The following is a 110,817-nucleotide window of genomic DNA, read 5'->3' on the forward strand; positions in this document are numbered from 1 at the left end:
GGCTGATCGGGCACCCCGGCGAGATGAACTACGGCATGGCGCTGGCCGCGTCCGTCGTCCTCGCCGCGGCCACCGCCGCGGTCATGCTGGCCGTCGAGCGGCTGCGCGTGCCGGGTGTGGGAGCGTTCTGACGATGCTCGAGATCGAGGACGCCTCCGTCCGCTACGGCGACATCGTCGCCGTCGACCACGTGTCGCTCGACCTGGCGGCCGGTCAGGTGCTCGCCGTGCTCGGGCCGTCGGGCTGCGGCAAGTCCACCCTGCTGCGGGCCGTCGCGGGCCTCGAGCCGCTCGCCTCCGGGTCGATCTCGTGGGACGGCGCCGACCTCTCCGGCGTGCCCACGCACAAGCGCGGCTTCGCGCTGATGTTCCAGGACGGCCAGCTCTTCGCCCACCTCACGGTGGCCCGCAACGTGGCCTACGCGCTCCGCCTGCGGCGCACGCCGTCGGCCCGGGTGGCGGCGCGCGTGCGCGAGCTGCTCGACCTCGTGGGCCTCACCGGCTACGACGACCGGCTGCCCGCCACGCTGTCCGGGGGCGAGCGCCAGCGGGTCGCGCTCGCCCGGGCGCTGGCGGTCGAGCCACGGCTGATCCTGCTCGACGAGCCGCTGTCGGCGCTCGACACCACGCTCCGGGAGCGGCTGGCCGGCGACCTGCGCGAGATCCTCGGCGCCGCGGGCACCACCGCCCTGCTGGTCACCCACGACCACGACGAGGCGTTCGCGCTGGCCGACCGGCTCGCGGTGATGCGCGAGGGGAGAGTCGTCCAGCAGGGCGCGATCGACGAGGTCTGGCGCGAGCCCGTCGACGAGGAGACCGCGCTCTTCCTCGGCTACGCGCGCGTGCTGCGCGACGAGCCCGCCGGCCGGGCCCTGCGCGCCGCCGGCCTCCCCGGGGCCGCCGCCGTCGCGTTGCGCCGATCGGCCCTCGTCGTCGATCCGGCCGGCTCGCTGCCCGCCGTGGTCGAGTCGGCCCGGGTGACCCCCGAGCTGGTCCGCCTCGTCGTGGCCGTCGACGGCATCGGCACGACCGACGCGGTGGCGCCCCTCGGCAGTCGGGTGGCGCCCGGCGACGCGGTGTCGCTGCGCGTCGACCCGACGCGTCTCGCTGTGCTGCCGGTCACACCCGCCCCCTGACCCGTCCCTACACTGACGGACGTGTACCGACCGGCCTATGCCCTCCTCGTGGGAGTCGCCGCCACGATGGGCGTCCTGGCCGTCACCGCCGCGCTCGTGCTCGACCGACCACTGGTCGACCCCGAGGGCTTCCTGGGCCCGTCGTGGCTCCGGCTGCCGCTGCTGATCCTCGGCGCGTTCCTGCTCGACCTGCTTCCCCGCACGCTGTGGCAGTCGCGGATGAAGCCCACCCTGATGCCCGACATCGTCCGCGAGCGGATCCGCACCCACTGGGACCGCGAGCGGATCACCCTCGTGGTGCTCGGGCTCGTGTCGTTCTACATCACCTACGTCTGCTACCGGAACCTCAAGTCGTTCCTGCCCTTCATCATGGGCGAGGACAAGTACGACCGCGAGCTGCACCTCGTCGACCGGGCGCTGATGTTCGGCCACGAGCCGGCGACGATCCTGCACACCGTGCTCGGCACCGGCTTCTCCGCGCACATCCTGTCCACGATCTACCTCTGGTTCCTGCCGCTCGTGCCGCTGGCGCTGGCGGCCTGGCTGGTGTGGTCGCGCAACATCACCTTCGGCTACTGGTTCGCCACCTCGCAGTGCCTGGCCTGGTCGCTCGGCACGGCGTCCTACTTCGCGCTGCCCACCCTCGGTCCCGGCTTCCAGTACAGCTACCTCTACGCCGACCTGCCCGAGACCGGCTCGAGCGCGTTGATGGAGGCGCTGTTCTACGGGCGCAAGGGCGTCATCCGCGACGGCGCGGACACCGCCGTGCAGTCGGTCGCCGGCTTCGCCTCGCTCCACGTCGCGATCACCCTGCTCGTGGCGCTGATGGTGCAGTACACGCTGCGCAACAAGGTCCTCCACGTCGTCTTCTGGGCCAACTTCGCGATCACCGTCGTCGCGACGCTCTACTTCGGCTGGCACTACATCGCCGACGACCTCGCCGGCGTCGTGATCGCGCTCTTCTCCTTCTGGCTCGGCGGGCTCGCGAGCGGGCAGAGGTTCGACCGGCACCGGTTGACGAGCCACCCCACCTCCACGACCAGCCAGGTGCCGGTCGACGCAGAGTGATCGCTCTTAGAACTACAGCGGTGTAGTTTGCAAGTCGACACGCCGGGCGTTCCTGAGAAAGTTGGGGAAAGTGTTCCCAGTGTGACGAAAGTTCTCTAACGTGGCACGAGTTGCCCGTGCGAAGGGGAAGTCGCACGGGCCCCGCGACCACGAGGGAGCCCCGTGCCCGACACCGCACCGCAGCACCACGAGCCCACGCGTCGTACGGCCGCGCGCTGGGCCGGTGCCGTCGTGCTGGTCGCCGGCCTCGCCGTCGGCGGCGGGCACGCGGCCCACGCGGACGGCGACCCGGTGCCGAGCGAGGCCGACGTCGCCGCCGCCCAGGACCGGGCGAGTGCCAAGGAGCGCGACGTCGCGGCCGTCCAGGCCGACCTGATCCGCGCCAACCTCACGCTCGACGGGGCGGCCGAGCAGGCCGCGCGCGCCGCCGAGGCGTGGAACGGCGCCCGCTGGCGCGCCGAGCAGGCCCGCGCCGACGCGGAGGAGGCGAAGGCCGCCGCCGAGGACGCGCGCGCGGACGTCGAGGCGCAGCGCGACCTCTACGCCGACACCGTCGTGCAGTCCTACGAGGACGGCACCCAGGTGCAGGGCCTCTCGGCGATCGTCGAGGCCGACGGCGTCGAGTCGCTGCTCGCCCGCACGGTGACCATGGGCACCACCTCGGACGCGCTCGACCACCAGTACGACGCCTTCGTCGCGTCGTCGGCCGTCGCGGACGTGACGGCGTCCACCGCCGCCGCGGCCGCCGAGCGGGCCGACACCGCGGAGGCGGAGGCCGAGCAAGCGCGCGACGCAGCGGCCGCCGCGGAGGCGGAGGCCACCGCCCAGGCGCAGTCCGTCGCGGACACGAAGGCCGGCCTGATCGCCGAGCTCGCCGAGCTCCAGGGGATCAGCGTCGGTCTCGCCGAGAGGCGCCAGTCCGCGCTCGAGAAGGCCGCCGCCGAGGCGGCGGCGGCCGCGGCCCAGGCGGAAGCGGAGGCCCAGGCCGAGCAGGAGCAGTCGACCCCGACGCCCACGCCGACGCCGACCCCGACCCCGACCCCGACCGAGACGCCGACCGAGACGCCGACCGAGACCCCGACCCCGACGCCGACGCCGACCGAGACCCCGACCCCGACCCCGACCCCGACCCCGACCGAGACCCCGACCGAGACGCCGACCCCGACGCCGACCGAGACGCCCACCACCACGCCCACCACCCCGCCCCCGCCGCCGGCAGCGACGGGCGCCGCCGCGGCGATCGCGTTCGCGACCGCTCAGCTCGGCGAGCCCTACCGGTGGGGCGCCGCCGGTCCGGACGCGTGGGACTGCTCGGGCCTGACGCAGGGGGCGTGGGCCGCAGGCGGCACGTCGTTGCCGCACTACTCGGTCGCGCAGTACGCCGAGTCGACGACGATCGCCGCCAGCCAGGTCGCTCCCGGTGACCTCGTGTTCTGGGGGTCCTCGAGCAACCCGAGCTCGATCTACCACGTCGCGATCTACGTCGGTGACGGGCAGATCATCCATGCGCCGCGCACCGGCCGCCCGGTGACCCTGGAGTCGATGTACTCCTGGCGGGCGCCCAACTTCTTCGCCCGCCCCTGACCGGTCGGGGGACCGGGCGGGGGACCAGGTGGAGCCTCAGCGCACCTTGCGGGCGAACCGCGCGGCCAGCTCGCCGGGATCGAGCCGGCCGTCCAGGACGAGCCGGGTCGGCCAGGCCGAGGTGTCGATGTCGGAGAGCTCCTCGAACAGCGCGAGGTCCTTGGCGTAGACCTCCGCCACCCGCGCCAGGTCGTCGGCGGTCGGGGCGGTGCCCGGCACCTGCTCGGCGCCGGCGTGCCAGTTCTGCAGGGGCGGCACGCGCTCGAAGCGGGGGAGGTCGAGGAAGTCGGTGGTGCGGTGGACCGTGGCCTCGAAGTCGCCGAGCATGGAGCGCAGCTCCAGCAGCAGCCACTGCCGCCGGTCGAAGAGCTCGAAGCCGCGCTGCAGCTGCTCGCCGTAGAACCCCCGCGCCAGGCCGGTCATGTGCCGCCACCGCATCGTGCGCACGTCGTCGGGCACGGAGTCGGGCAGCGACGTGTGCGGCCACTCGGTGAGGAAGTCCGGCCAGTCGGGCCACGCGAGGTTGCGCGAGCGCAGCATCACCCAGTGGGAGAACAGCCGCTCGAGCGGGTCGCGGAACACCGCGATCAGCGGCATGTCGGGCTTGTAGGCGCGCATCCGCTCGAGGGCGTGCGGCCAGTAGAGGTAGGTGGGGGAGGCGTCGCCGAGCAGCCGGTGCACCCGGGCGCGACGGGGCGCGGTGTAGTCGCGCTCGTAGTCGGGCGCCGACCAGTCGACGGTCTCGTCGTCGAAGTAGTGGCGCTCCTTCTCGGGCGGCTGGCACACCATGCGGTGCTGGTTGAGGGTCACCGCGAGCGTCGACGTCCCACCCTTCTGCACGCCCACGACGGCGAAGTTGTAGGCCATCGACCCGAGCGGCTCGCCCGGTGGGGTGGCATCCGACACGTTCATCGCGGTGAACCTACCTGCATGGCTAGGTTTGGTGAATGGCCACCGACCAGGTCCCGCCCATCGCCGACGAGCTGCCGACCGTGGAGCCTGGGGCCCCGCCCCCCCACATCGAGGACGACGCGGTCCACGCCGACGACGCGGGCTACCGCCAGCCCCAGGTCGAGGCCGAGGCCCTCCGCAGGCTCCTCGACGGCCCGCACCGCGAGGCCCGCGACCTGGTGCGCGCCAACCTGGTCGAGCACGCACAGATCCTGCTCGACCAGGAGCAGCTGACCACGGCCGAGTTCCGCGAGCGGGTCAAGGACGTCGTGCTGACGATGGCCCGCACCGGCCAGACCGGCATGGGCTTCCCCGAGGAGTACGGCGGCGGCGGCGACATCGGCGCCTCCGTGGCGGCCTTCGAGACCCTCGCCCTCGGCGACCTGTCGGTCCTGGTGAAGGTCGGCGTGCAGTTCGGCCTGTTCGGCGGCGCGATCCTCCAGCTCGGCACCAGGCACCACCACGACGCCCACCTCGCCGACATCGTCAGCGGCCGCACCCTGGGCTGCTTCGCGATGACCGAGACCGGGCACGGCTCCAACGTCCAGGCGCTCGGCACCCTCGCGACGTACGACGTCGAGGCGCAGGAGTTCGTGATCACCACGCCCGACGACGCGAGCCGCAAGGACTACATCGGCAACGCCGCCGCGCACGCCCGGCTCGCCGTCGTGTTCGCCCAGCTCGAGGTCGCCGGTGAGCGCCACGGCGTCCACGCCCTCGTCGTCCCGCTCCGCGACGAGGACGGCCGGGTGCTCGACGGCGTCCGCATCGAGGACTGCGGTCCCAAGATGGGCCTGGGCGGCGTGGACAACGGCCGCATCTGGTTCGACGGCGTCCGGGTGCCCCGCACGGCGCTGCTCAACCAGTTCGCCGAGGTCACCCCCGAGGGCCGCTACCTCTCGCCCATCGACAACCCCAACAAGCGCTTCTTCACGATGCTCGGCACCCTGGTGCAGGGTCGCGTGTGCGTCGGCGGCGCCGCGATCAACGCCGCCAAGGTGGCCCTCGCCATCGCCGTGCGCTACGGCGCCCGGCGCCGCCAGTTCGAGGCCACCTCGCCCGGCGAGGAGCAGGTGCTCCTCGACTACGGCATGCACCAGCGGCGCCTGCTGCCGCTGCTCGCGCGCACCTACGCGCTGCACTTCGCCCAGGAGGTCGTCGCCGAGCAGCTGCACGACGTGTTCTCGGGCGCGGGCGGCGACGAGCACGCCCGCCGCGTGCTCGAGTCGCGCGCGGCGGGCACCAAGGCGCTCGGCACCTGGCACGCCACCCGCACCATCCAGGAGTGCCGCGAGGCGTGCGGCGGGGCGGGCTACCTCAGCGAGAACCGGTTCGCCGCCCTCAAGGCCGACACCGACGTCTTCACCACCTTCGAGGGCGACAACCACGTGCTGCTCCAGCTCGTCGCCAAGGGTCTGCTCACCGACTACTCCGGCGAGTTCGAGGACATGGACCAGCTCGGCATGGCGCGCTTCGTCGCCGGCCTCGCGGTCGAGACCGTGGTCGAGCGCACCGCCGTGCACAAGCTGGTGCAGTCGGTGCGCGACCTCCTGCCCGGCGGCGACACGTGGGACCAGGAGGCCGGGCTGCTGGACCCCAACTACCAGCTCGCCATGCTCCGCTTCCGCGAGGAGCACATGATCGCCGGCGTCGCGCGGCGCCTCAAGCGCGGGATCGACCGGGGCATGGACCCCGGCGCCGTCTTCTCCCGCGTCCAGGACCACGTCATGGCCGCCGCCCGCGCCCACACCGAGCGACTGGTGCTCGAGGCGTTCGTGCAGAAGACCGCCGACCTGCCCGACGGCGACCTCAAGGTCGCGCTCAACCTGCTGTGCGACCTGCACGCGCTCAGCGTCATCGAGGCCGACCGGGCCTGGTTCATGGAGCACGGACGGCTCTCCAGCGCCCGCTCCAAGGCGATCACCCGCGAGGTCGGCGCGCTCTGCCGCAAGGTGCGCCCGCTGGCCGTCGACCTCGTCGACGCCTTCGGGGTGCCGCCCGAGGTGCTGCGCAGCCCCGACCTGCTCGGCGGTCCCACCGGCTCGGGCGACAGGGCGGGCGGCTGACGTGCGGCTCCCCGGGCTCGGCGGCTGGAGCGACGACCCGCTGTGGTCCTACGTCTACCCCTGGCTCGTGGAGCACGACCGCGTCGGCCGGGTGGCCTGGCGCGCCGCCACCGGCAGCGACCTGTCCCTGCTCCACGCCGCCGCCGCCGAGATCGGCACCCTGCCGCGCGGCGCGCGGGTGCTGGACGTGCCGGCCGGGTCCGGCGTCGCGCTGCGCGGCCTGCGCCCGGGGCAGGGCCTCGACTACGTCGCCGCCGACATCTCCCCGACCATGCTCGCCCGCACCCGGGCCACCGCGGCCCGCCTCGGGGTGGCCGACCAGGTCACCACGACGTGCGCCGACGTCGGCGCCCTGCCGTTCGCCGACGCCTCCTTCGACCTCGTCGTCACCCTGACGGGGCTGCACTGCTTCCCCGACCCGGGGCGCGCGCTCGCGGAGATGGCGCGGGTGCTCGCCCCCGGGGCCGTGCTCACCGGCAGCTCGCTGTTCACCGACACCGGGCCGCGGTACGCACCACTGCGCCGCGTCGGCACCCGCGCGGGCGTCCTCGGCCCGATGTGCACCTCGGCCGAGGCGGTCGCCTGGCTGCGCCGCTCCGGCTGCCGCGACGTCGACCTCACGATCCACGGCGGGGCCGGCTACTTCCGCGCCCGGAAGGACGACGCTCGATGACGTTCGGCGGACTGCCCACGCGCTTCGAGCCCGCCGGCGCGAGCCGCGGCCTCGCCGTCGTCGCTCCCGGCCGGGCCTATCCGCCCAGCGCGCCCCTGCTCGCCTTCACCACCCGCGCGCTGCTCCAGCACGACCTGACCGTGCGCGAGCTCTGGTGGGACTCGACCACCCGCGGGGACGAGGACGCCGAGGCGTGGGTGCGCCGGCACGTGGCCGCCGCGCTCGCCGAGGAGGACGCCGACCGCGTGCTGGTGGTCGGCAAGTCGCTCGGCACCCGCGCGGCGCCGTACGCCGCCGAGCGCGGCCTCGACAGCATCTGGCTCACCCCGCTGCTCGTCGACCCGGTCGTCGCCGAGGGCATCGCGGCCAACCCGGGGCGCCAGCTGCTCGTCGGCGGGCTCGAGGACGAGCTCTGGGACGCCTCTGTGGCCCGCGAGCTCGCCGACGCGGGGTGCGAGGTGCTCGAGGTGCCCGACGCCGACCACGCCATGGCCACCCCCGACGCGGTGCGCACCGCCGAGATCCATCTCGAGGTGGCGAGGGCGGTCGACGCGTTCTTGTCCCGGGACCTGTCACAGACCTGAGGCGGGCGGTGTCTCCATGTCATCGACATGCCATCGACAGGTCGTCGATGACCGAGCAGAGGAGATGACCATGCCCAGCCAGTTCCGGATCCCGAGGGCCACGCTCGACGGTGCCTACGGCGCACTCCTGACCCGCGTCGCGCGGCGGATGTGGGGCCAGGTCCCCGACAACGCCTACGTCCTGTGGCACGACAAGCCGGTCGCCAAGGCGGTCTTCGGGTTCGAGCGCAAGGTCGCGACGTGGAAGGCGCTCGACCCGCACCTCAAGACCTACGCCGAGATGGCGAGCGCCGGTGCGATCGGCTGCTCGTGGTGCCTCGACTTCGGCTACTTCCTGGCGCACACCAACGGGCTCGACGAGGCGAAGGTGCGCGAGGTGCCGCGCTGGCGGGAGTCGGAGGTCTTCACCGACCTCGAGCGCGACGTGATGGCGTACGCCGAGGCGATGACCGCGTCGCCGCCGGAGGTCACCGACGAGATGGTGGCGAGCCTGGACGAGCGCCTCGGCCACGCCGCCGTCGTCGAGCTCACGATGGTGGTCGCGGTGGAGAACCAGCGCTCGCGCTTCAACGCCGCCATGGGGCTCGCCTCCCAGGGCTACAGCGACGTCTGCGAGCTGCCGCTCGCCGTGCCCTCCGGGACGGCCGGGACGACTGGGACGGCCGTCGGGTGAGCGTCGACCCCTACGTCACCCACCGCAGCCTGCTCTTCACCGTCGCCTACGAGATGCTCGGCTCGGCCGCCGACGCCGAGGACGTGGTGCAGGAGGCCTGGCTGCGGTGGTCCGGCGTGCCCGCCGACGAGGTGCGCGACCCGCGGGCCTACCTCGTGCGGATGACCACCCGGCTCGCGCTCAACCGGCTGCGCACCCTGGCCCGGCGCCGCGAGGACTACGTCGGCCCGTGGCTCCCCGAGCCGGTGCTGACCGCGCCCGACGTGGCCCAGGACGTCGAGCTCGCCGACAGCGTGTCGACCGCGATGCTGCTCGTCCTGGAGACCCTCCCGCCCACGGAGCGGGCCGTCTTCGTGCTGCGCGAGGTCTTCGCGGTGCCCTACGCCGAGATCGCCGAGGCCGTCGAGAAGTCGGAGCCGGCCGTGCGCCAGATCGCGGCCCGGGCCCGCGCCCACGTCGCCGAGCGGCGGCCGCGGGCCTCGGTCAGCGCCGCCGAGCGCGACGCGGTGATCGAGCGGTTCCGCGCCGCCACCGAGACCGGCGACCTGCAGGGCCTGATGGACGTCCTGGCCCCCGACGTGGTGCTGATGACCGACGGCGGCGGCCGGGTGCAGGCCGCGCTCAAGCCGATCCACGGGCGCGACAAGGTCTTCCGCTTCCTGACCGCCGTCGCCCCCGAGGCGCTCGAGCTCGAGCCGGTGTGGCTCAACGGCTCGCCGGCGATCCAGTTCGTGGTGGCGGGCCACCGCGACGGCGTCGGCACGATGCTGGTGGAGGACGGCGTGGTGACGCAGCTGTTCCTCGTCCGCAACCCCGACAAGCTCGGTCGGGTCGTCGAGGAGGTGCCGCTGCGACGGTGAGCCGCGTTCGCGGTGGGCGAAACCCCACCGGGTATCGAGGAGGTCGAGGCGCGCGTTGGACCGGACATGACCCAGAAGCTCTCGCTCCCCGCCGCCCTCCCGGTGGTGTTCCTCCGCGACACGGTCGTGCTTCCCGGCATGGTCGTGCCCATCGAGCTCGACGACCAGGCCAGCGCGGCGATCGACGCCGCCCGCCTCGCCCACGACTCCGACCCCGACAGCGAGCCGACCCGGGTGCTCGTCGCCCCGCGGCTCGAGGACCGCTACGCCACCCACGGCGTCGTCGCCGTGGTCGACCGGGTCGGCCGGTTCGCCGGTGGCCGGCCCGCCGCGGTGCTCCGCGCCGAGGACCGCGTCGCCATCGGGGCCGGGGTCACCGGACCCGGCGCCGCGCTGTGGGTGGAGGCCGAAGAGGTCCCCGCCAGCACTGTCACCGACGACGTCCTCGCGCTCGCCGAGGACTACCGCGCGCTCGTCGTCTCGATCCTGGAGCGCCGCGAGGCGTGGCAGGTGATCGAGACCGTGCGCCGCCTCGCCGACCCCGATGCGCTCGCCGACACCTCCGGCTACGCGCCCTACCTCTCCGAGGACCAGAAGCGCCAGGTGCTGGAGACGCCCGACGTGGGCGAGCGGCTGCGCCTGCTCGTCGAGTGGACCCGGGCCTACGACACCGAGGACGAGGTCAACGACAAGATCAGCCAGGACGTCCGCGAGGGCCTGGAGAGGAACCAGCGCGAGTTCCTGCTGCGCCAGCAGCTCGCCGCGATCCGCAAGGAGCTCGGCGAGGGCGAGCCCGACGGCTCGGACGACTACCGCGCCCGGGTCGAGGCAGCCCAGCTGCCCGAGGCGGTCCGCGAGGCCGCGCTGCGCGAGGTCGACAAGCTGGAGCGCTCGAGCGAGCAGGCCCCCGAGGCCGGCTGGATCCGCACCTGGCTCGACACGGTGCTGGAGCTGCCGTGGAACGTGCGCACCGAGGACTCCCACGACGTCGCCGCCGCCCGCGCGGTGCTCGACGCCGACCACCACGGACTCGACGAGGTCAAGGACCGCATCACCGAGTACCTCGCGGTGCGCGCGCGTCGGGCCGAGCGCGGCCTGCAGGTCGTGGGTGGCCGCGGCTCCGGCGCCGTCGTGCTGCTCGCCGGTCCGCCCGGGGTCGGCAAGACCTCCCTCGGCGAGTCGGTCGCGCATGCCCTGGGCCGGCGCTTCGTGCGCGTCGCCCTCGGCGGCGTGCGCGACGAGGCCGAGATCCGCGGCCACCGCCGCACCTACGTCGGCGCCCTGCCCGGCCGGATCGTCCGGGCGGTCAAGGAGGCCGGGTCGATGAACCCGGTCGTGCTGCTCGACGAGGTCGACAAGGTCGGTGCCGACTACCGCGGCGACCCGGCCGCGGCGCTGCTCGAGGTGCTCGACCCGGCGCAGAACCACACGTTCCGCGACCACTACCTCGACCTCGACCTCGACCTGTCCGACGTGCTCTTCATCGCCACCGCCAACGTGGTGGAGCAGATCCCCTCGGCCCTGCTCGACCGGATGGAGCTGGTCACCATCGACGGCTACACCGAGGACGACAAGGTCGCGATCGCGCGCGACTTCCTGGTGCCGCGCCAGCTCGAGCGGGCCGCGCTGCGCCCCGACGAGGTCACCGTCTCCGAGGGCGCGCTCGGCGAGCTCGCCGCCAACTACACCCGTGAGGCCGGCGTACGCCAGCTCGAGCGGCTGCTGGCCAAGGCGTTCCGCAAGGTCGCCACCCGGCTCGCCACCGGTGAGGTCGAGCGGATCGACGTCGACGAGGCGGCCCTGAAGGACCTCGTCGGGCGCCCGCGCTTCACGCCCGACAGCCACGAGCGCACCGACGTGCCCGGCGTCGCCACCGGCCTCGCGGTCACCGGCCTGGGCGGCGACGTGCTCTACGTCGAGACGTCCGTGGCCGAGGGGCAGGCGGGGCTCACGGTCACCGGCCAGCTGGGCGACGTGATGAAGGAGTCGGCGTCCATCGCGCTGTCGTGGGTACGCGCCCACGCGGGGGAGCTGGGCATCGACCCGGCCGCGCTGGAGCGCTCGATCCACGTCCACTTCCCGGCAGGCGCGATCCCCAAGGACGGGCCGTCGGCCGGCGTGACGATGGTGACCGCCCTCGTCTCCCTGCTCACCGGCCGGCCGGTCCGCTCGGACGTCGGCATGACCGGCGAGGTGACGCTCTCGGGGCGGGTGCTGCCGATCGGCGGCGTCAAGCAGAAGCTGCTCGCCGCCCAGCGCGCCGGGCTGGCGACGGTGTTCGTCCCCGAGCGCAACCGCCCGGACCTCGACGACGTGCCGGCCGAGCTGCTCGCCGAGCTCGACGTGCGCCCCGTCGGCCGGGTCACCGACATCCTGGCCGAGGCCCTCGAGCCGAGGGAGGCGGTCAGCGGGGCGAGCGCTGCCTGAGGCTCAGGCGTTCTCGCCCAGGCTGTCGTCGGCCAGGTTGTCGAGGTCGTTGCCGTGGCCCTCGGTCTTGAAGCGCTCGAACGACGCGTGGACCTCGGCCTCGGCCTCGGTGCGGCCGACCCAGTCGGCCCCCTCGACGGACTTGCCGGGCTCGAGGTCCTTGTAGACCTCGAAGAAGTGCTGGATCTCGAGACGGTCGTACTTGGAGACGTGGTTGATGTCGCGGAGGTGCTCCAGGCGCGGGTCGTGGCTCGGCACGCACAGGACCTTGTCGTCGCCGCCGGCCTCGTCGGTCATCCGGAACATGCCGATCGCGCGGCACTCGATGACGCAGCCCGGGAACGTCGGCTGCTGCAGGATCACGAGCGCGTCGAGGGGGTCGCCGTCCTGGCCGAGGGTGTGCTCGATGAAGCCGTAGTCGGCCGGGTAGGCCGTCGAGGTGAAGAGCATGCGGTCGAGGCGGATGCGCCCCGTCTCGTGGTCGACCTCGTACTTGTTGCGCTCACCCTTGGGGATCTCCACCACCACGTCGAACGTCAGCACGTCTTCCTCCACACTCCTCGGCACGTCATCTGGCCCGCGCGTGACTCGGGCCCGGCCCGACGCATGGGTTCTGGGGCAGTGTCGCGCACAATGGGGCCGATGCGCGAAGCGAGAGGGGCCGAAAAGAGTGCGACGTGACCTACGCCACTCGGCCGGCCCGTCCCGCCGCCGCCCGTCCGTCCGGCACTGGCTCCCGACCCTGCTGGTCCTCGCCCTGCTCGCGGCCGGCCTGGGCGCCTACCGGTTCGAGTGGGGCCAGCGCTACCTGCCCTGGCTCGCCGCCGACCCGCTGACCGAGCCCGAGCAGGTGCTGCCGCCCGCCGGGCTCGACCTGCCCGACTGGGCGCCGCCGGGCGTCGGCGCGGTCGCCCTCGACCCGGGGGGTGCGATCCTCCCCGGGAAGGTCGCCGCCGCCGTGGCCGACGAGCTCGCCGACCCCGACCTGGGCCGCCACGTCGTCGGCGCGGTCGCGCCCCTCGCTCCCGGCTCCCCCGAGTGGACCACCGGTGACGGGCGCTACCTGCCCGCCTCGACCACCAAGCTCCTCACCCTGGGGGCCGCCCTCGAGGCGCTCGGCCCCGACCACACCTTCACCACCCGCGTCGTGCGCGGCGCCGGCCCGCGCGACGTCGTCCTGGTCGGCGGGGGAGACCCGCTGCTGGCCAGCACGTCGCTCACGCTGGCCGAGGCCGAGTCGACCTATCCCACGCGGGCGGACGTCACGACGCTCGCCCTGCAGGTCGCCGACGCGCTCGGCGGTCGCGGACGGGTGCGGGTGCGCTTCGACGACAGCCTGTTCACCGGGCCGACGGACAACCCCGCCTGGCGCCGCGACTACGTCCCCGACGACATCGTCAGCCCGATCACCGCGCTCATGGTCGACAGCGGCCGCGAGACCGACGGCGGCGGCCGTCACGACGACCCCTCGCTGGCCGCGGCCAGGGCGTTCGCCGACGGGCTGCGCGCCGCCGGTCTCCGGGTGGGCGGCGAGCCGCGGCGCGTCGTCGCGCCGCCCGGCGCCGAGGAGCTGGCCGCCGTCGAGAGCGCCCCCCTGTCGCAGGTCGCCGAGCGGATCCTCGACGTCAGCGACAACGAGGGGTCCGAGGTCGTGGCCCACCACGTCGGACTCGCCACCACGGGGGTCGGGTCGTTCGAGGCGGGCGCGGCCGGGGTCGTGGAGACCCTCCGCGGTGTCGGGGTCGACGTCACCGGGGCGCAGGTGCACGACGGCTCCGGCCTCTCGCGCCGCAACCGGGTCTCGACCGCCACGTTGATCGACCTCATCCAGCACGCCGCCGGCCCCGGCGGCGAGGCGATGCGCAGCCTGGTCACCGGCATGCCGGTCGCGGGCTTCACCGGCTCGCTCACCTACCGCTTCGCCGAGGGCCCCGAGGCGGGCCTCGGCGTGGTGCGCGCCAAGACCGGGACCCTCACCGGCGTGCACGCCCTGGCCGGCATCGCCGTGGACCGCGACGGGCAGCCGCTGGCGTTCGTCTTCGGGGCCGACAGGTCCCCGCCCGAGGAGCGCTACGACGCCCAGGAGGCCCTCGACCGGGCCGCCGCCGCCCTGGCCGCCTGCCGCTGCTCCACCCCCGCCGGCTGAGGTCGTCCGCCTGTCGTCGCCCCGGCTCGGACGGCAGGCCGGATACCGGGGCCCGGCTAGGGTCGCGGTATGAACCTCGTCGACTGGGACTTCGCCGTCACCGTGGGATCCCGGGTCGCCGGGCCCGGACCGGACGTGTCGCCCGACGAGGCCGCCGCGGCCGTCGTCGAGCTGCGCGAGGGCGCGACCCGCTCCACCCCGCTCGTGCGCGACTTCACCGGGCTGCACACCACGTCCGGCACCGCCCCGGTCCTCGTCGTGGACCGCACGGGCTGGCTGCGCGCCAACGCCGACGGCTTCGCCAAGCTGCTCAGCCCGGTCGTCGACAAGCTGGTCGAGAAGAAGGGGCCGCCGTCGGCGTTCACCGCCTCGGTCGGCACCCGGGTGACCGGCGCCGAGGTGGGGCTGATGCTCGGCTTCCTGAGCAGCAAGGTGCTGGGCCAGTTCGACCCGTTCCACGACCCCCACGGCCGGCTGCTGCTGGTGGCACCCAACATCGTCCACGTCGAGCGCGAGCTCGGCGCCGACCCGACCGACTTCCGGCTCTGGGTGTGCCTGCACGAGGAGACCCACCGCGTCCAGTTCACCGCCAACCCGTGGCTCGGCGAGCACCTGATGACCCAGATGCACGCCGTCGCCGACACCATCGAGCCGAGCGCGCTGCTCGACGGGCTGCGCCGCGGCGCCGAGGCGATCCGCAGCGGCGACGGCAGCGTCCTCGACCTCGTCTCCTCGCCCCAGCAGAAGGAGATCCTCGACCGGGTCACCGGCGTCATGTCGCTGCTCGAGGGCCACGCCGACGTGGTCATGGACGGCGTCGGTCCCACCGTGATCCCGTCGGTCGCCGAGATCCGCCGCAAGTTCAACCAGCGCCGCAAGGGCGCCGGCTCGATGGACAGGCTGCTGCGCCGGCTGCTCGGCCTCGACGCCAAGATGGCCCAGTACCGCGACGGCGCGGTCTTCGTGCGCCACGTCGTCGACAAGGTCGGCATGGACGACTTCAACGCCGTGTGGAGCGGCCCCGAGACCCTGCCGTCCAAGGCCGAGATCACCGACCCGGACGCCTGGATCGCCCGCGTGCTGTGACGCTGCACCCCTCGGTCGCCGCGGTCCGGCTGCCGGTCCGCGCCACCCTCGCCCGCCTCGGGCCTCTCGGTGCCCCGGCGACCGTGGCGGTCGCGTGCAGCGGGGGAGCCGACTCGCTCGCGCTCGCCTCGGCCACGGTGTTCGAGGCCCGCCGCTCGGGCGCGCGCGTCGTCGGGGTGACCGTCGACCACGGTCTGCAGCCGGGCTCGGCGGCCCAGGCCGACCGGGTCGTCGCGCAGCTCGCCGCGATGGGGGTCGACGAGACCCTCACCGCCCGGGTCACCGTCGACACCGCGTCCGGGCTCGGGCCGGAGGCCGCCGCCCGCGAGGCGAGGTACGCCGTGCTGGAGCAGGTCGCCGAGCACCTCGGCGCCAGCCTGGTGCTGCTCGGCCACACCCTCGACGACCAGGCCGAGACGGTGCTGCTCGGCCTGGCCCGCGGCTCCGGCGGGCGCTCGCTGCAGGGGATGCGGCCCGCCTTCGGGGTGTTCGCGCGCCCGCTGCTCGGCGTACGCCGGGCCGACACCGTCACCGCCTGCCAGGTCGAGGGGATCGAGGTGTGGGACGACCCCCACAACGACGACCCCGGCTACACCCGGGTCCGGGTGCGCCGGCGGGTGCTGCCGGTGCTCGAGGACGAGCTCGGGCCGGGCATCGCCGAGACGCTCGCCCGCACCGCCGACCAGCTCCGCGAGGACACCGCTCTCCTCGACCGCCTCGCCGAGGAGTCCCTGGCCCGTGCGCGCCGCGACGGCGGCCTCGACGTCGCGGCCCTGGGCGCCGAGCCGCCCGCGCTCCGCCACCGCGTCGTCCACCGCGCCGCCCTCGACGCCGGCTGCCCGCCCTCGGAGCTCGCCCGCGAGCACGTCCTCGCCGTCGACCGGCTGCTCGTGGACTGGCGCGGGCAGAAGTGGATCGACCTGCCGGGCCACGTCCGTGCGCTGCGGCGCGACGGGCTGCTGGTCCTCGAGGCCGTGGCCCTAGGCTGACGCCATGGACTCGTCCCACGTGGAGCACGACCTGGTCAACATCCTCTTCACCGAGGAGCAGATCCAGCAGCGGCTGGCCGAGATGGCCGTCCAGATCACCGAGGACTACGAGGGGCGCGAGCTGCTGATGGTGGGCGTCCTGCGGGGCGCGGTGATGGTGATGGCCGACCTGTCCCGGGCGATGCCGCGGCACCTGGAGATGGACTGGATGGCGGTGAGCTCCTACGGCTCGGGCACCAAGTCGAGCGGCGTGGTGCGGATCCTCAAGGACCTCGACACCGACATCAGCGGACGCGACGTGCTGATCGTCGACGAGATCATCGACACCGGGCTGACGCTGAGCTGGCTGGTCAACAACCTCTCGAGCCGCAACCCCGCGAGCGTGGAGATCGCCACGCTGCTGCGCAAGCCCGAGGCGCTCTCGATGCCCGTGGAGCCCAAGTACGTCGGCTGGGACATCCCCAACGAGTTCGTCGTCGGCTACGGCCTCGACTACCGCGAGCGCTACCGCAACCTCCGCGACATCGGCACCCTCGCACCCCACGTCTACTCCTGAACGGGCCGAACTCCTCGCCCCGCTTCACCTCGCCTGAGACACTGGGGTCCCGGGCGGCGTGTAGCGTCCCGCCTCCACCTCCGAACAGCTGAAAGTTGCCTGTGAAGCGCATATTCAAGGGTCCCTGGGTGTGGATCGTCCTGTCCGCCTTCGCGGTGCTCCTGGCCATCCAGTTCCTCGCCCCCAGCGACGGCTACGACGAGGTCGACACCTCGACCCTCGCCTCCTACATCGACGACGGCAAGGTCGAGGAGATCGAGTTCAACGGCGCCGACTTCGAGATCCAGGCCACCCTCGACAAGGGCACCCGCGAGGACGGCGACAAGGTCGTCGCGCAGTACATCGACGGCCAGCAGGAGGAGCTCCTCTCGGCCGTCCAGGAGCAGAAGGCCGCCGGCACGATCGAGAAGTACAACTCGACCGTCCCCCAGCCGAGCTTCCTCGGCTCGCTGCTGGCCACCCTCCTGCCGTTCGCGCTGATCATCTTGCTGTTCATCTTCTTGATGAACCAGGCCCAGGGCGGCGGCGGCCGCGGCGTCATGCAGTTCGCCAAGTCCAAGGCCAAGCTCATCACCAAGGACATGCCCAAGACGACCTTCGGCGACGTCGCCGGCTGCGAGGAGGCGATCGAGGAGCTCGGCGAGATCAAGGAGTTCCTCACCGACCCGGCCAAGTTCCAGGCCGTCGGCGCCAAGATCCCCAAGGGCGTGCTGCTCTACGGCCCGCCCGGCACCGGCAAGACCCTGCTCGCCCGTGCCGTCGCGGGCGAGGCGGGCGTCCCGTTCTACTCGATCTCGGGCTCCGACTTCGTCGAGATGTTCGTCGGCGTCGGCGCGAGCCGGGTGCGCGACCTGTTCGAGCAGGCCAAGGAGAACCCGCCCGCCATCGTCTTCATCGACGAGATCGACGCCGTCGGCCGCCACCGCGGTGCCGGCATGGGCGGCGGCCACGACGAGCGGGAGCAGACCCTCAACCAGCTGCTGGTCGAGATGGACGGCTTCGACGTGCGCGGCGGGGTCATCCTCATCGCGGCGACCAACCGTCCCGACGTGCTCGACCCCGCGCTGCTGCGCCCGGGCCGCTTCGACCGGCAGATCCAGGTCGACGCCCCCGACCTCAACGGCCGTCACCAGATCCTCAAGGTCCACTCGCGCGGCAAGCCGATCGCGCAGGACATCGACCTGCTGAGCGTCGCGCGCCGCACGCCCGGCTTCACCGGTGCCGACCTGGCCAACGTGCTCAACGAGGCCGCGCTGCTCACCGCGCGCAGCAACGCCAAGATGATCACCGACGAGGCGCTCGACGAGGCGATCGATCGCGTGATCGCCGGGCCGCAGCGCCGTACGCGCCTGATGAGCGAGCGCGAGAAGCTCATCACCGCCTACCACGAGGGCGGCCACGCGCTCGTCGCCGCCGCGCTCCCCGGCACCGACCCGGTGCACAAGGTGACGATCCTGCCGCGCGGTCGCGCGCTGGGCTACACGATGGTGCTGCCCGACCGCGACAAGTACTCCCAGACGCGCAGCGAGATGCTCGACTCGCTGGCCTACATGCTCGGCGGCATGGCCGCGGAGGCGCTGATCTTCCACGACGTGACCTCCGGTGCCGGCAACGACATCGAGAAGGCCACCAACCTGGCGCGCGCGATGGTGACCCAGTACGGCATGACCGAGCGCCTCGGCGCGGTCAAGCTGGGCGACAACAACTCCGAGCCGTTCCTGGGCCGCGACATGGGCCACACGCGCAACTACTCCGAGGAGACGGCCGCCGCGGTCGACGAGGAGGTCAAGACCCTGCTCAACCACGCCCACCAGGAGGCGTTCGAGATCCTCGAGACCAACCGCGACGTGCTCGACTCCCTGGTGCTCGCGCTGCTCGACAAGGAGACGCTCGACAAGGCCGAGATCGCCGAGATCTTCGAGGCGCTCACCAAGCGGCCCAACCGGCCCGCCTGGACCGGGTCGCCCGAGCGGGTGCCGTCGTCGATCCCTCCGGTCGACATCCCGCAGGCGATCCGCGACCGCGTCCACGCCGACACGGCCGCCCCCGAGGACGACGGCGGCGCGATCCTCACGCCTCCCGGCGCCGGCGGTGACGTCCACGGCATCCCCGAGATCCACCCCGACACCCCCACGCCGCCGCGCCCGGACGCGCCGTGACCGACCCGATCTCCGTGCCGGAGCGCGCGCCGGGGGAGGTCCCCGAGTTCGACCACGCGCGCGCCGAGGCGGCCGTGCGCGAGCTGCTGCACGCCATCGGCGAGGACCCCGGGCGCGAGGGGCTGCGCGAGACCCCCGCGCGGGTGGCGCGTGCCTACGCCGAACTGACGCAGGGCCTGCGGCAGACCGCCGGCGACGTGCTGACCACCACCTTCGACCTCGGCCACGAGGAGATGGTGCTGGTCCGCGACATCGAGCTGTGGTCGATGTGCGAGCACCACCTCGTGCCGTTCACCGGGGTCGCCCACGTCGGCTACATCCCGGCCGAGACGGGCAAGATCACCGGCCTGTCCAAGCTCGCCCGGCTCGTCGACGTCTACGCCAAGCGCCCGCAGGTGCAGGAGCGGTTGACCACCCAGATCGCCGACTCGCTGATGCAGATCCTCGAGGCCCGCGGCGTGATCGTGGTGATCGAGGCCGAGCACCTGTGCATGACGATGCGCGGGGTCAAGAAGGCCGGCGCACGCACCATCACCTCCGCGGTCCGGGGCGCGTTCCTCACCCACCAGGCCACCCGCGCCGAGGCGATGGCGCTCATCCACTCCGGGGCCAGGTGAGCCAGGGCGCACCGCCCACGGCCCGGGTCCCCCGGGTGATGGGGATCGTCAACGTCACGCCCGACTCGTTCTCCGACGGCGGCCGGTGGGCGACCACCGAGGCCGCGGTCGACCACGGCCGGCTCCTGCTCGCGCAGGGGGCCGACCTGCTCGACATCGGCGGGGAGTCGACCCGCCCCGGCGCCACCCGGCCGCTGGTCGCCGAGGAGCTCGACCGCGTCGTGCCCGTGATCCGCGAGCTCGCGGACGCCGGTGCCCTGCTCTCGGTCGACACGATGCGCGCCGAGGTGGCCCAGGCCGCCCTCGACGCCGGCGCGCGGATCGTCAACGACGTGTCCGGCGGCCTGGCCGACCCGCGGATCCTCGACGTCGTCGCCGCGAGCGACGCCTCCTACGTCGCGATGCACTGGCGCGCCCACTCCGACCGGATGCGCGACTTCACCGACTACGCGCCCGACGGGGTGGTGGCGTCGGTGCGCCGCGAGCTCGCCGAGAGGCTCGAGGCCGTCGAGGCCGCCGGCATCCCCCGCTCGCGCGTGCTGCTCGACCCCGGCCTCGGCTTCGCCAAGGAGCCGCACCACAACTGGGAGCTGCTGGCCGCGCTCGAGCGCCTGCACGAGCTCGGCTGCCCGCTGCTGGTCGGCGCCAGCCGCAAGTCGTTCCTCGGCTCGCTGCTGGCCCAGGACGGCCGACCGCGGCCGGTCGACGAGCGCGAGCACGCCCACGCCGCGCTGGTGGCCCTGCTGGCCGTGCGCGGGGTCGAGTGCCTGCGCGTGCACGACGTACGAGCCACCCGCGACGCGCTCGCGGTGGTCGAGGCGATGAGGTCGCACGATGAGGTCGCACGATGAGGTCGCACGGAGATCGCACACGGAGGTCGCACATGACGGATGAGCTGTCGGTCCGGGGCATCGAGTGCTTCGCCCACCACGGCGTCTTCGACTTCGAGAGGCGCGAGGGCCAGGTCTTCGTCGTCGACCTCGTGCTGGGCATCGACACCCGCCCGGCGGCGGCCTCCGACGACCTCGCCGACACCGTGGACTACGGGTCGCTGACCGCCGACGTCAAGGCTGCCGTCGAGCGCGACCCGGTCGACCTGATAGAAACCGTCGGCCAACGCATCGCCGATGTGTGCCTGACGGACTCTCGTGTTGAATGGGCGCGAGTCACGCTGCACAAACCTGATGCCCCCATCGACGCGACGTACTCGGACGTCGCGCTGACGATCACCAGAACGCGAGGCAACGCTCATGACTGAGACCCCCAACCCCCACATCGTGGACACCGACGCCCTCACCGGCGAGATGCACCCGATCCGTCGCGTGGTGGTTGCGCTGGGCTCCAACCTCGGAGAGCGCCTGGCCTCCCTCCAGGGGGCGGTCAACGCCCTCGCCGACACCCCCGACTTCTTCGTCACGGGCGTCTCGCCGGTCTACGAGACCGAGCCGGTCGACGCCCCCGAGGGGTCGCGTCCGTTCCTCAACGCCGTCCTGCTCGCCGACACGACGCTCCCGGCCGCGCGGCTGATGGAGCGGGCGCTGGCGATCGAGGACGCGTTCGGCCGCGAGCGCGGCGACGTCCCCAACGCTGCGCGCACCCTCGACGTCGACCTCATCGTGGTCGGCGACCGCCGCTCCAACGAGGACTTCCTCCGGCTGCCGCACCCGCGTGCCCACGAGCGGGCGTTCGTGCTGCAGCCGTGGTACGACCTCGAGCCCGACGCGGTCTTCCCCGGCCGGGGCCCGATCGCCGACCTGCTCGACGCCTCCGACTCCTCGGGCGTGAAGAGGCGCGAGGACCTCACGCTCGAGGTCGAGTGATCACCCCACGGCGTCCTGCTCCTCCGCTGCGCTCCCCCGCACGACGCCGCAGGGGCCACGAGTGATCACCCCACGGCGTCCTGCTCCTCCGCTGCGCTCCCCCGCACGACGCCGCAGGGGCCACGGGTGACCGGCCCCGAGGGTCCCGACGGTCCCGACGGCCCCGACGGGGATCCGCCGGAGCCGCGCGGGACGCTGCGCCCCACCTCCGCGGGCGCCCTGACGGTGTGCGCCGTCGTGGGCCTGGCGCTCGGGTGGGGCATGCACCCGCTGGTCGAGGCGCTGACCGGGCGGCCGCCGCTGGTGTCGTGGGCGCAGGCCCTGGTGCTCGTCATGGTCGCCGCGATCATGGCGTTCCTGGCCTGGCACACGTGGCAGACGGTGCACGTGCGCGGTGAGCGGCTCGAGGCGCAGCAGGCCGTCAACCGGCTCGTGCTGGCCCGGGCGTGCGCGCTCGCCGGCACGCTCGTCGCCGCCGGCTACGTCGGCTACACGGTCGGCTGGCTGGGCGACGAGTCGCAGTACGCCCAAGGCTGGATGCTGCGCGCACTGGTCGCTGCGGCCGGGGCGGCCGGCGTGAGTGTGGCCTCGCTCGCCCTCGAGCGTGCGTGTCGCGCAGACGGCGGCCGGTCACAGCCCTAGGGTGGCGCCATGCCTTCCCAGCAGCCCCAGCAGTCCCAGGTGTCGCGGACGCCTGCTCGCCGTCGTCAGCGCAGCACCCGCCTGGTCGTGGCCGTCGCCCTCCTCGTCGTCGGCGCGGTCCTCGTGGTCGGCGCGCTCGCGTCCTCCTCGGCGACCCTGACCGCTGTGGCTGCCGTCGTGGCCGTGCTCGCCGGCGCGGCCGCCACCCGGATCACCCACACCGAACTGATGCAGGCCCGCCGCGACGCCGCCCGCGACAGCGCCGTGCAGGCCCAGCAGTACCGCGAGCTCACCGAGCGGCGCACAGCGGAGTCCGTCGCCTTCGCCGCCGACATGCGGCGCAAGATCGACGAGCGCGAGGAGGCGATCGACGTCCTCGAGCGCGCCCTGTCGAGCGCGCAGAAGAACGCCGCCGAGCAGACGCTCAAGCGCGGCCAGGAGGCCCGTCGCGCCGACGCCGCCGAGCGTGGCCGCGACGACGCCGAGCGCGGTCGCGACGACGCCGAGGGCCGGGCTGCCGAGGCGATCGTGCTCGTGGCCGAGCTCGAGGCCGAGATCGACGTGCTCCGCGCCGAGCTCGACGTGCTCCGCGCGGCCGCGGCGCGCCGCGACCACCGCAGCGCCTGAGGCAGCCGACGCCGCCGCAGCGGCGTACGGAAGAATGGGTCCTCGTGATCCCCGAGGACAACCGGTTCGAGAGCGACCCCGCCGACGCGCTGCCCGACGACCCCGGGCTCGCGGCGGGCTGGCAGGCCGAGACTCCCGACGGCGACGACCCGGCCACGATCGAGCGGCTCGTCGAGCTGCTGCGTGAGCACGAGCGCGCCGGCCGCGGGTGGGCGAGCTCCGGCGAGGACGCCGTGCGGGTCGAGGTCTCCGACCGCGGCCTGGCGATGCGCGAGAACGTCGTGCTGCGCGACCCCGACGGCCGGATCCAGGCCTGGGGGAGCGTCCACGACCGCGCGTCGGGGCGGATGCTCTTCGTGCACATCGTCGCCCGCGACCTCGACGAGCGCGTCGCCGCGCGCTGCAGCGACGTGCTGTTCGCGTGGGCGCAGACCCAGGCGGAGGCGGTCGGGGCGGCCCGCGGCGTGCCGGAGCAGCAGATCGACACGGGCGCCTTCGCCGACGACGAGCGCCAGCACGCCTGGCTCGCCGCGGCCGGGTTCGAGCGCGTCCGCACCTGGTGGCAGATGAGCCGCCCGGTGGAGCCGGCCGAGGCCGAGCTGGTGCCCGACCCGGCACGCTGGGAGCGCAAGGGCGTGGTCTTCCGCCTGGTCGAGCGCCAGGGCGGCCCGGACTCCGGCGGCATGCCCGACGAGGCCGACCTGCGCGCGGTGCACGACGTGCTGGAAGGGGCCTTCACCGACCACTTCAACTCGACGGAGGAGACCTTCGACGAGTTCATCCACCGCCTCCGCGAGGACCCCGGCCACCGCTGGGACCACTGGTGGCTGGCCGAGATCACCGACGAGGCGGGCGGCACCGAGGCCGCCGGCGCCCTGGTGGGCTCGGTGAGCGAGTCCGACACCGGACCCGACGGGTCCTACGTCGCCTACCTCGGCGTGCTCGAGTCGGCGCGCGGGCGTGGCGTGGCCACGGGCCTGCTCCGCACGATCATCGCCGACGCCGCCTCACGCGGCCGCGACCGCGTCGGCCTGGAGGTCGACGCCGACTCGCCCACCGGCGCCGACGGCCTCTACACGTCGATGGGCTGGGCCACGTCCTACGTCACGGAGTCGTGGCACCGGAGCGTGACGACCTCGACGACCGGCTGAGCGCCGGTCAGCTCGACGGCCGGCGCAGCGACTGGCGCAGCGCCCGGTGCACCCCGGCCGGGGTGAGCACGCCGACGAACGTCGCGCCGCGCCGCACGCCGATCATCGGCTTGTCGTCGCGCAGCATCGCGGCGAGCGCCTCCTCGAGCGAGGAGTCGAGGTCGATGGCCGAGCCGAGGTCGCCGGTCGCGACCCCGTGGATCGGCTCGAGGTGCTCGACGGTCAGCCGGGTCACGGTGAGGGTGCGGATGCCGCCGGCGCCCACGAAGTCGGCCACCTGCTCGTCGGCCGGGTGGGCGAGCAGCTCGCCGGGGGTGGCGTACTGGGCGAGCCGGCCGCCCGCGGCGAAGACGGCCACCCGGTCGCCCATCCGGATCGCCTCGTCGATGTCGTGGGTCACCAGCACGACCGTCTTGCCCAGCTCGGCCTGGAGCCGCCGGAACTCGTCCTGCAGGCGGCCGCGCACCACGGGGTCGACGGCGCCGAACGGCTCGTCCATCAGCAGCACGGGCGGGTCGGCGGCGAGCGCGCGGGCGACGCCGACGCGCTGGCGCTGGCCGCCGGACAGCTCGTGGGGGTAGCGGCGGGCGTACTGCTCGGGGTCGAGGCCGACGGTGGCGAGGAGCTCGTGGGCGCGCTCGCGGGCGGTCGCCCTGGACTCGCCGTAGAGCAGCGGCACCGTCATCACGTTCTGCTCGATGCGCTGGTGGGGGAACAGGCCGATCTGCTGGATGACGTAGCCGATGCCGCGGCGCAGCTGGACGGGGTCGGCGTCGGTGACGTCGCGGCCGTCGAGCCAGATGCGGCCGGTGGTGGGCTCGATCAGCCGGTTGATCATCTTGAGCGTCGTGGACTTGCCGCAGCCCGACGGCCCGACCAGGCAGACCATCTCGCCGCGGGCCACGTCGAGGTCGAGCTCGTGGACGGCCACGGTGCCGTCGGGGTAGGTCTTGCCCACGCCTTCGAGCCGGATCATCGACTCGCCGCCCCGTGTAGCGTCCATGCGGTGACCATACTGGCCGCGGCCGACTCGGGGCCGAGCTGTTACAGCCGCTTCGTCAACGAGTGGTTCTGCTGGCAGTACGTCGAGGACCGTCACGCCCAGATCACCGACGCGCTGGTCGAGCACGTCGCCATCACCCTCGCCGCGCTCGCCCTCGGCATCGCCATCGCCGTGCCGCTGGCGCTGCTCGCCCGGCGGCTGCCCCGCCTGGAGTCGCTGGTGCTGGGCGTCAGCACCGGCGTCTACACCGTGCCCTCGCTCGCGCTGCTGCCGCTGCTGGTGCCGTTCACCGGGCTCTCGGCGGCCACGGTCGTGATCGGGCTCGGGCTCTACGCGCTCACGATCTTGGTCCGGGCCCTCCTGGACGGGCTGCGCTCGGTGCCCGACGACGTGCGGGAGGCGGCCACGGGACTGGGCTACGGGCGGGCGCGGATGCTCACCCGCATCGAGATGTCCCTCGCCCTGCCGGTGGTGATGGCCGGCCTGCGGGTGGCGGCCGTGTCGACGGTCGCGCTCACCACGGTCGGCACGCTGGTGTCCTACGGCGGGCTCGGCGACCTGATCTCCCACGGCGTGCAGCGCGACTTCCGCGCCGAGCTGTTGACCGCCGCGGTGCTGTGCGTCGTGCTGGCCGTCGTGCTCGACGCGGTGCTCGTCGTGGTGCAGCGCGTGCTGACGCCGTGGACGGCGGGGGCCCGCTGATGGAGCTCTTCGCCGACACCTGGCACTACCTCCTCGACCCCGCGAGCTGGACCGGCTCGGGCGGCCTCGTCGCCCGCCTGCTCGAGCAGCTGCTGCTCACCGCCACGGCCCTCGTCGCCGCCATGCTGCTCGGCCTGCCCCTCGCCCTGTGGCTCGGCCACCTCGGCAAGGGCGGCTTCCTCGCCGTCAACATCTCCAACGTGGGGCGCGCCGTGCCGACGTTCGCGCTCCTCGCCCTCCTGGTCGCCGCCGACTGGCCCGGCTCCGCCGACTTCGGCCCCTACGGCCGGGCCGGGCTCGCCACCCTCATCGCGCTCGTGCTCTTCGCCCTCCCGCCCCTCATCACCAACGGCTACGTCGGGATGCGCGAGGTGCCCTCCGACGTGCAGGAGGCGGCCGACGGCATGGGCATGTCGCGCCTGCAGCGCTTCTGGCGCGTCGAGCTGCCGCTGGCGCTGCCGGTGGTGGCCTCCGGCGTGCGGCTCGCACTCGTCCAGGTGTGGGCCACGGCCACGATCGCGGCGCTGGTCGCCGGCCCCGGGCTGGGACGCATCATCACCGAGGGGTTCGCGCGCAACGACTACGCCCAGGGCATGGCGGGCGCGGTGGTGGTCGCGCTCGTCGCCCTCCTGCTCGAGCTCGCCGCGGCCGGCGTCCAGCGTGCCGCCGACCCGATGTCGCGCGCCTCGTCACCCAATCGTGATGACGCCCCGTCGGTGGCCTCGACTACGGTGACAGAGGCTCCCACCGGGAGCTGAGCCGACCCGCTCGCACGACCGGACACGCGTGGCTCTCGGCCACGGGACACAGAAGGTAGAACGACATGCACGCACGACGTCCGCTGCTGGCGGTGACCGCTCTTGCCCTGACCGCTCTCCTCGTCGGGTGCGCCGGCGACGACCTCGCCGCGGAGGACGACGCGCCGACCTCGGGCTCCGGCGGGGGCGAGGGCACGTCCGTCGTGATCGGCAGCCAGAGCTTCGACGAGGCCGCGCTCGTGACCGCGATGTACCAGCAGGTCCTGGAGTCGCAGGGCTACGACGTCGAGACCCGTCTGGTCGACACCCGCCCGGTCTACCTCAACGAGATGCCCGACTCGGTCCAGATCGCCCCGGAGTACGTCGCCGGCATCGTCGACCAGCTCAACACCGACGCCAACGGCCCCGACGCCAAGCCGCTGTCGACGAGCGACGCGCAGGAGACGATCGACGCGGGTGCCACGCTGCTCGAGGACAAGGGCATCACGCTGCTCGAGCCGTCCGAGGCGTTCTCGGCCAACGGCTACTTCGCCAGCCAGGAGTTCTCCGACGACCAGGGCGTCACCAAGCTCTCCGACCTCGAGGGCGAGGCCGTGACCCTGGCCGCCGCCCCCGACTGCAAGGGCCGCACCGACTGCGAGAAGGGCCTCGTCGACACCTACGGCATCGACATCACCCTCGAGCCCCTGGGCTACGCCTCCACCGAGACCTTCCAGGCGGTGCTCGACGGGGAGGCGCAGCTCGGCCAGACCAGCACCCTCGACGGCACCTTGGAGGAGCAGGGCCTGCTGCTGCTCGAGGACGACTTGGGCATCCAGCCCGCGCAGAACCTCGTCCCGGCGGTGTCGACGGAGTTCCTGGCCGACAACCCCGACGTCGAGGGCGCGCTCGACGACCTGATGGCCGCGCTCGACAACGACACCCTCGGCGAGCTGCTGGTCAGCGTCCAGGTCGACCGCGAGCAGCCGGACGACGTGGCCAAGGAGTTCCTGGAGTCCGAGGGCCTGATCTGACCCTCCTGCGGGTTGCAGGACTGGCTACAGGGTGCTCAACCACGGATGGCCGGGGTGCGCGATCGCCAGAGCGCTCCTCAGCCATGCGCGGCGCTCCGGCTCCAGCAGGTCTCGGCAGGCATCGAAGTCGGCCTGGTCCTTGGCGCGCAGGCCCGGAGCCTTGTGCAGCAGCTGGATCTCGGGCCTCAGGTACGAGATGCCGTCACGCACCCACAGGATGTCGTCGAACGGGAGAGTGATGCGGGCGTCGCGCTTGTAGGTCCACGTCGTCGAGCTCGCGTCCATGAGGATGACGTCGTACTCCCACGGCGACGCGCCGTCGGGGCGCAGCCACAGGTTCCCGCAGGACTCCATCAACGGATCGGTCGGGGTCAGCATGGGTCGCAACGCGCCCTTCGCCGCCTGCCAGACGTCCAGTCGCCCCGTCAGGTGCCGCTTCAGCGCAGCGACGTCGGCGCGCGGGATGCTGGGGTCCAGATCGCCGTGGGGGCGCGGGACGCCCGTGAACACCTCGATGGCCCACCCGCCCGCGATCCACCAGCGGCCGGTGTACCCCTCCAACAGCTCGGCTGCGTCCTGAGGGGACCGGGCTCGCCAGGGGCCGTAGAGGCGGACCGCCTCGTCATGGTCGAGCATCCGGTGCAGGCTAGTCGCCGGGCGCGGTGGCCGTGCGGCGCACGGATCTGCTGTGCGACTGCCTGGGCCCGCGCCGATGTGCAGGTGAGCGTCCCGGTCGAACGCGTGGACCGACGCCCCGGTGCTCAGACCTCGTGCGGTCGCAGCGCGAGCGCCTCGGGCGGCACGGTCGTCTCGTCGAGCACCGAGTGCGGCACCGACAGCCGCCACGCGCCCGTCGCGACGTCCTGCACGCGCGGGGCCGGGCCGTCGAGCCGCGCGACCCACTCCATGAGGGCCGTGACGTCGGCGCGGCGGTCCTGCTCGACGAGCCAGCCGGCCAGCCGGTGCACGGGCGGCAGGCCGCTGTGCACCAGCGACCGGCGCCCCCACAGCTCCAGCACGCCGGAGCGCAGCAGCCGCCACCACTCCGGGGTGCACCCGGGCACGAGCAGGAAGTAGCGCCACAGGTCGCCGGCCAGCACCCGGTCGACGAAGACCGCCTCGACCTCCGGCGAGCCGTGGGCGCGCACCGAGGCCAGCGACATCCGCTTGGTCTCCCACCGGTCGGCGAGGTCCTGCAGCGACGCCGCCCGCGTCTGGGTGATCGACCCCTCGCGGATCCGCCAGCGGTAGACCACCTCGTCCAGCACGTCGAAGCTGCCGTCGAGGAACGAGCGGGTGGTGGTCGGCTGGTCCTCGTAGCGCGTGCCCTCGGGCCACGACAGGCCGGCTGCGTCCCAGAAGGAGCGGCGCCAGACCTTGTTCCAGGCGAAGACGTCGCCGAGGATCTCGGGCCGCCCCTCGATCCGGGCGCCGCGCAGCGGCCGGTGCAGCCGGCGCATCCACGGCGGCTCGACCAGGGCGTCGTCCTCCCAGCGCACGATCGAGCCGGTCGCGAAGTCCGAGCCCGACCCGGCGAGCGCGCCGAGCAGGTCGGCGTACGCCGTGGGCGGCAGCACGTCGTCGGAGTCGAGGAAGGCGAGGAAGTCGCCGCGGACGTGCTGCACGCCGAGGTTGCGGGCGGCGCCCAGGCCGCCGTTGGCCGAGTGCACGACGGTGATGCGCCGGTCGCGGCGGGCCCACTCGTCGGCGATCTCGCCCGTGCGGTCGGTCGCGCCGTCGTCGACGACCACCGCCTCCCAGCGCGTGTGCGTCTGGGCGAGCAGGGAGCGGACGCAGTCGTCGAGGTAGTCCTCCACGCCCCACGCCGGGACCACCACGCCGAGCAGGGGAGCGCGGGAGAAGAGCCTCATACGGCCGGACCCTAGGACATCGCCCCTCGCCGGTAGGCTGCCCGCCGTGACCGAGCAGCCCAGAGCGATCGACGAGATGAACCCCGACGGTGTGCCGCGCAAGGTCCTCTTCGTCGCGGGCGCCGGCCGCAGCGGCACCAGCACGCTGGCCGGCATCGTGTCCCGGCTGGGCATGCACGTGCCGCTGCCCGAGGTGCCGCCCGACGACTCCAACCCGCGCGGCTTCAGCGAGCCGCAGTGGGTCGTCGACGTGCACGACGAGTGGCTGCGCGAGTCGCTGGTGCAGGTCAGCGACAGCCGGCCCGAGGCGTGGTTCGACACCGGGCGCATCTGCAGCCGCGAGCCCGCGCGGATCCGGGTCACCGAGTGGCTCGAGCCGCACTTCGAGCACCACCCCGAGCTGGTCGTCAAGGACCCGCGGCTGAGCTGGTTCCTCGGCCTGTGGCGCGTCGCCGCGATCCGCACCGGAGCCACGCCGGTCTTCGCCACCATGCTGCGCCCGCCCGCCGAGGTGGTCGGCTCCAAGCAGAAGTACTACGCCAACAAGCTCGGCTCGGCGCACCTGGCCGCCAGCTGGGTCAACATGCTGCTGCACACCGAGCGCGCCACCCGTCCGGCCGAGGGCGACGGCGGCCGCGTGTTCGTGCGCTACGAGGACCTGCTCAGCGACTGGGTGCGCACCACGACGGCGCTCGGCCACGCCCTCGACCTGCAGACGATCATCCACACCCGCAGCGACCAGATCCGCGAGGTGCACCGCTTCATCGACCCCACCCTGCGCCGGGTCACCGCCACGCTCGACGACCTCGCGCTGCCCCGGCGCCTGCACGAGCTGACCGGGCAGACGTGGGAGGAGCTCAACAAGCTGGCCGACGAGGGCGGCGACACCGCCGACGCGCACGCCACCTTCGACCAGCTGCGCGCCGCCTACGTCGACCTCTACGAGGAGTCCGCGGCCATCAGCCGCTCCACCGCCGAGCACGCCCGCATCCAGGCCCGCCGCCGGGCGCTGCACGAGGCCGCCGAGGCGGGCGGGTCGCGCTCGCTCGCCGACCGCGTGCCGCACGACGTACGCGCCGCGATCCCGCCGTCGGTGCGTCGCGGGGTGCGCCGGGCGCTCGGGCGCACCCGGGACGAGCAGTGACCGTCCCGATCGGCTCCGGGCACGGCCTGACCAACCTCGAGGGCCACACCGACTTCGACCTCGTCTGGCCGTGGAACCGGCCGGGCGGGCTGCGGCCCGGCGCGACCGCGGTGCTGCGCGTCAAGAACGAGGCGCCCGGCCTCCGCTTCGTGCTGCCGCCGCTGCTGCGGGCCTGCGACCACGTGCTGCTGGTGGACAACGGGTCCGACGACGGCACCGGCGAGGAGGCGCTGCGCGTCGCGGCCGAGCACGGGCTCGCCGACCGCTTCACCCTGGAGCACTACCCCTTCCAGGTCGCGCGGGCCGGAGCCGAGCACCTCTCCGTCAACGAGCGCTCGGTGCACTCGCTGGCCTACTTCTACAACTGGTGCTTCTCCCACGTGCGCACCCGCTACTCGTGGAAGTGGGACGGCGACATGGTGCTCACCACCGAGGGCGAGGTCTCGATGGCCGACCTGTCGTGGCAGGTGGGCACGGCCGAGGCGGTCATCCGCGTGCCGCGGCACGGGCTCTACATCGAGTCCGACCAGGTGGCCTACCTCGACCTCGGCCTGCGCAACATCGAGGAGTGGGGCTTCCCGATGAGCCCCGACTACGTCTACACCAAGGCCCCGGAGTGGGAGATCCGCACGACGCCCGACCGCATCGAGTCGTTCGCGCTGCCGCAGGGGCTGTGCGTCGAGCTCAAGTGGCTCGACGGCGACGAGTTCGCCCACTGGACCGACCCCGAGTCGTTCGCCACCTCCATCCGCAATCGCCGCAAGCGCCGTGAGTGGCTGGTCTGGAACGCCCTGCACGGGGGCCGCGTGCCCGAGGGCGTCGTGCGGATCGAGGCGCCGGCGGGGGTCCACGTGGTCGACCACGTCACCCACGAGTGGCTCCCGCGCGCGCCGCGCCCGTTCGTCGTCGACGACCCCGACCACGCCAAGCTGCACCTGCGCGCCTGAGACCTACTCACGGGTAGCCATTTCCGTGGCACTCGTCACGCGTGCTGGCCGTTCCGCCGCTGGATCCACGGGCGTACGCTCGCCGTGATCGCAGTAGATCGGTACCCCTCACGGGACTGAAACGAAGAGGTCGCCCCATGACGCACGACCCTGTCCTCCGCCCGGTGCCCCGGGTCGGGGTGATCGGCGCGGGACGCGTCGGCGCCGTCCTGGCCGCCGCCCTCCGCTCCGCCGGCCACGAGGTCGTCGCCGCCGCGGGCGAGTCCGACGCCTCCCGCCGTCGCATCCACGACCTGCTGCCGGGGGTCGCCGTCGCCAAGCCGACCGACGTCGCCCGAGCCAGCGACCTGCTGCTGCTCACCGTGCCCGACGACATGCTGTCCAACGTGGTGACCATGCTCGTGGCGAGCGGCGCCGTCCGCGAGGGACAGGTCGTGGCGCACACCAGCGGCCGCCACGGCCTCGCCGTGCTCGAGCCCGCCAGGCTGGTCGGTGCCCGCACCATCGCCCTCCACCCCGCCATGACCTTCACCGGCACCGAGGTCGACCTGCCCCGGCTGGCGGGCTGCGTCTTCGGCGTCACCGCCGGCGCGGACGACCGCGCCCTCACCGAGTCGCTCGTCGCCGACCTCGGCGGACGCGCGATGTGGGTGCCCGAGGAGCGCCGCACGCTCTACCACGCGGGCCTCGCGCACGGCGCCAACCACCTCGTCACGCTGGTGGCGGAGGCGATGGAGATCCTCTCCGCCGCCGGGGCCGACGACCCGGCCGCGACCCTGCGGCCGCTGCTCACCGCCGCGCTCGACAACGCCCTCGAGGACGGCGACGCCGCCCTGACCGGGCCGATCGTGCGCGGCGACGTGGAGACCGTCCGCGCGCACCTCGCCGACCTCCGCGCCACCGCCCCTCAGACGCTCACGTCCTACCTCGCCATGGCCCACGCCACCCTCGACCGTGCCGTCACCGACGGCCGGCTGCTGCCCATCCGTGCGGCAAAGATGCTGGGCGTCCTCGACGACGCAGCCGCCCCGGGCGCCGAAGCCCCCCGCCACCAGCCTCGATGACCACGATCCCCTCACTCGCGTCGACGCGCGAGGAGCTGGCCGGCCTGCTCGCGCGTGCCCGTCGAGAAGGCCGACGGGTGGCCTTCGTCCCCACCATGGGCGCCCTGCACGACGGCCACGCCAGCCTGATGCGTACGGCGCGGGCCGCCACGGACGGTCCCGTCGTGGTCAGCATCTTCGTCAACCCGATGCAGTTCTCCCCGACCGAGGACCTCGACCGCTACCCCCGCACGCTCGATGCCGACCTCGAGGTCTGCGCCGCGGAGGGCGTCGACGTCGTCTTCGCGCCCGGCGTGGAGGAGATGTACCCGGGCGGCTTCAGCCACGACTCGGTCCACGACGGCGTCACCGTCGCGCCCGGGACGCTCGCCACGATCCTCGACGGCGCCTCCCGCCCCGGCCACTTCGACGGCGTGCTGACGGTCGTGGCCAAGCTCTTCGGCCTGGTCCGCCCCGACGTCGCGGTGTTCGGCCAGAAGGACTACCAGCAGCTCGTGCTCGTGCGCCGGATGGTGCGCGACCTGGCGATGGGCATCGACGTGGTCGGGGCCGAGACGGTGCGCGAGCCCGACGGCCTGGCCCTCTCCAGCCGCAACCGCTACCTCGACGCCCGCGAGCGGCAGGCCGCCACCGCCCTCAGCCGGGCGCTCCTCGCCGCCCGGGCCCGCGCGCCGTACGGCGTGCCTGCCGCGCGCTGGGCCGCGATGTCGGTCCTGAAGGCCGAGCCCGGCCTCGAGCTCGACTACCTCGCCCTGACCTCGCCCGACCTCGGTGAGCCGCCGGAGACGGGCGAGGGCCGGATCCTGGTCGCCGCCCGCATCGGCACCACCCGGCTGATCGACAACATGGCCATCACGTTCGACCGGGTCGCCGACGGCGGCCCTGCGGCGGGGACCGCGTCCGCGACCTCGACCACCACCTGAAGGAGCGCCACGTGCTGCGCACGATGATGAAGTCCAAGATCCACCGCGCCACGGTCACCCAGGCCGACCTCCACTACGTCGGCTCGGTGACCGTCGACGAGGACCTGCTCGACGCCGCCGACCTGCTGCCGGGCGAGCTCGTCCACATCGTCGACGTCACCAACGGCGCCCGCCTGGAGACCTACACGATCGCCGGCGAGCGCGGCTCGGGAGTCGTCGGCATCAACGGGGCCGCGGCCCGGCTGGTGCACCCCGGCGACACCGTGATCCTCATCGGCTACGGGCAGATGGACACGGCCGAGGCGAAGGGGCTCGTGCCCCATGTGGTCTTCGTCGACGCCGACAACGCGATCGTGGCCACCGGCCACGACCCGGCCGAGACGTTCGGCGACCCGTCGCTGGGCCGCGGCGACACGATCGTCGCCTGACCAGCCGATAGCCTGCGCCGATGACCTCCCGCCGGCCGGTCCCGGGCCGCCTCCGCGCCCCGGCGCCGGGCTGGACGACCCGCGCCGACGTCGTCGTGGTCGGCTCCGGCATCGCGGGGCTCACCGCCGCTCTCCGCATCCACGCCGCCGACCCGGCGCTGCGCCTGCTCGTGGTGACCAAGGACGTCCTCGCGGCCGGGTCGACCCAGTGGGCCCAGGGCGGGATCGCCGCCGCGCTCGGCCCGGGGGACTCCCCCGACCAGCACGAGCGCGACACCCTCGTCGCCGGGGCCGGCGCGTGCGACGCCGACGCCGTGCGCGTCCTGGTCACCGAGGGCCCCGCGGCCGTCCACGAGCTGATCGCGCTCGGCACCCGCTTCGACCACCATCCCGGCGGCGAGCTCTCGCTGACCCGCGAGGGCGGCCACCACCGCGACCGGATCGCCCACGCCGGCGGCGACGCCACGGGCGCGGAGATCCAGCGCGCCCTGATCGCCGCCGTCGAGCGCGCCCCGGCGATCGAGGTCGTCCCGCACGCGCTCGCGGTCGACCTGCTGCGCGCCGCCGACGGCGGCGTCGCCGGCCTGACCCTGCACGTCCTCGGCGAGGGCCAGCACGACGGCGTGGGGGCCGTCCTCTGCCGTGCCGTCGTGCTCGCCTCCGGCGGCCTGGGCCAGGTCTTCAGCCAGTCCACCAACCCCAGCGTGGCCACCGGCGACGGGATCGCGCTCGCGATGCGCGCGGGTGCCCGGCTGCGCGACCTGGAGTTCGTCCAGTTCCACCCCACCGTCATGTGGCTCGGCCCCGACTCCCAGGGCCAGCAGCCGCTGGTCTCCGAGGCGGTGCGCGGCGAGGGGGCGTTCCTGGTCGACGTCGACGGCGTGCGCTTCATGGCGGGCCAGCACGAGCTGGCCGACCTCGCGCCCCGCGACGTGGTCGCCAAGGCGATCACCCGCCGGATGATCGAGACCGGCCGCCCGCACGTGTGGCTCGACGCCCGCCACCTCGGCGCCGCGTTCTGGCAGAGCCGCTTCCCGACCATCCTCGGTGTGTGCCGCGACCACGGGGTCGACCCGGTCACCGAGCTGATCCCCGTGGCGCCCGCCCAGCACTACGCCTCCGGCGGCGTCGCGACCGACCTGTGGGGGCGTACGTCCGTCCCCGGGCTCTACGCCACCGGCGAGGTCGCCTGCTCCGGCGTGCACGGCGCCAACCGGCTGGCGTCCAACTCCCTGCTCGAGGGCCTGGTGTTCTCCCGCCGCATCGCCGACGTGCTGCCCGGCGAGCTGCGCCAGGGGGCCGATCCGGCGCCCGACGAGCGGCCGGCCGGCCTGGTCCCGGGCGAGCGCCGCCGAGCCCTGCAGGAGACGATGACGAGCCGCGTCGGGGTGCTGCGCCACGCCGCCGGCCTGGCCGAGGCGCTGACCCTGCTCGGCTCGCTGGACGACGGCGAGGCCGAGGTCGGCCCGCCCGCCTGGGAGACCACCAACCTGCTCACCGTCAGCACCGCGCTCGCCGAGGCCGCCGCGGTGCGCGCCGAGACCCGCGGCTCGCACTGGCGCGAGGACCACCCCGACCGCGACGACACCCGCGCCGGCCACGTCGACGCGTGGCTCGACCCCGACGGTCGCGTCGCGGTCGAGTGGACGGCGGCACCCTCCACCGATCCCTCCACCGTCCCCCCGACCGTTCCCCACCCCGCGGAGGTGCCGGCATGACCCGCCTCGACGACGTGCCCGCCGAGGTGCTCGACGACCTGCGCGCCGCCGGGCTCGACCCGAAGCACGTCTGGGACGTCGTGGCCCGGGCTCTCGCCGAGGACCTGCCCGACCCGCGGGCCGACGACCCGACCAGCTCCTCGACGATCCCGCTCGACGCGCGTGGCGAGGCGGTGTTCGCGGCGCGTGAGCCGGGGGTCGTCGCCGGGCTCGGCGTCGCCGCCGTCGCGTTCGCCGCCGTGGGCGCCGACGCCACGATCACCGGGCGGCTCCCCGACGGCGCGCGGGTGGCGAAGGGCGACGTCGTGATGCGCGTCCAGGGCCTGACGCAGCGGATGCTCGTCGCCGAGCGCACGGCGCTCAACCTCGCCTGCCACCTCTCGGGCATCGCCACGGCGACGGCCCGCTGGGTCGACGCGCTCGAGGGGTCCCCGACCCGGGTGCTCGACACCCGCAAGACGCTGCCCGGCCTGCGCACGCTGCAGAAGTACGCCGTGCGCTGCGGCGGCGGGGTCAACCACCGCTCGAGCCTGCAGGACATGGCGATGGTCAAGGACAACCACGTCGTCGCGGCCGGGGGCGTGCTGTCCGCGCTCGAGGCCATCCGCGGCCGCCACCCCGGCCTGCCCGTGGAGGTCGAGGTCACCACGCTCGACCAGCTCGAGGAGCTGCTCGCGCTGCCCGAGCCGCCCGAGCGGGTCCTGCTCGACAACATGAGCGACGACCTGATGGCCGAGGCCGTGCGCCGCACGGCGGGGCGGGTGCCGCTGGAGGCGAGCGGCGGCATCACGCTCGAGCGGGCCGCCCGCATCGGCGCGACCGGCGTCGACTTCGTCTCGGTGGGGGCGCTCACCCACTCGGTCGTCGTCCTCGACATCGGCATGGACCTCCTGCCGGCCCCGACTCCCGCGGAGGTGCTGCCATGACGCTGCTCGCCGTCGACATCGGCAACAGCCACACGTGCGTCGGCCTCCTCGACGGCGAGGAGGTCACCGCGCACTGGCGGGTCAACACCGACGAGCGCCGCACCGCCGACGAGTGGTCGGTGCTGCTGCGCGGGCTGGTCGCCGAGCGGATCCACGACGTCGACGGCGTGGCCGTGTGCGCCACCGTGCCCGCCGTGCTGCACGAGTGGCGCGAGATGCTCGAGCGCCACTTCGGCGACGTCCGTGCCATCGTCGTCGAGCCCGGCGTGCGCACCGGCATCCCGGTCCTGATGGACAACCCCCGCGAGGTCGGCACCGACCGCATCGTCAACTCGCTGGCCGCCGCGACGCTCTACGGCGGCCCGGCGATCGTGGTCGACTTCGGCACCGCGACGACGTTCGACGTGGTCAACGCCAAGGGCCAGTACGTCGGCGGCGCGATCTCGCCGGGCATCGAGATCTCGCTCGAGGCGCTGGGCCGCCGCGGCGCGCAGCTGCGCAAGGTCGAGCTCGCCAGGCCGCGGTCGGTCATCGCCAAGAACACCGTCGAGGCGCTGCAGAGCGGGATGGTCTTCGGGGTCGCGGCGCAGGTGGAGGGCCTGGTGGCGCGGATGATCGCCGAGCTCGGGGTCGCATCCGAGGACGTCACCGTGATCTCCACCGGGCACCTGGCCGCGCTGCTCGTCGAGGACTGCGGCTGTTTCACCGTGCATTCCCCGTGGCTCACCCTCCAGGGATTGCGATTGGTGTTCGAACGAAATTCCTGAATTGCGACGTCAGGAATTGCCTGACTCCTTTTGCGCCCGCTCGCGTTGTGCTGCCAGACTGTTCTTTGTCCGTAATTCAGGTAAAGGAAAAGGAATCGGCCATGGCGCAAAAGGTAAACATCGTGCTCGTCGACGACCTCGACGGCACCGAGGCCACCGAGACCGTCTCCTTCGGCCTCGACGGCACCACCTACGAGATCGACCTCAACGACGCCAACGCCGCCGCGCTCCGTGAGGCCCTGAGCGGCTACGTGGGCCACGCCCGCAAGGTGGCCGGCGGCGGCCGACGCACCCGCCGCTCGTCGGGCGGGTCCGCCTCGTCGTCGTTCTCGAACACCAAGGACGTGCGCGAGTGGGCCAAGGCGCAGGGCATGGAGGTCTCCGAGCGCGGCCGGATCTCCGCCGACGTGCAGCAGGCCTACGACGCCGCCCACTGAGGCGGACCACCCCGCGCGGCGCGCGGCGACGCTCGCGGCCCGTTCGCTGTGAGCGGACGGGCTCGTCGCTGGGGTGGGAACACGTAGGCTGATGTCGGGCGTTGAGCCCAGTGTCCGCACCCCGGCCCCGTGCCGGACCCGCGGACCCGCAGACGTAGAGGAGCGCACATGTTCGAGCGGTTCACCGACCGAGCCCGGCGAGTTGTCGTGCTGGCCCAGGAAGAGGCCCGCATGCTCTCCCACAACTACATCGGGACCGAGCACATCCTGCTCGGCCTCATCCACGAGGGCGAGGGTGTCGCTGCCAAGGCGCTCGAGTCCCTCGACATCTCCCTGGAGGCCGTGCGCGCCCAGGTCGAGGAGATCATCGGCCAGGGCCAGCAGGCCCCGTCCGGCCACATCCCGTTCACCCCGCGCGCCAAGAAGGTGCTCGAGCTCTCGCTGCGCGAGGCGCTCCAGCTCGGCCACTCCTACATCGGCACCGAGCACATCCTGCTCGGCCTGATCCGCGAGGGCGAGGGCGTCGCCGCCCAGGTGCTGCAGAAGCTCGGCGCCGACCTCAACCGGGTGCGCCAGCAGGTCATCCAGCTGCTCAGCGGCTTCCAGGGCAAGGAGTCGGCCGCGGCCGGCGCCCAGACGTCCGGATCGGGCGGCGAGGCCCCGTCGAGCTCGCTGGTGCTCGACCAGTTCGGCCAGAACCTCACCCAGGCCGCGCGCGAGGGCAAGCTCGACCCCGTCATCGGGCGCGAGCAGGAGATCGAGCGCGTCATGCAGATCCTGTCGCGCCGCACGAAGAACAACCCCGTCCTCATCGGCGAGCCGGGCGTCGGCAAGACCACCATCGTGGCCGGCCTCGCCCAGGACATCGTCAAGGGCAACGTGCCCGAGACGCTCAAGGACAAGCAGATCTACACGCTCGACCTCGGCGCCCTGGTCGCCGGCTCGCGTTACCGCGGTGACTTCGAGGAGCGCCTCAAGAAGGTGCTCAAGGAGATCCGCACCCGCGGCGACATCGTGCTGTTCATCGACGAGATCCACACCCTCGTCGGCGCCGGCGCGGCCGAGGGCGCGATCGACGCCGCCAGCATCCTCAAGCCGATGCTGGCCCGCGGCGAGCTGCAGACCATCGGTGCCACGACGCTCGACGAGTACCGCAAGTACCTCGAGAAGGACGCCGCGCTCGAGCGCCGCTTCCAGCCGATCCAGGTGCAGGAGCCCTCGATCGCGCACACCATCGAGATGCTCAAGGGCCTGCGCGACCGCTACGAGGCGCACCACCGCGTGACCATCACCGACGAGGCGCTGGTCTCCGCCGCGACGCTGGCCGATCGCTACATCTCCGACCGGTTCCTGCCGGACAAGGCGATCGACCTCATCGACGAGGCCGGCTCGCGCCTGCGCATCCGCCGGATGACCGCGCCGCCGGACCTGCGCGAGTACGACGAGAAGATCGGCGACGTGCGCCAGCGCAAGGAGGCCGCCATCGACGGGCAGGACTTCGAGGCCGCGGCCCGCCTGCGCGACGAGGAGAAGCAGCTCTCCGCCCGCCGTGCCGAGCGCGAGAAGCAGTGGCGTGCCGGCGACCTCGACGAGATCGCCGAGGTCGACGAGGAGCTGATCGCCGAGGTCCTGGCCGTGGCCACGGGCATCCCGATCGTCAAGCTCTCCGAGGAGGAGTCCACCCGCCTGCTCAAGATGGAGGACGAGCTCCACAAGCGCGTCATCGGGCAGGAGGAGGCCGTCAGGGCACTCTCCCGCGCGATCCGTCGTACGCGCGCCGGGCTCAAGGACCCCAAGCGCCCCGGTGGCTCGTTCATCTTCGCCGGCCCCTCGGGCGTCGGCAAGACGTGGCTGTCGAAGACGCTGGCGGAGTTCCTCTTCGGCGACGAGGACGCGCTCATCCAGCTCGACATGAGCGAGTTCTCCGAGAAGCACACGGTGTCGCGACTGTTCGGCTCGCCTCCCGGCTACGTCGGCTACGAGGAGGGCGGCCAGCTCACCGAGAAGGTGCGCCGCAAGCCGTTCTCCGTGGTGCTGTTCGACGAGGTCGAGAAGGCCCACCCCGACATCTTCAACAGCCTGTTGCAGATCCTCGAGGAGGGTCGCCTGACGGACTCGCAGGGTCGCGTCGTCGACTTCAAGAACACCGTCATCATCATGACGACCAACCTCGGCTCGCGCGACATCGCCAAGAGCGTCAACCTCGGCTTCGGTGCCGTCGGCGCCGACGCTGCCGGCTCCTACGAGCGGATGAAGAGCAAGGTGTCGGAGGAGCTCAAGCAGCACTTCCGCCCCGAGTTCCTCAACCGCGTCGACGAGATCGTCGTCTTCCCGCCGCTGTCGCAGGAGCAGATCGTGGCGATGGTCGACAACATGATCGCCGCCGTGGAGCTGCGCATGAAGGACCGCGACATGTCCCTCGAGCTCACCGACCCCGCGAAGGCGCTGCTGGCCGAGCGCGGCTTCGACCCGGTGCTCGGTGCCCGCCCGCTGCGGCGCACGGTGCAGCGCGAGATCGAGGACGTCCTCGCCGAGAAGATGCTCTTCGGCGAGGTCGGCCCGGGCCAGATCGTGCTGGTCGACGTGGAGGGCGAGGGCCCGCAGGCGACGTTCACCTTCCGCGGCCAGAAGAACTCCACCGTGCCCGACATGCCTCCGCTGGAGACGGTCGACGCCGAGGGCTCGCCGGTCGTCGGGCCCGACGACACGGAGGGTCCCACCGACGTGCCGAAGGCCAACGAGGCCTGACCCACGGGGCTGCGAGCAGCCTCACCTGATCACCCCGGGAGCGCCCAACGCCCCGGGGTGATCTGCGTCAGGAGGCCGTCGGCGACCAGACCGGCCAGGCAGCGCTCGCGCTGCTCGGCGTCCGGCCAGGCCGCCTCGACCTGCGCGACTCCCACGGAGTCGGCCTCGCGGGCCAGGGCCAGGATCCGGCCGCGGCACTGCCGGTCGGTGCCCGCCCAGGCCTGCCCGCGCCGCGGCGGCCCGTCGTACGCCGGGAAGCCGGCCGCGCGCCACCGGCAGTCGGCCGCGATGGGGCAGACGTCGCACGAGGGCTGGCGTGCGGTGCACACGAGCGCGCCGAGCTCCATCGTCGCCACCGCCCACGTGGCGGCCGTCGCCTCGTCGTCGGGGAGCAGGGCCGCGGCCATGTCCCGCTCGCGGCGGGTGGGCGCGGGCGCCGGCAGCTCGGTGCCGTCGACGGCGCGAGCCAGCACTCGGCGCACGTTGGTGTCGAGCACGACGTGGCGCCGACCGAAGGCGAAGCTGGCGATCGCCGCGGCGGTGTAGTCGCCCACGCCGGGCAGGGCGAGCAGGTCGTCGTAGCCGGCCGGCACCTCGCCGTCGTGGCGCCCGACGATGGCAGTCGCGGCGGCGTGCAGGCGCAGGGCGCGGCGCGGGTAGCCCAGCCGGCCCCACATCCGCACCGCCTCGCCGGCGGGCTCGGCGGCGAGCGCGGCCGGGGTCGGCCACCGCTCCAGCCACGCCGCGTGCACGGGCAGGACGCGCGCCACCGGCGTCTGCTGCAGCATGAACTCGCTGACCATCACCGACCAGGGCGTGGCGGCCGCCCCGCGCCACGGCAGCTCGCGCGCGTGGTCGTCGTACCAGTCGAGCACGGCGTCGTGCAGCGCGCTGCCGGGAACTGTCATCGTCGCGATCGTAGGTGAGCCGGTGCGCCTCCACCGCCACGGGGCCGCGACTCCCTAGCCTGTGGGCATGCCGCCGACCGTACGACCGCGTGGGCCGCTCCCGGCCCGGGTCTACTGGACCCGACGTCTCGTCGTGCTCGGCATCCCCCTGGTGCTCGTCGTCGTGCTCGCGCGCGTGCTCGGCGGCTCCTCCGACGCCCAGGACGACGCCGCGGGGCAGGCGACCCGGGCCAGCGCGACCGCGTCGACCACGCCCGCCCCGACCGCCGGCCCGACCGTGGCGGTCGGCCCCGGCACGAAGGGACGCAAGGGCAAGAAGGGCGAGAAGGGCGGCAAGGGCACGGACGGCGCCACGACGACCGAGGAGGTCGCGCCCACGGAGCCGGTCCTGGCCGAGCCCACCGGTCCGTGCACCGAGTCCGACATCGTCGCCACCCCGGCCATCACCTCGGCCGCCGGCGGCTCGGACATCCCGATCACCCTCAACCTGCGCACCGTCGTGGCCGAGGCCTGCACGTGGCAGGCCTCGCCGGAGACGGTGGTGGTCACCATCACCTCGGGCAGCGACTACATCTGGAGCAGCCGCGAGTGCCCCGTGTCGATCCCTCCGCAGGACGTGGTGGTCCGCCAGGCCGTCGACGCCCCGGTCGTGGTCACGTGGTCGGCGCGGCGCTCCGACGAGGGGTGCACCAAGTTCACCGACTGGGCCGTCCCCGGCTTCTACCACGTGCAGGCCGCGGCGCTCGGCGGTGACGCCACCGACGTCCAGTTCGAGCTCACCGCCCCCCAGCCCGGCGTGATCACCAAGACCGCCGAGCCGGAGAAGCAGGGCGGCAAGGGCAAGAAGAACGGCGACACCTCCCACACCCCCGGCGAGGACGGCGCGGGCAACTCCGCCGGCTGACCGTTTTTGGGGCGGCCGTCCGGCTCTCGTCACTCGTCTCGCATTTGTCGGAGTCCCCGCTCGAGCGGGGACTCCGACACTTGGAGGGGGTTGCAAAGGCCTCCAGGTGTCGGACTGGGCCTACAAGTCGGGCGCGGGGAGTACGCCGGGCCGGCGCGACTCAGAGGTAGCGCTCCGCTCGACTCGTCAGGACGCGCCGGCTCGGCACGCGGTACGCGCCTGACGCGCCGACTCGACCTCCTCCGCGCGTCAGGACGCGCCGACTCGGCCCCCTCCCCGCGTCAGGACGCGCCGACTCGGCACCGGTACGCCGGGTGGGCGGGGTCAGATGTAGCGCTCGGTGATGCTCGACTCGGCGAGGCGGGAGAGGCCCTCGCGCACGCTGCGGGCGCGCAGCTCGCCTACGCCCTCGACCGCCTGGAGGTCCTCGATGCCGGCGGAGAGCAGCTGCTGGAGACCGCCGAAGTGGTCGACGAGGCGGTCGACCACGGCCGAGGGGAGGCGCGGCACCTTGGCGAGGAGGCGGTAGCCGCGGGGGGCGACGGCGGCGTCGAGGTGCTCGGCGCCGCTGAGGCCGATCGCGCGCGCCACGGCCGCCGGGTCGACCAGCTCGGTGGGGGACAGGGCGGCGAGCTCGGCGACGTGGGAGGTGGGGCTGGCGGGGCGGCGCCGGCCGCCGGGGAGGTAGTCGCGCACGACCAGCTCGCGCTCGGCGTCGACGCCGGTCACCAGCTCCTCGAGCTGCAGCGAGAGCAGGCGGCCGTCGGTGCCGAGCTCGAGCACGTAGTCCTCGATCTCGCTCGCGATCCGGATGACCATCTCGAGGCGCTGGGCGACCACGGCCACGTCGCGCACCGTCACCAGGTCCTCGATCTCGAGCGCCGACAGCGTCGCGGAGACCTCGTCGAGGCGCAGCTTGTAGCGCTCGAGCGTGGCGAGCGCCTGGTTGGCGCGGGAGAGGATCTTCCCGGAGTCCTCCAGCACGTGGCGGATGTCGCCGACGTAGGCGGCGATGATCTGCATCGACTGCGACACCGAGATGACCGGGTGGCCGGTCTGCTTGGCGACGCGCTCGGCGGTGCGGTGGCGGGTGCCGGTCTCCTCGGACGGGATGGTGTGGTCGGGCATCAGGTGGACCGCGGCCCGGTGGACCTTGGTGATGTCCTTGTCGAGGATGATCGCGCCGTCCATCTTGGCGAGCTCGCGCAGGCCGGTGGCGGTGAAGGGCACGTCGAGGGTGAAGCCGCCGGTGGAGATGGAGTCGACCGTCTTGTCCTGGCCGAGCACGATCAGGGCGCCGGTGCGGCCGCGGAGGATCCGCTCGAGCCCGTCGCGCAACGGGGTGCCCGGTGCGATCGATGCCAGGGTCGCGCGCAGCCTCAGCTGCTCGTCCATGCGCTCTGCCACCGGTGCCTCCGTGCTCTCTCTCGGACGCCCCCGTGCGCCGTGGGGTGAAGTCTAGGGGTGGGCGGCGGCGAACCACCGATCGTTGCCGGGCGGGCTGGCCTCAGAGCGGCGGCGTGAGGTCGAGGGTGAGCAGCGCCCCGACCACGTCGTCGACCTCGACCACCTGCAGGCCGTCGACCGTCCGGCGCGAGGGGATGCCCCGCTCGCTGGGCAACGCCCGCCCGCGCGGCACGACCGCGACCCGGAAGCCCAGGCGCGCGGCCTCGGCGACGCGCTGCGGCAGGTCGCGCACCCGGCGCAGCTCGCCGGCGAGGCCGATCTCGCCGATCGCGACGGCGCCGCGGGGCGGCGGCACGCCGAGGTGCGAGCTGGCCACGGCGACGGCCAGGGCGAGGTCGGCGGCGGGGTCGTGGAGCCTGGCCCCGCCGACGGTGGCCACGAACGTGTCGCTGCCGGCGATGCGCAGCCCCGCGTGGCGCTGGAGGACGGCGAGCACCATGTCGACCCGCGAGGACTCCACACCCGACACGGTGCGCCGCGGGCGCTCCAGCGGGGACGGGGTGAGCAGCGCCTGCACCTCCGCGAGGAGCGGGCGGCGACCCTCCATCGTCACCGCCACGCAGGTGCCGGAGACGTCCTGGGTGTGGTGCTCGACGAACAGGCCGGTCGGGTCGGTGACGGCCGAGATGCCCTCGGAGGACAGGTCGAAGCAGCCCACCTCGTCGACGGGGCCGTAGCGGTTCTTCATGGCGCGGAGCATGCGGAAGCGGGAGTTGCGCTCGCCCTCGAAGTGGAGCACCACGTCGACGAGGTGCTCGAGCACCCGGGGCCCGGCGATCGAGCCGTCCTTGGTGACGTGGCCGACGAGCACCGTGGTGATGTTGCGGGTCTTGGCCACCCGGATCAGCGCGGCCGCGACCTCCTTGACCTGGGTCACCCCGCCGGGCACGCCGTCGATGCCCGAGGCGCCGATGGTCTGGACGGAGTCGACGACGATCAGCGTGGGGCGGACCTCCTCGATGTGGGTCAGCACCGCCCCGAGGTCGGTCTCGGCCGCGAGGAACAGCTCGTCGTGCACGCCGCCGGTGCGGTCGGCGCGCAGGCGCACCTGCGCGGCCGACTCCTCGCCCGTGACGTAGAGGGTGCGCTGGCGGGTGCGGGCGGTCTGCGCTGCGACCTCGAGCAGGAGCGTGCTCTTGCCGACGCCGGGCTCACCGGCGAGCAGGATCGCCGCACCCGGCACGAGACCGCCGCCGAGCACGCGGTCGAGCTCGGGGACGCCGCTCGCGCGGGCGACGGACTCGGTGACCGGCACCTGGCCGATCGGCACCGCCGGCGTCGACACCGGCCCGGCGCTGGCGCGCATCGTGGGCGCCCCGGCCTCCGCGACCGATCCCCACGCCTGGCACTCGCCGCACCGGCCGACCCACTTGGCCGTCTCCCACCCGCACTCGGAGCAGCGGTAGGAGGAGCGCACCCGTGCGGTCTTGGTCGACATGCGGCCCACGCTAGGCGAGCCCACCGACACCGGGGGCACGCCGCGCGAGAGGTGCCCCGGTGGGCCGTCCGGGCGGGGCTTATGCTCACCTGCAATTGGATCGATCTAGGGCGATCGCGAGGGGCGGCATGGGGCGAGGCATCGAACACCGGACCGGGGGCACGCTGCCGGTCACGCCGCCGACCCTCGCCGACGTCGCCGAGCGGGCAGGAGTGTCGCGCCAGACGGTCTCCAACGCGGTCAACAACCCCGACCTGCTGCGTCCCGACACCCTCGAGCGGGTGCGCCAGACCATCGCCGAGCTCGGCTACTCGCCCAACCGCGCCGCGCGCAACCTCCGCACCCGTACGTCGTCGCTGATCGGCCTGCGCTTCGGCCCGGCCCAGGAGGGCACCGCCAACGCGGCGATGGACCGCTTCGTGCACTCCCTCGTCGAGGCCAGCGAGGAGGTCGGCTACCACGTCCTGCTCTTCCCCGGCGACGACGACGACCCGATCGGCGGCTACGACAACCTGCTGCGCTCCACCGCCGTCGACGCCTTCGTGGTCACCGACACCTACCTCGGCAACCCGCAGGCCGCCTGGCTGAGCCGGCAGCGGGCTCCCTTCGTCGCGTTCGGCCGGCCCTGGGACGACGACGGGGCCCGCCACGTGTGGGTCGACGTCGACGGTGCCGCCGGCATCGCACTCGCCACCCAGCACCTCATCGACCGCGGCCACACCCGCATCGCCTGGATCGGCTGGCGCAAGGACTCCCCGATCGGGGAGGACCGCCGCTCGGGCTGGGTCCGCACGATGCACGCCAACGGCCTGCCCACCACCGGCCTCGCCTCGCGGGTCGAGGACGTCGTGCACAGCGGAGCCGAGGCGGCCGCCGTCCTGCTCGACGAGTCGCGGCCCACCGCGTTCGTCTGCGCCTCCGACACCCTCGCGATGGGCGTGCTCCACACGCTCTGGATCCGCCAGCTCGCCCCCGGGCGCGACATCGCCGTGGTCGGCTTCGACGACTCGCAGGTGGCGCAGGTCTACCCGGTGGGGCTCACCTCGGTGCGGCAGCCGCTGGAGGACGTCGCGGTCGAGATCATCCGCACGCTGCGCGCCCTGCTGACCCACCAGCCGGTCGAGACGCGCGGCGTCCTCCTCGAGCCGACGCTGGCCATCCGCGAGTCGAGCTGACCCGGCCGGCCGCAGGGGTGCCCCTAGTAGTGCCGCCACCAGAGGTTGACGGCGTAGTCGACCTCGGTGCCGGTGTGGGAGGCGAGGGCCTCCTCGGCCGCCTCGGGCGGCAGCTCGATGCGCACGACCGCCTCGAGGTCCTCCCGCGAGGCGAACGACCAGCCCATGTCGATCGGGCGGCGCCGCCAGCCGTGCATCGACCAGAACCGCTCGACCGCCGTGGGGTCGACCTCGGGGAAGCCGCGCCGGAACCAGCCGCCGAACGTCGAGCGGGTGGGGTCGTTGTCGATCACGAACGCGGTGCCGCCGCGGCGCACGACCCGGTCGAGCTCGCGCAGGCCCGGCTCCGACCCGGGGCCGAAGAAGTAGGCCCACCGGGCGTGCACCACGTCGACGGAGGCGTCGGGGAGGGGCAGCGCCTGGGCGCCACCCTCGAGCACGGTGACGGTGCCGAGGGAGCGCGTACGCCGGCGGGCGAGGGCCAGGAGCGGCGGGTGCGGCTCGACGCCCACGACGCGCGCGGCCGTGCCGGCCCACAGGGGGAGGTGGAAGCCGGTGCCGCAGCCCACGTCGAGCACCGTGCGCCCGGCCCAGTCGCCGATCTCGCGCATCGCCGTCGCGATCCGGTCGTGCGGGTCGGCGGCGCGGTTCTCGAGCTCGTAGACCTCGGGGGTGTTCCAGATGTTGGGGGAGGGCCGAACCCTCAAATGCGCACCAGGCCCTGCGGCGTCTGGAGCTGGACGGCGACGATGCCGGGGGTGCCGTTGGGGGCGACCCACTCGACCTTGACGTCCTCCAGCGGCGCGTCGACGGTCTCGCCGAGCCACTCGCTGACCCGCTGCGGGTCGCCGGCGATCTCCAGGCAGTCGAGGGCGAAGTCGCCGGTCGCGCCGTTGCTGGGGTGCAGCTCGGGGGCGGACTGCCACTGGATGAAGAAGGGCAGCTGGGGGTCGGAGATCAGGCTGTTGACGCCGATCTGCTGCCAGAGCAGCTCCGTGCCGTCGGGGCGGCGACGGTTGCCCTTGACGGCCTCGCGGCCCAGGCGGGTCTCGAACGGCGCGATGTCGGCCACGGAGACGACCCAGCCCATCCAGCCGCCGCCGAGGGCGGAGCGGGCACGGACGGCCTGGCCGAAGGGAGCCTTGTCGCTGGCGGGATGGTCGAGGACCTCGACGATCTCCATGTAGATGTCGCCGTCCAGCGGCAGGATCATGTTGCGGGTGCCGAAACGGGGGTGGATGCCACCGTCGATGAAGTCCGTGCCGAGCAGCCCCCCGATGCGCTGGGCGGTGCTGGCGAGTCCATCAGGTCCGGCGGCGAAGCTGACGTGGTCCAGGCGCATGGCCAGATTCTCATCCGGGCGCATGGTGGCCTTGACACCGGGGTCCGGGTTTCTTGACGTCAAGAGGTGCCGGACAGCTCGAGCAGCAGGTCGCGCACGTCGGTGGCCGCCACCGACCCGGTCACGGCGCCCGGGGTGCTGCACACGAGCATCGGGCCGCCGGCGGGGTCCGCGGGCAGCCGGCCGTGGGTGCCGCGCACCGGCGACGGGTCGAGCGGGACGACCTTCATGGCGTAGCGCAGCCCCGCCATCTTCCTGGCGAGGGTGAGCCCCGCCTTGAGCTTCACCGCGCGGTCGTCGGGGTCGAAGAACAGCTCGGCCGGGTCGTAGCCGGGCTTGCGGTGGATCTCCACGCCCCGGGCGAAGTCGGGGGCCCGGGCGTCGTCGAGCCAGTAGTAGTAGGTGAACCACGCCGTCTCGTCGGCCACGAGCACCAGGTCGCCGGAGCGCTCGTGGTCGAGGCTGTACGCCGCCTGCGCGGCGCGGTCGAGCACCTGGTCGACGCCGGGCAGCTCGGCGCACCTCGCGCGCACCGACTCCAGGTCGGCCGGGTCGTCGACGTAGACGTGGGCGACCTGGTGGTCGGCGACCGCGAAGGCCCGCGAGGCCCACGGGTCGAGGTACTCCATGCCGTCCTGGGTGTAGACCTCGAGCAGCCCGGCGCGGCGCAGCATCCGGTTGACGTCGACCGGCCGGTCGGCTCGCGTGATGCCGTACTCGGAGAGCACCAGCGTGGTGACGCCGGCCCGCTCGGCGTCGTCGAGCAGCGGGGCCAGCGCCGCGTCGACCTCCCGCGCGGCCCGGGCCGCCTCGGGCGAGTCGGGGCCGAAGCGCTGGAGGTCGTAGTCGAGGTGCGGGACGTAGCAGAGGGTGAGGTCGCTGCGCGGCATCAGCCGGCGGGTGGCGGCGATGATCCACTCGCTCGAGGCGATCGAGGCGGTCGGGCCCCAGTAGGTGAAGAGCGGGAACTCGCCGAGCTCGCCGACGAGCTCGTCGTGCAGCTCGGGCGGGCGGGTGTAGCAGTCGGGCGCCTTCTTGCCGTCGGCGTAGTAGATCGGCCGCGGGGTGACCGTCCAGTCGGTCGTGGCGCCCATGGCGTACCACCAGCACACGTTGGCGACGGTGTAGTCGGGGCGCTCGCGGCGGATCGTCTCCCACACCTTCTCGCCCTCGACGAGCTTGTTGTGCTGGCGCCACAGGAACACCTCGCCGAGCTCGCGGAAGTACCACCCGTTGCCGACCGCGCCGTGCCCCGACGGCGGGAGTCCGGTGAGGAACGTCGACTGCACCGAGCAGGTCACGGCGGGCAGGATCGGCTCCAGCGTCGCCCGCGAGCCCTCGTCGGCGAGCCGCCGCAGGCGCGGCATGTGCTGGAGCAGGTCGGGGGTGAGGCCGACGAGGTCGACGACGAGCAGCTGGGGGTGGGCCACGGCGGTGTCCTGTCCTGGGTCGGTGCGGGGGCGGGTGTCAGTCGAGGGACGTCAGGCCGAGCCCGACCAGCTCGTCGCGCACCCACGCGAGCTCCGCGGCGAGGCCCGCCGCGAGCGCGTCGTCGTCGGCGGGGGCGCCGTCGGGCAGGACGGACCAGGTGTAGGTCTCGACCTCGAGGTGGTCGGTGCGGGCGGTGTCGCCGCCGAGGAGGGCGGCCAGGGACGCGCGCATCTCGTCGCGGCTGTTGCGCAGCGGCGGGGCGGGGTCGGCGTGGACCGGCACGTGGAAGTGCACCCGCCACGGCGACCCGTCGTCGAGCGGGCGCCGCCCGCCGAGTGCGTCGGGCAGGTCGTCGCGCGCGGCGAGGCGCTGGCCGGTGCGCTGGCGCACCTGGTGGAGGAAGCGGTCCTCGGAGTACGACGTCAGCGCGTCGCGGGCACGCGGGTCGGCCGGGTCGTCGACGACCAGGGCGGCCGCCGGCTGCACCTTGACCACGTCGAGGCCCGCGGCGTCGAGCCGGGCGAGCGCGTCGGTCGCGTCCTCGAAGCCGACGGCGAGGTGGCACAGGTCGAGGCAGACGCCGATCCGCTCGCGGTCGGCGGCGTCGAGCCGGTCGACCGCCTCGGCGATCGTCTCGATCACGCAGCCGGGCTCGGGCTCGAACGCGACGCGCACCGTGCGCCCGGTGTCGGCCTCCACCTCGGCCAGCCCTTCCGCGAGCGCCGTGAGGTGCAGCTCGGCCTGGGCCTGCCGGTCGGTGAGCCACGGGGCGCGCCAGGCCAGCGGCAGCGTCGAGATGCTGCCCCGGGCGGCGTCCTCGGGCAGCAGCGCGGCGAGGACGCGCGCCACGTCGAGGGTGTAGTCGAGCCGGGCCCGCTCCGCCCAGGTCGGGTGGTAGACGCGCTTCTTGACCACCTCGTCCTGGAAGGCGGCGTAGGGGAAGGCGTTGAGGGTGACGATCTCGACGCCGTGCGCATCGATCGCGTCGCGGAGCCGGGAGACGGCGTCGAGGTCGGAGGCCAGGCGTCGCGCGGCGGCGGCCGGCAGCCACATGCCCAGGCCGACCCGGTCGGTGCCGAGGTGGCGGCGCAGCCGGTCGCCGTAGGTGCCGACCTGCGCGATGAGGCCCTCGACGTCCTCGGCGGGCAGCACGTTGGTGCCGTAGCCGAGGTGGACGACGGTACCGTCGGGGTGGCGCAGCCTCATGTCAGTCCCGCGAGCCGCGCAGGATCGAGTTGCCCTCGAAGGTCGCCGAGGCGTCGCCGGCGCCCGTCCCGTCGGTGCCGCCCGTCGCGTCGGGGTCGATCATCAGCCGGCCGCTCTGGGCGAAGAACTCCACGGGGTTGCGCCACAGCACGCGGTCGACGTCGTCGGAGGAGAAGCCCGCCTCGAGCATCGCCGCACCGGTCTTCGCGGTCTTGAGGGGGTCGCTGCGGCCCCAGTCGGCGGCGGAGTTGACCAGCACCCGGTCGAGCCCGCGGCGGTGGAGGATCGCGACCATGCGGTGCTCGTCCATCTTGGTGTCGGGGTAGACCGAGAAGCCCATCCAGCAGCCGGCCTCGTCGACCTGGTCGACGGTGACCTCGTTGAGGTGGTCGACCACGACCATCCCGGGGGCCAGTCCCGACTCGGTGACCAGCTCCAGGGTGCGGCGGGTGCCCTGCTCCTTGTCGCGGTGCGGGGTGTGGACCATCGCCGGGAGCGCGAACTCGACCGCCAGCTCCAGCTGCCGCACGAACGCCTTCTCCTCCTCGACCGTCATCGAGTCGAACCCGACCTCGCCGACCGCCACCACGCCGTCCTTGGCGAGGTAGCGGGGGAGCACGTCGAGCACCTCGGCGCACCGGGGGTCGTTGGCCTCCTTGGGGTTGAGCGCGATCGTGCAGTGGTGGACGATGCCGAACTGCGAGGCGCGGAACCGCTCCCAGCCCACCAGCGCGTCGAAGTAGTCGGTGAACGAGCCGACGTTGGTGCGCGGCTGGCCCAGCCAGAACGCCGGCTCGACCAGCGCGCGGACGCCCGCGGCGTGCATCGCCTCGTAGTCGTCGGTGGTGCGCGAGGTCATGTGGATGTGCGGGTCGAAGATGCGCATCAGGAGTCCTTCTGCTTCTCGGGCTGCTTCTCGGGCTGCTTCTCGGGGGAGGCGCCGCAGGCGTCGAGCACGACCTGCACGTCGGGGGGTACGTCGCGCCCGGCCGCCTCGCGCTCGCGCTGGTAGCGCTGCACCATCTCGGCCAGCTCGCGGTCGGCGCGCCGGGAGAGGCCGGTGACCGACGCGACGGGGACGCCGGTGAACAGGCACTTGAGGACGCCCTGGCGCCACGCGTCGTCGTCGAGCCGGTCGCTGTGCGGTCCCATCGCCGCGGCGACGAGACGGGTGTCGTTGGTGCGCAGCGCGTCGAGCAGCAGGTCGGTGCCGTCGACCTCGTCGGGTGCTCCGGCCAGGGCGTGGAGCACGGCGCGCTTCTCGTCGTTGTCGCCGTAGCGGTAGACCTCGCCCAGCTCGGCGAGGAGGTCCGCGGCGTCGAGCGACCGCGCCGCCTCGACCACCAGCCGGACGCGCACCGCGTCCTCCAGCAGCACGCCGTCGGCGCCCGGCAGCGGTCCACGACCGGTCGTGCGCGCCGCGGCGGGGAACGTCCGGCCGAGCCGGGACGGGTCCTCGGCGACCTCGGCGTTCATGGCCTCCCACCGGGCGCGCGCGGCGTCGTCGAGCGCGCTCCGGATGGCGTCGTGGTCGGCGAGCGGACGGATGTCGGTCACGGCGTGGGTCCTTCGCTCTCGGCGTCCGCGAGGCGCGCCAGCGAGGCGCGCAGGGCGGCGATCTGACGTGCGGCCACCGTGGGCGCCGCGTGGGAGTGGCGGGGCAGCTCGACGCTGGCCAGGCCGGCGAAGCCGGTCGCCACCAGCGCGCCGAGGACGGCGTCGAGGTCGAGCGTGCCCTGGCCCAGCTCGAGGTGCTCGTGCACGTCGCGGACCATGTCGTCGACCTGCACGTTGCCGATGAGGCTGCCGGCGACGGCGACGGACGCCTGAGGGCTGCGCGGCTCGTTGCACACCAGGTGGCCGAGGTCGAGGGTGAGCCGGAGGTGGTCGGGCTCGCCGAGCCGCCGGCGCAGCTCGAGCGCCTCGTCGACGGTGTCGACGTGCATGCCGGGCTCGGGCTCGACGCAGACGACGACCCCCAGCTCGTGGGCGAGGTCGAGGACGGGGCCGAGCCCGTCGGTGAGCCGTCGCCAGCCCTCCTCGGCTCTCGTCCCCTCGGGCAGCACGCCCGACCAGCACGACATCGCCTCGGCGCCGAGCTCGGCCGCGATCCGCACGGCGCGGGTCAGCAGCTCGATCCGCGGGCCGCGGTCGCCGTCGCTGACCAGGGTCGGCTCGTGCTTGCGCCACGGGTCGAGCACGAATCGCGAGCCGGTCTCGATGACGACGGCCAGCCCGTGGTCGGCCAGCGACTTCGCGGCGCGGGCGGTCTGGGCGCCCGCGTCGTCGGCGAACGGGTCGAGGTGCGGCTGGTCGAGGGTGAGGGCGACGCCGTCGTAGCCGAGCCCCGCGATCACCTCGCAGGCGTCGGGGAAGCGGTGGCCGGAGAAGCCGTTGCTGCCGTAGCCCAGGCGCAGGGGGCTCCGTCCCGCCGCGCTCACGTCGGGCTCCAGCGGCGCGAGAGCGCCCGGTAGGCAGGTCCGGCGCCGACGACCGTGGCGGCGGCCGGGAGCCGGCCGCGGCGCGCCAGCCACGCGCCCTGCAGCAGGGAGAACCCCCCGATGCCGGTGCGGGTGGCGGCCCGCGCGGCCTCGGCCGTGGGCCGCCGCACCGCGCGGGCCTGGGCGCGGCCGACGACGACGGCGTAGGCCGCCGACAGGCCGACCCCGGTGAGCCGGGCGAGGCGACCCGTGCGCGCCTCGTAGAACGCGGCATGGGCCGTCGCGGCGGCCCCCACCAGCGTGGCGGCGGTCGCCGCGGCCGCGACCTCCGGACGGGTGCCGTGCACCTCGCCACGGCTGAGCCAGGTGAGGCCGGCGGTGTGGGCGGTCATCGCGAGGGCGGGCTGCCACGCTGCAGCGGGCGAGGCGTGGGCGCCGAGCAGGACGTCGAGCCCTCGTGTCGAGGCCATCGCCAGCGGCCCGAGCGGCGTGTCCTTGGCGGCCGCGTCGTAGCCGACCACCATCAGCGCGAGCGGGGCCGCCACCGCGACGGCCGAACGTCCGCCGAGCAGCGCGGCGACACCGAGGCCGGCTGCGCCGAGGCCGGCGGCGACGGCGAGGGCGGTCTCGGCGCCGACCCGACCGGACGGGATCGGGCGCTCGGGGCGCTCCTCGGCGTCGACGCCGCGGTCGCACCAGTCGTTGAGGGCCATGCCCGACCAGTAGAGGCACGTCGAGGCGAGTGGCATCGCCCACCCGCGTCCCGCGACCCCGGCATGCGCGGCACCGGCCCACGCGTCCCCCGGGATCGAGAGCGCGGCGGGGGCACGGGTCAGCTCGACGAGGTCGGCGAGCCTCACGTCGCCACCCGGTCGGCGCACGCCGTCGACCAGGAGAGCAGGGCCTCCCACTGCTGGGCGAGGCGGTGCTCCTGCGAGCCCAGCGGCTGCTTGAAGAAGAACCCGAGCGCGGACAGCGGCCCGCTCTCACCCACCGCGACGGCGCGGCCGGTCAGCCGGGCGAGGTCGAGCACGAGCGGCGCGGCCAGCGCCGAGTCGCAGCCCTCCCAGGTGAACTGCATCGTCATCCGGGTGCCGAGGAAGCCGTCGAAGCGGACGTGGTCCCACGCGGTCTTCCAGTCGCCGAGGTCCTCGACGTAGTCGATGTGCATGGGGCCGGGCACCGGGTGGCCGAGCATCGACTCCAGGCCCGAGCGCTTGGTGCTGGTCTTGCTCTCGCGGGCGGCGGGGTCAGAGAGCGTGGAGCCGTCGCCGCCGCCGAGCAGGTTGACCGAGGTCCACGACCGCACGGCCAGCGAGCGGGTGGAGAACATCGGCGCGAGGGCCGACTTCACCAGCGTCTCGCCGGTCTTGCCGTCGCTGCCGGCGTAGGCCGCGCCGCGCTCGTCGGCGAGCTCGCGCAGCGCGGGCACGTCGATGCCCGGGCTCGGCGTGAAGGCGACGTAGGCCGCTCCGGCGAGCACGGCGGCGCAGGCGTAGACCGAGCTCGTCGACAGCGGTGCGCGCCCCTGCGCCCAGGCGTCCTGCAGGCCGGCCCAGTCGGCGGCGTCGGGTCCGGCGTCGTGGGGCGCCTCGGTGCTGGAGACGTCGACGACCACGACGTGGTCGAGGCCGGCGCCGAAGTCGCGGATGTCGGCCGCGAGGCGCTCGACGTCGGCGCGCTGGTCGCCGGAGTGGCCGCGGACGCCGGCTCGCAGCCGCGCCTCGGCGTGCTCGAGCTCCGAGGTGACCTGGCGGGCGAGGACGCCGGGCACGACGCCGCCGGCCACGAGGCGCTCGGCCTGCTTGACCAGCGGGAGCGTGTCGACGTCGTGGCCGCCGACGACGATGTCGGCGTAGGCCGCCAGGCCCCGGGCGTCGAGGTCGGGGTGGGAGCACACGCAGCCGGTCTCGTCGGTCAGGTGGGCGGCGAGCGCGCTCAGGCCGATGGTCGCGGTCGTGGCCAGTGAGCCACGCGCGCCGATGAACCAGATCCCGAGGGTGCCGGCGGGGCCGGATCCCTCGGACGGGGGAGGAGGGGAAGGGACCACCCGACGAAGGTAATGCACGTCACACCCGCGTCACAGGGGGTGTCCGGGACTTTTGCGTGCCGCCGCTCAGAAGTGGCGCGGTGACGCGGGGTGCAGCGCGAGCGCCGAGCGCGAGACCACGTGCGCGTCGCAGTGGCGCACCAGCTCGGCGTACGCCTCGGCACCCATCAGCTCGACGAGCTCGGGCTCGTGGGTGAGGTAGACCGGCTCGGGCGCGACGTGGGCCTCGGTGTTGCCCGAGCAGTACCAGTCGAGGTCGTGGCCGCCGGGTCCCCAGCCGCGGCGGTCGTACTCGCCGATGGAGACCTCGGTGTAGCTCGTGCCGTCCTGCCGCTCGACCTCGCGGAACTGGCGCCGGATCGGCAGCTGCCAGCACACGTCGGGCTTGGTCTCGAGCGGGTTGCGCCCCTGGCGCAGCGCGAGGCCGTGGAGGGCGCAACCGGCGCCGACGTGCCCGCTCGCGTTGCTGAAGTCGGTGCGGTTGTGGAAGACGCACGCCTGCTGCCCGTCGACCTCGACCACGCGCGTCTTGCGCTCGCCGTCGTCGTCGGTGTCGACCCAGTCGGACGTGCGGACCGCCCGCCCGGGGTGCAGCTGCCAGTCGTCGGGGCCGAGCTCGGCGACGAAGGCCTTGACCCGACGCTCGTCGTCGCGGTCGGCGAAGTGGGCGCCCAGGGTGCAGCAGCCGACGTCGGGGGCGTCGGCGTAGATGCCCTGGCAGCCGTTGCCGAAGATGCAGGTGTAGGCGGAGGTCAGCCACGTGAGGTCGCAGCGGAAGACCTGGGCGTCGTCGGCCGGGTCGGCGAACTCGACGTACGCGCGGGGGAAGACGAGGTCGACTTCGGGCACGTGGCAAGCCTAGTAGCGTTGCGGGTATGCGCCTGGGCGTCCTCGACATCGGCTCCAACACCGGCCACCTGCTGGTGGTCGACGCGCACGGCGGGGCGGCGCCGCTCCCGGCGTCCTCCCACAAGCAGCCGCTGCGCCTGGCCGAGCACCTCGACGAGGAGGGCGCGGTCACTGCCGAGGGCATCGACGCCCTCACCGACTTCTGCGCCTCGGCGACGCGGATCGCCGAGGACAAGGGGTGCGAGGAGATGCTCGCCTTCGCGACCTCCGCGGTGCGCGACTCGGTCAACGCCGACGAGGTGCTCGCCCACGTCGAGGAGCACAGCGGGGTCCGGCTCGGCGTGCTGTCCGGCGAGGACGAGGCGCGGTTGACGTTCCTGGCCGTACGCCGCTGGTTCGGCTGGTCGGCCGGCCGGCTCGCCGTCTTCGACATCGGCGGCGGCTCGCTGGAGATCGCCGGCGGGTCGGACGAGGCGCCCGACGTCGCCTGGTCCCTCCCGCTCGGTGCCGCCCGGGTGGCACGGACGTGGTTCGGCGGCGGCCGGCCCTCCGACGAGGAGGTGCGCGAGCTGCGCAAGCAGGTGCGGGCCGAGATCGCCCGCGACGCCGGGCACCTCCTGCGCGGGGGCTCGCCCGACCGGGCTGCGGCCACCTCGAAGACGTTCCGCTCGCTCGCGCGCATCTGCGGCGCCGCGCCGAGCGGCGACGGGCAGCTCGTGCCGCGCTCGATCGAGCTGCAGGCGCTGTCGAGCTGGATCCCCAAGCTCGTCGACATGTCGCCCGCCGAGCTCGCCGACCTGCCGGGCGTCTCGCCGAGCCGCACCCACCAGATCGTGCCGGGCGCGATCGTCGCCGAGGCGTGCATGGACATCTTCGACCTGACCGCGCTCGAGGTCTGCCCCTGGGCGCTGCGCGAGGGCGTGATCCTGGAGCGGCTCGACCAGATCTCCATCGTCACGAGGCCGCGCTGACGATGGCTCCCCTCATCGGACTCTCGACCGCCTCGGTCTACCCCGAGTCGACCGCGCACGCCTTCGGATGGGCCGCGCGGCTGGGCTACGACGCGGTCGAGGTGATGGTCGGCATCGACACCCTCAGCCAGGAGGTCGACGCGGTCAGGAAGCTCAGCGAGCACCACGAGGTCCCCATCTGCGCCGTCCACGCGCCGTGCCTGCTCTTCACGCAGCGGGTCTGGGGCACCGACCCGTGGGTCAAGCTCGAGAGGTCGGCCGAGATGGCCGAGGCGGTCGGCGCCGACGTCGTGGTGGTGCACCCGCCGTTCCGGTGGCAGAAGGACTACGCCGCCGGCTTCGTCGAGGGCATCGCCTCCCTCGAGGCGCGCACGGGCATCGCCTTCGCGGTCGAGAACATGTATCCGTGGCGGGCGTCCTCGCGCCGCGGCATGGAGATGTACCTCCCCGGTTGGGACCCCAGCGCGGAGGACTACGCCCACACCACCATCGACCTCTCCCACGCCGCCATCGCCCGCAGTGACGTCGTCGCGATGGCCGACCGGATGGGTGCCAGCCTGCGCCACGTCCACCTCACCGACGGCACGGGCTCGGGCAGGGACGAGCACCTCGTGCCGGGCCGCGGCGTGATGGGCGCCGAGGGGTTCCTGCGCCACCTCGCCGGCACGGGCTTCGCCGGCCACGTCGTGCTGGAGATCAACACCCGGCGCGCCGCCGACCGCGCCGAGCGCGAGGCCGACCTGGTCGAGTCACTGGAGTTCGCCCGCGCGCACCTGGCCGTGGCGACGCCGTGAGCGCGCCGGCCGCCTCCCGCTCCGCCCGGGGTCGGCGCCCCGGCGCTCCCGACACCCGCGCCGAGGTGCTCTCCGCCGCGCGGGCGTCGTTCGCCGAGAAGGGCTTCCGCGGCACGACGATCCGCGCCGTCGCCGCCGCGGCGGGTGTCGACCCGGCGCTGGTGCACCACTACTTCGGCAGCAAGGACGACCTCTTCGTCGCCGCCCTCGAGATCCCGGTCGACCCGCGCGAGGTGCTCGCGCCGGTGGTCGCCGCCGGCCCGGACGGCGCCGGCGAGCGGCTGCTGCGGGCGTTCCTCGGCGTCTGGGACGACCCGGAGGTCCAGCCGGGGCTGCTCGCGATGGTGCGGTCGCTGGTGGCCGACGACTCCGGCGGCCTGGTGCGCGACGCGTTCATCCCCGTCGTGGTCGGGCCGGTGCTCGCCGGGCTCGTGCCCGACCGCCCCGAGGTGCGGGTGCCGCTCGTGGCCAGCCAGGTGGTGGGCCTGATCGTCGCGCGCTACCTGCTCGCCGTCCCGGCGATGGCCCAGATGCCGGCGGACGACGTCGTGGCGCGCGTCGGCCCCGTCCTCCAGCACTACCTCACCGGCGACCTTCCCTAGCCGCGCCCGCGCCCGGTCGAGGGGTTGACGGGTGCGAAGCCGTGCGCGCACAATTCAACACATGATGAAAAACGTGGTGGAGGTGCGCGACCTCGTCGTCGTGCGGGGCGAGCGCGAGGTGCTGCCGGGCATCTCCCTCGACGTGTGGCCCGGGGTCACCGGGCTGCTCGGGCCGAGCGGCTGCGGCAAGACCACCCTGATGCGGTGCCTGGTCGGGGCACAACGGGTCAGGTCGGGCGCCGTCGAGGTGCTGGGGGAGCCGGCGGGCAGCCGCCCGCTGCGCACGCGGGTCGGCTACGTGACGCAGGCCGCCAGCGTCTACGACGACCTGACCCTCGGCGAGAACCTCACCTTCTTCGCCCGCGTGCTCGGCGTCGACCGCGACCAGGTGGACCGGGCGGTCGCCGCGGTCGGGCTCGACGACCACCGCGACCAGGTCGTGGGCCGGCTCTCCGGCGGCCAGCGCAGCCGGGCCAGCCTCGCCGTCGCGCTCCTCGGCACGCCCGACCTGCTGGTGCTCGACGAGCCGACGGTCGGGCTCGACCCGGTGCTGCGGCGCGACCTGTGGGAGCTGTTCCACCGCATCGCCGACGGCGGCGCCGCCGTGCTGGTCTCGAGCCACGTCATGGACGAGGCCGAGCGGTGCCACCGGCTGCTGCTGATGCGCGAGGGCCGGATCATCGCCGACGGCTCGCCCGAGGAGATCCGCACCCGGACCGGCGCCCGCGACGTCGAGGAGGCGTTCCTCCACCTCGTCGAGCAGCGCGGGGACGCCGCATGAGCACCCGCGTCACGCTCGCCGTCGCCGGTCGCGTGCTGACCCAGGTCCGTCGCGACCACCGCACCCTGGCCATGCTGCTGATCGTCCCGTGCGTCCTGATCACCCTGCTGTGGTGGATGTTCGAGGACGTCCCCGGCGACGCCTTCGACCGCTTCGGTCCGGGCCTGCTGGCGATGTTCCCCTTCATCGTCATGTTCCTGGTGACGAGCGTGACGACGCTGCGCGAGCGCTCCTCCGGCACCCTCGAGCGGCTCCTGACGATGCCGATGGGCAAGCTCGACCTGCTGCTGGGCTACGCGCTGGCGTTCGGCCTGCTCGCCGCGGTGCAGTCGGTGCTGGCCGTGGCCGTGAGCGTCGGCCTGCTCGGACTGGACGTCGAGGGCCCGGTGTGGCTGCTCGGCGTGGTCGCGGTGGCCGACGCCGTCCTCGGCACCGCGCTCGGCCTGCTCGTGAGCGCCTTCGCGACCACCGAGTTCCAGGCGGTGCAGTTCATGCCGGCGTTCGTGCTGCCGCAGGTGCTGCTCTGCGGGCTCTTCGTGCCGCGCGAGGCGATGCCGACGGTGCTGGCGGCGATCAGCGATGTGCTCCCCATGTCGTACGCCGTCGACGCGATGCAGGAGCTGGTCGGCGCCGCCGACGTCGCCGCGGTGTGGCGCTCGGTCGCGGTGGTCGCGGGCTTCGCGATCGCCTCGCTCGCGCTCGGCGCGGCCACCCTCAGGCGCCGGACCCCCTGACCCGGCTGAAGAGCCACCCGCCCACCGCGAACAGGGCGGCGTACATCGCGGTCAGCATCACGACGTCGGCGATCGAGCCCGCCGTGTCGTCGGCGACGACCAGCACGACGGCCATCGCGCCCGCCACGACGGTGGCCACCGCCGCGCTGCCCAGGGCGAGCACCATGCCGCGCGGTCGGAGGCGGGTGGCCGCCGCGACGACGAGCAGCGCCGCCGGCGCGGCCAGGTAGAGCCAGTCGCGCTCGCCGTCGCCCACGATGCCCAGGGCGCCGATGCCGAGCAGCAGGAACGCCACGGTGCCGGCCGACACGGCCAGCGCGAGGGCGTACGTCGCGGTGTCGGACGGGAGCCGGGAGGGGCGGCGGGAGGTCATTCCTCGACGCTAGGAGGGGGCGCGCTCGGGCGGGTGGAGGAGCCGTGAAGGTGTGGTGGAGGGTCGGCGTAGCCTTGCCGCCATGTCGTTGCTCCGCCAGCCGATCCTCCTCCTCGCCCGCAGCCAGGGGGTCCAGCGGCTCGTCTCCACGATGCCCGTGTCGAGCTCCGTGGTGAGGAGCTACGTGCCCGGCGAGACGACGACCGACGCGGTCGCGGCGACCTCCACGCTCGTCGAGGACGGCCTGCGGGTCTCGCTCGACTACCTCGGCGAGGACACGACCGACGCGGCCCTGGCCGACGCCACCGTCGCCGCCTACAAGGAGCTGCTCGCCGACCTCGCGGCCAAGGGCCTGGCGCCCCAGGCCGAGGTGTCGGTCAAGCTCACCGCCATCGGTCAGTCGCTGCCCGACAACGGCCACAAGGTGGCGCTCGAGAACGCGCGCGACATCTGCCGCGCCGCCCGCAACGCCGGCACGACGGTGACCCTCGACATGGAGGACCACACCACCACCGACTCGACGCTGGCGATCCTGCGCGAGCTCCGCAAGGACTTCCCCGAGACCGGGGCGGTGCTGCAGGCGATGCTGCGCCGCACGGAGGCCGACTGCCGTGCGCTGGCCTACGAGGGCTCGCGGGTGCGGCTGTGCAAGGGCGCCTACATGGAGCCCGAGCGGGTCGCGTTCCAGGACCGCGCCGACATCGACAAGTCCTACGTGCGGTGCCTCAAGGTGCTGCTCGGCGGCCAGGGCTACCCGATGATCGCCACCCACGACCCGCGGATGGTGAAGATCGCCTCGGCGCTGGCGAGCCGCTTCGGCCGCCGCCCGGGCACCTACGAGTTCCAGATGCTCTACGGCATCCGGCCCGAGGAGCAGAGGCGACTGGCCGCGGCGGGCGAGAGCGTGCGCGTCTACATCCCCTACGGCACCGAGTGGTACGGCTACCTGATGCGCCGCCTCGCCGAGAAGCCCAGCAACCTCGCGTTCTTCGCGCGCTCGCTGGTCTCGAAGAAGTAGCCGACGCAGTAGATTGCCGACATGAGCACAGGGATCATCGGCGCCGGCGTGATGGGGGAGACCCTGCTGTCCGGGCTGGTGCGCGCCGGTCGGCGGGTCGACCAGCTCATGGTCGGCGAGAAGCGGGCCGAGCGGGCCCGTGAGCTCGAGGAGCGCTACGGCGTCGCCGTGGTCTCCAACCGCGAGGCCGCCGCCAAGGCCGACACCGTGGCACTCGTGGTCAAGCCGCAGGACATGGCCGACGTCCTCGAGGAGATCGCCCCCGAGCTGCGGGCCGGCCAGCTGCTGGTCTCGCTGGCCGCCGGCATCACGACGGCCTACATCGAGTCGCGGGTGCCCGACGGGGTCGCCGTCGTCCGCGTCATGCCCAACACCCCGGCGCTCGTCGACGAGGGGATGGCCGCGATCGCGCCCGGCTCGCACTGCGACGACTCGCACCTCGCCGAGGCCGAGTCGTTGATGGCGTCGACGGGCAAGGTGCTGCGCATCCCCGAGAAGCAGATGGACGCGGTCACCGCGATCTCCGGCTCGGGCCCGGCCTACATCTTCTTCGTCGTCGAGTCGATGATCGAGGCGGGCGTGCACCTGGGGCTGCCCCGGGCCACCGCGACCGACCTCGTCGTGCAGACGCTCGTCGGCTCCGCCGCGATGCTCCGCGAGACCGGCAGCCACCCCGTCGTGCTGCGCGAGCAGGTCACCTCTCCCGGCGGCACGACCGCCTCCGCGCTGCGCGAGCTGGAGGTCCACCGCGTGCGGGCCGCCTTCCTGGCGGCGATGGAGGCCGCGCGCAACCGATCCCGTGAGCTGGCCGAGGGCAGCTGAGTGCCGAGGTGGGAGTAACGTCCGCCGCATGGAGTGCGACGGGCCTGCGTCAGTGGTGTTCGACCAGACCCTGACGGAGTACGACTTCGGTCCCACCCACCCGATGTCGCCCGTGCGCGTCGACCTGACCATGCGCCTCGCCGACGAGCTCGGCGTGCTGGACGGCCTCAAGCGCGTCGACGCCCCCGTGGCGACCGACGAGCAGATCGCCACGGTGCACGAGCGCGGCCTCATCGACGCCGTCACGCGGGCCGGGGCGACGCCCGGCTTCGAGGACGCCGCGCGGGGCCTCGGCACGGACGACGACCCCGTCTTCGCCGACATGCACCGCGCCAGCGCCCACGTGGTGGGGGCGACCCTGGAGGCGTGCCGCCAGGTGTGGAGCGGGGAGTCGCTGCACTCGGTCAGCATCGCCGGCGGCCTGCACCACGCGATGCCCGGCAAGGCGAGCGGGTTCTGCATCTACAACGACGTCGCGGTCGGGATCACCCAGCTGCTGGCCGACGGCGTCGAGCGGGTCGCCTACGTCGACATCGACGTCCACCACGGCGACGGCGTCGAGAAGGTCTTCTGGGACGACCCGCGCGTCCTCACCGTCTCCCTGCACGAGACCGGGCAGATGCTCTTCCCCGGCACCGGCTTCCCGAGCGACGTCGGCGGCAAGGGCGCCGAGGGCACCGCCGTCAACGTGGCGCTGCCGCCCGGCACCTCCGACGCCGGCTGGCTGCGCGCCTTCCACGCGGTCGTGCCGCCCGTGCTGCGCGAGTTCGCGCCCCAGGTGCTCGTCACCCAGCACGGCTGCGACTCCCACATGAACGACCCGCTCGCCCACATGATGCTGAGCGTGGACGGCCAGCGCGCGGCCTACCTCGCGCTGCACGAGCTGGCGCACGAGGTGGCCGACGGGCGCTGGGTCGTCACCGGCGGCGGCGGCTACGCCGTCGTCGACGTCGTGCCGCGCGCGTGGACGCACCTGCTGGCGATCGTCGCGGGCTCCCCGCTCGACCCCGAGCTGTCGACGCCGCCCGGGTGGCGGGCGTACGTCGAGGAGGTGCTCGGGGCCACCCCGCCGCACCGGATGACCGACGGCCGGACCCCGGCCTACCGCGACTGGGCGTCGGGCTACGACCCCGAGACCTGGCTCGACCGGGCCATCAACGCCACCCGCAGCGAGGTGTTCCCGCTGCACGGCCTCGACCCGCTGCCCTGACCCGGCTTGACCCGGAGGGCGGTCGATGCAACCCGACACGCCGACGTCCCACAAGTTTCTCCAGCGTTCCTCTTCCCCACGCGTCACGCGAGCCCTATTGTCAGCGGGAGCGGCACGCCTGTGACGCCGGTGGGGAAGCCGGCGCCGTTCCGCGCAGAAGGATCGGTGCACACACGATGGCTGACAACACCCCAGGCGACCTCTCCGAGGCGCATTTCCTGACCATCGCCGAGGTCGCGGCCCGCATGCGGGTCTCGAAGATGACGGTCTACCGGCTCGTGCACGGGGGTGAGCTCCCCGCCGTCCGCGTGGGCCGCTCGTTCCGCGTCCGCGAGGACGACGTCAACGACTACCTCCGCAAGAGCTTCTACAACGCCGGCTGAGCCGCCGGATCCACGGGTCCGACTCGATTCCGCGGTCCTCGCACCCGGCAAGTAGGGTGTGCGGGTCCGACCGACGCACACGTCGGTCGCAAGGAAAGGTCTGAATCACGTGGGTTCTGTCATCAAGAAGCGGCGCAAGCGCATGGCCAAGAAGAAGCACCGCAAGCTTCTCAAGAAGACGCGCGTCCAGCGGCGCAAGCTCGGCAAGTAACACCCCTCGACCATGGGGCGGGTCGTGCTGGTCACCGGGATCTCCCGGGACATCGGGCGACGATTCGCGCGCGCCGCGGCTGCCGACCCGTCCATCGATCGAGTCATCGGCGTGGACGCCGTCCCGCCGCGTGGTGACATCGGCGACGTCTCGTTCGTCCGGGCTGACATCCGCAACCCGGTCATCGCCAAGGTCATCGCCAAGGAGGACGTCGACACCGTCGTCCACATGAGCCTGATCGCCACGCCCGGCTCCGCCGGCGGGCGGGGGACGATGAAGGAGCTCAACGTCATCGGCTCCATGCAGCTGCTCGCTGCGTGCCAGAAGTCGGCGACCGTCGAGCGGCTGGTCGTGAAGTCGACGACCACCGTCTACGGCTCAGGTCCCCGCGACCCGGCGATGTTCACCGAGGACATGGGGCCCAAGCGCCTGCCCTCGTCGGGCTACGGCAAGGACGTCTACGAGATCGAGGGCTACGTGCGCGGCTTCGCCCGCCGACGTCCCGACGTCGACGTCACGATGATCCGGGCGGCCAACGTCGTGGGCCCCCACGTCACCAGCCCGCTCACCGGCTACTTCCGGCTGCCCGTGATCCCGCGGGTGCTGGGCTTCGACCCCCGCCTGCAGCTGCTGCACGAGGACGACCTGATGCGGGTGCTGCGCCACGCGGCGACCAGCGGCATCCCCGGCACCTTCAACGTCGCCGGCGACGGGGTGATGACGCTGAGCCAGGCCGTACGCCGCCTCGGCAAGCCGTCGGTCGCCCTGCCGGGCTTCGCCGTCGGACGGCTCGGCGCCACCATGCGACAGGCCCGCGTCTCGGACTTCTCCCCCGAGCAGCTGGGGTTCCTCACCTACGGTCGAGGGGTGGACACCACCCGGATGCGCACCGAGCTGGGCTTCGAGCCGCGCTTCACCACGGCCGAGGCGTTCGCCGACTTCTGCCGCGAGCTGGTCCCCGCGCGGGAAGGGGCCTGACGTGCCCGAGGAAGCCCGGCGCCCCGCCGGCGACGACGCCGTCGTCATCCCGATCGGCACCGGCGGCCGACCCGGCCGCGGCACCGGCCGCACCCGGCCGTCCTCGGCGGCGCGCGACCTGGCCCCGTCCCCGCGCAGGTCCGGCGGGAGCGGGACGGCCGGCAAGCCGACGGGCAAGACGGCGGGCAAGGCGGCGGGCAAGGCGGCGGGCAAGGCGACGGGCGGCCCGGAGCACGCGGCGGGCGCCGCCGCCAGCGCCCCGGGTGACGAGCCACGCGGTGCGGCGACCGGGGCCGACGAGCCCGCCGAGGCCCCGACCACCGGGATCCCGCTCGGCGACTGGGTGGCGGCGTTCCAGGGCGCGGCCCACGAGGTCTTCGGCGCCGACTGGGAGCGACGCCTCGCCGAGCTGATGGCGTTCTGCCGCCGGCGCCTCGAGGGCGACTACGAGGTCGACGACTACGGCTTCGACAGCGAGCTGACCGAGCGGTTCTTCATGGCCGCGCTGCGCCCGGTGGCGGAGAAGTGGTTCCGGCTCGAGGTGCGCGGGCTCGACAACCTGCCCACCGAGGGCGGTGCGCTCGTGGTCTCCAACCACTCCGGCACGGTGCCCCTCGACGGGCTGATGACGATGCTGACCGTGCACGACCGCACCGGCCGGTTCCTGCGCCCGCTCGGGGCCGACCTGCTCTTCCGGCTGCCGTTCGTCAGCTCGCTGGCACGCAAGGGCGGCGCCACCCTCGCCTGCACCGAGGACGCGGAGCGGATGCTGTCCGGCGGCGAGCTCGTCGGGGTCTGGCCGGAGGGCTTCAAGGGCATCGGCAAGCCGTTCAGCGAGCGCTACCGGCTCCAGCGCTTCGGGCGCGGCGGGTTCGTCTCGGCGGCGCTGCGCACCGGCGTGCCGATCATCCCGCTGTCGGTGGTCGGCGCCGAGGAGATCTACCCCATGGTCGGCAACGTGCCGTCGCTGGCGCGGCTCCTCGGGCTGCCCTACATCCCGATCACGCCGTTCTTCCCGTGGCTGGGCCCGCTCGGCCTGGTGCCGCTGCCCTCCAAGTGGATCCTGGAGTTCGGTGAGCCGATCCGCACCGACGCCTACGAGCCGGGCGAGGCCGATGACCCGATGCTGGTCTTCAACGTCACCGACCAGGTGCGCGAGACCATCCAGCACACGCTGTTCAGCCTGCTCCGCGAGCGCGGCGGCGTCTTCGGCCAGGAGCCCGGCTAGGGCAACAGCCCGCCGGTCGCGTTGCCGAGCGTGCCGCCGGTGAGCCCGTCGAGGGTGCCGGTGACCTCGCCGATGAGCCCGCCGGTGGCGTCGTCGACGCCGGAGGTGAGCCCGCCCAGGGCGCCGCCCGTGGCGTCGTCGAGCTGGCCGGTGAGGGCGCCGGTGGTGTCGGTGAGGCTGTCGGTCGTGTCGGTGAGCGGGTCGGGGATGCCGTCGGTGGGGTCCTTGACCGGCCTGGTCGGCTCCGGCTTGGTCGGCTCCGGCGTGGTGGGGTCGGTGCCGGTCGGGACGGTGCCGGTCGGGACGGGCAGCGAGGGGGTCGGCGTCGGCCTGACCGAGGTCGAGGGACCGGGCGTCGGCACGCCCTGCTGCGGGTCGAGCGCCTCGGGCACCCGGATCCCGGTGAGGTCCTGTCCGGAGATCGGGGCGCCCTCGAGGCTCAGGTCGTCGACGTCGAGGCCGGCGACCAGGTCGTCGAGGGTGCTGGTGAGGAGGAACTCCGGCGTCGTGGTGATGCCGCCCGCGCAGCCGCGGCAGGTGGTGCTGACCTCCAGGTCGAGGTCGGCGAGGGTGCGTCCGGCGGCCAGCAGGGCGTCGCGGGCGCTGGCGGGCAGCTCTCCGTCGAGCCGCTCGAGCCGCTCCATGCTCGTGACGGTGAAGTCGCGGGCGAGCTGCGCGTCGCGGTCGCTGCCGGTGTCCTCGTAGGCCGACAGCAGGCTGCGCACGCCCTCGCTCGACTGGTCGGTGAACGCGTCGAGGGTGTCGGGGACGAGCCGGTCGCGACCGGCCGCGTCGCCGGCGGCGAGCTCCTCGACCTCGGCGAGCCGGGTCCTGGCCTGGGCGAGGAGGGCCCGGCCACGGCCGGCGTCGTCGTCGGCGAGACGCACCTGGGCCGACTCGATCCCGCGCTTGACGCCGTAGAGCGACTCGCCCGGCAGGGCGGACTGGGCAGCGACGGCCATCGTGGCCGCGGAGCCGACGAGGGCGGCCCCGCCGAGCAGGGCACCCACGGTGCGGCGGCGCGTGCGCGACGGGGCGGGCATCGCCAGTCGCTCGGGTGCCGCGGGCGGCCCGGCGAGGACGGTGTCGGCCTCGGCCATCAGGCGCTCGCGCAGCGCCGCGACGAACTCGGGCCTCGGCTCCACCGGTGGCACGTCGCGCAGGTCGGCGACGACGTCGAGCAGCGGGGCGTACTGCCGGGCCTCACGCTCGGTGAGCTCGCGGCCGGCGTCACGCGACAGGAGCGCCTCGAACTCGTCGGCGCGCCGACGAGTCGGGAAGGCGGGCGTCATCACGGTCGTCCTGTCTCACTGCTGGCCGGTCCTCCCAGAGGGGGGAACGAGCCAGGAGGGGCCGGGGTTACGGGGCGGGTCATGGGTCCCGCATCCCCTCTGGCATCAGCTTGGCCAGGTTGCGCACGCCGCGCAGCTGCAGCTGCTTGACCGCGCCGTCGGAGCGGCCCAGGGCCAGTGCGGTCTCGGCGACCGTGAAGCCCTGCAGGAACCGCAGGACGAGGCACTCGCGCTGGTCGGTGGGCAGCTCGGCGAGCGCCTCGAGGAGCACCTCGTTGGTGAGGCTCGCCAGCACCGCGCCCTCGGGACCCTCGGTGGCGTCGTCGTGCGGGGTCATGTCCTCGGTGGTCATCTCGAGGCGGGTGCGCCCGGCCTTGAAGTGGTCGGTGGTGAGGTTGCGCGCGATCGTCATCAGCCAGGCGCCGAAGTCCTTGCCCTGCCAGCGGAAGCTGGTGATGCTGCGCAGCGCGCGCAGGAAGGTCTCCGAGGCGAGGTCCTCGGCGAGCGTCTGGGAGCGGGTGCGGTGGTGGAGGAACCGGTAGACCGAGGCCTGGTAGTGGTCGTAGAGGAGGCCGAACGCCTCCTTGTCGCCCGAGCGCGCGAGCTCCACCAGCGCGATCAGGCGCTCGCGGTCGGCCTCGTCGCCCTCCGAGGACGCGGCCCGGTCCTCGTCGCCCACGCGTCCGGGTCCGCCGGAGGAGCCGCCCAGCGAGTCGCCGGAGGGGCCGCCGACCGAGGCACCCCGCGCGGCCGTCTCGGAGAGCAGGACGCGACCCGTGGGGCGACCGGCGGGTTGGAGGGCCGGGGACGCGGCGAGGGCGGCGAGGACCGCGCGCCGGAGCGCGGCCATGCCTTCGTCGAAGGCATGCGGTAGGTCGTTCGTCGACCGCATGCGGTGTCCCCTCCCGGTCGCAGCGAGTCCCACGATAGGTCGCTGCGGGGGTGTTGGGAACCCGCGGGCAACTGCCGGTTACCGGGTCACGACGCGCGGCGTCCGCGCAGGCCGACACCGGCGGCTACGGCGCCCGTGACGGCACCCGCGGCCGCTGCGCCCAGGAGTCCGGCGCGGGCAGCCTTGCGGCCGGTGCGGTAGTCGTGGACGCGCCAGCCGTGGGCCCTGGCGTGGGTGCGCAGGCGGGCGTCGGGGTTGATGGCGCACGGGTCGCCGACCAGCGACAGCATCGGGAGGTCGTTGCTGGAGTCGGAGTAGGCCGAGCAGCGGGCGAGGTCGAGGCCCTCGCGCACGGCCAGCGCCCGGATCGCCTCGGCCTTGGCGGGGCCGTGCAGCAGGTCGCCGACGAGCCGGCCGGTGTAGACGCCGTCGACGTGCTCGGCGACCGTGCCCATCGCGCCGGTGAGCCCGAGCCGCCGGGCGATGACGCTCGCGATCTCGATCGGCGCCGCCGTCACCAGCCACACCCGCTGGCCCTCGTCGAGGTGGAGCTGGGCCAGGGCGCGCGTGCCCGGCCAGATGCGGTGCGCCATGCCCTCCTCGAAGATCTCCTCGGTGAGCTCCTCGAGCTCGGCGGTGGTGTGGCCGGCGATGAAGGACAGCGCCGAGGCACGCGCCTCCGCGACGTGCTCGGGGTCTTCGATGCCGGCGACGCGGAAGTAGGCCTGCTTCCACGCGGCCGAGGCGATCTCGCGGGTGGTGAAGAACTGGCGGCGGTAGAGGCCGCGGGCGAGGTGGAAGATGCTCGCGCCCTGCATCACCGTGTTGTCCACGTCGAAGAACGCCGCCGCGGTGGGGTCGAGCGGGGTGAGGAGCGCGTTCTCGACGTCGGCCGAGGCCGCCGCGGCCTCGCCCGCGAGGGCCGAGCGCTGCTGCAGGTTGAGGCGCCGGGATCGCTCGGACGGGGTCACCCGGCCAGCCTAGCTGTGGAAGGATCGGTGCATGCCGCGCGACGACATCTCCGCGTTGGTGGCCGAGGCAGCCGCCGACGTCCCCGACCGGCAGGCCCTCGTGGAGAGCGGCGGACGCTCCCTCACGTGGTCACGGCTCGAGGACGAGGTCGGCCGCATCGCGACCGGCCTGGGAGCCAGGGGCATCCGCGCCGGCCAGCGGGTGATGATCGCGGTCGGCAACCGCATCGAGTTCGTCACGACCTACCTCGGCGTGCTGCGGGCGCAGGTCGTCGCCGTACCGGTCAACCCGCGGTCGACGGCCGGCGAGCTCGCCCGGATGGTCGCCGACTCCGGCACCCGGCTGCTGGTGACCGACGAGACCGCGCTCGACGTGGTACGCGAGGCGCTGGCCGGGCTCGACCCCGAGCTCGCCAGGCCGCTGGTCGTGGTCACGGGCGCCGCGCCCGGCGACGGCGAGGTGGCCTTCGATGACCTCCGCGCCGACGTCGTACGCCCCGTCCCGCCGCTGCCGGACCCCGAGAAGCTCGCCGCCCTGCTCTACACGGGCGGCACCTCGGACCTCCCGCGGGCCGCGATGCTCAGCCACCGGGCGCTGCTGGCCAACATCGAGCAGGTCGCGGCCGTCGAGCCGCCCATGATGCACGGCGACGACGTGGTGCTCGGCGTGCTCCCGCTCTTCCACGTCTACGGGCTCAACGCGGTGCTCGGCGGGGTGCTGCGCCACCGGGCGCGGCTGCTGCTGGTCGAGCGGTTCGAGCCGCAGGCCGTGCTCGACCTCATCGACGACGAGGCCTGCAGCGTGGTGCCCGTCGCCCCGCCCGTCTTCGCGCGCTGGCTGCCCGACGAGCACCTGCGCGAGCGGCTCGGCCCGGTCCGGCTCGTGCTCTCCGGCTCGGCGCCGCTCGAGGCGGCGGTGGTCGAGGAGTTCACCTCCGTCACCGGGATCCCGGTGCACCAGGGCTACGGGCTCACCGAGGCCGCGCCGGTGGTGACCAGCACGTTGTGCAGCCGCGACCCGCGTCCCGGGTCGCTCGGTGCGGCGCTGCCGGGCATCGAGCTGCGGCTGGTCGACGAGACCTGGGGGCAGGTCGAGGGCGAGGACCCCGGCGAGATCCAGGTGCGCGGCGCCAACCTCTTCAGCGGCTACTGGCCCGACGGCGCCGACGGCCCCGACGAGGAGGGGTGGTTCGGCACGGGCGACGTCGGCTTCCTCGACGCCGACGGTGACCTCTTCCTCGTCGACCGCATCAACGACCTCGTCATCGTCAGCGGGTTCAACGTCTACCCGACCGAGGTCGAGGACGTCCTGCGCGAGGTCGACGGCGTCGCCGACGCCGCGGTCATCGGCGTGCCCGACGAGACGACCGGTGAGGCCGTCGTGGCCTACGTGGTCGCGTCCGCCGACGCCGAAGCGCCCGCCGACCTCGAGCACGCCGTCCGCTCCCACGCCGAGGAGCGGCTCGCGCGCTTCAAGCAGCCCTCCCGCGTCGAGGTCGTCGAGGCGCTGCCCGTCACGCTGACCGGCGCGGTGCAGAAGGGCCGGCTGCGCACCCTCGAGCGACGTCGTACGCGGGGGCTGCTCGCGTGACGGCCCCCCGCGTCACCCTCTACACCCGTCCCGGCTGCCACCTGTGCGACGACGCCCGCGAGGTGATCGCCCGCGTCTGCGCCGACGTCGGCGAGTCCTTCGAGGAGGTCGACATCACCACCGACGGCGACCTCGAGGACCGCTTCAGCGAGGACATCCCGGTGACCTTCGTCGACGGCCGGCAGCACGACTTCTGGCGGGTCGACGAGACGCGCCTCCGCGCCGCCCTCGGGGCCTGACCCGATCTGTCGCGCCCGCTGGGTCGCCTGATCTGTCGGAGTCCCCGCTCGAGCGGGGACTCCGACAGGACCGTGGAGCATCCGAGCCACCAGGTGGCGTGGAACTGCCACGATCTCCGCGAGGGCGCCGTTCCGGCCGGGGGAAGCGGATCGGGGCGCCGCGTGTTGGGGGAGGGGTGAGGCTCTCCCTCCTCGACCGCTCCCGGACCCGCCGCGGGCTGCCCGACTCCGCCGCGATCGACGCCACGGTCGAGCGGGCGGTGGCGGCCGAGCGGCTCGGCTACGACCGGTTCTGGGTGGCCGAGCACCACGGCGTGCCCGGGATCGCGTCGGGGTCGCCGGCCGTCCTGCTGGCGGCGATCGGGGCGCGCACCACCCGGATCCGGATCGGGTCGGGCGGGGTGATGCTGCCGCTGCACCAGCCCGTCGTGGTGGCCGAGCAGTTCCTCGTCCTCGACGCTCTGCATCCCGGCCGCGTCGACCTCGCGCTCGGCCGCTCGCTGGGCTTCACGCCGCCGGTGCGCCGCGCCCTGCGCCGCGACGTCGAGGACCCCGACACCTTCGAGACCGACCTCGTCGAGCTGCGTCGTCACCTCGACGGCACCGCCGAGGTGACCGCGCGTCCGGCCACCGGCCGGCGGGTGCCGATGCACCTGCTCGCCACCGGTCGGGGACTCGAGGTGGCGGCCCGCCTCGGCCTGCCGGTCGTCGTGGGCGGCCCGATCCTCGACTCCGACGAGCTCGCCGACGCGCTGGCGGCCTACCGCCGCTCGTTCCGCCCGCACGAGGACAGCCGACCTCGGGTGACGGTCGCGCTCGACGTGCTGCTGGCGGACGACGACGCGACCGCGCTTGACCTCGCCCTGCCGGAGGCGTGGGCGATGGCGATGTCGCGCCAGGCGGGCGAGTTCCCGCCGCTCGACAGCGTCGCCGACATCCGCGCCGCCGAGTGGACCAGCCAGGTACGCCGTCGCGTCGAGGCGTCGCTCGCGCGCGCCGTGGCCGGCAGCCCTCACACAGTCCGCCGGCGCATCGAGGAGCTGGCCGAGCGCAGCGGCGCGGACGAGCTGCTGGCCAGCACCTCGACGTACGACCGCGAGGCCCAGCTCGCGTCGGACCGGATCCTGCGCGACGTCGTCGGAGGGTGACAGCGCCGCGCGCGACGCCGGGCACGAGGTGGCCGTCGCGGGGTCCGGAGGGCTCGTCCCCCAGATCGAGGAGTCCGGTTTCACCGCGTTCGCGACGAGCCCCCAGCCACACCACGACCAGGTGTCCGCGAGCCAGGGGCGCACCCCGCTGGCGGTGATGGACGCCCGCGCGACCGAGCGCGAGTTCGCCGACAACTTCGCCGACCGGGGAGCGCGCCGGATGGCGCTCGCCGTCCCCGACGTGATCCGCGCGTGCGGCCCCGACCTCGTGCTGCGCGACGAGACCGACCTGGGCACGACCGTCGCCGCCGAGCTGCTCGACGTGCCGGTCGCCACCCACCTCGTGCTCGCCGCCGGCCTGCTGCTCCGTCCGGAGCTCGTCGCGCCCCGGCTCGACGCCGTACGCGCCGAGCACGGGCTGGCGCCGGACCCCGGGCTCGCCAGGCTGACCTCGGGACTGGTGCTGAGCGACGCGCCGCCGTCGTTCCGGAGCCCGCAGTCGCCGCTCCGGCTCGAGCCGACCCACTACCGCTCGACCGACGCGCCGTCCGACGACCGGCGCACGGACCGGCCGCGCATCTACGTCACTCTCGGCACGATCTTCAACGCCGCGTCGGGCGATCTCTCCGAGCGCATCCTGGCCGGGCTCGCCACCCTCGGCGTGGACGTCGTGGCCACGGTCGGGCGACGGACCGACCCGGCCGACCTCGGTCCCCAGCCGCCGCACGTGCGGGTGGAGCGCTTCGTCGCGCAGCACGAGGTCCTGCCGCACGTCGACCTGGTCGTCTCGCACGGGGGCTCGGGGAGCCTGATGGCGACGCTCGCCCACGGGGTGCCGTCCCTGCTCCTGCCCCTGGGGGCCGACCAGCCGCACAACGCCGGGCGCGCCGCCGAGCTGGGCCTCGCCGCCGTGCTCGACGCCTCCACCGTCGGGCCCGCGGAGGTCGCGTCGGCCGCGCGCGAGCTCCTCGCCGACCGAGCGGTGCGGGAGCGGTGCCGCGCCGTCGCCGGGGAGCTGCGCGCCCTGCCCGACACGTCGCTCGCCGTCGCGGCGCTGGAGCGCGCCGCGTCCTGACTCGCGCCACGAGCCGTGCCGGAGGCGCGTCCGTGTAGTGCCTCCGGCACCCGCGCGCAAGTCGGGAGACCCCCGCGTGAGGTGGCTCTTCTCACATGTGGTAGCCCGCACTCCTGCCGTTTTGTTCTCCCGTTCACAAACTCCTACAGTGGCGGGGTCCACGCGAGGTTCGCTGGGACTGGAAAGAAGCAGCTGTGACCGCACGGACCCCCGACTCCTCCCGGGACATTCCCGAGGCGACCGTCGCCAGGCTTCCCGTGTATCTGCGAGCCCTGACCGGCCTTGCCGAGGGCGGCACCACCACCTGCTCCAGCGAGGAGCTCGCGGCGACCGCGGGCGTCAACAGCGCCAAGCTCCGCAAGGACCTGTCCCACCTCGGCAGCTACGGCACCCGCGGCGTGGGCTACGACGTGGAGTACCTCCGCTACCAGATCGCCCGCGAGATCGGCCTGACCCAGGACTGGCCCGTCGTCATCGTCGGCATCGGCAACCTCGGCCACGCCCTGGCCAACTACTCCGGCTTCCGCAGCCGCGGCTTCCGGGTCGTCGCCCTCCTCGACGCCGACACGGCGCGACACGACGAGGTCGTCGCCGGCCTCGAGGTCCGCTCCTTCGAGGACCTCGAGTCGATCGTGTCCGAGAACGCCGTCTCGATCGGTGTCATCGCGACCCCCGCCGTCGCCGCCCAGGCGGTCGCCGACCGGATGGTCGCCGCCGGCATCACCAGCATCCTCAACTTCGCCCCGGCCGTCCTGACGGTGCCCGACGGCGTCGACGTGCGGAAGGTGGACCTCTCCATCGAGCTCCAGATCCTCGCCTACCACGAGCAGCGCAAGTCGGTCACGCCCGGATCGGAGGTCGTGTCGTGAGCGTGCTCGTGGTGGGGATCTCCCACAAGTCCGCCCCGGTCGGGCTCCTCGAGCGGCTCGCCCTCGACGGCGACGGCACGGTCAAGCTGATCGACGACGCGATGGCCGGCGAGCACGTCTCGGAGGCGACGGCCATCGTGACCTGCAACCGCCTCGAGGTCTACGCCGAGGTCGACCGCTTCCACGGCAGCGTGGAGGACCTGTCGGGTCTCCTGGTCGCACGGGCCGAGCAGCCCGCCGAGGCGCTGCTGCCCCACCTCTACGTCCACTACGACGAGGGCGCGGTCTCCCACCTGTTCCAGGTCGCCGCGGGCCTCGACTCGATGGTCGTCGGGGAGGGCCAGATCCTCGGCCAGACCCGTGAGGCGCTGCGCGTCGGGCAGGAGAACGGCACCGTCGGCCCGGCGCTCAACACGCTCTTCCAGCAGGCGCTGCGCGTGGGCAAGCGCGCCCACGCCGAGACCGACATCGACCGTGCCGCCCCCTCTCTGGTCACCGCCGCCCTCGAGCGCAGCTCGGTGTCGGTCGCCGGAGCCCGCACGCTCGTGATCGGCGCCGGCGCGATGGCCTCCCTCGCGGTCGCCCACCTCTCGTGCAGCGGCGCCGCCAGCATCGCGGTGCTCAACCGCACGGCCGCCCGCGCCGACCGGCTCGCCGACGAGTACGGCGCCGCGTCGGTGCCGCTGACGGCCCTCGGCGAGGAGCTGGCCACCGCCGACCTCGTCATCTCGTGCACCGGCGCCCCGGAGCCGCTGGTCCGCCTCGGCGACGTGGTCACCGCGCGCGGCTCGAGCGACCGGCCGCTCACCGTCATCGACCTGGCCCTGCCCCACGACGTCGACCCGTCGCTCGGCGACCTGCCCGGGGTCGAGCTGATCAACCTGGCCGGGCTCGCCGACGAGCTGCGCGGCCTCGAGGCCACCGCCGGCGTCGACGACGTGCGCACCATCGTCGGGCAGGAGATCAGCGCGTTCCTCGCCGTACGACGCCAGGCGAGCGTGACCCCCACCGTGGTCGCCCTCCGCTCGATGGCCACCTCGGTCGTCGACGCCGAGATGGACCGGCTGTCCACCCGACTGCCCGACCTCGACGACGCCACCCGCGCAGAGGTCCTGCACACCGTGCGCCGGGTCGCCGACAAGCTCCTCCACGAGCCCACCGTCCGGGTCAAGGAGCTCGCCGACGCCGAGCCGGCCGTGTCCTACACCGCCGCGCTCGCCGAGCTGTTCCGCCTCGACCCCGAGGCCGTCGACGCCATCTCACGAGCGGAGGGACAGCAGTGAGCACCCCACGACGTTCTTCTCCTCCGCTGCGCTCCCCCGAACGACGCCGCGAGGACCCCGCATGAGCAGCCAGCAGACCCGGCCGCTGCGCCTCGGCACCCGCGCCTCGGCCCTCGCCACCACCCAGTCGGGGCTCGTCGCCGAGCTCGTCCGCCGACGGCTCGGCCGCGAGGTCGAGCTCGTCGAGGTCTCCACCGAGGGTGACCGCAGCGCGGCCCCGCTCGCCCAGATGGGCGGCACGGGCGTGTTCGTCAGCGCCCTGCGCGACGCCCTCCTCGACGGACGTGTCGACTTCGCGGTGCACTCGCTCAAGGACCTGCCCACCACCCCCGCCGACGGCATCGCCCTGGCCGCGATCCCGCCCCGGGAGGACCCCCGCGACGCCGTGGTCGCCCGTGACGGCCTCACCCTGGGCGAGCTGCCGGCCGGCAGCCGCCTCGGCACCGGGTCGCCGCGCCGCGTCAGCCAGCTCGCGGCCCTCGGCCTGGGCCTGGAGCTGGTCGGCATCCGCGGCAACGTCGACACCCGCATCCGCAAGGTCCGCAGCGGCGAGGTCGATGCGATCGTGCTCGCCCGGGCCGGCCTGTCCCGTCTCGGCCGCCTCGACGAGGCCACCGAGGTGCTCGACCCGCTCCAGATGCTGCCGGCACCCGGTCAGGGAGCCCTGGCCGTCGAGTGCCGCTCCGACGACGCCGAGCTGGTCGAGGCGCTGGCACGACTCGACGACCCAGCCACCCGCGCCGCGGTCACGGCCGAGCGCGCGGTCCTGTCCACCCTCGAGGCCGGCTGCTCGGCTCCGCTGGGTGCCCTGGCCGACGTCGTCGAGGGAGAGGCCGGCGAGGAGCTCTGGCTGCGCGCCGTGGCCCTCTCCGAGGACGGCGGCCTCTCCGTGCGCAGGAGCGCCACCGGCCCGGTCGACGAGCCCGCACGACTCGGTACACGCCTCGCGAGCGAGATGCTCGACGAGGGAGCAGCAGACCTGATGGAAGCACCACCAGTGAGGAATCAGCACGCATGACGCGAGTACAGACCCCCCAGGCCAGCACCGCGCCCACCCCGGCCCAGGGTTGGGTGTCGTTCGTCGGCAGCGGACCGGGTGACCCCGGCCTGCTCACGGTGCGCGCCGTGGAGCTCCTCCAGAGTGCCGAGGTGATCGTCACCGAGGCCCCCGAGCACGTCGCCCTGGTCCGTTCGGTCCTCGGCCTCGTCGAGGGCCCGGACGGCTTCGAGGCAGGCCCCGAGATCGTCGACGGCGGCTTCGGCGAGGACGGCCAGCCGCTCACCCACGCCGCCCGCGCCAAGGTCGTGGTGCGCCACGGCAAGAAGCAGCGCGTGGTCCGCCTGATGACCGGCGACCCGTTCCTCTACGCCTCCGGTCCCGAGGAGGCGCAGGCCTGCGTGAAGGCGGGCGTCGGCTTCGAGGTCGTCCCCGGCGTCTCGTCGGTGAGCGCGGTCCCGGCCTACGCCGGCATCCCGCTGACCACCAAGCGCCACCGGGAGATGGCCGTCGTCACCTGCGGCGAGAAGGTCGACTGGAGCGTCTACGCCGACGACCGCACCCTCGTGCTGCTCTCCGGCGTCGGCAGCATCGGCGAGACCGCGGCCGCCCTCGTCGAGGCCGGCCGCTCCCCCGAGACGCCCGTGGCGATGACCCAGGTCGGCACCACGACCGAGCAGCGCACCCTCATCTCCACCCTCGCCAACGTGGCCGCCGACGTGCGGGCCGCCCGCGTCGCGCCGCCGGCGATCACGGTCATCGGCGACGTCGTCGACCTGCGCCAGACGCTGTCGTGGTTCGAGACCAAGCCGCTCTTCGGCTGGCGCGCCCTGGTGCCCCGCACCAAGGAGCAGGCGGGCTCGCTCTCGCGCCGCCTGCGCGAGTACGGCGCCGTGCCCGAGGAGGTGCCGACCATCTCGGTCGAGCCGCCGCGCAACCCGCTCCAGATGGACAAGGCCGTGCGCGGCCTCGTCGAGGGACGCTACGAGTGGATCGCCTTCACCTCGGTCAACGCCGTCAAGGCCGTGCGCGAGAAGTTCGAGGAGTACGGCCTCGACGCCCGCGCGTTCTCCGGGCTGAAGATCGCCGCGGTGGGCGACAAGACCGCCCAGGCGATCGCCGACTGGGGCCTGCGCGCCGACCTGGTGCCGTCCGGTGAGCAGTCCGCCGCCGGCCTGCTCGAGGAGTGGCCGCCCTACGACGAGGTGCTCGACCCGATCAACCGGGTCTTCCTGCCCCGCGCCGACATCGCCACCGAGACCCTCGTCGCCGGCCTGGTCGACCTCGGCTGGGAGTGCGACGACGTCACGGCCTACCGCACGGTGCGCGCCACGCCGCCGCCAGCGCCCGTCCGCGACGCGATCAAGACCGGCAAGTTCGACGCGGTCGTGTTCACCTCGTCCTCCACGGTGCGCAACCTCGTCGGCATCGCCGGCAAGCCGCACCCCTCGACGGTCATCGCGGTCATCGGCCCGCAGACCGCCAAGACCGCGGAGGAGCACGGCCTCCGGGTCGACGTGCTCGCTCCCACGCCCGACGTGGAGGTGCTCGTCGACGCGCTGGCCGACTTCGGTGCCGCCCGGCGCCTGGCGATGGTGGAGGCCGGCGAGCAGGTGACCCGCCCGAGCGAGCGCACCGCGTCCGGGCGCCGCAAGGCCCGCGCCAAGTAGTCGACCGACACCCGCAGCCGCCGCTGGGGAAGGATGGACCCGTGACCGACGACCACCACGTCCAAGGACCGACCATCCGCCCCCGGCGGCTGCGACGCACGCCCGCGCTGCGCCGGATGGTCGCCGAGACCCACGTCGTGCCCAGCTCGCTGGTCCTGCCGGTCTTCGTGCGCGAGGGACTGGCCGAGCCGCACCCGATCTCGTCGATGCCCGGCGTCGTGCAGCACTCGCGCGACTCCCTCAAGCAGGCGGTCACCGAGGCGGCCGAGCTCGGCCTCGGTGGCGTGATGCTCTTCGGCATCCCCGAGCACAAGGACGCGACGGGCTCCGGGGCGATCGACCCCGGCGGGGTGCTCAACCTCGCCATCACCGACGTCGTGGCCGAGGTGGGCGACCAGCTCACCGTCATGTCCGACCTCTGCCTCGACGAGTTCACCGACCACGGCCACTGCGGCCTGCTCACGCCGGACGGCGAGGTCGACAACGACCAGACCCTGGCCGCCTACGCGCAGATGGCCCTCGCCCAGGCCGCGGCCGGCGTCGACATGGTCGGCCCGAGCGGGATGATGGACGGCCAGGTCGCGGTCGTGCGCCGCGCGCTCGACGTCGCCGCGCACAGCGACGTCTCGGTGCTGGCCTACTCCGCCAAGTACGCCTCCGCCTTCTTCGGCCCGTTCCGCGAGGCCGTGGACTCCTCGCTGGTCGGTGACCGGCGCACCTACCAGCAGGATCCGGCCAACGCGCTCGAGGGCGTCCGGGAGGTGCTCCTCGACGTCGCCGAGGGTGCCGACATCGTCATGGTGAAGCCGGCCCTGCCCTATCTCGACGTCGTGCGCCGGGTGCGCGACGCGGTCGACGTGCCCGTCGCCGCCTACAACGTCTCCGGCGAGTACGCCATGCTCGAGGCCGCCGCGGCCAACGGCTGGATCGACCGGGAGGCGGCGATCCTGGAGACGCTCACCTCGATCCGTCGCGCGGGCGCCGACGTCATCCTCACCTACTGGGCCTCCGAGGCCGCCCGCCTGCTGCGCCGCTGACCTGGTCCGTCGACCGCTCGCGGGTCAGGGGTTGAGCAGGGCCGCGATGCAGGCGTCGAGGCGGAGCGGGTCGGACACCAGGCACTGGGCGTGCGCCTGCGCCCAGGTGAGCGTCTGACCGATCGGCTGCGTCGGGACGAGCGTCGGGACCGTGGTGGGCACCGAGGTCGGGGTCTGGGTCGGGGTCTGGGTCGGGGTCGCCGTGGGGTCCTTCGTCGGCGACTGCGTGGGCGTCTGCGTCGGATTCTGGGTCGGCGTCTGGGTGGGGGTCTGGGTGGGCGTCTGCGTCGGATTCTGCGTCGGCGTCTGGGTGGGCGTCGGGTCCTTGGTGGGCGACGAGTCGCCGCCCCCGCCGCCACCGTCGTCGACGCCCTGGCCGCCGCCCGCGCCGTCGTCCCTCCCGCCGCCCTGGCCGCCGCCCCGGCCGGGGCCGCCGGTCGAGGTGGTGCTCGGGGAGGCGGAGACGGTGCCGGGGGGCAGGCTGAGGCTCGGGACGGCACTGAAGTCGCCGTCGAGGTAGGCCCGCATGACCTCCAGCACCAGGTCGACGTAGTCGTTGGAGTGGTTGTAGCGGTAGACCGAGGCACGCTGGCCCTGCTCGCCCGACAGGTCGTCGTCGCCGGAGCAGAGGTAGACGGCCGTGGCGAGCGCGGCGTCGTCGACGTCCTGGGGGTCGCGGGTGCCGTCGGCGTCGCCGTCCACGCCGACGACCGACCAGGTCGAGGGGATGAACTGCATGGGCCCCACCGCGCGGTCGAAGCGGGTGTCACCGTCGTACTGCCCGGCGTCGGTGTCGACGATGCGCTGGGTGTCGCCGGTGCCGTCGAGCGCGACGCCGACGATGCCCGGGCGGGCCACGCCGTCCTCGTCGAGGGCGCTGCCCCCGAAGCGGCCGTGGTCGGACTCGACGCGCCCGATGGCGGCGACGAGCTCCCACGGCAGGTGGCACCCCGGGTCGGCCTTGTTGATCACGGCCTCGGCGCGCTGGTAGGCCGACAGCGCCGCCTGCGGGATGTCGCCCGCGGTGTCGGGGGAGAGGGTGGCGGTGCGGCTCACGGCGTCGCCCACGCTGGCGGGCGCCTCGATGGCGGCCTCGGGCAGCGCGGTGCCGTCGGGGAGCGTGCGGGAGCCGTCGGGGTCGGCGGTCGCGGTGCCGACGCCCGCACCGGTGAGGCTCGCCGTCCACGCCGCGGAGAGCACCGCCAGCGGGACGATGGCGATCGCGCGGCGCAGCCTGGCCGGACCCGCCATGCGCACCCCCTCGGTCGTCGTTCCCACCAAGTTACGCGTGCGCGGGCTGTGCGCCAACCCACACCCGGCCACCGGGGGCGGGCGCCGACTGGGTATCCCTTGCACACCTGCGTGACAATGACCCGGTGACCCCCGCGACCACATCCGCGACCACCACCTCGAGCACAGCGGCCAGTGAGGCCTGGTTCGAGCGTGCCCGTGCTGTGACGCCCGGCGGCGTGAACTCGCCGGTCCGCGCGTTCACCGCGGTCGGTGGGACGCCACGCTTCATCACCTCCGCGTCCGGGGCCTGGCTCACCGACGCCGACGGCAACGCCTACGTCGACCTGATCTGCTCGTGGGGCCCGATGCTGCTCGGTCACGCCCACCCCGAGGTGCAGGCGGCCGTGGCGGCCGCCGTGGCTCGCGGTACGTCCTACGGCACCCCCACCGAGCCCGAGGTCGAGCTGGCCGAGGAGATCGTGGCCCGCACCCCGGTCGAGCGGGTACGCCTCGTCTCCTCCGGCACCGAGGCGACCATGTCGGCCATCCGCCTGGCCCGTGGGGCGACCGGTCGCGACCTCGTCGTGAAGTTCGCCGGCTGCTACCACGGCCACGTCGACCCGCTGCTGGCCGAGGCCGGCTCCGGCGTGGCGACGCTCGCCGTCCCCGGCACCAGCGGGGTGCCGGCCTCGTCGGCTGCGGAGACGCTGGTCCTGCCCTACAACGACCGCGAGGCGGTCCGGGCGGCCTTCGAGGTCCACGGCCCGCGCATCGCCTGCCTGATCACCGAGGCCTCGCCCGGCAACATGGGCGTCGTCCCGCCGGCCCCGGGGTTCAACGCGTTCCTCGCCGAGACCTGCCGGGCGCACGGCGCGCTGTTCATCAGCGACGAGGTGATGACCGGCTTCCGCGCCACCGCGCAGGGCGGCTGGGGGCTCGACGGGGCGATCGAGGGGTGGACGCCCGACCTGATGACCTTCGGCAAGGTGATGGGCGGCGGCTTCCCGGCCGCGGCCTTCGGCGGCCGGGCCGACCTGATGGCCCACCTCGCGCCCGAGGGCCGCGTCTACCAGGCCGGCACGCTCTCGGGCAACCCGGTCGCGACCACGGCCGGGCTCGCCACGCTGCGGCTCGCGACCCCCCAGGTCTACGAGCAGCTCGACGCCACCGCGCGGACGATCCGCGCCGCCGTGGCCGAGCACCTCGAGGCGGCCGGCGTCCCCCACGTGGTCCAGACGGCCGGCACCATGTTCTCGGTGTTCTTCCGTGAGGCGCCGGTCCGCGACTTCGCCGAGGCGAGCGGGCAGGACACCGCGGCGTACGCCGCGTTCTTCCACGCGATGCTCGACCGCGGCGTCTACCTGCCGCCCTCGGCCTACGAGGCGTGGTTCGTCTCCGCCGCCCACGACGAGCGGGCGGTCTCCACCGTCATCGAGGCCCTGCCGGCCGCCGCCGCCGCGGCCGCAGCGGCGGGAGGTCACTGACATGGGTGTCCAGACGATCGTCCACCTGCTGCGCCACGGTGAGGTGCACAACCCCGACGGCGTGCTCTACGGCCGGATGGACGGCTTCCACCTCTCCGAGCTCGGCCAGCAGATGGCACGGCGCGTCGCCGCGACCATCGGCGACCGCGACATCGTGCACCTGCGCACGTCGCCGCTGGAGCGGGCGCAGGAGACCCTCGCGCCCCTCGCGACCCGGCTCGGGATCACCCCGCAGATCGACCCACGGGTCATCGAGTCCGGCAACAAGTTCCAGGGCGTCGACTTCAGCGCCGGCGCGATGACGTTCGTCAAGCGCCCCGACCTGCTGCGCCACATGTACAACCCGTTCCGACCGTCGTGGGGCGAGCCCTACGACGAGATCGCCGGGCGGATGGTGGCGGCGGTGCACGACGCCCGCGACGCGGCCGTCGGCCACGAGGCGGTGGTGGTCTCCCACCAGCTGCCGATCTGGACGACGCGGCTGTTCCTGGAGAAGCGCAGCTACCTCCACCACCCCAAGACCCGCCAGTGCACGCTGTGCTCGCTCACCAGCGTCGTGTTCGACGACGACCGGATGGTGCAGATCCGCTACTCCGAGCCGGCCGGCGACCTGATCCCGGTGGCCGACCGGTCCGCGCCGTTCTCCGCCGGTGGCGCTCCCCGGGAGGACCGGCCCTGACGCTCGTCCGCCCCCTCCTGAGGCTCCTCGTGGGCCTGGCCTGCCTGCTCGCGCTGGTGGGCTGCTCCAGCCTGTCCGGCACCGGCGACAAGGGCTACATCTCCGGCACCGGCGTCCCGACCGAGGTGGCCCCCGCCGACCGCGGCGAGCCGGTCTCGCTGACCGGCACCGACCTCGACGGCGAGGAGGTCGACCTCGCCGACCTGCGAGGCGCGCCGGTCGTGGTCAACGTGTGGGCGTCGTGGTGCCCGCCGTGCATCCGCGAGCAGCCCGACCTCAACGAGGCGGCCGAGGCGCTCGGCGACGACGTGGAGTTCCTCGGTCTCAACATCCGCGACGCCTCGCGCGACGACGCGGCCGCCTACGTCCGCGACCTCGAGGTGCCCTACCCCTCGATCTACTCCGCCGACGGTGCCGCCCTGCTGCCGTTCGCGGGCACGCTGACGCCGCGCTCCATCCCGAGCACGGTCGTCCTCGACCGCGAGGGCCGCGTCGCCGCCTCGGTCAACGGCCGGGTGCCGACCACGCAGACGCTGGTCTCGCTCGTCGAGGCGGTGCTCGATGAGTGACTGGTTCCAGGAGACGGCGCTGTCCGGGTCGATGGTGCTCGCCCTGCCCGTCGCCCTCGCTGCCGGCCTGATCTCGTTCTTCAGCCCGTGCGTCATCCCGCTGCTGCCGGGCTACCTGTCCTACGCCACCGGCATCTCCGGCGGCGAGCTCGACCAGGCCCGCCGCAGCCGCATGGTGCTGGGCGCGACGCTCTTCGTGCTCGGCTTCTCGGTCGTCTTCGTGCTGCTGGGCAGCCTCACCGGTGCCGCCGGTGCGTGGCTGTTCACCCACACCCGCCAGCTCAACCTGGTGCTGGGCGTCATCACGATCCTGCTGGGCGTCGCGTTCCTGGGCGCCTTCGGCTTCCTCCAGCGCGACTGGCGCATCCACAAGGTGCCCGCCGTGGGGCTCGCCGCCGCACCGCTGCTCGGCTTCCTGTTCGGCGTCGGCTGGACGCCCTGCGTCGGCCCGACGCTGGCGGCGATCAACGTGCTGTCGGTCAACGAGGCCACCGCCGGCCGCGGCGCGCTGCTGTCGGCCGTCTTCGCGCTCGGCCTCGGCCTGCCCTTCATCGCCGCCGCGCTGGCCTACCGCCGGATGCTCGGCGCGTTCGCCGTCATCCGGCGCCACCAGGTGCTGGTCGTACGCCTCGGCGGGGTGATGATGATCGCCGTCGGCATCCTGCTCGTGACCGGCTGGTGGGACCGCATCGTGCAGTGGCTCCAGCTGCAGGTCGTCCAGGGATTCGCGGTGCCGGTGTGACCGACCTCCAGCAGCGACCCTCCGACGACCGGCAGGCCACCGCGCTGCCCACCGACCTCACCGCTCGCGAGCTCGGCCGGTGGACGTGGCGCCAGCTGACGTCGATGCGCACGGCTCTCGTGCTGCTCCTGCTGCTCGCGCTCGCCGCGATCCCGGGGTCGGTGATCCCCCAGGAGAACATCGACTCGCTGGCCGTCAGCCAGTGGCGCGACAACCACCCGCAGCTGGCCCCGATCTGGGACCGGCTCGACCTGTTCAACGTCTACGGGTCGGTGTGGTTCGCCGCGATCTACATCCTGCTGATGATCTCGCTGATCGGCTGCATCATCCCGCGCCTGTTCGTCTACGCCCGCGCCCTGCGCGCCCGGCCGCCCAAGGCCCCCCGCCACCTCTCCCGCCTGCCGGAGAGCACGTCGTACACCACCGACGAGGACCCCGACGTCGTGCTGGCCCGGGCCGCAGACGTGGTGCGGAGGCGTCGCTTCCGCGTCGACCACGTCGCCGGGTCCGACGCGGTCGCCGCCGAGCGCGGGCACCTCCGCGAGGCCGGCAACCTGCTGTTCCACCTCGCCGTCATCGTCGTGCTGGTCGGCGTGGCCGCCGGGAGCCTGTTCGGCTACAAGGGCGGCGTCATCCTGCTCAACGGCGACGACTACGGGTTCTCCAACAACCTCACCCAGTACGACGACTTCGCGCCGGGCGCGCTCTTCGACCCCGACGTCATGGAGCCGTTCTCCTTCAGCATCACCGACTTCGACGTCGACTGGCTCACCGAGGGCGAGCGGGCCGGGATGGCCCGCGAGTTCGTCGCCGAGATCGACTACGAGACCGAGCCGGGCGGCGAGACCAAGCGCTACGACCTCCGGGTCAACCACCCGCTGACCATCGGCGGCACCGACGTCTTCCTCATCGGCCACGGCTACGCGCCCGTGATCACGATCCGCGACGGGGAGGGCGAGGTCGCCAAGAGCGGCCCCGTGGTCTTCCTGCCGACCAACGCGCAGACCTTCGAGTCCTTCGGCGTGGTCAAGGCGCCGTTCGCGCGCCCGGGCCAGATCGGGCTCGAGGGCGCCTTCTACCCGACCTTCGCGATGGGACGCGACGCCGACGGCAACCTGACCATGCCCGCCTCGGTGTGGGGCGACGCCCTCGATCCGTTGCTCTCGATGAGCCTCTGGACCGGCGACCTGGGCCTGGTCGACGGCAGCGCCTCGTCCGTCTACGTCCTCGACAAGGCCGACGCCACGCAGGTGATGAAGGCCGATGGCCAGCCGTTCCGGCTCGACCTGCGCCCCGGCGAGACCGTGACGCTTCCCGACGGGCTCGGCACCGTGACGTTCGAGGGGCTCCAGCGCTGGAACAAGATCCAGATCAGCCGGTCGCCGGGCAAGCTGGTCGCCCTGGCCGGGGTGGTCCTCGCGCTGCTGGGACTGCTGGGCTCCCTCTTCGTGCGCCCGCGGCGCCTGTGGGTGCGCGCGCGCCGGCAGGACGACGGGAGCACACTGGTGGAGCTGGCCCGGCTCGACCGGTCGTCGGCGGGCGATCCCGAGGACGGGGCCGCCGAGCTGGCCGCGATCGTCGACGACCTGCAGCACCCGACCGGCACCACCCGGACGAACAGCACCACCACCACCACCACCAAGGATGAGGAGCAGTCGTGACCGACGCACAGTGGGAGGTGTTCAGCTACCAGGGCGTCATCGCCGCCGCGGTGCTCTACTTCCTCGCCATGCTGGCCTACTTCTTCCAGCTGGCCGGCCTGCGCACCGTGGGCAGAGCCGAGCCGGTGGCGGCAGGCGTCGGTGTGGGAGCCGGACGCGGCACCGAGTCAGTCGGCGCCGGGCCGAGCACCGGGCCGAGCACCGGGCCGAGCACCGGGGCCGCCGACGGCGGACGCCGCACCGAGGTGGCCGCCCGCCTCGGGCTGGTGCTGACCGTCTTCGCGGTCCTCGTGCACCTCGTCGCCCTCGTCGCCCGTGGCCTCGCGGCGGACCCCAACCGGGTGCCGTGGGGCAACATGTACGAGTTCACGATCTCCGGCACCTTCGTGGTGGCGCTGATCTTCGTGCTGGCCACGCTGCGTCTCGACATCGAGTGGCTCGGCCCGCTGGTGACGACGTTCGTCGTGGCCGCGCTCATGGCGGCCTTCCTCGGCCTCGACGACGCCCTGCTGCCCCTGCCCGACGCCCTGAACTCGCCGTGGCTGGTCATCCACGTGGTCTCGGCGGTGATCGCGACCGGGGCGTTCACCATCGGCGCGCTGCTGTCGGGTCTCTACCTGGTCAAGGCCCGCTCGTCGGCCACCACCGGCTACCTCGCCCGGGTGCCCGAGCCCAAGGTGCTGGACCGGCTGTCCTACCGGATGCACGCCTTCGGCTTCCCCGTGTGGACCTTCGCGGTCCTCATCACCGGGCCGATCTGGGCCCACCAGGCGTGGGGCGCCTACTGGAACTGGGACCCGAAGGAGGTGTGGGCCTTCATCACCTGGGTGGTCTACGCCGCCTACCTGCACGCCCGCGCGACGGCGGGCTGGCGCGGGCGCAACGCGGCGATCCTGGCGCTGGTGGGAGCCGCGACGCTGTGGTTCAACTTCATCGGCATCAACTTCTTCAGCAGCACCAGCCAGCACTCCTACGCCGAGGGCGCCGCGCCGGAGACGTCAGTCGTCGTCGGGGTCGCGCGGACGGTCGAGTCCGCGGAGGAAGTCGGGGTCGTCGTCGGGTCCGATCACCCGCGGGCGCGGTGACGTGCCGCCGTCGAGGCGGCGCAGCGTCAGCCTGACCAGGAACCACACGACGATCGCGATGGCGGCGACGACGAGCAGGACCTTCAGCATTCCTCCAATGTAGTGGGGGGCGCCTAGTCTGGTGTCGTGAAGGAGTTCGTCGTCTACACCGCCATGCGGGTCCTGTTGTTCCTGGCGTCGTTCGGCGTCGTCGTCGGCGTCATGGCCCTGTTCCTCGATGGCCGCTACAACCTGTTCTGGGCCGTGATCGCGGCCTTCCTGATGTCGGGCATCGCCTCCTACTACATCCTCGACCGCCAGCGCGAGGCCTTCGCCCGGCGCGTCGAGGAGCGCGCCGCGCGGGCGTCGGCGGCCTTCGAGGCCCGCAAGGCGCGCGAGGACGAGGAACGTCCCGGCGCCGAGCGAGACTGAGCCGGGACCGATCCACGTTGGCGCCGCTGCGGGTGGACCGGCGCCGGGCGCTCGCGTGGCGCCTGCGCCGTCAGCACCTGCTCGTCGGCGCCGCCGACGCCACTGAGGTCGTCCGGACCCTGGCCGCGGTGTCGGTCTTCGGCGCCGACCCCGACCTGTCCGTGCGCCGGCGCCTGGCGGTCCCCGGGGAGCCGGGGGAGGTGCAGCGGGCCCTGGCCGACGGCCGGCTCGTGCGGACCATCTCCTTCCGCGGGTCGGTGCAGCTGATGGCACCCGAGACCGCCGGCGTCTACATCGCGCTCCGCTCGGCGGGGCGGCAGTGGGAGCTGCGGAGCTGGGTCGAGCACTACCGGCTCGCGCCCGAGGACTGGCCCGACCTGCGCGCGATCGTCCGCGAGGTGGTGGCCGACGGGCCCGTCTCCCCGCAGGCGGTCGCCGACGTCCTCGCCGGCTCGGGGCGCTTCGCCCACCTCGCGCGCGAGTTCGCCGAGCCCAACCACACGTTCCTCAAGCCCTTCGCGTGGCAGGGTGACGTCGTGCTCGGCCCGGACCTGTCCGCACTCGACCTCCAGAGCCCCGCGGCCGCGCCCGGGTGGGCCGGTGTCCCCGACCTCGAGGAGGCCGGCCCGCAGGCCGTGCTGGAGTACGTCGACGCCTACGGGCCCACCACGCCGGCGCACGTCGAGCGCTGGCTCGGCGGGGGCCTCAGCGCCGGCCGACGGCGCCTCCAGCGGTGGTGGGACCAGGTGGGCGACGACCTCGTCGAGGCGGACGTCGAGGGGGAGCGGCGGTGGCTGCTCGCCGGGCACGCCGACGATCTCGCGTCCGCGCGCCCGGAGCCGACCGTGGTGCTGCTGCCCGGCAAGGACGACTGGGTCATGGGACCAGGCACCGACGACACCTGGGTGGTGCCGCCCGCCCTTCGTCCGGCGATGACCCGCGGAGCCGCCCCGGTCGTGGCCGACGGCACCGTCGCCGGGACGTGGCGGGTGCGCGGCGACGTGCTGGAGGTGGACGCGCCGCCGGCGCCCGGCCTGGCGGCCGAGGCGACCCGGCTGGGCGCGCTCCTCGGTGCCGACCTGGAGCTCAGAACCCCGTGAGGTTGTAGGGCTGCTCGTCGAGGTCGGCCATCGCGGCGAAGCGTCGGACGGCCTCGTCGGTGCCCTCGACGCGCCCGGCGCGGCGGAGCTGGGGCACCGGCACCGTGCCGAGGAACAGCGAGCCCAGGGTCTCCGCGGTCACCCGGACCTCGCCGGCCCCCTCGCTGGGGACGACCGTGGCGACGCCGGCGGCCGACGTCACCTCGAAGGTGCCGGCCGCGTGGCCCTGCGGGTCGTCGACCTCGAGCACGACCGTCCCGTCCGCCGCCCAGGGCCGCGCCGCGAGCGCGCGGGGGACGTCGAGGACGCGCAGCCACAGGAACTCCCGCAGCGCGGTGGTGCGCACCCGGTTGAGGTCGCTCAGCGCCCACATGAGCGGGTCCTGGGGGTGGAACATGCCGAAGGAGACCGTCCTGACCCGGTCGAGGCCGGCCAGGAACGACCACAGCCCGAGCTGCGCCTCGGTGGTGAGCGCGGCCATCTCCTCCACGTTCACGGAGTCCTTCTCGCCGTGCTTGTAGATGGCGAAGCCGTCGACGCGCCCGTCGTCGCCGACGTGCACGGCGGTGCGGATCCTGCGGTTGCTGCCGCTGCCGTTGAAGTCGTAGGCACCGGAGTGCATGTCCTCGTACTGCGTGGGCCACTCCACCGACCCGCGCTGACGGGCGTGGAAGGCGGTGAAGACCGCCTCGACGTGGGGCCAGGCGTCGGCCGGCTCGAGCAGCTCGACGCGGCCGGGGTCGACGAAGGACCGGAAGGCGAAGCCGGGCGAGGTGTCGACCTCGACGCCGTGCTGGAACGTCGCCGGACCGAAGCCCCACCGGCCGTAGATCGTGGCCTCGGACGCGGTCAGCGCCGCGACCGGGATCCGCTGCTCGACCGCGTCCGCGAGGTCGGCCTCGATCATCCGCCGCAGCAGGCCGCGGCGACGGTGCGCCGGGCTGGTGGTGACGTCGGTGACCATCCGCAGCGGCAGCAGCTCGCGGCCGGCGTTGAGGGTCTTGTCGAGGCTGGCGTAGGTCGCGACGGGCATCGGGCCGGAGCCGAGCTCGGCGTCGGGCAGCCAGGCGCCCCGGACCGTGACCCGGTCCGTGCGGTAGTGCCCGATCCCCCGCTCGACCAGCTCGTCGTCGGGTCGAGGGTCGCGGAAGCCGCGCAGCACAGCGCCGACCCAGCCACGGAGCCGTGCGACGGCCGGCTCCGCGTCGTCGGAGAGGTCGAGGATGGCGAAGTCGTAGTCCACGCCTCAACGCTAGTCAGCGCGGGCGGCGCCCCGCCAACGGGTTACGGCGTCAGGAGAGCACCAGCAGCGGGCCGGCGACCAGCAGCGACCAGAGCAGCTCGGCGGCGCCGGTCGCGGCCAGCACCGGGACGAGCCCGCCGCCGGTGGCCCCGCCGAGCACGGCCCGGGTCGGGGGCAGCGCGCGGGCCAGGAACGCCAGGCCGAGGAGCGCCCACCAGGTGGTGGCGGCCGCGACGGCCACCACCGCGGCGGCGGCGACCAGCACCAGGAACGCGTAGGCGTAGCGGGTGCGCTCGTCGCCCAGGCGCACCGCCAGCGTGCGCTTGTCGGCGAGCGTGTCGGTGGGGATGTCGCGGAGGTTGTTGGCGACGAGGATGGCGCACGCGAGCGCCCCGATGCCGACCCCGGCGTAGAGCGCCGCCCACTCCCACGTCCGGGTCTGCACGTAGGTGGTGCCGACGACCGCCACCAGGCCGAAGAAGACGAAGACCATCACCTCGCCGAGGCCGAGGTAGCCGTAGGGCCGCTGCCCGCCGGTGTAGAACCACGCGGCCACCACGCACACGACCCCGACCGCGACGATCCACCACGCGGTCGTGGCGGCGAGCACCAGGCCCGCGGCCGCGGCCACGCCGAAGGCGGCGAAGGCGGCGGCCTTGACCGCACCCGGTGACGCCGCCCCCGAGCCGACGAGGCGCATCGGGCCGACGCGGTCGGCGTCGGTGCCGCGCACGCCGTCGGAGTAGTCGTTGGCGTAGTTGACCCCGACCTGCAGCGCCAGGCTCACCACCAGGGCGAGCAGCGCCTTCCACCACACGGCGTGGTCGACGTACGCCGCGACGCCGGTGCCCGCGAGCACGGGCGCGACCGCCGCGGGGAGGGTGCGCGGCCGGGCGCCGGCGAGCCAGTCAGCGGAGGAGGTCACCGGTGGATTCTGGCAGGGGCCCGTCGGGTTCGAGCATCGTGGGCGGCCCGCCGGCGGCCGCGTCCTCCGGCGCAGGCCCGTCCGCGCGCGCGTCGGCCAGCACGTCGGCGGGCACGTGCTGCTCGAGGAAGCGGCGGCCCGCGTGCGCGGACACGTGCAGCCCGGCCGCGGCGACGACGACGATCACCGCGATCGTCAGCCAGCCGAAGGCCCCCCACTCCATCGCGAGGAAGCCGTAGACCGCGGGCGCCCAGAACCGTCCGAGGGTGCCGCCGAGCTCCGAGACGCCCTGGTAGTCACCGCGGCGACGGGGGTCCATCAGCTCGGCCTCGAGCGTCCACCCCGATGCGGAGAGGTAGAGCTCGGCCCAGGTCAGGACGACGTGACCGAGGAAGAACAGCGCGATGGTGAGCCACCCGGTCGTCTCGTGGGTGGCCAGGGTGACCAGGCAGGTCAGGACGAAGAAGACCGTGGAGAGGCGGACGGCGCGCAGGGCGGTCGTGACGTCGCGGATGCCACGCGACGCCAGGCGCGGCAGCACGATGCACATCACGGTGTTGGTGCCGAAGAGCACCGCCACCAGCACCTTGGGGGCGTCGGTCTCGGTCACCAGCCACACCGGGATGACGGTGTGGAGCAGCACCTGGTTGGTCCACATGACACCGGTGAAGAAGGTGACGGCGATCCAGCTGCGGTTGCGGATCGCCGGGATGCCCTCCGGCTTGGCCCGTGGCTCGGAGCTGCGGACGTCGTGGGTGGCGTCGGGCAGCCGGGGGATGGCGGCGCTGTTGCACAGGAACAGCACCGCGCTCAGGAGCGGCGCCCACCGCAGCGCCTCGGTGCCGAACGCGATCGCCCCCGCCCCGAGGAACGCGCCGATGCTGAAGCCGACGTTGAGCGCGGAGTAGAGGTAGGCGCGCGACTCCACTCGCTCCGACGGGGGGAGGATGTCGATGACGTACGCCCCGTGCGCCGTGCCGCCGAGGGTGCCGGCGACCTCCATCGCGACGGCCAGCGCGACGTACTCGGGGAAGCTGTCGATGAACGGCCACGCCAGGAAGAGCGCACCTTGGCAGGCGGCCGACAAGGTCCACATCCGCTTGGGGCCGAAGTGGTCGACGAGCTTGCCCATCGGCACCGCCACCACGAAGCTCGCGATCGCGGCGATGGTGAGGCCGATGCCCACCTGGCCGAGGGAGAGCCCCACCACGAGGGTGAAGAACACGGCCGATCCCGCGAGGAACGTGCCGTCGCCGGAGGCGAAGAGGAGGGACTGGACCGACAGCCGTCCGGCGAGGGTGGAGGGGGGAGTGGCGTAGTTCTTCAGTGCGGTGAGCATCGCCGGCCATCCTCTCCCGCAGCACCGACGCCCGTCCTGCGATTTTCGGTCGCGTGCGTCACGCCCCGCCTCGTGCGGGGGCTAGATCGCGATCACGACGCCGGCGATCGCGGCGTTGGCCAGGTTGGCGAGCGCGCCGGCGACCAGCGCCCGCACCCCGAGCTGGGCGATCACGCCGCGGCGCTCGGGAAGCAGGGAGCCGAGGGTGCCGATCTGGATGGCGATCGAGGCGACGTTGGCGAAGCCGGCCAGCGCGAACGTCACGACGGCGACGGTGACGGGGGAGAGGCTGTCGATCTCGGGCCCGAAGTTGGCGAACGCGACGAACTCGTTGAGCACCGTCTTCTCGCCGATCCAGCCGCCGGCCTGGCCCGCCTCCGACCAGGGCACGCCCAGCAGCCAGGCGAGCGGCGCCAGGCACCAGCCGAGGATCCCCTCGAAGGTGAGGTCGTCGATGCCGACCCAGGACCCGACGGCGCCCAGGATCCCGTCGGCCAGGGCGATCAGCGCGACGAACGCGATGAGCAGCGCGCCGACGGTGACCGCGATCCGCGCCCCGGCCAGGGTGCCGTGCCCGATGGCGTCGATGACGTTGGTCGACTCCTCGTCGCGCACCGCGCGCACGTCGACCTCCTCCTCGGCGTCGACCGGGGTCGCGCCCTCGAGCTCGTCGTCATCCGGCGTGCTGTCGGGCCACATCACCTTGGCCATCAGCAGCGAGGCGGGGGCGTTCATCACGGTCGCGGCGAGCAGGTACTCCAGGGGAGCCCCCAGCAGCGAGTAGCCCACGAGCGTCGAGCCGGCGGCGGCCGCGAAGCCCGCGGTCATCACGGTGAACAGCTGCCCGCGGCGCAGCGAGCGGAGGTAGGGCGCGATCATCAGCGGCGCCTCGGACTGGCCGAGGAAGATCACCGTCGCGCCGTACATCGACTCGACCTTGCTGATCCCGAGCAGCCTGGAGAGCGCGCCGCCCAGCAGCCAGGTGGCCCACTGCACGACCCTCAGGTAGTAGAGCAGGCCGATCAGCGCGCCCAGGAAGATGATCACCGGGAGCACCTGGAGGGCGAAGATCGTCTGGTCGTCGTCGCCCACCTCCAGCAGGGGGCCGAACACGAAGGTCGTGCCCTCGCCGGCGTAGCCGATGAGGGTGGCCACGCCGTCGGAGACCCACTCGAGGGCGTCCTTGCCCGGGCCCCACCGCAGCACCAGCGCCGCGAAGGCGACCTGGAGGGCCAGCGCGACACCGACGGTGCGCCACGAGATGCCGCGCCGGTGCGTGGACAGCGCGACCGCGATGAGCAGCAGCAGCGCCAGGCCGAGGATCCCCCGCAGGTCCGACATGGCCCTACTCCGGCCGGCGGTCCTGGTCCGGGGCCTCGCCCTCAGGGCGGCCTTGCGCCATCCGCCCGGTGTCGCGGGTGATGCGCTCGGCGCGGCGCCGCTCGAAGAGGAGGATGGCGACCACCACCCCCACCATCACGACGACGGTGACGACCAGCCGGAAGGCGTCCATCCCCCACCATGGCACGCTGACCACGTGGACACGAACCCGCACGACACCACCCGCGACGACCTGCTCGACTGGCTGGAGAGCAAGCGCCGCCACGTCCGGCAGCAGGTCGAGGCGATGCGGATCGAGGACCGGCGCGTCTCGACCCTCCCGTCGGGGTGGACGCCGCTGGGGCTGGTGCACCACCTCACCCACGACGTCGAGCGGCTGTGGTTCCGTGCGGCGGTCGGCGGCGAGCAGGTCGCCCTCCCCGTGGGCTACGACGGCTGGCGGCTCCCGATCGACCTGAGCGACGACGACGTGCTGGGCGCCTACGAGGAGGAGTGCCGGCTCGCGACCGAGGTGATCGCCCGGCGGCCGCTGGACGCGCCGCTGGCGTGGTGGTTCGAGGGCGAGGACCCGCCCTACTCGACGATGCGCGAGGTGCTGCTGCACGTGCTCGTGGAGACCGCGACGCACGCCGGACACCTCGACGCGTGCCGCGAGCTCGCCGACGGCGGCCAGCGGCTGGTGCTCGACCGGCCGGAGTGAGCGGCGCGGGGTGGGCCCCGCCGGCCCCTCAGGCCCCGGGCACCACGCGCATGTCGCGGTCGGCGCCGCCGTCGAGCGCCCGCAGCGCCTCCTGGTAGGCCGCGCTGTCGTGCGCGGCGACGGCGGCCTCGACCGAGTCGAACTCGATGACGACGGTCCGCGTCGCCCGACCGTTCTCGAAGGTCGCCTCGGGCACCCCCCGCACGAGGAACCGCCCACCCGCGGCGACGAGCGCCGGGCCGGCGAGCACGGCGTAGGCCGCGACCTTGTCGGGGTCGTGGACGGCCGTGTAGGTCGTGATCCAGTACGCGCTCATGCGCGCGACCCTACGACGTGGTGCCCGTCGCGCTCGGCGCGGGCGAGCGACTAGCGTTCGGCGTGTGAGTCTCCTGCGTCCCTCCGGCGAGCCCTCGGTCGCGATCAGGCAGCTCTCCCGGTGGCTGGAGGCCGACACCCCGGCCCCGCTGCTCATCGAGACGTCCGGGTCCACGGGGCGGCCCAAGGGCGTCGTGATCCCGCGCCGCGCGGTGCTGGCCAGCGTGGACGCGTCCGCGCGGCGGCTCGGCGCGACCGGCCGGTGGCTGCTCGCGCTCCCCTCGTCGTACGTCGCCGGGGTGCAGGTGATCGTCCGGTCCCTCGTCGCCGGCCACGAGCCGGCGGTCGTCGACGGCCTCGACGTCGCACGGGCGATCGAGGCCGGCCCCGCCGGCGTCCCCACCTTCGCCTCGCTGGTCCCCACCCAGCTGCACCGCATCGTCGCCGACCCCGTGCAGGTCGCCGCGCTCGCCCGCTGTGAGGCCGTCCTCGTCGGCGGAGGCGGGCTCGACCCCGACGTGCGCCGGCGGGCCGAGGACCAGGGCGTCCGCGTCGTCGGGACCTACGGCTCCTCGGAGACCTCCGGCGGCTGCGTCTACGACGGCGTGCCCCTCGACGGCGTCGGGGTGGCCATCGGTGCCGAGGGACGCGTGCGGATCTCGGGCCCCACCCTGTTCAGCCACTACGACGACGACCCGGAGCTGACCGCCGAGTGCGTCGTGGACGGCTGGTTCCTCACCTCCGACGCCGGGCGCCTCGACGCCGACGGCCGCCTCGAGATCATCGGCCGCCTCGACGACGTCGTGGTCAGCGGCGGGGTCAAGATCCCGGCCGCCGCGGTCGCCCGGCGGCTGCGCGAGCACCTGCTGGTGGAGGACGCCGAGGTCATCGGCGTCCCCGACGCCGAGTGGGGCCAGCGGCTGGTCGCCGTGGTGGTCGGCAACGTCCGCGAGGCCGAGCTGCGCGACTGGGTCAGCCTGGTGCACCCCCGGTCGTGGGCCCCGCGGGAGTTCAGGTGGGTCGAGAGCCTGCCGTTGCTGCCCAACGGCAAGGTCGACCGCCAGGCGCTCCGGGACCACCTGTGATGGACGAGCCCTACGTCTTCTCGATCCCGCTGCGCACGAGGTTCCGCGGCATCACCGTGCGCGAGGGCGTGCTGCTGCGCGGACCGGCCGGGTGGGGGGAGTGGTCGCCGTTCCTGGAGTACGACGACCCCACCTCGCGCCCGTGGCTCGTCGCCGCCCGCGAGGCGGCCGACGAGGGCTGGCCGGAGCCGCTGCGCGCCCTCGTGCCCGTCAACGTGACCGTCCCCGCGACCGACCCCGACCGTGCCCACGCGATCGTCACCGCCGGCGGCTGCCGCACCGCGAAGGTCAAGGTCGCCGAGCGGGGTCAGGTCCTCGCCGACGACCTCGCACGGGTCGAGGCGGTGCGCGACGCGCTGGGGCCCGGCGGCTTGGTGCGCGTCGACGCCAACGGGGCGTGGGACGTCGACGAGGCGGTCCGCGCGATCGACGCCCTCGACCGCGCCGCCGGCGGCCTGGAGTACGTCGAGCAGCCGGTCATGGCGGTCGAGGACCTCGCCGTGGTGCGCCGCCGGGTGGACGTGCCGGTGGCCGCCGACGAGTCGATCCGCCGCGCGGAGGACCCCTACCGGGTGCGCGACCTCGAGGCGGCGGACATCGCCGTGCTCAAGGTGCAGCCGCTCGGTGGGGTGCGCGCCTGCCTGCGGATCGCCGAGGACATCGGCCTGCCCGTCGTGGTGTCCAGCGCCGTCGAGTCGAGCGTCGGCATCGCGGCCGGGGTCGCCCTGGCCGCCGCGCTCCCCGAGCTGCACCACGCCTGTGGGCTCGCGACGGTGCAGCTGCTCACCGACGACGTGGCGACCGAGCCGCTGCTCCCGGTCGACGGGATGCTGCGGGTCGAGCGGCCCGAGGTCGACGAGTCGGCGCTCGTGCGGCTCGCTGCCGCGCCCGACCGGGTCGCCCACTGGCGCGAGCGGCTCGCGGCGGTAGGGCAGGATCGGACCCCGTGAACCCCTCCACCCGCCTGGCCCGCGACGTCGTCACCGCCCTGCGCGGGGCCCGGGTGACGGAGGTCGTGCTGGCCCCGGGGTCGCGCAACGCACCGCTGTCCTTCGCCCTCTACGACGCCGCGCAGGCCGGCGGTCTGCGCCTGCACACGCGCATGGACGAGCGCACGGCGGCGTTCCTCGCGCTCGGCCTCGCCAAGGTCAGCGGCCGGCCGGCGGCGGTGTGCTGCACCTCGGGCACTGCGGTCGCCAACCTGCTGCCCGCAGTCGTCGAGGCCGCGCACGCGGCCGTCCCGCTCGTCGTGGTGACGGCCGACCGCCCGGCCCGGCTGCGCGGCACCGGCGCCAACCAGACGACCGACCAGGCGGGCATCTTCGGGGAGTTCGCGCCGACCCTCGACGTCGCGGCGGCCGACCTCGACGACCTGCTCGCGTTCGTCCGCTCGCACGAGCACCGGCGCCCGGTGCACCTCAACGTCCAGCTCGACGACCCGCTGCTGCCCGACGACGGGTGGGACGGAGGCGACGTGCCGGCGTGGGCCGCCACCGCGGCCCCGCGGGCACCCCGGCCCCTGGAGCTCGCCCTCGGCCCGCGCACCGTGGTGGTCGCCGGGGACGACGCCGGCCCGCCCGCGCGCCAGCTCGCCGAGAGCGCCGGCTGGCCGCTGCTCGCCGAGCCGAGCAGCGGCTGCCGCACCGGTGACGCCGTGGTGCGCACCTACCGGCTCCTGCTCGGCGGCGACCTCGGCCGGCGGGTCGAGCGCGTGGTCGTCCTCGGCCACCCGACCCTGTCGCGCCCGGTGTCGCGGCTGCTGGCCCGCGGGGACGTCGAGGTGGTCTCCGTGCGCCCGCGCGGCATGTGGGCCACGCGTCCGTTCCCGGTGGCCGTCGAGGTCGACGCCCACGACGGCGTGCGCGCGGCCGGCACCGACGACGCGGCCTGGCTCGAGGAGTGGCGCCTCGCGGACCGGTCGGTCTCGCGCGGGCTCGACCGGCTGCTGGCCGCCGAGCCCGACCTCACGCCCTACGAGGTGGCGGGCGCGGTGAGCCGTGCGCTGCCGCCCGGCGGGCTGCTGGTGGTCGGGGCGTCCAACCCGATCCGCGACCTCGACCTGATGGTCGCCCCCTACGAGGTGGGCGGGCGCCGCAAGGTGATCGCCAACCGCGGCCTGGCGGGCATCGACGGCACCGTGAGCACCGCGATCGGCGCCGCACTGGGCCGACCGCGGTCGACGCGCGCGCTCGCGCTGATGGGCGACGTGACCTTCCTCCACGACACCACGGGCCTGTTCCTGGGCCCGCGCGAGGAGCGTCCCGACCTCACGCTCGTGGTGGTCAACGACGACGGCGGCTCGATCTTCGCCACGCTCGAGCAGGGTGCGCCCGAGCACGCCGACCGCTTCGACACCCTCTTCGGCACCCCGCACGGCGTCGACGTCGCCAGCCTCTGCGCGGCGGCGCGGGTGCCCCACCTGCGGGTCACCGGGCTGCCCGAGCTCGAGCAGGCCCTCGCCTCGCCCAACGGCGGGATCGAGGTGGTCGAGGCGCGGGTGCGCCGCGACAACCGCGCCGACCTCGACACAAGAATCCGCGCGCTGGCCCCCTGAGGGGCCAACGCGCGGATCCGGTGGTGCGACGTCGAGCAGTCGATCAGGCCTGCGGGGTCTCCCACACGCGGACCCAGTCGACGTACATGTGCTGCGGCAGCTTCTTGTCGCTCATCTCCAGCGCCTCGTAGTCGGAGGCGAGCAGGCTCAGGATGAGGTACTGCTGCGTCTTGGAGACGCGGGCCGACGTGCGCCAGGTCTCCTTGCCGTCGATGCGGAAGATGATCGTCTTCGGCGTCCACTGGACCGAGAAGACGTGGTAGTTCTTCGACCAGCCGTCGCCCTTGTTCTTCAGGAACGACTTCGAGTCCTTGATCCACGAGCCGGTCTTGATCAGGCGCTTGCCCTTGTACCAGTGGATGAAGCTCGTGAGGCCACCCTGCGGGTGCTTGTCACCGAAGTACTCGATGATGTCGATCTCGTGGCCGTCGCTGCCGGGGCCGTTGCCACCGACGGGCTGCGACCAGAAGCTGGAGTGCTGGCCCTGCGACTTGTGCATCTTGATGCGCGCGGCGGCGACGCCGTACTTGTAGTCGAACATGCCCTCGGTGCCGATGTGGCCGTTGAGGCGGTAGGAGATCTTCTTCTTGAGCTTGCGCGAGGCGGCCTTGCACTTCGTCTTCGTGGACGTGTCCTTGATGACGCTCAGGCGCACGGTGCCACCGGAGACCTTGACGGCCTTCGGGTCGCCCTTGGAGCACTTGCGCTTGCTGTCCGGCTCGTAGTCCTGGCCGCGCATGCTCCACGCCGGGCCGAGCGAGCTGCCCGAGAACTCGTCGGTGAACGTGGGGGTCAGCCACTGAGCGGTGTCGGCGGTGCCGCTGGTGACCTTCTTGAGGCCCTTGAACTTCTGGGCCGTGGCGCGGTAGGTCACGGCGGCGCCGCCGCTGGACACCGCGGCGGTGAAGTTGGCGTCGCCCGACTTCTCCTGCTTGGCGGTGCCGACCTTCTTCCACGAGGTCCCGTCGAGCCGCTCGAGGACGACCTTGCGGCCGACCTTGACCGGCTTGATCGTGGCGGTGACGGCGGCCTTGGCCTGGTCGGCGCTGGCGGTGCGCTTGCCCTGCTGGACGATCTGTGGGAGCACCTCCAGCGAGATCTTCTGGCCGGCCTTGGCGGTCACCGACGTCGACGCGGGCCTCGCCGCGGAGTCGGTGGCCGAGCCGGTCTCGACCGTGAGGAGCAGGGACGCGGGCAGGAGCAGCGCGACAGCGCTGCCTGCGAGCACGCGGCGTGCAGACATGTAGGACTCTCTTCGTGTCGGGTGCGATTCGGTGTTTCCCCCAGGGCACTCCACCCGTCGGAGGCTGCCCCACCCTAACCTCGTGCCCAGTCAGTACGGCGATTCGCCGTGCCGTCCGCGGACGTAGGGTCGGCCCATGAGGATCACGAAGTTCGGTCACGCCTGCGTGCGGGTGCAGGGCGACGGCGGCGTCGTCGTCATCGATCCGGGGGTGTTCACCGACCCGGAGGCGCTCGTGGGCGCGGACGCCGTGCTGATCACCCACGAGCACGCCGACCACGTGCACCCAGACCACCTCCGCGGGATCGACGTGCCCGTCTGGACGATCGCCGCCGTGGAGCGGGCGCTGCGCGAGCACGCGCCCGAGGTCGCCGAGCGGGTGACGGTCGTGCGGCCCGGCGACCGCCTCGAGGTCGCCGGCACGGCGGTGGAGGTCGTGGGCGAGAAGCACGCGGTCATCCACCCCGACTACGACCGCTTCGACAACTCCGGCTACGTCCTGGAGTCCGGCGGGTCGAGCGTCTACCACCCGGGCGACGCGCTCACCCCGCCGGGCCGGGCCGTCGACGTGCTGCTCGCCCCGGTGAGCGCGCCGTGGCTCAAGCTGAGCGAGGCCGTCGACTTCGTGCGGGAGGTCGGCGCGCCGACCTCGCTGGCCATCCACGACCGCATCTACAGCGACATCGGCCTCGACTTCGTCGCCACGCACATGGGCAACCTGCTGCCCGACTCGCAGGCCTACGTGCGCCGCGAGCCGGGTCAGGACCTCTGACCGGAGCAGTCCCGAGCGCTCAGCCGGCGCCGAGCGCGTCGCGCACCGGCACGAACTTCGCCTGCGACTCGGCCAGCTCGGCCTCGGGGTCGGAGCTCGCCACGATGCCGCAGCCGGCGAAGAGCCGCACGCCGCCCTCGACCACCATCGCCGAGCGCAGCGCGATGCCCCACTCGCCGTCGCCGGAGGCGTCCATCCAGCCGACCGGGCCGGCGTAGCGGTCGCGCGGCATCCCCTCGATCTCGGTGATGAGGCGCGTCGCCACCGCGGTCGGGGTGCCGCCCACGGCCGCCGACGGGTGCAGCGACTCGGCGAGCTGGAGCGACGTGGCGGCGTCGTGGACGACGCCGTTGACGTCGGTGGCCAGGTGCATGACGTTGGGCAGGTGGAGCACGAACGGCGCCTCCGGCACGTTCATCGACGAGCAGTGCGGCTCGAGGGCGTCGGCCACCGAGCGCACGGCGTACTCGTGCTCCTCGAGGTCCTTCGACGACCGGGCCAAGGTGGCGGCCAGGGCGAGGTCGCGCTCGTCGTCGCCGGTGCGGCGGATCGTGCCGGCCAGCACCCGGGAGGTCACCAGGCCGCGCTCGCGCCGCACCAGCATCTCGGGGGTCGCGCCGAACAGGCCGTCGACGTGGAAGGTCCAGCACATCTCGTACTGCGCGGCGAGGCGGTGGAGCGGCCAGCGGACGTCGACCGGCTCGTCGGTGGTGGCGATCAGGTCGCGCGCCAGGACCACCTTCTCCAGGTCGCCGTCGGTGATGCGCCGCACCGCGTCGGCCACGACCGACATCCACTCCTCGCCGTTGCGGGCGCCGTCGGAGAACACCAGTCCGACCGGCGGCTCGGGGGCGGGTGCCGGGGCCAGGTCGGGCGCCTCCACGGAGACGGTGGTGAGCCAGGTGCGGTCGCCGCGACGGCCGACGACGACCTGCGGGATCACCAGCACGGAGTCGCCCGGCTCGTCGGCGAACGCGAAGGCGCCGAAGCACACCAGCCCGGTGCCCGGCTCGGCGACGCGGTCGTCGACGTCGGCGCGCGCCACGGTCTCGGCCCACCACTTGACCGCGTCGCTGAAGCGGGTCGGCCCCGAGGTCTCCAGGCGGGCGGCGACGCCCCAACCGACCAGGCCCTCGCCGCGGCGCAGCCAGCTGACCGGCTCGTCGCGCGGCAGCAGGTCGAGGAGGGGGAGGTCGGCCAGGTCCACGGGGACGGTGCGCACGACGAGCGGCGCAGCAGGTCCGGGGCCGGACGCGGGGGTCGTCACGAGGGGGGAGCCTACGCCGCGGCACGGAGGACGAGGACGACAGATCGGCCAAACGGCGAACAGGAGAGGCGTGGGTCACCTACGTTGCCCCGGTAGCCGTCTCACCTAGGAGCCCGCAGGTGCCTGCCCACGAATCTCCTCTCGCACGGTTGGAGCGCCACGCGCGCAACCGCGCGCTGGAGGTCGCCGTCGCCGAGCTGCGAGACGGCGCGTGGACCTCGCTGACCTGGAACGAGCTCTACCGGCGGGCCATCGACGGCGGCGCCGGCATGATCGAGGCCGGCGTCGACCCCGGCCAGGTGGTCGTGATCCGCGTGCCGACGGGCATCCGCCAGCTCGAGATCGAGCTCGCCACCCGCGTGGCCGGGGCCGTGCCGCTGCTCCTGCCCGAGCGCCTGGACCCCGAGGGCGTGCGCCACCTCCTCGACGGCGTCCAGGTCCGTCTGGTCGTGGTCGACGACGAGCGGCGGCTGGCCCTGCTGCGCCGCGCCCCGCTCGACGGGGCCCAGCTCTTCGAGTGCGACGAACCCTCGTGGGAGCGGCTGCGCGCCATGGGGCTCGAGCGGCGCAAGCGCCAGCCCGACCTGCTGGGGTGGGTGGCGGGCGCCCGCGCCGACAGCTCCTCCGCACCCGTGCTCGGCCTGCCCCGGGACAAGGGCCTGCCCTGGCTGTTCCGGCCCGAGGCCTCCGGCGCGCTCTCGGACCTGACCGCCGCCGACGTCGTGCTGCTCGTCGGCGAGGCGACCGGCCGCTTCACCGCGGTCGCGCGCGACGCCCACCTGACGGCGGGGTGCACCCTCGCGTGGATCGAGTCGGCCGCCGACCTCGAGGGCGCCCTCGCCCACGTCTCGCCGACCCACCTGCTGCTCGACCACGTCACCGCCCGGGCGCTGGAGGGCCTGCTGGAGGCCGCGTCGGTCGACGGGTCGCCCTGGCACGCGACGCCGCGCGAGGTGCTCGACGCCGTGTCCGCCCAGGTGGCCGAGGCGCGCCTGGGCTCGCGGGACAGGAGGCTCGCGGCGGAGGCGTCCGCGCTCGCGCCCTGGTGGGGCGGCCGGCTGCGCGTGCTGGTCATGGACGCCCGGGTCAACCGGACGGTCAGCGCGCTGGCGCGGACGTCGGGCTTCCGGATCGGTCGCGTCGCGCACCACCCCTCGGTCCGGCTCGACCTGTCGCGCGAGCCCGCCGTGGTCGCGGCGCCCGCGGCGCCCGCCGTGGAGGCCGCCTCGACGGCCCTGCCCCGGCGCGGCCGCGCGGGCGCGGCCATCGACCCGGCGTTCTCGCTGACCGGGCCCCCCGGCCCCTGACCCCGGCCCTGACCCAGGCCCTGACCGCGGTCCGGCTCAGGAGCGGTAGACGATGACCTTGTCGCCGATCCGGACGTGGTCGAACAGCCACGCCACCGCGGCGCGGTCGCGCACGTTGACGCACCCGTGGGAGGCGCCGTTGTAGCCGTTGGCCGCGAAGTCGGGGGAGTAGTGGACGGCCTGGCCGCCGGAGAAGAACATCGCGAACGGCATGGGGGTGTGGTAGAGGCTGGAGACGTGGTCGCGCGACTTGCGGAACACCGCGAACGCCCCCTCGCGCGTGGGCAGCTCGTCGGAGCCGAAGCGCACCTCGACGCTCTTGAGGACCACCCCGTCGACGACCCAGCGCAGCGACCGCGACGTCTTGTCGACGCACATCGCGCGGCCCGAGAGGCAGCGTGGGTCGAGGGCCGGGCCGGTGGGCACGATGTTGAAGAGCTCGGCCCGCGTCGGCGGCCGGGTCATCGCGGTCAGCCGGGAGAGGGTGCGGCGGTCGACCTGTCCGGTCACCGGGATCCGGCGTTTGGCCTGGAACCCCTCGACCGCCTCGACGGTGGTGCGGCCGTAGCGGCCGGTCACCGGGCCGTCGTACCAGCGCAGCTGCTTGAGCCGGGCCTGCACCTGGCGCACCCGGAGGCCGGTGTCGCCGTGCTGGAGCAGCGGCGGCCCGGGCGTGTAGACGTTGTGCAGCGCCTCGGTGGTCGGCTCGGTCGTGCGGGCCACGATCGCGCGCCAGGTGCGCTCGTCGACCACCCCGTCGTCCCGCCAGTCGCGGCGGCGCTGGAAGGTCGCGACCCCGTCGCGCGTCTCGCGGTCGAAGCGGCTGGTCACGACCTCGGAGTGCAGGTCGAGCTGGTGCAGGCGGCTCTGCAGCACGCGCACGCGCCACCCGCGGTCACCGAGCCGCATCGGGGTGAACGCGCGGGCCGGAGAGGTGGACGAGGAGGTGGACGCGGAGGTGGAGCCGGGCTCCGCCGCGGACGCCGCGGTGGACGCGCCGACGGCGGAGAGACCGCTCAGCGCGCACAGCAGCGCCAGGGCGAGCGCGAACGAGCGACGGCGTGACATGTGGATCCTCCCCCGGAGCCGATGACCCCCTCGATCATCGACACTCACGATCATAGGGAGGTGCCCCGACACCCCCACCTCGCCTCCCGGGGCCGGGACGCCTACGCTCGCCGCGTGGCCCGCGCTGACCTGGACAAGCAACCGACCGACGTACGTCGCATGTTCGACACCGTGGCCAAGCGCTACGACCTCACCAACGACCTGATGACGGCCGGGATCCAGCGGTCCTGGCGCCGGTCGATGGTGGCGGCCGTGGCGCCGCAGCGCGGCGACCTGGTGCTCGACCTGGCGGCCGGCACCGGCTGCTCGAGCGAGCCGTTCGGGGCCCACGGGGCCACCGCGGTGCCGTGCGACTTCTCCGTCGGCATGCTGCAGCAGGGCAAGAAGGACCGGCCCACCCTCCCGTTCGTCGCCGGCGACGGCACGCGGCTGCCGTTCCTGGACGACACCTTCGACGCGGTGACGATCTCCTACGGCCTGCGCAACTTCGTCGACCCGGTCGCGGGACTGAAGGAGATGCTGCGGGTCACCCGGCCCGGCGGGCGACTCGTGGTGTGCGAGTTCAGCACCCCGACCAACGCGGCCTTCCGGGCCGCCTACCTCGACGGCTTCATGCGGGCCCTGCCGCGCATCGCGGCGCTCACCGCGAGCGCGTCCGACGCCTATGTCTACCTCGCCGAGTCGATCCTCGCCTGGCCCGACCAGGAGGGGCTCGCGGCGATGCTCGCCGAGGCCGGGTGGCAGCGTCCGGAGTGGCGCAACCTCACCGGTGGCATCGTCGCGCTGCACCGCGCAACCGCCTGAGAATTAGGGCACGGCCCCGTCACCTAAATCCGCAGGTCAGGGGCGGGTTCGGAGGTGCGACCCCGGGGTGACGCATCCGGCGCACGAGTCCTAGACTGTGGGTCGCGCCACTCGTGAAGCCGTTCACAAGGTCACGTGCCCCAGATGGGCGTGGTGCTGGTCCACCGGAAGGGAAGCGATGGAGCTCTACACGCCGATCCTGGCGCTGGCACTCATCGCGGCGGGCTTCGCGGTCTTCTCCGTGATCATGAGCGCCGTCGTGGGTCCCAAGCGATACAACCGGGCCAAGCTCGACTCCTACGAGTGCGGCATCGAACCGACGCCGCAGCCCGTGGGTGGCGGCAGGATCCCGGTCAAGTACTTCATCACCGCGATGCTCTTCATCGTCTTCGACATCGAGATCATCTTCCTCTACCCGTGGGCCGTCCACTTCGACCAGATGGCCCTCTTCGGCCTCGTCGAGATGGTCCTCTTCATCGGCACTGTGTTCGTGGCCTACGCCTACGTGTGGCGCCGCGGCGGACTGGATTGGGACTGACATGGGACTCGAGGAGAAGCTGCCGAGCGGCGTCCTGCTCACCACCGTCGAGGGCGTCGCGGGCTACATGCGCAAGGCGTCGTTCTGGCCGGCCACCTTCGGCCTGGCCTGCTGCGCCATCGAGATGATGACCACCGGCGGCCCCAAGTACGACCTCGCCCGCTTCGGCATGGAGGTCTTCCGGGCCAGCCCGCGCCAGGCCGACCTGATGATCGTCGCCGGCCGGGTGAGCCAGAAGATGGCACCCGTCCTGCGCCAGATCTACGACCAGATGCCCGAGCCCAAGTGGGTGCTCGCGATGGGCGTGTGCGCCTCGTCCGGCGGCATGTTCAACAACTACGCGATCGTGCAGGGCGTCGACCACGTGGTCCCCGTCGACATGTACCTGCCCGGGTGCCCGCCGCGCCCGGAGATGCTGATCGACGCGATCCTCAAGCTGCACGACCAGGTCCAGCACACCAAGCTCGGCGCCAACCGCCGCGAGGAGGTCGCCGCACTCGAGACCGACGCCCTGCGCGCGCTGCCGACCTCGGAGATGAAGGGGCTGCTGCGATGACCGAGAAGCCCGACGAGAAGGCCGCCGGCAAGGCCGCCGACGAGTCCGACGACAAGACCGACTCCAACGAGGCGGCGCGTCCGGCCGAGGAGCGCAACCTCGAGAACGCCAAGGCCCAGACCGGCACCGGCACCGGCGTCGAGCAGCGCGCGCCCGAGCAGTCGCCGGAGAACGTGCCGGCGCCGACGGGTGAGATGCACGCGGTCGGCGTGCGCCACGGCATGTTCGGTGTCACCGGCACCGGCGACACGTCCGGCTACGGCGGCCTGGTCAAGGCGATCCGCTTCCCCGAGGCGTCCCCGAGGCCCTACGGCGGCTGGTTCGACGAGGTGGCCGACGCGCTCCAGGAGCGCCTCGAGGCCGCCGGGCTCACCTCGGCCATCGAGAGCGTCGTGGTGCACCGCGGCGAGATCACCTTCCACGTCCGTCGCGAGGACCTGCCCTTCGTGGCGCAGATGCTCCGCGACGACGAGGCTCTCCGCTTCGAGTTCTGCTCCGGCGTCAGCGGGGTCCACTACCCCGACGACACGGGGCGCGAGCTCCACGCGGTCTACCACCTGACGTCGATGACCCACAACCGGCTGATCCGGGTCGAGGTCACGGCGCCCGACAGCGACCCGCACGTGCCGAGCCTGGTGAGCATCTACCCGACGCTCGACTGGCACGAGCGCGAGACCTACGACATGTTCGGGATGATCTTCGACGGTCACCCCGCTCTGACCCGGGTGCTCATGCCGGACGACTGGCCGGGCCACCCGCAGCGCAAGGACTACCCCCTCGGCGGCATCCCCGTCGAGTACAAGGGCGGGTCCATCCCTCCGCCCGACCAGCGCAGGAGCTACAACTGATGGCTACCGACAACGACCTCTACGCCACCCCGGGCGAGACCAGCCAGGGCCGCGTCTTCACCGTCACCGGCCAGGACTGGGACTCGATCACCCAGAGCATCAGCGAGTCCGCCGACGAGCGGGTCGTGGTCAACATGGGTCCGCAGCACCCCTCGACCCACGGCGTGCTCCGGCTCATCCTCGAGCTCGAGGGGGAGACGGTCACCGAGGCCCGGTGCGGCATCGGCTACCTCCACACCGGCATCGAGAAGAACATGGAGTACCGCTCCTGGGTGCAGGGCGTCACCTACTGCACCCGCATGGACTACCTCTCCCCGTTCTACAACGAGGCGACCTACGTCCTGGGCGTGGAGCGGCTGCTCGACATCGAGGACCAGATCCCGGAGAAGGCGCAGGTCATGCGCGTGCTCCTGATGGAGCTCAACCGGCTCTCCTCCCACCTCGTCGCGATCGCCACCGGCGGCATGGAGCTGGGCGCGCTGACGGTCATGACCATCGGCTTCCGCGAGCGCGAGCTGGTGCTCGACCTGTTCGAGCTGATCACCGGCCTGCGGATGAACCACGCGTTCATCCGCCCCGGCGGCGTCGCGCAGGACCTGCCGCCCGGTGCGCTCGACGAGATCCGCGACTTCATCGCGCTGATGAGGAAGCGGCTGCCCGAGTACGCCGCGCTGTGCAACGCCAACCCGATCTTCAAGGGCCGCCTGGAGGGTGTCGGGCACCTCGACCTCGCCGGCTGCCTGGCGCTGGGTCTCACCGGCCCGGTGCTGCGCTCGACCGGCTACGCCTGGGACCTCCGCAAGACCCAGCCCTACTGCGGCTACGAGGACTACGACTTCGAGGTCCAGACCTGGGACACCGCCGACTCCTACGGCCGCTTCCGCATCCGGCTCAACGAGATGTGGGAGTCGCTCAAGATCGTCGAGCAGTGCGCCGACCGCCTCGCCGGCCTCGAGGGCGCGCCCGTGATGGTGGGCGACAAGAAGATCGCGTGGCCCAGCCAGCTCGCCATCGGCAGCGACGGCATGGGCAACAGCCTCGACCACATCCGCCACATCATGGGCGAGTCGATGGAGGCCCTGATCCACCACTTCAAGCTGGTCACCGAGGGCTTCCGGGTCCCGGCCGGACAGGCCTACGTCCCGATCGAGTCGCCCCGGGGCGAGCTGGGCGCCCACGTCGTCTCCGACGGCGGCACGCGGCCCTTCCGCGCCCACTTCCGCGACCCGTCGTTCACCAACCTGCAGGCGACGAGCGTGATGAGCGAGGGCGGCATGGTCGCCGACGTCATCGTCGCCATCGCCTCCATCGACCCCGTGATGGGAGGAGTCGACCGATGAGCGCCGACCACAGCCTCGAGCGCCCTGGCCTCGACGAGAAGACCTGGGCCGAGCTGCGCGAGATCGCGGACCGCTACCCCGAGAAGCGCTCGGGCCTGCTGCCGATGCTGCACCTCGTGCAGTCGGTCGAGGGCCGGGTCACGCCCGAGGGCATCGAGGCCTGCGCCGAGGTGCTCGGCATCAGCGCCGCCGAGGTCAACGGCGTGGCGACCTTCTACACGATGTACAAGCGCAAGCCGGTAGGCGACTACCACGTCGGCGTGTGCACCAACACGCTGTGCGCGGTGATGGGCGGCGACCTGATCTTCGAGCGGCTCAAGGAGCACCTCGACGTCGGCAACGACGAGACCACCGAGGACGGCAAGATCACCCTCGAGCACGTCGAGTGCAACGCCGCGTGCGACTACGCCCCGGTGATGATGGTCAACTGGGAGTTCATGGACAACCAGACGCCGGAGTCGGCCGTGGAGGTCGTCGACGACCTGCGTGCCGGCAAGGAGGTCCGCTCCACCCGCGGCCCGCGCCTGTGCACGTGGCGCGAGGCCGAGCGGGTGCTCGCCGGCTTCCCCGACGACCGCGCCGACGAGGGGCCGGCCGCCGGCCCCGCCTCGCTGGCCGGGCTCGCGATCGCCCGTGAGAAGGGCTGGACGGCTCCGGAGGGAGAGAGCAAGTGACGGACACACTGACCCCCGTCCTCACCGCCAACTGGGACGCCGAGCGCGCCTGGACCCTGGCGTCCTACGAGGAGCACGGTGGCTACGCGGCCGTCGACAAGGCGTTCGCGATGTCGCCCGACGACGTGATCAACGCCGTCAAGGAGTCCGGCCTCCGCGGTCGCGGCGGCGCCGGCTTCCCGACCGGCATGAAGTGGGGCTTCATCCCGCAGGACAACCCCCGGCCCAAGTACCTCGTCGTCAACGCCGACGAGTCCGAGCCGGGCACCTGCAAGGACATCCCGCTCATGATGGCCAGCCCCCACACGCTGGTCGAGGGCGTCATCATCAGCTCCTACGCGATCCGCGCCCACACCGCGTTCATCTACGTGCGCGGTGAGGTCCTCCACGTCATCCGCCGCCTCCAGCGCGCGGTGCAGGAGGCCTACCTGGCCGGCCACCTCGGCAAGAACATCCACGGCTCGGGCTACGACCTCGACCTCATCGTGCACGCCGGTGCCGGCGCCTACATCTGTGGCGAGGAGACCGCGCTGCTCGAGGGTCTCGAGGGCCGTCGCGGGCAGCCGCGGCTGCGCCCGCCGTTCCCGGCCGTCGCCGGCCTCTACGCCAGCCCGACGGTGATCAACAACGTCGAGTCGATCGCCTCCGTGCCGAGCATCATCGCCAACGGCGCCGCCTGGTTCGCCGGGATGGGCACCGAGAAGTCCAACGGCTTCGGCATCTTCAGCCTCTCGGGCCACGTCACCAACCCCGGTCAGTACGAGGCGCCGCTCGGCATCACCCTGCGCGAGCTGATCGACCTGGCCGGCGGCATGCGCGAGGGCCACGAGCTCAAGTTCTGGACGCCCGGCGGCTCCAGCACCCCGCTGCTGACGCCCGAGCACCTCGACGTGCCGCTCGACTTCGAGGCCGTCGGCGCCGCCGGCTCCATGCTGGGCACCCGCGCCCTGCAGCTCTTCGACGAGACCACCTGCGTGGTGCGTGCGGTGCTGCGGTGGACCGAGTTCTACAAGCACGAGTCGTGCGGCAAGTGCACCCCGTGTCGCGAGGGCACGTGGTGGCTGACCCAGACGATGGCCAGGCTGGAGAACGGGCAGGGCAGCGAGGACGACCTCGACCTGCTCCTCGACCAGTGCGACAACATCCTCGGCCGCGCGTTCTGCGCCCTCGGCGACGGTGCCACGAGCCCCATCTCGAGCTCGATCCAGCACTTCCGCGACGAGTACCTCGCGCACCTGACCCACGGCGGCTGCCCGTTCGACCCGGCCGCCTCGACCGCCTTCGCACCGGTGGGAGCACCCGCATGAGCACGACCGACAAGGCGCCGGAGAAGATCGACACCGACCTGGTCACCCTGACCATCGACGGCGTCCAGGTCAGCGTCCCCAAGGACACGCTCGTCATCCGCGCCGCCGAGCAGGTCGGCGTGCAGATCCCGCGCTTCTGCGACCACCCGCTGCTCGACCCGGTCGGCGCGTGCCGCCAGTGCCTGGTCGACATCCCCGACGCCGGCAACGGCCGGGGATTCCCCAAGCCGCAGGCCTCGTGCACGCTTCCGGTGGCCGACGGCATGGTCGTCAACACCCAGGCGACCAGCGAGGTGGCCGACAAGGCGCAGCAGGGGATCATGGAGTTCCTGCTGATCAACCACCCGCTCGACTGCCCGGTGTGCGACAAGGGCGGCGAGTGCCCTCTGCAGAACCAGGCGATGAGCAACGGCCGCGGTGAGAGCCGGTTCTCCGAGCACGGTGGGATCAAGCGCACGTTCCCCAAGCCGATCAACATCTCCGCCCAGGTGCTGCTCGACCGCGAGCGCTGCGTGCTGTGCGCGCGCTGCACCCGCTTCTCCGAGCAGATCGCCGGCGACCCGTTCATCGCCCTCGCCGAGCGCGGTGCGCTCCAGCAGGTCGCGATCTACGAGCGCGAGCCCTTCGAGAGCTACTTCTCCGGCAACGCGATCCAGATCTGCCCGGTCGGCGCGCTCACCTCGGCCGACTACCGCTTCCGCTCGCGCCCGTTCGACCTGGTCTCCGTGCCCGGCGTCGCCGAGCACGACGCCTGCGGCTCCGCGATCCGCATCGACCACCGCCGCGGCAAGGTGATGCGCCGCCTGGCCGGCAACGACCCCGAGGTCAACGAGGAGTGGATCAGCGACAAGGACCGGTTCGCCTTCCGCTACACCCAGCTCCCCGACCGGATCACCTACCCGCAGGTCCGCGACAACGGCGAGCTGCGTCCGGCCTCGTGGCCCGAGGCGTTCGCCGTAGCCGCGCGCGGCCTGCGTGACGCCGGCGCCGCCGCCGTGCTCACCGGTGGCCGGCTGACCGCCGAGGACGCCTACGCCTACGCCAAGTTCGCGCGCGTCTCGCTCGGCACCAACGACATCGACTTCCGGGCCCGCCCGCACAGCGCCGAGGAGGCCGCTTTCCTGGCTTCCCACGTCGCGCTGGCCGGCGACGTCACCTACGCCGACCTCGAGGCCGCACCCGTCGTGGTGCTGCTCGGCCTCGAGCCCGAGGACGAGGCCGCGGCCATCTTCCTGCGGCTGCGCAAGGCGGCGAAGCGTGGGCGCACCCAGGTCGTGTCCGTCGCGCCCTACACCTCCCGCGGCCTGGCCAAGATGAACGGCCGGCTCGTGCCGGCCGCGCCCGGCACCGAGGCCGAGGTGATCGGCTCGCTCAAGGACGCCGAGCACGGCATCACCAACGACGCCGTGATCCTCGTCGGCGAGCGGCTCGCCCAGACCCACGGCGCCCTCGCCGCCGCCGCCGAGCTCGCCGCCGGCACCGGCGCGCGGATCGCCTGGGTGCCGCGCCGCGCCGGCGACCGCGGAGCGGTCGAGGCGGGCGCCCTGCCCCACCTGCTGCCCGGCGGTCGTCCCGTCGCCGAGGCGTCCGCCCGCGTCGACGTGGGTGCCGCCTGGGGCGTGGACGGGCTGCCCGTCAAGGCCGGACGTGACGGCAACGCGATCGTGGCGGCCCTCGCCAAGGGCGAGCTCGGTGGCCTCGTCGTCGCGGGCGTCGACCCCGACGACACGGCCGACCCGGCCGCGTTCCGCGCCGCGCTCGACGCCGCCGGCTTCGTGGTCAGCCTCGAGCTCCGCGAGACCGACGTGACCCGCGTCGCCGACGTCGTCCTGCCGGTGGCGCCGGTCACCGACAAGGCCGGCACCTTCGTGACGTGGGACGGCCGGGCCCGCGCCTTCGACGCGGTCTTCGCCAATCCCTCCTCCCTCCCCGACCTGCGCGTCCTGTCCGGCATCGCCGACGAGCTCGCCGCGCTCGGGCAGGG

The 110,817-nt window shown here is 73.5% G+C and carries 113 protein-coding genes (2 of these 113 running past the window's edge); 80 read left to right on the top strand and 33 right to left on the bottom strand.

Annotated elements, in window-relative coordinates:
• From AC3X7Z_RS08515 to AC3X7Z_RS08530, 4 genes are all read left to right on the top strand, one after another.
• Positions 1-131, top strand: the final stretch of a protein-coding gene (locus AC3X7Z_RS08515) for an ABC transporter permease (RefSeq protein WP_489975648.1). The gene continues 1,504 nt to the left of window position 1, outside the view; the window shows 131 of its 1,635 coding nt (coding positions 1,505-1,635); its start codon lies beyond the left edge, outside the window; its stop codon occupies positions 129-131.
• Between the two features lie 2 nt (positions 132-133).
• Positions 134-1,135, top strand: coding sequence for an ABC transporter ATP-binding protein (locus AC3X7Z_RS08520; RefSeq protein WP_489975649.1), 1,002 nt, complete (start codon positions 134-136; stop codon positions 1,133-1,135).
• 21 nt (positions 1,136-1,156) lie between these two features.
• Positions 1,157-2,203 carry a phosphatase PAP2 family protein gene (locus AC3X7Z_RS08525; protein WP_241005303.1) on the top strand — a complete coding sequence of 349 codons (1,047 nt, stop codon included), beginning with the start codon at positions 1,157-1,159 and terminating at the stop codon, positions 2,201-2,203.
• Between the two features lie 162 nt (positions 2,204-2,365).
• Positions 2,366-3,787 carry a C40 family peptidase gene (locus AC3X7Z_RS08530; RefSeq protein WP_489975650.1) on the top strand — a complete coding sequence of 474 codons (1,422 nt, stop codon included), beginning with the start codon at positions 2,366-2,368 and terminating at the stop codon, positions 3,785-3,787.
• Positions 3,788-3,823: 36 nt separating this feature from the next.
• On the opposite strand, the gene AC3X7Z_RS08535 is transcribed toward AC3X7Z_RS08530, so the two are convergent.
• On the bottom strand, positions 3,824-4,699 hold the full coding sequence (locus AC3X7Z_RS08535) for a sulfotransferase domain-containing protein (protein WP_489975651.1): 876 nt from the start codon (positions 4,697-4,699) through the stop codon (positions 3,824-3,826).
• Positions 4,700-4,734: 35 nt separating this feature from the next.
• Between AC3X7Z_RS08535 and AC3X7Z_RS08540 the strand changes: the two genes are divergently transcribed.
• From AC3X7Z_RS08540 to lon, 6 genes are all read left to right on the top strand, one after another.
• Positions 4,735-6,804 (top strand): acyl-CoA dehydrogenase family protein, encoded by a 2,070-nt coding sequence (locus AC3X7Z_RS08540; RefSeq protein ID WP_489975652.1) that lies wholly within the window; start codon positions 4,735-4,737, stop codon positions 6,802-6,804.
• A gap of 1 nt (position 6,805) precedes the next feature.
• Positions 6,806-7,477 (top strand): class I SAM-dependent methyltransferase, encoded by a 672-nt coding sequence (locus tag AC3X7Z_RS08545; protein WP_489975653.1) that lies wholly within the window; start codon positions 6,806-6,808, stop codon positions 7,475-7,477.
• Positions 7,474-8,061 (top strand): hypothetical protein, encoded by a 588-nt coding sequence (locus tag AC3X7Z_RS08550; protein WP_489975654.1) that lies wholly within the window; start codon positions 7,474-7,476, stop codon positions 8,059-8,061. The genes AC3X7Z_RS08545 and AC3X7Z_RS08550 overlap by 4 nt, the downstream gene beginning before the upstream one ends.
• Positions 8,062-8,131: 70 nt before the next feature.
• Positions 8,132-8,734 carry a carboxymuconolactone decarboxylase family protein gene (locus AC3X7Z_RS08555; RefSeq protein ID WP_489975655.1) on the top strand — a complete coding sequence of 201 codons (603 nt, stop codon included), beginning with the start codon at positions 8,132-8,134 and terminating at the stop codon, positions 8,732-8,734.
• On the top strand, positions 8,731-9,594 hold the full coding sequence (locus AC3X7Z_RS08560; protein WP_489975656.1) for an RNA polymerase sigma-70 factor: 864 nt from the start codon (positions 8,731-8,733) through the stop codon (positions 9,592-9,594). Before AC3X7Z_RS08555 ends, AC3X7Z_RS08560 begins: the two co-directional genes overlap by 4 nt.
• 66 nt (positions 9,595-9,660) lie before the next feature.
• A complete protein-coding gene (gene lon / locus AC3X7Z_RS08565) occupies positions 9,661-12,021 on the top strand; it encodes an endopeptidase La (protein ID WP_489975657.1) in 2,361 nt (786 codons plus the stop codon).
• Between the two features lie 3 nt (positions 12,022-12,024).
• Here lon and AC3X7Z_RS08570 read toward each other — a convergent pair whose 3' ends face one another.
• Positions 12,025-12,561 (bottom strand): inorganic diphosphatase, encoded by a 537-nt coding sequence (locus tag AC3X7Z_RS08570; RefSeq protein ID WP_489976007.1) that lies wholly within the window; start codon positions 12,559-12,561, stop codon positions 12,025-12,027.
• 130 nt (positions 12,562-12,691) lie between these two features.
• On the opposite strand from AC3X7Z_RS08570, the gene dacB reads away from it, so the two are divergent.
• From dacB to AC3X7Z_RS08630, 12 genes are all read left to right on the top strand, one after another.
• Positions 12,692-14,167, top strand: a complete 1,476-nt coding sequence (dacB, locus tag AC3X7Z_RS08575; RefSeq protein WP_489975658.1) for a D-alanyl-D-alanine carboxypeptidase/D-alanyl-D-alanine endopeptidase — start codon at positions 12,692-12,694, stop codon at positions 14,165-14,167.
• A 69-nt stretch (positions 14,168-14,236) separates the two neighbouring features.
• Entirely contained in the window at positions 14,237-15,253 is a 1,017-nt protein-coding gene (locus AC3X7Z_RS08580) for a zinc-dependent metalloprotease (RefSeq protein WP_186340089.1), read from the top strand.
• Positions 15,250-16,242 (top strand): tRNA lysidine(34) synthetase TilS, encoded by a 993-nt coding sequence (gene tilS / locus AC3X7Z_RS08585; RefSeq protein WP_489975659.1) that lies wholly within the window; start codon positions 15,250-15,252, stop codon positions 16,240-16,242. Before AC3X7Z_RS08580 ends, tilS begins: the two co-directional genes overlap by 4 nt.
• Before the next feature lie 4 nt (positions 16,243-16,246).
• Entirely contained in the window at positions 16,247-16,798 is a 552-nt protein-coding gene (gene hpt, locus AC3X7Z_RS08590) for a hypoxanthine phosphoribosyltransferase (RefSeq protein ID WP_186340091.1), read from the top strand.
• Positions 16,799-16,899: 101 nt separating this feature from the next.
• Positions 16,900-18,957, top strand: coding sequence for an ATP-dependent zinc metalloprotease FtsH (gene ftsH / locus AC3X7Z_RS08595; protein ID WP_489975660.1), 2,058 nt, complete (start codon positions 16,900-16,902; stop codon positions 18,955-18,957).
• On the top strand, positions 18,954-19,574 hold the full coding sequence (folE, locus tag AC3X7Z_RS08600; protein ID WP_186340093.1) for a GTP cyclohydrolase I FolE: 621 nt from the start codon (positions 18,954-18,956) through the stop codon (positions 19,572-19,574). Before ftsH ends, folE begins: the two co-directional genes overlap by 4 nt.
• 38 nt (positions 19,575-19,612) lie before the next feature.
• Positions 19,613-20,425, top strand: coding sequence for a dihydropteroate synthase (gene folP, locus AC3X7Z_RS08605; RefSeq protein WP_489976008.1), 813 nt, complete (start codon positions 19,613-19,615; stop codon positions 20,423-20,425).
• 32 nt (positions 20,426-20,457) lie between these two features.
• Positions 20,458-20,832, top strand: a complete 375-nt coding sequence (gene folB / locus AC3X7Z_RS08610) for a dihydroneopterin aldolase (RefSeq protein WP_186340094.1) — start codon at positions 20,458-20,460, stop codon at positions 20,830-20,832.
• Positions 20,825-21,394, top strand: a complete 570-nt coding sequence (gene folK, locus AC3X7Z_RS08615) for a 2-amino-4-hydroxy-6-hydroxymethyldihydropteridine diphosphokinase (RefSeq protein ID WP_186340095.1) — start codon at positions 20,825-20,827, stop codon at positions 21,392-21,394. The genes folB and folK overlap by 8 nt, the downstream gene beginning before the upstream one ends.
• 126 nt (positions 21,395-21,520) lie before the next feature.
• Entirely contained in the window at positions 21,521-22,036 is a 516-nt protein-coding gene (locus AC3X7Z_RS08620; protein WP_489975661.1) for a DUF3180 domain-containing protein, read from the top strand.
• Positions 22,037-22,045: 9 nt separating this feature from the next.
• Positions 22,046-22,663: a hypothetical protein gene (locus tag AC3X7Z_RS08625; protein ID WP_222129349.1), complete on the top strand. Its 618-nt coding sequence runs from the start codon at positions 22,046-22,048 to the stop codon at positions 22,661-22,663.
• Between the two features lie 44 nt (positions 22,664-22,707).
• On the top strand, positions 22,708-23,814 hold the full coding sequence (locus tag AC3X7Z_RS08630) for a GNAT family N-acetyltransferase (protein ID WP_489975662.1): 1,107 nt from the start codon (positions 22,708-22,710) through the stop codon (positions 23,812-23,814).
• Between the two features lie 7 nt (positions 23,815-23,821).
• Here the strand turns inward: AC3X7Z_RS08630 and AC3X7Z_RS08635 are convergent, their stop codons facing one another.
• Positions 23,822-24,817, bottom strand: a complete 996-nt coding sequence (locus AC3X7Z_RS08635; protein ID WP_489975663.1) for an ABC transporter ATP-binding protein — start codon at positions 24,815-24,817, stop codon at positions 23,822-23,824.
• 3 nt (positions 24,818-24,820) lie between these two features.
• Here AC3X7Z_RS08635 and AC3X7Z_RS08640 point away from each other — a divergent pair, with 3 nt between their 5' ends.
• From AC3X7Z_RS08640 to AC3X7Z_RS08650, 3 genes are all read left to right on the top strand, one after another.
• Positions 24,821-25,519 (top strand): ABC transporter permease, encoded by a 699-nt coding sequence (locus tag AC3X7Z_RS08640; RefSeq protein ID WP_489975664.1) that lies wholly within the window; start codon positions 24,821-24,823, stop codon positions 25,517-25,519.
• Positions 25,498-26,277, top strand: coding sequence for an ABC transporter permease (locus AC3X7Z_RS08645; protein WP_489975665.1), 780 nt, complete (start codon positions 25,498-25,500; stop codon positions 26,275-26,277). The genes AC3X7Z_RS08640 and AC3X7Z_RS08645 overlap by 22 nt, the downstream gene beginning before the upstream one ends.
• 65 nt (positions 26,278-26,342) lie before the next feature.
• Positions 26,343-27,290, top strand: coding sequence for a glycine betaine ABC transporter substrate-binding protein (locus AC3X7Z_RS08650; protein ID WP_186340100.1), 948 nt, complete (start codon positions 26,343-26,345; stop codon positions 27,288-27,290).
• A gap of 24 nt (positions 27,291-27,314) precedes the next feature.
• Here the strand turns inward: AC3X7Z_RS08650 and AC3X7Z_RS08655 are convergent, their stop codons facing one another.
• Together AC3X7Z_RS08655 and AC3X7Z_RS08660 are read right to left on the bottom strand one after the other, a co-directional pair.
• Positions 27,315-27,926, bottom strand: coding sequence for a hypothetical protein (locus tag AC3X7Z_RS08655; protein WP_489975666.1), 612 nt, complete (start codon positions 27,924-27,926; stop codon positions 27,315-27,317).
• A gap of 125 nt (positions 27,927-28,051) precedes the next feature.
• Positions 28,052-29,161 carry a glycosyltransferase family 2 protein gene (locus tag AC3X7Z_RS08660; RefSeq protein WP_489975667.1) on the bottom strand — a complete coding sequence of 370 codons (1,110 nt, stop codon included), beginning with the start codon at positions 29,159-29,161 and terminating at the stop codon, positions 28,052-28,054.
• Between the two features lie 46 nt (positions 29,162-29,207).
• Between AC3X7Z_RS08660 and AC3X7Z_RS08665 the strand changes: the two genes are divergently transcribed.
• From AC3X7Z_RS08665 to AC3X7Z_RS08710, 10 genes are all read left to right on the top strand, one after another.
• On the top strand, positions 29,208-30,305 hold the full coding sequence (locus tag AC3X7Z_RS08665) for a sulfotransferase family protein (RefSeq protein WP_241005305.1): 1,098 nt from the start codon (positions 29,208-29,210) through the stop codon (positions 30,303-30,305).
• Positions 30,302-31,252 carry a hypothetical protein gene (locus AC3X7Z_RS08670; protein WP_489975668.1) on the top strand — a complete coding sequence of 317 codons (951 nt, stop codon included), beginning with the start codon at positions 30,302-30,304 and terminating at the stop codon, positions 31,250-31,252. The genes AC3X7Z_RS08665 and AC3X7Z_RS08670 overlap by 4 nt, the downstream gene beginning before the upstream one ends.
• A gap of 137 nt (positions 31,253-31,389) precedes the next feature.
• Positions 31,390-32,316, top strand: coding sequence for a Rossmann-like and DUF2520 domain-containing protein (locus AC3X7Z_RS08675; protein WP_489975669.1), 927 nt, complete (start codon positions 31,390-31,392; stop codon positions 32,314-32,316).
• Positions 32,313-33,239 (top strand): pantoate--beta-alanine ligase, encoded by a 927-nt coding sequence (gene panC, locus AC3X7Z_RS08680; protein WP_489975670.1) that lies wholly within the window; start codon positions 32,313-32,315, stop codon positions 33,237-33,239. The genes AC3X7Z_RS08675 and panC overlap by 4 nt, the downstream gene beginning before the upstream one ends.
• A gap of 11 nt (positions 33,240-33,250) precedes the next feature.
• Positions 33,251-33,667 carry an aspartate 1-decarboxylase gene (gene panD / locus AC3X7Z_RS08685; RefSeq protein ID WP_186340105.1) on the top strand — a complete coding sequence of 139 codons (417 nt, stop codon included), beginning with the start codon at positions 33,251-33,253 and terminating at the stop codon, positions 33,665-33,667.
• Between the two features lie 20 nt (positions 33,668-33,687).
• Positions 33,688-35,385: an L-aspartate oxidase gene (locus AC3X7Z_RS08690; RefSeq protein ID WP_489975671.1), complete on the top strand. Its 1,698-nt coding sequence runs from the start codon at positions 33,688-33,690 to the stop codon at positions 35,383-35,385.
• Positions 35,382-36,311 carry a carboxylating nicotinate-nucleotide diphosphorylase gene (gene nadC / locus AC3X7Z_RS08695; protein WP_489975672.1) on the top strand — a complete coding sequence of 310 codons (930 nt, stop codon included), beginning with the start codon at positions 35,382-35,384 and terminating at the stop codon, positions 36,309-36,311. Before AC3X7Z_RS08690 ends, nadC begins: the two co-directional genes overlap by 4 nt.
• Positions 36,308-37,078: a type III pantothenate kinase gene (locus tag AC3X7Z_RS08700; protein ID WP_489975673.1), complete on the top strand. Its 771-nt coding sequence runs from the start codon at positions 36,308-36,310 to the stop codon at positions 37,076-37,078. The genes nadC and AC3X7Z_RS08700 overlap by 4 nt, the downstream gene beginning before the upstream one ends.
• Before the next feature lie 101 nt (positions 37,079-37,179).
• Complete coding sequence (locus AC3X7Z_RS08705) at positions 37,180-37,515, top strand: histone-like nucleoid-structuring protein Lsr2 (protein WP_489975674.1); 336 nt, start codon at positions 37,180-37,182, stop codon at positions 37,513-37,515.
• A 168-nt stretch (positions 37,516-37,683) separates the two neighbouring features.
• A complete protein-coding gene (locus AC3X7Z_RS08710; RefSeq protein WP_186340110.1) occupies positions 37,684-40,263 on the top strand; it encodes an ATP-dependent Clp protease ATP-binding subunit in 2,580 nt (859 codons plus the stop codon).
• 29 nt (positions 40,264-40,292) lie between these two features.
• Here the strand turns inward: AC3X7Z_RS08710 and AC3X7Z_RS08715 are convergent, their stop codons facing one another.
• The gene (locus AC3X7Z_RS08715) at positions 40,293-41,171 is read right to left on the bottom strand and encodes an HhH-GPD family protein (RefSeq protein WP_489975675.1); all 879 of its coding nucleotides are present in this window, start codon (positions 41,169-41,171) and stop codon (positions 40,293-40,295) included.
• 67 nt (positions 41,172-41,238) lie between these two features.
• Between AC3X7Z_RS08715 and AC3X7Z_RS08720 the strand changes: the two genes are divergently transcribed.
• Positions 41,239-42,075, top strand: coding sequence for a hypothetical protein (locus AC3X7Z_RS08720; RefSeq protein ID WP_489975676.1), 837 nt, complete (start codon positions 41,239-41,241; stop codon positions 42,073-42,075).
• Positions 42,076-42,399: 324 nt separating this feature from the next.
• On the opposite strand, the gene disA is transcribed toward AC3X7Z_RS08720, so the two are convergent.
• The gene (disA, locus tag AC3X7Z_RS08725; protein WP_186340415.1) at positions 42,400-43,470 is read right to left on the bottom strand and encodes a DNA integrity scanning diadenylate cyclase DisA; all 1,071 of its coding nucleotides are present in this window, start codon (positions 43,468-43,470) and stop codon (positions 42,400-42,402) included.
• A 112-nt stretch (positions 43,471-43,582) separates the two neighbouring features.
• Entirely contained in the window at positions 43,583-44,980 is a 1,398-nt protein-coding gene (gene radA / locus AC3X7Z_RS08730) for a DNA repair protein RadA (protein WP_186340113.1), read from the bottom strand.
• 128 nt (positions 44,981-45,108) lie between these two features.
• On the opposite strand from radA, the gene AC3X7Z_RS08735 reads away from it, so the two are divergent.
• Positions 45,109-46,155 (top strand): LacI family DNA-binding transcriptional regulator, encoded by a 1,047-nt coding sequence (locus tag AC3X7Z_RS08735; RefSeq protein WP_186340114.1) that lies wholly within the window; start codon positions 45,109-45,111, stop codon positions 46,153-46,155.
• Positions 46,156-46,178: 23 nt separating this feature from the next.
• Here AC3X7Z_RS08735 and AC3X7Z_RS08740 read toward each other — a convergent pair whose 3' ends face one another.
• From AC3X7Z_RS08740 to AC3X7Z_RS08785, 10 genes are all read right to left on the bottom strand, one after another.
• The gene (locus tag AC3X7Z_RS08740; protein ID WP_241005306.1) at positions 46,179-46,862 is read right to left on the bottom strand and encodes a class I SAM-dependent methyltransferase; all 684 of its coding nucleotides are present in this window, start codon (positions 46,860-46,862) and stop codon (positions 46,179-46,181) included.
• Entirely contained in the window at positions 46,859-47,497 is a 639-nt protein-coding gene (locus AC3X7Z_RS08745; RefSeq protein WP_186340115.1) for a VOC family protein, read from the bottom strand. The genes AC3X7Z_RS08740 and AC3X7Z_RS08745 overlap by 4 nt, the downstream gene beginning before the upstream one ends.
• A 59-nt stretch (positions 47,498-47,556) precedes the next feature.
• A complete protein-coding gene (locus AC3X7Z_RS08750) occupies positions 47,557-48,927 on the bottom strand; it encodes an alkaline phosphatase family protein (RefSeq protein ID WP_489975677.1) in 1,371 nt (456 codons plus the stop codon).
• A 37-nt stretch (positions 48,928-48,964) separates the two neighbouring features.
• Positions 48,965-50,134: a metabolite traffic protein EboE gene (gene eboE / locus AC3X7Z_RS08755; protein ID WP_489975678.1), complete on the bottom strand. Its 1,170-nt coding sequence runs from the start codon at positions 50,132-50,134 to the stop codon at positions 48,965-48,967.
• Position 50,135: 1 nt separating this feature from the next.
• On the bottom strand, positions 50,136-51,020 hold the full coding sequence (locus AC3X7Z_RS08760) for a TatD family hydrolase (protein ID WP_489975679.1): 885 nt from the start codon (positions 51,018-51,020) through the stop codon (positions 50,136-50,138).
• Entirely contained in the window at positions 51,020-51,691 is a 672-nt protein-coding gene (locus tag AC3X7Z_RS08765) for an EboA domain-containing protein (protein ID WP_489975680.1), read from the bottom strand. Before AC3X7Z_RS08765 ends, AC3X7Z_RS08760 begins: the two co-directional genes overlap by 1 nt.
• A complete protein-coding gene (locus AC3X7Z_RS08770) occupies positions 51,688-52,575 on the bottom strand; it encodes a sugar phosphate isomerase/epimerase family protein (protein ID WP_241005307.1) in 888 nt (295 codons plus the stop codon). The genes AC3X7Z_RS08765 and AC3X7Z_RS08770 overlap by 4 nt, the downstream gene beginning before the upstream one ends.
• Positions 52,572-53,435, bottom strand: coding sequence for an SCO3242 family prenyltransferase (locus AC3X7Z_RS08775; RefSeq protein WP_489975681.1), 864 nt, complete (start codon positions 53,433-53,435; stop codon positions 52,572-52,574). The genes AC3X7Z_RS08770 and AC3X7Z_RS08775 overlap by 4 nt, the downstream gene beginning before the upstream one ends.
• Positions 53,432-54,625, bottom strand: a complete 1,194-nt coding sequence (locus AC3X7Z_RS08780) for an inositol-3-phosphate synthase (RefSeq protein WP_489975682.1) — start codon at positions 54,623-54,625, stop codon at positions 53,432-53,434. Before AC3X7Z_RS08780 ends, AC3X7Z_RS08775 begins: the two co-directional genes overlap by 4 nt.
• A gap of 66 nt (positions 54,626-54,691) precedes the next feature.
• On the bottom strand, positions 54,692-55,474 hold the full coding sequence (locus tag AC3X7Z_RS08785; RefSeq protein WP_186340122.1) for a DUF3109 family protein: 783 nt from the start codon (positions 55,472-55,474) through the stop codon (positions 54,692-54,694).
• 26 nt (positions 55,475-55,500) lie between these two features.
• Between AC3X7Z_RS08785 and AC3X7Z_RS08790 the strand changes: the two genes are divergently transcribed.
• The 5 genes from AC3X7Z_RS08790 (at position 55,501) to AC3X7Z_RS08810 (ending at position 59,356) form a co-directional block, all read left to right on the top strand.
• A complete protein-coding gene (locus AC3X7Z_RS08790) occupies positions 55,501-56,445 on the top strand; it encodes a Ppx/GppA family phosphatase (RefSeq protein ID WP_489975683.1) in 945 nt (314 codons plus the stop codon).
• Positions 56,446-56,447: 2 nt separating this feature from the next.
• Positions 56,448-57,239: a sugar phosphate isomerase/epimerase family protein gene (locus AC3X7Z_RS08795; RefSeq protein ID WP_489975684.1), complete on the top strand. Its 792-nt coding sequence runs from the start codon at positions 56,448-56,450 to the stop codon at positions 57,237-57,239.
• Positions 57,236-57,841, top strand: coding sequence for a TetR/AcrR family transcriptional regulator (locus AC3X7Z_RS08800; RefSeq protein ID WP_489975685.1), 606 nt, complete (start codon positions 57,236-57,238; stop codon positions 57,839-57,841). Before AC3X7Z_RS08795 ends, AC3X7Z_RS08800 begins: the two co-directional genes overlap by 4 nt.
• A gap of 61 nt (positions 57,842-57,902) precedes the next feature.
• Positions 57,903-58,622 carry an ABC transporter ATP-binding protein gene (locus AC3X7Z_RS08805; RefSeq protein WP_489975686.1) on the top strand — a complete coding sequence of 240 codons (720 nt, stop codon included), beginning with the start codon at positions 57,903-57,905 and terminating at the stop codon, positions 58,620-58,622.
• Complete coding sequence (locus tag AC3X7Z_RS08810; protein ID WP_186340126.1) at positions 58,619-59,356, top strand: ABC transporter permease; 738 nt, start codon at positions 58,619-58,621, stop codon at positions 59,354-59,356. The genes AC3X7Z_RS08805 and AC3X7Z_RS08810 overlap by 4 nt, the downstream gene beginning before the upstream one ends.
• Here AC3X7Z_RS08810 and AC3X7Z_RS08815 read toward each other — a convergent pair.
• Positions 59,337-59,729 (bottom strand): hypothetical protein, encoded by a 393-nt coding sequence (locus AC3X7Z_RS08815; protein WP_489975687.1) that lies wholly within the window; start codon positions 59,727-59,729, stop codon positions 59,337-59,339. The genes AC3X7Z_RS08810 and AC3X7Z_RS08815 overlap by 20 nt on opposite strands.
• An 82-nt stretch (positions 59,730-59,811) precedes the next feature.
• Here AC3X7Z_RS08815 and AC3X7Z_RS08820 point away from each other — a divergent pair, with 82 nt between their 5' ends.
• The 7 genes from AC3X7Z_RS08820 to AC3X7Z_RS08850 all read left to right on the top strand — a co-directional run bounded on the left by AC3X7Z_RS08820 (position 59,812) and on the right by AC3X7Z_RS08850 (position 65,579).
• A complete protein-coding gene (locus AC3X7Z_RS08820; RefSeq protein ID WP_489975688.1) occupies positions 59,812-60,747 on the top strand; it encodes a proline dehydrogenase family protein in 936 nt (311 codons plus the stop codon).
• Positions 60,748-60,768: 21 nt separating this feature from the next.
• The gene (gene proC, locus AC3X7Z_RS08825) at positions 60,769-61,569 is read left to right on the top strand and encodes a pyrroline-5-carboxylate reductase (protein ID WP_489975689.1); all 801 of its coding nucleotides are present in this window, start codon (positions 60,769-60,771) and stop codon (positions 61,567-61,569) included.
• A gap of 28 nt (positions 61,570-61,597) precedes the next feature.
• Positions 61,598-62,779 (top strand): acetoin utilization protein AcuC, encoded by a 1,182-nt coding sequence (locus tag AC3X7Z_RS08830; protein ID WP_489975690.1) that lies wholly within the window; start codon positions 61,598-61,600, stop codon positions 62,777-62,779.
• Positions 62,780-62,955: 176 nt separating this feature from the next.
• Positions 62,956-63,162, top strand: coding sequence for a helix-turn-helix domain-containing protein (locus AC3X7Z_RS08835; protein WP_186340132.1), 207 nt, complete (start codon positions 62,956-62,958; stop codon positions 63,160-63,162).
• Between the two features lie 109 nt (positions 63,163-63,271).
• Positions 63,272-63,373 (top strand): 30S ribosomal protein bS22, encoded by a 102-nt coding sequence (locus tag AC3X7Z_RS08840; RefSeq protein WP_008356322.1) that lies wholly within the window; start codon positions 63,272-63,274, stop codon positions 63,371-63,373.
• A gap of 12 nt (positions 63,374-63,385) precedes the next feature.
• A complete protein-coding gene (locus AC3X7Z_RS08845; RefSeq protein WP_186340133.1) occupies positions 63,386-64,351 on the top strand; it encodes an SDR family oxidoreductase in 966 nt (321 codons plus the stop codon).
• Between the two features lies 1 nt (position 64,352).
• A complete protein-coding gene (locus AC3X7Z_RS08850) occupies positions 64,353-65,579 on the top strand; it encodes a lysophospholipid acyltransferase family protein (RefSeq protein ID WP_489975691.1) in 1,227 nt (408 codons plus the stop codon).
• Here AC3X7Z_RS08850 and AC3X7Z_RS08855 read toward each other — a convergent pair.
• The 3 genes from AC3X7Z_RS08855 to AC3X7Z_RS08865 form a co-directional block, all read right to left on the bottom strand.
• Complete coding sequence (locus AC3X7Z_RS08855; protein WP_186340134.1) at positions 65,576-66,871, bottom strand: DUF5667 domain-containing protein; 1,296 nt, start codon at positions 66,869-66,871, stop codon at positions 65,576-65,578. The genes AC3X7Z_RS08850 and AC3X7Z_RS08855 overlap by 4 nt on opposite strands.
• Before the next feature lie 79 nt (positions 66,872-66,950).
• A complete protein-coding gene (locus AC3X7Z_RS08860; protein WP_186340135.1) occupies positions 66,951-67,721 on the bottom strand; it encodes a sigma-70 family RNA polymerase sigma factor in 771 nt (256 codons plus the stop codon).
• A 128-nt stretch (positions 67,722-67,849) separates the two neighbouring features.
• A complete protein-coding gene (locus AC3X7Z_RS08865; RefSeq protein ID WP_186340136.1) occupies positions 67,850-68,734 on the bottom strand; it encodes an HAD family hydrolase in 885 nt (294 codons plus the stop codon).
• Positions 68,735-68,765: 31 nt separating this feature from the next.
• On the opposite strand from AC3X7Z_RS08865, the gene AC3X7Z_RS08870 reads away from it, so the two are divergent.
• The 9 genes from AC3X7Z_RS08870 to hemB all read left to right on the top strand — a co-directional run bounded on the left by AC3X7Z_RS08870 (position 68,766) and on the right by hemB (position 78,643).
• Positions 68,766-70,325: a class I adenylate-forming enzyme family protein gene (locus AC3X7Z_RS08870; RefSeq protein ID WP_186340137.1), complete on the top strand. Its 1,560-nt coding sequence runs from the start codon at positions 68,766-68,768 to the stop codon at positions 70,323-70,325.
• Complete coding sequence (locus AC3X7Z_RS08875; protein ID WP_186340138.1) at positions 70,322-70,564, top strand: glutaredoxin family protein; 243 nt, start codon at positions 70,322-70,324, stop codon at positions 70,562-70,564. The genes AC3X7Z_RS08870 and AC3X7Z_RS08875 overlap by 4 nt, the downstream gene beginning before the upstream one ends.
• A gap of 176 nt (positions 70,565-70,740) precedes the next feature.
• Positions 70,741-71,712: an MsnO8 family LLM class oxidoreductase gene (locus AC3X7Z_RS08880; RefSeq protein WP_489975692.1), complete on the top strand. Its 972-nt coding sequence runs from the start codon at positions 70,741-70,743 to the stop codon at positions 71,710-71,712.
• 121 nt (positions 71,713-71,833) lie between these two features.
• Complete coding sequence (locus AC3X7Z_RS08885) at positions 71,834-72,787, top strand: glycosyltransferase (protein WP_489975693.1); 954 nt, start codon at positions 71,834-71,836, stop codon at positions 72,785-72,787.
• Positions 72,788-72,981: 194 nt separating this feature from the next.
• Positions 72,982-73,656, top strand: a complete 675-nt coding sequence (locus AC3X7Z_RS08890; RefSeq protein ID WP_186340142.1) for a redox-sensing transcriptional repressor Rex — start codon at positions 72,982-72,984, stop codon at positions 73,654-73,656.
• Complete coding sequence (locus tag AC3X7Z_RS08895) at positions 73,653-74,939, top strand: glutamyl-tRNA reductase (protein ID WP_489975694.1); 1,287 nt, start codon at positions 73,653-73,655, stop codon at positions 74,937-74,939. The genes AC3X7Z_RS08890 and AC3X7Z_RS08895 overlap by 4 nt, the downstream gene beginning before the upstream one ends.
• A 61-nt stretch (positions 74,940-75,000) precedes the next feature.
• Positions 75,001-75,957, top strand: coding sequence for a hydroxymethylbilane synthase (gene hemC, locus AC3X7Z_RS08900; RefSeq protein WP_489975695.1), 957 nt, complete (start codon positions 75,001-75,003; stop codon positions 75,955-75,957).
• Positions 75,954-77,606: a bifunctional uroporphyrinogen-III C-methyltransferase/uroporphyrinogen-III synthase gene (locus AC3X7Z_RS08905; RefSeq protein ID WP_489975696.1), complete on the top strand. Its 1,653-nt coding sequence runs from the start codon at positions 75,954-75,956 to the stop codon at positions 77,604-77,606. The genes hemC and AC3X7Z_RS08905 overlap by 4 nt, the downstream gene beginning before the upstream one ends.
• 41 nt (positions 77,607-77,647) lie before the next feature.
• The gene (gene hemB, locus AC3X7Z_RS08910; protein WP_186340146.1) at positions 77,648-78,643 is read left to right on the top strand and encodes a porphobilinogen synthase; all 996 of its coding nucleotides are present in this window, start codon (positions 77,648-77,650) and stop codon (positions 78,641-78,643) included.
• A gap of 24 nt (positions 78,644-78,667) precedes the next feature.
• On the opposite strand, the gene AC3X7Z_RS08915 is transcribed toward hemB, so the two are convergent.
• A complete protein-coding gene (locus AC3X7Z_RS08915; protein WP_489975697.1) occupies positions 78,668-79,894 on the bottom strand; it encodes a lytic transglycosylase domain-containing protein in 1,227 nt (408 codons plus the stop codon).
• 125 nt (positions 79,895-80,019) lie between these two features.
• Here AC3X7Z_RS08915 and hemL point away from each other — a divergent pair, with 125 nt between their 5' ends.
• From hemL to ccsB, 6 genes are read left to right on the top strand one after another with little or no spacing between them, the layout of a single operon-like run.
• Entirely contained in the window at positions 80,020-81,360 is a 1,341-nt protein-coding gene (gene hemL, locus AC3X7Z_RS08920; RefSeq protein ID WP_489975698.1) for a glutamate-1-semialdehyde 2,1-aminomutase, read from the top strand.
• A gap of 1 nt (position 81,361) precedes the next feature.
• Entirely contained in the window at positions 81,362-82,039 is a 678-nt protein-coding gene (locus AC3X7Z_RS08925) for a histidine phosphatase family protein (RefSeq protein WP_489975699.1), read from the top strand.
• Positions 82,040-82,068: 29 nt separating this feature from the next.
• Positions 82,069-82,608, top strand: coding sequence for a TlpA family protein disulfide reductase (locus AC3X7Z_RS08930; protein WP_241005308.1), 540 nt, complete (start codon positions 82,069-82,071; stop codon positions 82,606-82,608).
• Entirely contained in the window at positions 82,601-83,350 is a 750-nt protein-coding gene (locus AC3X7Z_RS08935; protein ID WP_186340149.1) for a cytochrome c biogenesis CcdA family protein, read from the top strand. The genes AC3X7Z_RS08930 and AC3X7Z_RS08935 overlap by 8 nt, the downstream gene beginning before the upstream one ends.
• Positions 83,347-85,011, top strand: coding sequence for a cytochrome c biogenesis protein ResB (gene resB / locus AC3X7Z_RS08940; RefSeq protein WP_489975700.1), 1,665 nt, complete (start codon positions 83,347-83,349; stop codon positions 85,009-85,011). The genes AC3X7Z_RS08935 and resB overlap by 4 nt, the downstream gene beginning before the upstream one ends.
• Positions 85,008-86,096, top strand: a complete 1,089-nt coding sequence (ccsB, locus tag AC3X7Z_RS08945) for a c-type cytochrome biogenesis protein CcsB (RefSeq protein ID WP_186340150.1) — start codon at positions 85,008-85,010, stop codon at positions 86,094-86,096. The genes resB and ccsB overlap by 4 nt, the downstream gene beginning before the upstream one ends.
• Here ccsB and AC3X7Z_RS08950 read toward each other — a convergent pair.
• On the bottom strand, positions 86,010-86,186 hold the full coding sequence (locus tag AC3X7Z_RS08950) for a hypothetical protein (RefSeq protein ID WP_186340151.1): 177 nt from the start codon (positions 86,184-86,186) through the stop codon (positions 86,010-86,012). The genes ccsB and AC3X7Z_RS08950 overlap by 87 nt on opposite strands.
• Before the next feature lie 36 nt (positions 86,187-86,222).
• On the opposite strand from AC3X7Z_RS08950, the gene AC3X7Z_RS08955 reads away from it, so the two are divergent.
• Together AC3X7Z_RS08955 and AC3X7Z_RS08960 are read left to right on the top strand one after the other, a co-directional pair.
• Positions 86,223-86,507: a DUF4229 domain-containing protein gene (locus AC3X7Z_RS08955; protein WP_489975701.1), complete on the top strand. Its 285-nt coding sequence runs from the start codon at positions 86,223-86,225 to the stop codon at positions 86,505-86,507.
• Positions 86,508-86,539: 32 nt separating this feature from the next.
• Positions 86,540-87,607 (top strand): DNA glycosylase AlkZ-like family protein, encoded by a 1,068-nt coding sequence (locus AC3X7Z_RS08960; RefSeq protein WP_489975702.1) that lies wholly within the window; start codon positions 86,540-86,542, stop codon positions 87,605-87,607.
• Here the strand turns inward: AC3X7Z_RS08960 and AC3X7Z_RS08965 are convergent.
• From AC3X7Z_RS08965 to AC3X7Z_RS08985, 5 genes are all read right to left on the bottom strand, one after another.
• Complete coding sequence (locus AC3X7Z_RS08965; RefSeq protein WP_489975703.1) at positions 87,594-88,850, bottom strand: GNAT family N-acetyltransferase; 1,257 nt, start codon at positions 88,848-88,850, stop codon at positions 87,594-87,596. The genes AC3X7Z_RS08960 and AC3X7Z_RS08965 overlap by 14 nt on opposite strands.
• Before the next feature lie 49 nt (positions 88,851-88,899).
• A complete protein-coding gene (locus AC3X7Z_RS08970) occupies positions 88,900-89,775 on the bottom strand; it encodes a 1,4-dihydroxy-2-naphthoate polyprenyltransferase (RefSeq protein WP_489975704.1) in 876 nt (291 codons plus the stop codon).
• Complete coding sequence (locus AC3X7Z_RS08975; RefSeq protein WP_186340156.1) at positions 89,759-91,114, bottom strand: MFS transporter; 1,356 nt, start codon at positions 91,112-91,114, stop codon at positions 89,759-89,761. The genes AC3X7Z_RS08970 and AC3X7Z_RS08975 overlap by 17 nt, the downstream gene beginning before the upstream one ends.
• Before the next feature lie 81 nt (positions 91,115-91,195).
• Positions 91,196-92,455: a NupC/NupG family nucleoside CNT transporter gene (locus tag AC3X7Z_RS08980; RefSeq protein ID WP_186340157.1), complete on the bottom strand. Its 1,260-nt coding sequence runs from the start codon at positions 92,453-92,455 to the stop codon at positions 91,196-91,198.
• Between the two features lie 4 nt (positions 92,456-92,459).
• Complete coding sequence (locus AC3X7Z_RS08985; protein WP_489975705.1) at positions 92,460-92,627, bottom strand: hypothetical protein; 168 nt, start codon at positions 92,625-92,627, stop codon at positions 92,460-92,462.
• 24 nt (positions 92,628-92,651) lie between these two features.
• On the opposite strand from AC3X7Z_RS08985, the gene AC3X7Z_RS08990 reads away from it, so the two are divergent.
• Positions 92,652-93,155, top strand: coding sequence for a mycothiol transferase (locus tag AC3X7Z_RS08990; protein ID WP_186340159.1), 504 nt, complete (start codon positions 92,652-92,654; stop codon positions 93,153-93,155).
• 28 nt (positions 93,156-93,183) lie between these two features.
• Here AC3X7Z_RS08990 and AC3X7Z_RS08995 read toward each other — a convergent pair whose 3' ends face one another.
• Positions 93,184-93,471 carry a DUF1330 domain-containing protein gene (locus AC3X7Z_RS08995; protein WP_489975706.1) on the bottom strand — a complete coding sequence of 96 codons (288 nt, stop codon included), beginning with the start codon at positions 93,469-93,471 and terminating at the stop codon, positions 93,184-93,186.
• A gap of 64 nt (positions 93,472-93,535) precedes the next feature.
• Between AC3X7Z_RS08995 and AC3X7Z_RS09000 the strand changes: the two genes are divergently transcribed.
• From AC3X7Z_RS09000 to menD, 3 genes are read left to right on the top strand one after another with little or no spacing between them, the layout of a single operon-like run.
• Positions 93,536-94,555: an AMP-binding protein gene (locus AC3X7Z_RS09000; protein WP_489975707.1), complete on the top strand. Its 1,020-nt coding sequence runs from the start codon at positions 93,536-93,538 to the stop codon at positions 94,553-94,555.
• On the top strand, positions 94,555-95,505 hold the full coding sequence (locus AC3X7Z_RS09005; protein WP_186340162.1) for an o-succinylbenzoate synthase: 951 nt from the start codon (positions 94,555-94,557) through the stop codon (positions 95,503-95,505). Before AC3X7Z_RS09000 ends, AC3X7Z_RS09005 begins: the two co-directional genes overlap by 1 nt.
• Positions 95,502-97,109 carry a 2-succinyl-5-enolpyruvyl-6-hydroxy-3-cyclohexene-1-carboxylic-acid synthase gene (menD, locus tag AC3X7Z_RS09010; RefSeq protein ID WP_186340163.1) on the top strand — a complete coding sequence of 536 codons (1,608 nt, stop codon included), beginning with the start codon at positions 95,502-95,504 and terminating at the stop codon, positions 97,107-97,109. The genes AC3X7Z_RS09005 and menD overlap by 4 nt, the downstream gene beginning before the upstream one ends.
• Before the next feature lie 43 nt (positions 97,110-97,152).
• Here the strand turns inward: menD and AC3X7Z_RS09015 are convergent, their stop codons facing one another.
• Positions 97,153-98,352 carry a glycoside hydrolase family 16 protein gene (locus AC3X7Z_RS09015; protein ID WP_489975708.1) on the bottom strand — a complete coding sequence of 400 codons (1,200 nt, stop codon included), beginning with the start codon at positions 98,350-98,352 and terminating at the stop codon, positions 97,153-97,155.
• Positions 98,353-98,488: 136 nt separating this feature from the next.
• On the opposite strand from AC3X7Z_RS09015, the gene AC3X7Z_RS09020 reads away from it, so the two are divergent.
• The gene (locus AC3X7Z_RS09020) at positions 98,489-99,124 is read left to right on the top strand and encodes an MBL fold metallo-hydrolase (protein WP_489975709.1); all 636 of its coding nucleotides are present in this window, start codon (positions 98,489-98,491) and stop codon (positions 99,122-99,124) included.
• A 19-nt stretch (positions 99,125-99,143) separates the two neighbouring features.
• Here AC3X7Z_RS09020 and AC3X7Z_RS09025 read toward each other — a convergent pair whose 3' ends face one another.
• Positions 99,144-100,391 carry an isochorismate synthase gene (locus AC3X7Z_RS09025; protein ID WP_186340166.1) on the bottom strand — a complete coding sequence of 416 codons (1,248 nt, stop codon included), beginning with the start codon at positions 100,389-100,391 and terminating at the stop codon, positions 99,144-99,146.
• A 119-nt stretch (positions 100,392-100,510) separates the two neighbouring features.
• Here AC3X7Z_RS09025 and AC3X7Z_RS09030 point away from each other — a divergent pair, with 119 nt between their 5' ends.
• Entirely contained in the window at positions 100,511-101,698 is a 1,188-nt protein-coding gene (locus tag AC3X7Z_RS09030; protein ID WP_489975710.1) for an AMP-binding protein, read from the top strand.
• Between the two features lie 36 nt (positions 101,699-101,734).
• Here the strand turns inward: AC3X7Z_RS09030 and AC3X7Z_RS09035 are convergent, their stop codons facing one another.
• Entirely contained in the window at positions 101,735-102,766 is a 1,032-nt protein-coding gene (locus tag AC3X7Z_RS09035; protein ID WP_489975711.1) for a L,D-transpeptidase family protein, read from the bottom strand.
• A gap of 114 nt (positions 102,767-102,880) precedes the next feature.
• Here AC3X7Z_RS09035 and AC3X7Z_RS09040 point away from each other — a divergent pair, with 114 nt between their 5' ends.
• The 8 genes from AC3X7Z_RS09040 to AC3X7Z_RS09075 form a co-directional block, all read left to right on the top strand.
• Entirely contained in the window at positions 102,881-103,570 is a 690-nt protein-coding gene (locus AC3X7Z_RS09040) for a demethylmenaquinone methyltransferase (RefSeq protein WP_186340168.1), read from the top strand.
• A 178-nt stretch (positions 103,571-103,748) separates the two neighbouring features.
• Positions 103,749-104,108 (top strand): NADH-quinone oxidoreductase subunit A, encoded by a 360-nt coding sequence (locus tag AC3X7Z_RS09045; RefSeq protein WP_186340169.1) that lies wholly within the window; start codon positions 103,749-103,751, stop codon positions 104,106-104,108.
• 1 nt (position 104,109) lies between these two features.
• Positions 104,110-104,664 carry a NuoB/complex I 20 kDa subunit family protein gene (locus tag AC3X7Z_RS09050; RefSeq protein ID WP_186340170.1) on the top strand — a complete coding sequence of 185 codons (555 nt, stop codon included), beginning with the start codon at positions 104,110-104,112 and terminating at the stop codon, positions 104,662-104,664.
• Positions 104,661-105,512, top strand: coding sequence for an NADH-quinone oxidoreductase subunit C (locus AC3X7Z_RS09055; protein ID WP_489975712.1), 852 nt, complete (start codon positions 104,661-104,663; stop codon positions 105,510-105,512). The genes AC3X7Z_RS09050 and AC3X7Z_RS09055 overlap by 4 nt, the downstream gene beginning before the upstream one ends.
• On the top strand, positions 105,512-106,852 hold the full coding sequence (locus tag AC3X7Z_RS09060; RefSeq protein ID WP_186340172.1) for an NADH-quinone oxidoreductase subunit D: 1,341 nt from the start codon (positions 105,512-105,514) through the stop codon (positions 106,850-106,852). The genes AC3X7Z_RS09055 and AC3X7Z_RS09060 overlap by 1 nt, the downstream gene beginning before the upstream one ends.
• The gene (gene nuoE / locus AC3X7Z_RS09065; protein ID WP_186340173.1) at positions 106,849-107,526 is read left to right on the top strand and encodes an NADH-quinone oxidoreductase subunit NuoE; all 678 of its coding nucleotides are present in this window, start codon (positions 106,849-106,851) and stop codon (positions 107,524-107,526) included. Before AC3X7Z_RS09060 ends, nuoE begins: the two co-directional genes overlap by 4 nt.
• Positions 107,523-108,833, top strand: a complete 1,311-nt coding sequence (nuoF, locus tag AC3X7Z_RS09070; RefSeq protein WP_186340174.1) for an NADH-quinone oxidoreductase subunit NuoF — start codon at positions 107,523-107,525, stop codon at positions 108,831-108,833. Before nuoE ends, nuoF begins: the two co-directional genes overlap by 4 nt.
• Positions 108,830-110,817 carry the 5' portion of an NADH-quinone oxidoreductase subunit G gene (locus tag AC3X7Z_RS09075; RefSeq protein WP_489975713.1) on the top strand. The gene runs 463 nt beyond the window's last position, so 1,988 of the gene's 2,451 nt are visible here — the first part of the coding sequence; it begins with the start codon at positions 108,830-108,832; its stop codon lies off the right edge, out of view. Before nuoF ends, AC3X7Z_RS09075 begins: the two co-directional genes overlap by 4 nt.

The sequence above is a fragment of the Nocardioides sp. Z24_21 genome (genome assembly GCF_058134345.1).

What these genes read in the sequence shown, in the direction of transcription:
- AC3X7Z_RS08520 (WP_489975649.1), top strand. Translation starts at nt 134, where the DNA reads ATGCTCGAGATCGAGGACGCCTCCGTCCGCTACGGCGACATCGTCGCC.
- AC3X7Z_RS08535 (WP_489975651.1), bottom strand. Translation starts at nt 4,699, where the DNA reads ATGAACGTGTCGGATGCCACCCCACCGGGCGAGCCGCTCGGGTCGATG.
- AC3X7Z_RS08540 (WP_489975652.1), top strand. Translation starts at nt 4,735, where the DNA reads ATGGCCACCGACCAGGTCCCGCCCATCGCCGACGAGCTGCCGACCGTG.
- AC3X7Z_RS08550 (WP_489975654.1), top strand. Translation starts at nt 7,474, where the DNA reads ATGACGTTCGGCGGACTGCCCACGCGCTTCGAGCCCGCCGGCGCGAGC.
- AC3X7Z_RS08555 (WP_489975655.1), top strand. Translation starts at nt 8,132, where the DNA reads ATGCCCAGCCAGTTCCGGATCCCGAGGGCCACGCTCGACGGTGCCTAC.
- lon (WP_489975657.1), top strand. Translation starts at nt 9,661, where the DNA reads ATGACCCAGAAGCTCTCGCTCCCCGCCGCCCTCCCGGTGGTGTTCCTC.
- AC3X7Z_RS08580 (WP_186340089.1), top strand. Translation starts at nt 14,237, where the DNA reads ATGAACCTCGTCGACTGGGACTTCGCCGTCACCGTGGGATCCCGGGTC.
- hpt (WP_186340091.1), top strand. Translation starts at nt 16,247, where the DNA reads ATGGACTCGTCCCACGTGGAGCACGACCTGGTCAACATCCTCTTCACC.
- folP (WP_489976008.1), top strand. Translation starts at nt 19,613, where the DNA reads ATGGGGATCGTCAACGTCACGCCCGACTCGTTCTCCGACGGCGGCCGG.
- folB (WP_186340094.1), top strand. Translation starts at nt 20,458, where the DNA reads ATGACGGATGAGCTGTCGGTCCGGGGCATCGAGTGCTTCGCCCACCAC.
- folK (WP_186340095.1), top strand. Translation starts at nt 20,825, where the DNA reads ATGACTGAGACCCCCAACCCCCACATCGTGGACACCGACGCCCTCACC.
- AC3X7Z_RS08625 (WP_222129349.1), top strand. Translation starts at nt 22,046, where the DNA reads ATGCCTTCCCAGCAGCCCCAGCAGTCCCAGGTGTCGCGGACGCCTGCT.
- AC3X7Z_RS08635 (WP_489975663.1), bottom strand. Translation starts at nt 24,817, where the DNA reads ATGGACGCTACACGGGGCGGCGAGTCGATGATCCGGCTCGAAGGCGTG.
- AC3X7Z_RS08650 (WP_186340100.1), top strand. Translation starts at nt 26,343, where the DNA reads ATGCACGCACGACGTCCGCTGCTGGCGGTGACCGCTCTTGCCCTGACC.
- AC3X7Z_RS08655 (WP_489975666.1), bottom strand. Translation starts at nt 27,926, where the DNA reads ATGCTCGACCATGACGAGGCGGTCCGCCTCTACGGCCCCTGGCGAGCC.
- AC3X7Z_RS08660 (WP_489975667.1), bottom strand. Translation starts at nt 29,161, where the DNA reads ATGAGGCTCTTCTCCCGCGCTCCCCTGCTCGGCGTGGTGGTCCCGGCG.
- AC3X7Z_RS08675 (WP_489975669.1), top strand. Translation starts at nt 31,390, where the DNA reads ATGACGCACGACCCTGTCCTCCGCCCGGTGCCCCGGGTCGGGGTGATC.
- panC (WP_489975670.1), top strand. Translation starts at nt 32,313, where the DNA reads ATGACCACGATCCCCTCACTCGCGTCGACGCGCGAGGAGCTGGCCGGC.
- AC3X7Z_RS08690 (WP_489975671.1), top strand. Translation starts at nt 33,688, where the DNA reads ATGACCTCCCGCCGGCCGGTCCCGGGCCGCCTCCGCGCCCCGGCGCCG.
- nadC (WP_489975672.1), top strand. Translation starts at nt 35,382, where the DNA reads ATGACCCGCCTCGACGACGTGCCCGCCGAGGTGCTCGACGACCTGCGC.
- AC3X7Z_RS08700 (WP_489975673.1), top strand. Translation starts at nt 36,308, where the DNA reads ATGACGCTGCTCGCCGTCGACATCGGCAACAGCCACACGTGCGTCGGC.
- AC3X7Z_RS08705 (WP_489975674.1), top strand. Translation starts at nt 37,180, where the DNA reads ATGGCGCAAAAGGTAAACATCGTGCTCGTCGACGACCTCGACGGCACC.
- AC3X7Z_RS08710 (WP_186340110.1), top strand. Translation starts at nt 37,684, where the DNA reads ATGTTCGAGCGGTTCACCGACCGAGCCCGGCGAGTTGTCGTGCTGGCC.
- AC3X7Z_RS08715 (WP_489975675.1), bottom strand. Translation starts at nt 41,171, where the DNA reads ATGACAGTTCCCGGCAGCGCGCTGCACGACGCCGTGCTCGACTGGTAC.
- AC3X7Z_RS08720 (WP_489975676.1), top strand. Translation starts at nt 41,239, where the DNA reads ATGCCGCCGACCGTACGACCGCGTGGGCCGCTCCCGGCCCGGGTCTAC.
- disA (WP_186340415.1), bottom strand. Translation starts at nt 43,470, where the DNA reads ATGGACGAGCAGCTGAGGCTGCGCGCGACCCTGGCATCGATCGCACCG.
- radA (WP_186340113.1), bottom strand. Translation starts at nt 44,980, where the DNA reads ATGTCGACCAAGACCGCACGGGTGCGCTCCTCCTACCGCTGCTCCGAG.
- AC3X7Z_RS08735 (WP_186340114.1), top strand. Translation starts at nt 45,109, where the DNA reads ATGGGGCGAGGCATCGAACACCGGACCGGGGGCACGCTGCCGGTCACG.
- AC3X7Z_RS08745 (WP_186340115.1), bottom strand. Translation starts at nt 47,497, where the DNA reads ATGCGCCTGGACCACGTCAGCTTCGCCGCCGGACCTGATGGACTCGCC.
- eboE (WP_489975678.1), bottom strand. Translation starts at nt 50,134, where the DNA reads ATGAGGCTGCGCCACCCCGACGGTACCGTCGTCCACCTCGGCTACGGC.
- AC3X7Z_RS08760 (WP_489975679.1), bottom strand. Translation starts at nt 51,020, where the DNA reads ATGCGCATCTTCGACCCGCACATCCACATGACCTCGCGCACCACCGAC.
- AC3X7Z_RS08790 (WP_489975683.1), top strand. Translation starts at nt 55,501, where the DNA reads ATGCGCCTGGGCGTCCTCGACATCGGCTCCAACACCGGCCACCTGCTG.
- AC3X7Z_RS08795 (WP_489975684.1), top strand. Translation starts at nt 56,448, where the DNA reads ATGGCTCCCCTCATCGGACTCTCGACCGCCTCGGTCTACCCCGAGTCG.
- AC3X7Z_RS08805 (WP_489975686.1), top strand. Translation starts at nt 57,903, where the DNA reads ATGATGAAAAACGTGGTGGAGGTGCGCGACCTCGTCGTCGTGCGGGGC.
- AC3X7Z_RS08810 (WP_186340126.1), top strand. Translation starts at nt 58,619, where the DNA reads ATGAGCACCCGCGTCACGCTCGCCGTCGCCGGTCGCGTGCTGACCCAG.
- AC3X7Z_RS08815 (WP_489975687.1), bottom strand. Translation starts at nt 59,729, where the DNA reads ATGACCTCCCGCCGCCCCTCCCGGCTCCCGTCCGACACCGCGACGTAC.
- AC3X7Z_RS08820 (WP_489975688.1), top strand. Translation starts at nt 59,812, where the DNA reads ATGTCGTTGCTCCGCCAGCCGATCCTCCTCCTCGCCCGCAGCCAGGGG.
- proC (WP_489975689.1), top strand. Translation starts at nt 60,769, where the DNA reads ATGAGCACAGGGATCATCGGCGCCGGCGTGATGGGGGAGACCCTGCTG.
- AC3X7Z_RS08830 (WP_489975690.1), top strand. Translation starts at nt 61,598, where the DNA reads ATGGAGTGCGACGGGCCTGCGTCAGTGGTGTTCGACCAGACCCTGACG.
- AC3X7Z_RS08835 (WP_186340132.1), top strand. Translation starts at nt 62,956, where the DNA reads ATGGCTGACAACACCCCAGGCGACCTCTCCGAGGCGCATTTCCTGACC.
- AC3X7Z_RS08845 (WP_186340133.1), top strand. Translation starts at nt 63,386, where the DNA reads ATGGGGCGGGTCGTGCTGGTCACCGGGATCTCCCGGGACATCGGGCGA.
- AC3X7Z_RS08855 (WP_186340134.1), bottom strand. Translation starts at nt 66,871, where the DNA reads ATGACGCCCGCCTTCCCGACTCGTCGGCGCGCCGACGAGTTCGAGGCG.
- AC3X7Z_RS08860 (WP_186340135.1), bottom strand. Translation starts at nt 67,721, where the DNA reads ATGGCCGCGCTCCGGCGCGCGGTCCTCGCCGCCCTCGCCGCGTCCCCG.
- AC3X7Z_RS08870 (WP_186340137.1), top strand. Translation starts at nt 68,766, where the DNA reads ATGCCGCGCGACGACATCTCCGCGTTGGTGGCCGAGGCAGCCGCCGAC.
- hemC (WP_489975695.1), top strand. Translation starts at nt 75,001, where the DNA reads ATGAGCAGCCAGCAGACCCGGCCGCTGCGCCTCGGCACCCGCGCCTCG.
- AC3X7Z_RS08905 (WP_489975696.1), top strand. Translation starts at nt 75,954, where the DNA reads ATGACGCGAGTACAGACCCCCCAGGCCAGCACCGCGCCCACCCCGGCC.
- AC3X7Z_RS08915 (WP_489975697.1), bottom strand. Translation starts at nt 79,894, where the DNA reads ATGGCGGGTCCGGCCAGGCTGCGCCGCGCGATCGCCATCGTCCCGCTG.
- AC3X7Z_RS08925 (WP_489975699.1), top strand. Translation starts at nt 81,362, where the DNA reads ATGGGTGTCCAGACGATCGTCCACCTGCTGCGCCACGGTGAGGTGCAC.
- AC3X7Z_RS08935 (WP_186340149.1), top strand. Translation starts at nt 82,601, where the DNA reads ATGAGTGACTGGTTCCAGGAGACGGCGCTGTCCGGGTCGATGGTGCTC.
- AC3X7Z_RS08950 (WP_186340151.1), bottom strand. Translation starts at nt 86,186, where the DNA reads ATGCTGAAGGTCCTGCTCGTCGTCGCCGCCATCGCGATCGTCGTGTGG.
- AC3X7Z_RS08975 (WP_186340156.1), bottom strand. Translation starts at nt 91,114, where the DNA reads ATGCTCACCGCACTGAAGAACTACGCCACTCCCCCCTCCACCCTCGCC.
- AC3X7Z_RS08980 (WP_186340157.1), bottom strand. Translation starts at nt 92,455, where the DNA reads ATGTCGGACCTGCGGGGGATCCTCGGCCTGGCGCTGCTGCTGCTCATC.
- AC3X7Z_RS08985 (WP_489975705.1), bottom strand. Translation starts at nt 92,627, where the DNA reads ATGGACGCCTTCCGGCTGGTCGTCACCGTCGTCGTGATGGTGGGGGTG.
- AC3X7Z_RS08995 (WP_489975706.1), bottom strand. Translation starts at nt 93,471, where the DNA reads ATGAGCGCGTACTGGATCACGACCTACACGGCCGTCCACGACCCCGAC.
- AC3X7Z_RS09005 (WP_186340162.1), top strand. Translation starts at nt 94,555, where the DNA reads ATGGACGAGCCCTACGTCTTCTCGATCCCGCTGCGCACGAGGTTCCGC.
- AC3X7Z_RS09015 (WP_489975708.1), bottom strand. Translation starts at nt 98,352, where the DNA reads ATGTCTGCACGCCGCGTGCTCGCAGGCAGCGCTGTCGCGCTGCTCCTG.
- AC3X7Z_RS09020 (WP_489975709.1), top strand. Translation starts at nt 98,489, where the DNA reads ATGAGGATCACGAAGTTCGGTCACGCCTGCGTGCGGGTGCAGGGCGAC.
- AC3X7Z_RS09035 (WP_489975711.1), bottom strand. Translation starts at nt 102,766, where the DNA reads ATGTCACGCCGTCGCTCGTTCGCGCTCGCCCTGGCGCTGCTGTGCGCG.
- AC3X7Z_RS09045 (WP_186340169.1), top strand. Translation starts at nt 103,749, where the DNA reads ATGGAGCTCTACACGCCGATCCTGGCGCTGGCACTCATCGCGGCGGGC.
- AC3X7Z_RS09050 (WP_186340170.1), top strand. Translation starts at nt 104,110, where the DNA reads ATGGGACTCGAGGAGAAGCTGCCGAGCGGCGTCCTGCTCACCACCGTC.
- AC3X7Z_RS09055 (WP_489975712.1), top strand. Translation starts at nt 104,661, where the DNA reads ATGACCGAGAAGCCCGACGAGAAGGCCGCCGGCAAGGCCGCCGACGAG.
- AC3X7Z_RS09060 (WP_186340172.1), top strand. Translation starts at nt 105,512, where the DNA reads ATGGCTACCGACAACGACCTCTACGCCACCCCGGGCGAGACCAGCCAG.
- nuoE (WP_186340173.1), top strand. Translation starts at nt 106,849, where the DNA reads ATGAGCGCCGACCACAGCCTCGAGCGCCCTGGCCTCGACGAGAAGACC.